The following is a 113,053-nucleotide window of genomic DNA, read 5'->3' on the forward strand; positions in this document are numbered from 1 at the left end:
CATCCCTCCCCCTACTCCCCCGTAATCGACCCAAAGTCCGTCCCCGACCCCAGCAACAACCCCGCCCCCAGCAGGATCATCGTGGCCGGGACCATGAACGTCGTGATCATCATCGTGGCCTTGGGGACTGCACGGGCCGCCTTCCTTCGGGCGTTCTGGGCGTCGGTGCGGCGCATGTCCTTGGCGAGGGAGACGAGCGTGTCGACGATCGGGGCGCCCAGTTCCTCGCCCTGCTGCAGGGCCGTCACGAACATCGCGACCTGCTCGGAATCATTCCTGCGCCGCAGCTCCGCGAAAGCCTGGCGGCGGCTCATGCCGAGGTCCATCTGCCTCAACGTGATCCGGAGTTCGTCGGCCCACGGGCCCTCGTACTTCGACGCGACGCGGTCCAGTGCCTGGCGGAAACCCAGTCCCGCGCTCACGACGACCGCCAGGACGTCCAGGAAGTCCGGGAGCGTTCGCTCGATGACGTCCTTCCGGATCCGGATCGCCGACCAGATGCCGACCTCCGTCCAGAACGCGCCGAAGGCGAACAGCAACAACGTGACCAGGAACTGGCCCCGCATCAGGAACACCAGGCCGCCCACCACGCCCAGGAAGCCGTAGACCGCGCGGCGGGCCGCGTAGCGGTCGATGGTCAGGCCGCCGGGGTTGCCCGCCAGGTCGATCTTGCGGCGGTACTTGGCGACTTGCTTGGGGCCCATCAGGCGCAGAACCGCCGGTGCGTACCGCATGCCCATCCGGTCGATGACGGAGTCCACCGCGCCGGTCCTCGTGGCGCCGACCTCCAGGGCCAGGGCCAGGTCGTCCGGCAGTTTCGCGTCGGCGCGGTACATGCGGATGCCCGCGAAGACTCCCCACACGCCTATGCCCATCAGCAGGGCCAGCAACAGACCAACCACGGCAGCCTCCTCAGCCTCCTCAGACGTCGATCCGCGACAGGCGGCGGATCATGACGAAGCCGATCGTGTAGAGGGCGAAGGCGACGATCACCGCCACCTGACCCGCGGGGGAACCGGTCATGCGGTCGAGGGCTCCGTCCTTGACGCCGTTCATGAGGAACAGGGAGCCGATGCCGAGCGCCGGGACCGCGTACGACGTCATGTTGACCTGGGAGAGCTGGGTGCGGATCTCGCGGCGGGTCTCCTTTCGCTCCTCCAGGGTCTCCGTGAGGTTGCGCAGGGCGCTCACCACCTGGCCGCCCGCCCTGTTCGAGAGCACGAGCGTCGTCACCAGGACCACCAGCTCACGCGACGGCAGGCGGTCCGCCAGCTCGCCCAGCGCGTCGTCCATCGACGCCCCGATCGCCAACTGGTTCGCCACCTGCGCCAGTTCCTCGCCCGCGGGCGCCTCCAGCTCCTCCGCCGCCATGCCGATGGCGGTACGCAGGGCGAGGCCCGCCTGGGTGGCGTTGGCCAGGATGCGGGCCAGTTCGGGGAGTTGGTTGATGAAGCGCTCGATGCGTTTCTGGCGTTGCCAGTTGAGGAACTGCACGGCCGCCCAGACGCCGAGCAGTCCGGCGATCGGGCCGAAGAAGGGTGCCAGGGTCGCCTGGCCGATCAGCCACAGGCCGCCGACGGTCGCGAGCATGTAGACGAAGAACTCGCCCGGCGTCACATCCAGGCCCGTGGCCACCAGGCGGAGTTCCAGTTTGCGGCCGAGCTTCGTACGGCGCAGTCGGCGGTCCAGGTTGTGGAAGCGGCGTCGGCGGCCGCCGGCGGTGAGCTGGCCGGCCGCCGAGAGCCGGTCGACCAGGGCCTGGCGCTGGGCGCGGCCCATGGCGTAGGCGTGCAGGCCGGCCACGGCGAGGGCGCAGGTCAGCAGGGTGATGCCGGTGGTGAGTGTGATGAGGGTCTGGAGTTCCATCTGGTCCTACCTACCTGGCCGTTTCCATCGGGTCCTACCTACCTACCTACCTACCTGCCTGCATGCCTGCATGCCTGCATACCTGGCTGACTGGTCCCACTGGCTCCCACCTACCTCGCCGTCCGAATAACCAGCTGCTCCGCCGCCTGCGCCACCCCAAAGGCCTGCGGTACCGGCTGGTTCGCCATGTAGAGGCGGTCGGCGGTGCGGCGTGGCAGTGGGAAGTACTCGAAGTTGCCGTAGACCCGGCCGTCCGCCGCCATCGGCTGGGCGTGGAAGCGGGCGACGGTGGCCAGCCGGTACGGCTCGCTGCCGTGGCTGTCGAGGATGGCGATCTCGGTGATGCGGCGGGCGCCGTCGGCGAAGCGGGTGAGCTGGATGATGATGTCGACGGCGCTGTTGATCTGGTCGTGCAGGGCCTCGAAGGGGACCTCGACGTCGGACATGGAGGCGAGGGTCTTCAGCCGCATCAGGGCGTCCTCGGTGCTGTTGGCGTGCACGGTGGCGAGGGAGCCGTCGTGGCCGGTGGACATCGCCTGGAGCATGTCCAGCGACTCGCCGCCGCGGACCTCACCGACGACGATGCGGTCGGGGCGCATCCGGAGCGAGTTGCGGACCAGGTCGCGGATGGTGACCCGGCCCTGGCCCTCGACGTTCGGGGGGCGGGACTCCAGGCGGATCACATGGCCCTGCTGGAGCTGGAGTTCGGCCGAGTCCTCGATGGTGATGATGCGTTCGACCTCGGGGATGAGGCCGGACAGGGCGTTCAGCAAGGTCGTCTTGCCGGTGCCCGTCGCGCCCGACACGATGATGTTGAACTTCGCCTGCACCAGCCCGGCCAGCAGATACACCATGTGCTCGTCCAGCGAGCCCAGGCCGATCATCTCGTGCAGGGTGAACGAGCGCGGGAAGCGGCGGATGGTGAGGGTCGCGCCCGTCAGTGACAGCGGCGGGATGATGACGTTGACCCGCTCGCCCGACGGCAGGCGGGCGTCCACCATCGGGTTCGACTCGTCGACCCTCCGGTTCACCGTCGACACGATGCGCTCGATCGTCTGCATCAGCTGGTCGTGGGAGGGGAAGCGGAGCGGCAACTGCTCGACCCTGCCCGCCCGTTCCACGAAGATCGCGTCGGGGCCGTTCACCATGATCTCGGTGATCGACGCGTCCTCCAGCAGCGGCTCCAGGATGCCGAGGCCGAGCGCCTCGTCGACCACTCTGCGGATCAGCTGCGAGCGCTCGACCGTGGACAGGACGGGGCCCTCGCGGCTGATGATGTGGCCGAGGACGCGCTCCAGGCGGGCGCGGCGCTCGGCGGCGGCCAGTGCGCTCATCTCCGCGAGGTCGATCTCCTCCAGCAGCTTGGCGCGGTAGGAGGCGACGAGGTGGCCGTCCTCGCCCCGGCTGCCGTTCTCCTCGGGGAGGTTGATGCGTGCGCGCAGGCTCATTCGGGTGTTCCTCCCGCGTCGAGCGGCATCGTGGCCGACTTGGTGGCGTCGCCGAAGTCCCAGCCGGGGACCACGGAGGGGATGTCGACGGTCGCGGTGACCTGGACCTCGTCGCCTAGCAGCGCGCTCGTGCAGCCGGTGCCGTCGGCCAGCCAGCCGCTCACGGCGGCCTGGCAGTCCTGGGCGTAGGGGCCGTCCAGCGAGGCGCTGCGCGCTCCGGTGCGGGCGGCGGTGCCGGCCTGCTGGGCGGTGTAGGCGATCAGGCCGATCTGTACGGCGGCCATGGCGACGAGGATCAGGATCGGGATGAAGCCGAGGTACTCGATGGCCACCTGGCCACGGTCACGACGAGAACGCCGGCCACGGTCACGACGAGAACGCCGGTCACGGTGACGACGAAAACGCCGGTCGCAGTCACGAGGAACACGTCGGCCATGGTCACGACGCGGTGACCGAACTCGCTCGTACGCCATCTCAGTCCCCCTCCTCCACCACCGCGCCCGCGTGCCCGTCGACGTCGAAGGGGAAGCCGATCGCGCCGGGGAAGAGGACCGGTACCTCCAGGCGGACGTCGGCCGTGACCAGTCCGCCGCTCTCGCCGCAGGTCACCTCGGCACCGCCCTCCCACGCGTCCGGCAGGTGCCTGAGTCCCGCCTCCTGGCAGGCGCCCTGCCGGTCCTCGGCCGCCGTTCCGGCCCGTGCCGCCATGTCCGCAGCGTTCCCCGCGAGCGAGTAGGTGTACCCCACCAGCACGCACTGCCACAGCAGCACCAGCGTGAGGATGATCAGCGGGGTCATGCCGAGGAACTCGATGCTCACCTGCCCCCGGTCGCGTCCGAGCGCACGCCGGCTCATCCCCCGCCGTCCTTCCGCCTGCGGAACGACCCCCGGCCGCCCCTGCGGTCCACCGCGCCCGCCTTGACCAGGCCGAGTTCGCCCGCGAGGGTCCACAGGGCCTGTTTGACGGTGCTGCGGTTGTCGAGTTCGTGGATGCGGCCCGCGTCCACCGCGCCCTGGAGTTCCTTGAAGTGGGCGGGGATCGCGGTGGCCGCGACCGCGGTGCCGGTGATCTTCTGGACCAGGGCGGGCTGGATCTCGGTGCCCCGGGTGTGCCGGTTGACGACGACCGTCGTCTCCTCGGCCTTGCGGATCTGGAGGCGGTCCCACATGCGTACGGCGCGCTTGGCGCCGCGGACGGCGACCACGTCGGGCGTGGTGACCAGCAGGGCCGTGTCGGCCATCTCCACGACGGCCGCGCCGGCGCCGCTGATCTGGGCGCCGCAGTCGACGACGACCACCTCGTAGCGGGAGCGCAGGGCGCTGACGATTCCGCGGGCGGCCCGCTCGGTGACCTCCTCGCCGCGTTCGCCCTCGCCGGGGGCGAGCAGCAGGGCGAGGCCGGTGTCGTGGCGGAAGACGGCGTCGGCGAGGACGCGGGGCGAGATGTCGGTGATGGTGGCGAGGTCGGCCACGGACCGGCGGAACTGGACGTCCAGGAAGGAGGCGATGTCGCCGGTCTGGAGGTCCAGGTCGACCAGGGCGGTGGAGCGGCCGGAGGCCTGGGCGGCGAGGGCGAGCTGGATGGAGACCAGGGTCGCGCCGACTCCGCCCTTGGCGCCGCTGACGGTGACGACGGTGCCTCCGACGCCGCTGAACACATCGCTTCCGGCGCCCAGATGGCGGCGTACGCCCACGGACCACTGGGCGACGGCCTGGACGCGGCTGGCGAGTTCCTCGTAGCTCAGGGGGAGCGCCACCAGGCCCCGGGCGCCGTAGTCCATGGCGGCCTGGAAGAGGCCGGGGCTCGCGTCGGAGGTGACGAGGATGACGCCGACGGCGGGGAAGCGCAGGGCGACTTCGCGGATGAGTTCCAGGGCGGGGACCGGGCCGATCCGCTCGTGGACGACCACGACCTCGGGCAGTTCGTCGACGGACTCGGCGGCGAGGCGGGCGAGGGTGTCGACGAGCTGGGTGGAGTCGACGACCGGGGCGACCGGCTCGGCGTCCGGGAGCTGGCTGAGCAGGGTCGTGATGGAGCGGACCGCGTCCGCGTCGCCGACCGCCGGGAGGATCCTCGTGGGCATGCGGGCCTCTCACTTGTCCTTCGCGAGTTCGTACGTGCGGTCCGACTCGGGGACCGTGGTGTCGCTTCCGGGCGCCACCAGGGCGAGGCGGACCCGCTGGGCGAACGACTCGGCGTACGTGATGCGCTGGGCGTCGATGGTGGAGAGCGCGAAGGTGATCGGGACGGCGTCGGTGGGTTCCCGGGTGCGGTCGTCGGCGTCGGGTTGCAGCGGGGTGAGGTCGCCGACGTCGAGGACCTGGGCATTGGTCACGATGATCTTGGACTGGGCGGGGTCGCCCTCGCGTGCGCCCTCGAAGGTGGCGTACACATTGACCCTGGAGCCCGGGGTGATCTTGCCGGCGACGCCGGTGGCCGCGTCGATCATGATGGCGACCTCCTGCTGTCCGGGCTGGAGGGCCGGCTGGGCCACGATCATGTCGCTCTGGAGCAGGGAGCCCTTCTGCAGGGTGGTGACGGCGATCTTGCCCTGGATCTCGCGGAGATCGGTGACCGCGGTGTCGGACAGCCACCGCTCGGGCATCTTGATCTTCTCGAACTGGCCCGCGCCGAGCGGTTCGTAGGGGTCCACGTTCGTCTTGAGCCGGTAGGCGGTGACCTCGGGGCCGACCTTGGACTCGGCGTCGTTGATGACGGACAGCACGCCGGCGAAGGCGCCGAGGGCGCAGACGACCGACAGGATCAGGAGTATCACGCCGCGGCGCTGACGGGAGTTCATGAACCGTGCAACCTCATTGGGGGAATCGGTCGGGATCGGTCGGGGCGTAGCTCAAGGGGTCGGTCAGCCTGCGCGAGTCTCGTGGACGGGCGGGGTGGCGGAGCAGAAGACACAGCGGTCGCCGATGACGTCGATGCCGCACCAGTGGCAGGGGCTCTGCCGCACCGAGGTGACGAGCTGGTAGAGCACCGACAGGTCGGAGAGGTAGGAGCAGAACTCGATCAGCCGTCCGGTGCCCCACCAGTCCGCGGACTCCGCGGGCAGCGGGACCTCGCGCAGGCCCTGGACGTTCCAGGCTTTGGCGAGCTTGTCCGTGACCCAGTCGCCCTGGAGCTGACCCCGGGCGATCAGCATGCGGGTGGCGAACTCGGGGCCGGTCAGGGCGGCTTCGGGGGTGATGCGCACCAGTTGCGGTTCGGGGTGGGCGAGGACGCCGAACTGGCTGCCGGGGACCCAGGACTTGGCGTGCGACCTGAGGCCGACGGGGATGCGGTCGAGCTTGGCGACGGAGCCGAGGAGCGCTCCGGCGTGGATGTAGTGCGTGAGCAGGCGGCCCGCGGAGGCGAGCACGCCGGGGCCGAGGTCGCAGGAGGCCAGCTGGCGCAACTGGCGGGCGAGGACGGCGAGTCCGAGCGGGGGCAGTTCGGGGCGGAACAGGGCGATACGGTCGCTCTCCATGAGGGAGCGCAGGGTGTGCAGCCGCCGCTCTACGCCGGGGGCGGCGGCCTGGGAGCAGACGACGATCACATGGCCGTGCTGCTCGACGACGGCTTGAAGGGCGGTCAAGGACCGCTCCAGCGGCTGCCGGTCCAGGTCCGGGAGCACGACGGCGGGCACGGTCCGCTCGTCCTGCGGCGGCAGCGCCAGGTCGGCGCTGGTCACGGCAATGGCAGTTGGCACGCGCAGCTCCCCACTCCCCATGCCCGCCGGCCCGACCGGCGTTACTCCGGCACACCCAGTCGACTTCACTGCGTGACTACCTGAGCACTGTATCCACGGGTCTGTGACCGGAGAACAGCGTTTCTGTAGCTGGGAGAGAACTGCCGTTTCACAAGTTGCGTCAAATCGGGGCAGGTTGAGCATCTCGGCGACTCCTCTTGACAAGCCGATTGGTCTGGACCAACGTTTTGGCATGTCCACACACAGACGTTTGTCCCCACGCAGACGATCGACCCGGCTGTGGTCGGGAGCCGTCACGGCGGCGCTGGCCCTCTCCTTCGCGGGCGCCGGCCAGGCGTCCGCCGCCGACGTCAACAACGCCAGGAACGCCGGCTTCGAGTCCGGCCTGAGCAACTGGACCTGCTCCGCGAGCAGCGGTACGACGGTCTCCTCCCCGGTGCACGGCGGCTCGGCCGCACTGAAGGCGACGCCGGCGGGTCAGGACAACGCCCGCTGCACCCAGACCGTCGCGGTACGGCCGAACTCGACGTACTCACTGAGCGGCTGGGTCCAGGGCGGGTACGCCTACCTCGGGGTGACCGGCACGGGCAGCACGGACGTGTCGACCTGGACGCCGGACTCGACGAGTTGGAAGCAGCTGTCGACGACGTTCACCACCGGCGCCTCGACCACGTCGGTGACGGTGTACACGCACGGCTGGTACGGGCAGGCGGCCTACTACGCCGACGACCTGTCGGTGTTCGGGCCGGACGGAGGCGGCGGGGGCGACCCCGAGCCGACGGTCCCGGGCGCGCCGAGCGGGCTCGCGGTCTCCGGCACGACCTCCTCCTCCGTCTCCCTGGCCTGGAACACGGTCTCGGGCGCCACCGGTTACAACATCTACCGCAACGGTACGAAGGTGACGGCGGTGTCCGGGACCTCGGCCACCGTCACCGGCCTGGCCGCCTCCACCTCGTACTCCTTCCAGGTCACGGCGACCAACGCGGCCGGTGAGTCGCCGAAGTCGGCCACCGTGACAGGGACGACGACCGCGACTCCCACGGGCCCGGCCCTGCCGAAGCACGCCGTCACCGGGTACTGGCAGAACTTCAACAACGGCGCGACCGTGCAGAAGCTCGCGGACGTCCAGGCGCAGTACGACATCATCGCGGTGGCCTTCGCCGACGCGACGACGACGCCGGGCGCGGTGACCTTCAACCTGGACTCGGCCGGGCTCGGCGGCTACACCGTCGACCAGTTCAAGGCGGACATCAGGGCGAAGCAGGCGGCCGGGAAGAAGGTGATCGTCTCGGTCGGCGGCGAGCGCGGCACGGTGTCGGTCAACGACGCCTCGTCCGCGGCGAACTTCGCGAACTCGGTGTACGCGCTGATGCAGGAGTACGGCTTCGACGGCGTCGACATCGATCTGGAGAACGGGCTCAACGCGACGTACATGACGCAGGCGCTGCGGTCGCTGTCGGCGAAGGCGGGACCGTCGATGGTCCTGACGATGGCCCCGCAGACGATCGACATGCAGTCGACGTCGAACACGTACTTCCAGACCGCGCTGAACGTGAAGGACATCCTCACGGTCGTCAACATGCAGTACTACAACAGCGGTTCGATGCTGGGCTGCGACGGCAAGGTGTACAGCCAGGGGTCGGTCGACTTCCTCACCGCCCTCGCCTGCATCCAGCTGGAGGGCGGCCTGTCCCCGTCCCAGGTCGGCCTCGGTCTGCCGGCCTCGACGCGGGGCGCGGGCAGCGGGTACGTGTCGCCGACGGTGGTCAACAACGCGCTGGACTGCCTGGCCCGGGGCACCAACTGCGGCACCTTCAAGCCGTCACGGACCTATCCCGATCTGCGCGGCGCCATGACCTGGTCGACGAACTGGGACGCCACGGCGGGCAACGCGTGGTCGAACGCGGTGGGGCCGCACGTGCACGGGCTGCCCTAGCCGGACGTCGGGGTGAGGCCGTGGTCGGGGTCAGAAGAACTCCGACCACGGCTGGTCCCAGATCTGCTTCACGCACAGCACCAGGAACAGCAGTCCGGCGATCGCCAGCATGCCGTTGCTGAGCGGGCCGTTGCGCCACTCGCGGGGTGTGCGGGCGGAGTTGAGGAGCCAGATCAGGGTGCCGGCCAGGAAGGGAAGGAACGCCGCGCCCAGGACGCCGTAGATGATGATCAGGCGGAAGGGCTGGCCCTGGAAGACCAGGGCGAGGGGCGGGAAGGTCAGCCAGAGCAGGTAGGCGCGGAACGGCCAGGAGCGTTCGCGGCGCCCGGCGGCGATCTCCTCGCCGCGGGCCTCGTCGCCGGCGCGGTAGCGCTCGACGAAGTCCGCGAACATCAGGCTCACTCCGTGCCAGACGCCGATCAGTGAGGTGAAGGAGGTGGCGAAGAAGCCGATCAGGAAGAACTTCGCCGTCGCCGTGCCGTATTCGTCCGCCAGGATGTCGCTCAGCTGGACCAGGCCCTTGTCGCCGCTCGCGATGGCGATGTTCGCCGAGTGCAGCAGCTCCGCGCCGACGAAGAGCATCGACACGACGAAGACGCCGGTGGTGGCGTAGGCGACCCGGTTGTCCAGCCGCATGACCTTCATCCAGCCGGTGTTCGTCCAGCCCTTGGCGTTGACCCAGTAGCCGTACGCGGCCAGCGTGATCGTGCCGCCGACGCCGCCGATCAGGCCGAGGGTGTTGAGGACGGAGTCCTCCTCGTCCGGCAGCACGGGGAGCAGGCCCGCGAAGGCCTCGCCGAGGTTCGGGGTGACCCTGATCGCCAGGTAGACGGTGACCACGAACATGACGCCGACGAGGACGGTCATGACCTTCTCGAAGACGGCGTACTTGTTGAACCAGACGAACACCAGGCCGACCAGACCGCAGGCCACGCCCCACCATTCGAGGTCCATCACGTCCGGGAAGAGGGCCTGCAGCGGCAGCGCGCTCGACGACATCGCCGCGGCGCCGTACACGAAGCCCCAGATCACGACGTAGACGACGAAGAACCACGTCGTCCAGCGGCCCAGGCTCGCCCAGCCGTCGAAGAGGGTGCGCCCGGTGGACAGATGCCAGCGCCCGGCCGCCTCGGCGAGGGAGATCTTCACCAGACAGCCGAGGACCGCGGCCCACAGCAGCGTGTACCCGAAGCTGCTGCCCGCGATGAGTGTGGCGACCAGGTCACCGGCGCCGACGCCGGTGGCGGCGACAACGATGCCGGGGCCGATGTGTCGCCAACTGGACTTACGGGGGGAGGAGTCGGTTCCGTCGACTGGTGTTGCCTGAGTGTTCCCCGAGGTTTCAGCCATGGGGCTGGATTACCCCGCCAGGGGGCACGGGTCACATGTCCTCAGCTCGAACCAGACAGTCTTGCGCGGCCCGTCCTGCTGGCACCCCCACCGCTGCGCGAGCGCGTCCACCAGGAACATCCCCCGCCCGCTCTCCGAAGCGCCGGCGTCCAGCACCTGGGGCGTACGGCGGCCGTGGTCCTGCACCTCGCAGCGCAGCACCCCGTGCGCGGCGAAGAGGGTCAGCCGGAAGCGGCTCGCGGAGTGCAGCAGCGCGTTGGTGGCGAGCTCGCTCACGAGGAGTTCGGCGGTGTCCAGGACGTCTCCCAGCTCCGCCAGTCCCCAGCCCTCCAGTTGCCTGCGGACCGCGGCCCGGGCCTCCCGGACCGCGCGCGGGCGGGGCTCGTACTCGACGCTCAGGTGACCGGCTCCCATGGGTGGTTGGGGAAAGGAACCAGGTCGGGGGTGGGGGCCCGGGCGGCGTCCCCCGGAGAGTTGCAGCATGGTTCCCAGGGTGGCCTCCCCGCGGCCGCGGCACACGGGGAGAAATACCTGCTTGCCTACCTGTGTACGGCGGACTACGCGTACTGGAGGCGTACGGTCGAGCCTCTGGCGTCGTCGCGGACGTCGACGTAGGCGCACACCTGACGGGCGTACCACAGGCCCTGGCCGGGCTCCAGTTCCGTGCTCGGCGGCGGTACGAAGCCGGCCAGCGGGTCGGCGACGGGGCGTGTGGTGCGCAGTTCGCAGACGCAGGCGGGTGCGGTGCCCCACAGGCGGGCGCCGGTGACCGGGCCGAGTGCCGCGGCCGCCTCGGTCACGGCCATCGCGAACAGCTCCGCCTCGGCCGCCGCGAGCCCGCGCCCGCTGCCCCATTCCCTTACGGCGTCGGCGGCGTCCTCGGGCCGCTCCAGCGGCCGGGCGTCGGCTGGGGCCGGCGGCAGCGGTACGGAGTCCAGCTCGGCGGCGAGCCGGGGCGGCTCCTCGTACACGCCGGTGCCGGGGTGGGCCCGGCGGGCCTCGGCGACCAGTGCGCGGCCCGCGACGCGGGTGTCGTAGACGCACAGGGCGGTGGTGGCGAACGGGGCGAACAGGAGGTTGGCGAGGGCCTCGTAGCGGATCCACTCGGCGGTCTCGCGCGGTGAGCGTCCGGCGCGGCCGCCCCAGACGGGTTCCATGAGCAGATGGATACGGCCGCCGGGGCCGGCGTGGGCGGCGAGGTAACCGGCGTTCTGTGCCACGGCGTTGGCGGCGGAGCCGGTGTACCAGTCGGTGTGCGGGACGAAGTGGACGTTCTTGGCGTCGGTGCCGAGGGCGTCGCGCAGGAGATCGAGCCGGTCGGGGGCGGCGATGGCGACGGGCGGGGGTTCGTCGGGGGCGGCCAGGGCCTCGGTGAGGAAGGGGACGGCGTCGGCCACGAACTCGTCGTCGGCGCCGAAGACGGTCATACGGTGGTCGAACGGGCTGGGGGCCGGGGGCTGTTGGGTGGTCACGGTTTCCCTTCGCGCAGCAACTGTCGGGGTGTTCAGCGTCGGGTGGTCATCCAGGCGGCGACCTGGCTGCGGTTGCTCAGGCCGAGCTTGCCGAGGATGCGTTCCACATGGCCCTCCGCGGTGCGGCGGGCGATCACCAGACGGTCGGCGATCTGCTGGTTGGCCAGCCCCTGGGCGAGGAGCTCGGCGACCTGGGACTCGCGGGGGGTGAGGCGGGCCGGGACCGGGGCGCGCCGGTGCGGCTCGTCCGTGTCGAGGGCGTGGTCGAGGAGTCGGTCCAGGTCCAGGCCGTGGCCGCGCCGGTAGGCCCGCTGGTACGCCGGTCCGCCCAGGGCCTCGCGGGCCCGGCGTTCGCTGTCCTGGCGGGTGGCCCGGAGGGTGGCCGAGCCCCAGCGGTTGCGGTCGATGTCGGCCCACACCCGGTCGGCGCCGCCGAGCAGGACGGCGGCGCGTTCGGGTGCGCCGCGCTCGGTGGTCACCTGGGCGAGCAGGTCGAGGGTGAGGGCGATGCCGATGACGTCGTGCACGGCGGACTTCAGCCGCAGGGCCTGGCGGGCGTGCCGTTCGGCCTGCGGCCAGTCCCGTTTGACCGCGCAGGCCAGGGCGAGCATGCGCAGGAGGTAGGAGTGCACCCACTCCTCGCCGTGCCGGGCGCAGAGCCGGCGGGCGTCCTCGCAGACGGCCATGGCGCGGTCGGCCTCGCCCAGGAAGTTCAGGGCGCAGGCGAGTTCCACGCGGTCGAGGCCGACGAGGCTGAGGTGCTGGCCGGGGACCGGGCCGCGGGCGGCGGCGGCCTCGAAGTGGGCGAGGGCGGCCGGGAGGTCGTCGCTGAACAGGGTGATGACGCCGACGACGTAGTCCGCGTGCGCGGCCTCGGCCTCCTCGCCCAGGTCGCGGGCGAGTGCGCGGCCCTGTTCGGCGAGGCGGCGGCCCTCGCCGAAGTCCTGGGTGCCCGCCGCGAGGAGCCCGGCCACCCACAGGGCCCGGGCCCGCTCCGGGGTGGGCTCGGGGTTGGCGGCGAGGGCCCGGGCCAGCCAGTGGCAGCCCTCGCGGGGTGCGCCGCAGGCGTGCCAGTAGAACCACAGGGTGCCCGCGAGCCGCAGCCCGGCCGGCTGCTCGCCGGGGGTGCCGAGGCTGAAGTCCAGGGCGGCACGCAGATTGTCCTGGTCGGCCCTGAGCCGCGCGACGATCTCCCGCTGCCCCGGCCCGAACCAGGCCCGCTCACAGGCGGCGGCCCGCCCCTGCATCCAGTCCCGCTGCCGCCGCCGCACGGCAACCTCCTCCCCGGGCATCGCCCGCAGCCGCTCCAGCCCGTACTGCCGCAACGTGTCCAGCAGCCGATACCGCACACTCCCCCCGGGCCCCGCCTCCCGACCCAGCACGGACTTGTCGACAAGCCCGGCAAGCGCGTCGAGGACCTCGCCGGGGTGGAGGCGATCACGGCCTGGGCCTACGACATGGGCGGCCTCGGGAAGTTCGCCCCCCTCCCCGCACACCGCCTCCGCCGTCTCCAGGTCGAAGCCCCCCGCCAGCACTGATGCCCGGGCCCAGACCAGGCGCTCCTGAGGGGTGCACAGTTCGTGGCTCCAGTCGACTGCGGCGCGGAGGGTCTGGTGGCGGGGGTGGGTGGTGGGGGGTGCGTCGGTCAGGGGGCGGTAGCGGTCGTCGAGGGCGGTGAGGAGCTGGTCGAGGGTGAGGTCGCGCAGGCGGCCGGCGGCGAGTTCGAGGGCTAGGGGCAGGCCGTCGAGGCGGCGGCACAGGCGGGCCACGGCGGCGCGGTTGGCGGGGGTGAGGCGGAAGCCGGGTACGACGGCGGCGGCGCGGTCGGCGAACAGGGCGAGCGCCGGGTGGCGGTCGGCGCCGGAGAGGTCACCGTCCGGGTCGGGGACCGGCAACGGCCGTAGCTCCAGGAGGTGTTCCTCGGTGAGGCCGAGGCGGTGGCGGCTGGTGGCGAGGACCCGGACGCCCTGGGTGCCGTGCAGCAGGGCGGCGGCGAGTTCGGCGCAGGCGGTCAGCAGGTGTTCGCAGTTGTCGACGACGAGGAGCAGCCGCCGGTCGCGTACGTGCTCGGCGAGCGCGGTCAGCGGCGGCCGTGCGGAGTGGTCGTGCAGGCCGAGCGCGTCGGCGGCGGCGAGCGGGACGAGTTCGGGGTCGTCGAGGCCGGACAGGTGCATGAAGCGCACGCCGTCGGGGAACGTGCGCCGGACGCGGTCCGCGAGGCGCAGGGCGAGGCGGGTCTTGCCGACGCCGCCCGGACCGGTCAGCGTGACCAGCCGCGACACGGCCAACAGTGATCTGCCCGAGGCCAGTTCGGCGCGCCGGTCGACGAAGCGGGTCGACTCCGCCGGCACCTGATGCTCCCGTGGCGCTGATCCGCCCATGATCAGCCAGTCCTCTGGGGTGTGGTCCGGGATCGAACCCGGAGTGTGCGGCTCCTCTTGCGCGCGGACCCCTCACTCTCCCCCGGGGTCCGACGAACACGCACCCGGCACTCACACCCACGAGTGCACTTTGCCCAGGCCCACGCCCCGGGGATCAACCCCGCGTACACTGCCCGGCCGTCACCGCGAACGGTTCACGCCAGTACGTCCGTATTCACTCTTGACCTGGTCATGCCACAAGCGGACGATGAGCGCCACACCCGCACCAGCACGTCGCTGAACCACCCCCCGCTCCACTCCCCACACTTCCGGAGATCCCGGAATTCCTGGAGACACAAGGAGAATTCATGCGACTTCGCATCCGAGGCTCGGGCGCCCACGGCGGGAGACGCACCGCCGCACTCGCCGCCCTCCTCGCTCTCACCCTCGCGGCACCCCTCTCCGCGAACGCCGCCAACGGCGCGGACAGCGGCACCACGGCGGCACCCTCCGCCGACGACGTCCGCCAGTACGAGATCCACTCCCACTCGACGGTCAAGGACCGCACGGCGATCCAGCGGACCGGCGTGACCGTGGACGAGGTCGACGACCACGGCCTGGTGGTCTCCGGCCGCGCCGACCAGGTCAAGAAGCTGCGTCAACTCGGCTACGAGGTCACGCCGTTGGGCTCCGTACCGGACCGGTCGAGCGGCGCGGACGACATCGGGATCCTCGACTTCCCGTCGGCGGACTCGCGGTACCACAACTACGCGGAGATGACGAGCGAGATCAGCTCGATCGTCTCGGCGTACCCGAGCATCGTCAGCACACGCGTCATCGGCACCTCGTACCAGGGCCGGAACATCACCGCCATCAAGGTCAGCGACAACGTCGCCACCGACGAGTCCGAGCCGGAGGTGCTGTTCACCCACCACCAGCACGCCCGCGAGCACCTCACCGTCGAGATGGCGCTGTACCTGCTGCGCGAGCTGACCTCCGACTACGGCACCGACTCACGGGTCACCAACATGGTGAACGGCCGCGAGATCTGGATCATCCCCGACCTCAACCCGGACGGCGGCGAGTACGACATCGCGACCGGCTCCTACCGCTCGTGGCGCAAGAACCGGCAGCCCAACTCGGGTTCCTCGTACGTCGGCACGGACCTGAACCGCAACTGGAACTACCGCTGGGGCTGCTGCGGCGGCTCCTCCGGCTCGACGTCCTCGGACACCTACCGGGGCACCGCCCCCGAGTCCGCGCCCGAGGTGAAGGTCGTCTCGAACTTCGTCCGCAGCCGGGTCGTCGGCGGGGTCCAGCAGATCAAGGCCGGCATCGACTTCCACACGTACAGCGAGCTGGTGCTGTGGCCGTTCGGGTACACCACCGCCGACACCACGACCGGGATGACGGCCGACGACCGGAACGCCTTCGCGACCGTCGGCGGGAAGATGGCCGCCAGCAACGGCTACACGCCCGAGCAGTCAAGCGACCTGTACATCACCGACGGGTCGATCGACGACTACCTCTGGGGCGTGCACAAGATCTTCGGGTACACGTTCGAGATGTATCCGAGATCCAGTTCCGGGGGCGGGTTCTACCCGCCCGACGAGGTGATCGAGCGGGAGACGTCCCGGAACCGGGACGCGGTACTGCAGTTGCTGGAGAACGCGGACTGTATGTACCGGTCCATCGGCAAGGAAGCGCAGTACTGCTAGTCGGACTCTTCGAAGTAGGCGTCCAGCACGGCGTCCAGCTGTGACTCCCACTCGCTGAAGCGGCTCCTGGCCGTCGCCTCGATCTCGATCGGGTACCAGCGGCGGTCAGGAGTGTGCACCGTGATGGTGAACCGCTTGCCGAAGCGGGCGGTTTCCGTCTCTACCGCGCCGATCTCGTCCCAGCGGAACTCGCACTCCTGGTCGTCCAGGGCGAGCCGGACACCACGATGATCGGCGACGATCCGCGCCCGGCGGTCGGCGGCCTCGAAGACCGGTCCGTCGGGGTCCGCGTCGTCGTCATCCTCTACGACGGTCTCCTCGGCCTTCCCGGCCTCCTCGGCCTTCTCGGCAGAGGCCTTGTCGAGAGAGGTCTTGTCGAGAGAGGTCTTGTCGACGGAGACCTCCTCGCCGGAAACCTCCTCGGCAGAGACCTCTCCGGTCTCCTCCGCCTCCGTCTCCTTGGACACGGGCGAGGTGATCCCGGGGACGAAGGCCGGGTCGAATCCGGCGCCTTCCAAGGGCTGGCTGCTCGAACCTATGCGCTGCTCCACAGCGGGCAGTATGGTCGACGATCCTGTGCCGCACACAGCCAGCCCCTGCATCGTTATACGAAGATGCTCAACGCGGCGGCCATCACGAACCCGACCACCGACAGCACCGTCTCCAGCACGGTCCACGTCTTGAGGGTGTCCCGCTCGCTGATGCCGAAGTACTTCGCCACCATCCAGAAGCCGCCGTCGTTGACGTGCGAGGCGAAGATCGAACCGGCCGAGATCGCCATGATGACGAGGGCCACGAAGGCCTGCGAGTGGTCGCCCTCCGCGAGAAGGGGCGCGACGATGCCCGCGGTCGTGACGATCGCCACCGTCGCCGAGCCCTGGGCGACCCGCAGGACGACGGAGATCAGGTAGGACAGCACGATCACCGGCAGTCCGACGTCGTTGAAGGTGTCGGACAGGGCCTGGGCCACGCCGCTCGCCTTCAGTACGGCGCCGAAGACCCCGCCCGCGCCGACGACCAGCAGGATGTTGCCGACCGGCTTGAGGGAGGACGTCGAGACGGTCTCCAGGGATCTGCGGGACCAGCCGCGGCGGATGCCGAGGACGTAGTAGGCGAGCAGCAGCGCGATCGTCAGGGCCACGAAGGGGTGCCCGAAGAACTCGATCACCGAGCGCGGGGTGGAGGGGTCAAGGGCGATCGAGGAGAAGGTGGCGGCGAGGATCAGGATCAGCGGCGTGCCGATGATGGCGAGGACCGTGCCGAGGGCGACCGGCTGCTCGCGCGGCTCGCGCTGCTCGTCCCGCACCGCGCGCTTGGCCTCCTCCGCCGCCTCGACCATGTCCTGCGGTACGGCGACGAAGATGCGGCGGCCGATCCAGGCGGAGAACACCCACGCGGCGAGCACGGCCGGGATGCCGCAGACGACGCCCATGAGGATGACCCAGCCGAGGTCCACGTGCAGCAGGCCGGCCGCGGCCACCGGGCCGGGGTGCGGGGGCAGGAAGGCGTGGGTCATCGACAGGCCGGCGAGCAGGGGAAGGCAGTAGAGCAGGATCGACTTGCCGCTGCGCTTCGCCGCCGCGTACACGATCGGCGCGAGGACGAAGATGCCGACGTCGAAGAAGACCGGGATGCCGAAGATGACACCGGTGATGCCCATGGCGAGGGGCGCTCTCTTCGCGCCGAACATCCCGAGCAGCCGGGAGGCCAGCACCTCGGCCCCGCCGCTGACTTCGAGAATCGCGCCGAGCATGGTGCCGAGGCCGATGATGATCGCGACATGGCCGAGGATGCCGCCCATGCCGGTCTCGATGGTGGAGACGGCGTCGGAGCGCTGGACGGTGCCGAAGAGTTCGGTGACCGACAGTCCGGCGAGCAGGCCGACGGTTATGGAGACGGCGAGCAGCGCGACGAACGGCTGGAGCCGGGCCTTGATGATCAGGAAGAGCAGCAGTGCGATACCGATGGCGGCGACGGTCAGCAGACCGGCCGTGCCGTCGATGAGCAGGAGCAGTCCACCGGTGTGGGGTGGGGCTTCGGGGGCGGGGGAAGCGGCGAGCGGGAAGGACATACGGGGGTCCTCTGCGTAAGTGCATACAGCTTTCGGGCAGGGGGGATCGCGGCACGGCACCCCAGCGGGTCGGGGTGCCGTGCCGTGTACGGCGTGCGGGAGTTGAGGGGGCGTCAGCCGAGGACGGCGAGCGCGTCGATCTCGATGAGCAGGCCCGCGGGGAGGCCGACGTAGACCGTCGTGCGCGCGGCGGGCGGGGCGGTGAGGTGCTGCGCCTCGAAGTAGGCGTTGTAGAGCTCGTTCATCTCGGCGAAGTGGGCCACGTCGGTCAGATAGACGCGGATCATCATCACGTCGTCCCAGCTCGCGCCGCCCTCCTCCAGGATCGCCTTGACGTTGGCGAGGGTCTGGAGGGTCTGCTCGCGCAGGCCCGGGCCGGCGGGCGTCGGGGGCTTGCCCTCCTCCGCCGGGAGGAAGCCGACCTGGCCGGCGACCTGGAGGATGTTGCCCTTCTTCACGCCGTGCGAGAACTTCGCGGGCGGAGTGGTGTGGGTCTTGGGGGTGAGCGCGATCTTGTCCGTCATTCGGGGTCCTTTGCTGGGGTCTTGCCGGAGTACTCGCCGCTGATCTCGTCCGCCGTGCGGCGCACCAGCGGCAGGAGGGTGAGGAGTTCGTCCGCGGTGACGACGACGTTGGGCGCGGAGACCGACATCGCGGCGACGACCCGGCCGTCGGCGCCGCGGATCGGGGCGGCCACGCAGTTGATGGACTCCTCGTGGCCGCCGAGGTCGGTGGCCCAGCCCTGTTCGCGCACGCGCTCCAGCTCCTTGAGGAAGGCGGGGGCGCTGGGGGTCGAACGGGCCGTGTACATGGGGTAGTCGAGCTTGTCGGCGAGGGCGCGGCGCTCGGCTTCGGGAAGGTCGGCGAGGAGGAGTTTCGCCACGGCGGCGACGGTGAGGGCGACGGGCTTGCCGATCCGCGAGTACATCCGCACCGGGTAGCGGGACTCCACCTTGTCGATGTAGAGCACCTCGTCCTCCTCGTACACGGCGAGGTGGACGGTGTGTCCGATCCGCTCGTTGAGGCGTACGAGGTGGGGGTGGGCGATCTCGCGGATGTCGAGGTTCTCCATGGCCTCCTGCGCGAGCGCGATGAGCCGGGCGCCGAGGCGGTAGCGCTGGTCGGACTGGCGGTAGACCATGCCGTGCTCGTGGAGGGTGCGCAGGAGGCGCAGGGCGGTGGACTTGTGCACGCCCAGCCGGTCGGCGACCTGTCCGAGGTCGGCGGGGCCCTCGGCGAGCAGCGGCAGGATGCTCAGCGCGCGGTCGACGGTCTGGCTCATGGGGTGGGTACCTCCTCCTCGGCCCGTTGTTCGGCCTGTGTCCAGCCGGGGCCGAGTCGAAGTGTCCCCCAAGCGTCCTCACCGAGAGCGGCCAGCCGGTCGGCGGTGTCGCGGGCGGGGGGCGGCGCGAGGTCGCCGGGGGTGGTGAGGGCGGCGGCGGCCCAGAGGTGGGCGTGGCGGAGCCGGTCACGGGCCGGGAGGTCTCGGAGGGTTGCCGAGAGGTATCCGGCGGCGAACGCGTCTCCGGCGCCGGTGGTTGCCACGACGTCGACAGTGGGGGCCGGTTCGAAGGTGGGCGGGGTGGGGGCCGGCGTGGGGGTGGGTTCGCTTGCCCGCGCTCGCGGGGTGCCGCCTTCTTTGGCAGCGGGGCCGCCCCAGCGGCACGACTGCCCGTAGCTGGGTGACTCGAAGGCGGTTGCCCCATCCGCCCCCTGCTTCACCACCAGTACGCCCGGCTCCGGCAGTGCCGTCCTGATCGCTTCCGGGCCCCCGGTCACTCCCCACGCCTCCTCCGCCTCGTCCTCCCCCACGAACACGAGGTCGGCATGCCGGGCCAGGTCCAGGAGGACGCCTGCGTCGGTGGCCTGCCAGAGGCCGGGGCGGTGGTTGACGTCGAAGGAGATCAGGGGGCGGCCGGGGCGGGGAGCCGTGAGTTCTCGCAGCAGCGTCAGACAGTCCTCCGACAGCGCTGCCGTGATGCCCGACAGGTGCAGGACCCGTGCCGCGCGCACCGCGCCCAGGTCCACGTTCCCGACGGTCATCGCCGACGCCGCCGAGCCCGCCCGGTAGTACGCCACTTCATGCGCGTCCGTGCCCCGGTCCCCGGCCGTACGGAAGTACACCCCCGTCGGCCGCAGCGGGTCCCGGCGGACGGCGGACACGTCGACGCCGTACGCCCCGACCGTCTCCACCAGGTGGTCGCCGAAGCCGTCGGCGCCGACCCGGCTCACCCATCTCGCCGTGTGCCCGGCCGCGGCCAGCGCGCAGGCCACGTTGGATTCCGCGCCGCCGATCCCGCGGTCGAAGGAGGGTACGTCGGCGAGGCGGCCCGGGCGGGTGGGCAGGAAGGTGACCATGGACTCGCCGAGCGCGACGACGTCCACGACGTCGGGGGCGTTGCGGGGTCCTGTGGCGGTCACGATCGTCGTAGCTCCCAGCCTTGTGTTCGTGTTGGCCGAGATGTTAGACAGCAGTAAGCGACATACGCAACGGACGTTGCAGTGCATGCAACGCTCCTGATCAGGGAGGCTCAATGGCCGCTGAAGCGCTCGCCCGCCTGGCCGAGGAACGCGTCGACCACCGCTTCAAGGGCCTCCCGCCGGACGCCGTCGGGCTCACCGTCGGCGAGCTGGCCGCCCAGCGTCGCAATCTGTTCACCGACGGATTCGCCACGCCCGTGCTGGCGCTGTCCGCCGAGCGGCTGGAGCACAACCTGCGGCTGATGGAGACGTACGCGGACCGCCACGGTCTCGCCTTCGCCCCGCACGGCAAGACCTCCATGGCCCCGCGGCTGTTCCAGCGCCAGATCGAGCACGGCGCCTGGGGCATCACGCTCGCTGTCCCGCACCAGGTGTGGGTGGCAAGGGAGTTCGGCATCCAGCGCGTCTTCCTCGCCAACGAACTCGTGGACGCCGCCTCCCTGCGCCGTATCGCCGCCGACCTGGCCGCCGACCCGTCCTTCCGCTTCGTCTGCTACGTCGACTCCGTGCGCGGCGTGGAGCTGATGGACGCGGCGCTGAAGGGGGCCGCCCGGCCCGTGGACGTCGTCGTCGAGCTCGCCGCCGGCGAGGGCGCGCGGACCGGGGTGCGGACGGAGGCTGAGTGCGCCGCGGTCGCCGACGCGGTGGCCGCCACCGGGACCCTGCGCCTGGTCGGCGTCGCCGGCTACGAGGGCGAGGTCCCGCAGGCCACCCCGGAGCGGGTCGCCGCCTGGCTGCACCGCCTGGTCTCCCTCGCCGTCGACTTCGACAAGGCGGGCCGTTTCTCGCGGACGGACGAGATCGTCGTCAGCGCGGGCGGCAGCGCCTGGTTCGACGCGGTGGCCGACGCGTTCGCCGCGATCCCCGAACTGAGCGCGCCCGTCCTGAAGTTGCTGCGCTCCGGCGCATACGTCAGCCACGACGACGGCCACTACCGCAAGCTCACCCCCTTCAACCGGGTCCCCGAGGAGGGCGCCCTGGAGCCCGCGTTCCGCCTGTGGGCGCAGGTGGTCTCCCGCCCCTCCCCCGAGCAGGCCTTCGTCAACGCCGGCAAACGCGACGCCGCCTACGACCTGGACCTCCCCTTCGCCCAGGTGGTCCGCCGCGACGGCGTCGAGCGCCCGGCCACCGGCATCGAGGTGACCGCCCTGTCGGACCAGCACGCCTGGCTGCGTACGGCCCCGGAGGCGGACCTGGAGGTCGGTGACTGGCTCGGCCTGGGGCTGTCCCACCCGTGCACGTCCTTCGACAAGTGGCAGCTGATCCCGCTCGCCGAGGCGGACGGCACGGTCGTCGACTACATCCGTACGTTCTTCTAGGAGGCCCGCTGTGGAGGACCTGGTCATCCGGGACGCGGAGGTGGTGGACGGCTCCGGCGCCCCCTCCTACCGCGCCGACGTGGTCGTCGACGACGGCAGGATCGTCTCGATCGTCAAGGAGGCCGCGGCGGCCGGCTGCCAGCGCCCGCGCGCCACGAGGGAGTTGGACGCGGAGGGGCTCGCCCTCTCCCCCGGCTTCGTCGACATGCACGCGCACAGCGACCTGGCGCTGCTCAGGGACCCGGACCACAGCGCGAAGGCCGCGCAGGGCGTCACCCTCGAAGTCATCGGGCAGGACGGGCTGTCGTACGCGCCGGTCGACGACCGTACGCTCGCCGAGGTGCGCCGTGCGATCACCGGCTGGAACGGGTACGGCGACGACATCGACTTCGACTGGCGGTCGGTGGGCGAGTACCTGGACCGGCTGGACCGCGGGATCGCGGTCAACGCCGCTTACCTGATCCCCCAGGGCACGGTCCGCGCCCTCGCCGTCGGCTGGGAGGACCGCGAGGCGACGCCCCAAGAGCTCGACCGGATGCGGCAGTTGGTCGCCGAGGGCATGGAGCAGGGCGCGGTCGGCATGTCGTCGGGGCTGACCTACACGCCGGGCATGTACGCGAAGGACGCCGAACTGACCGAACTGTGCCGGGTGGTGGCGTCCTACGACGGCTACTACTGCCCCCACCACCGCTCCTACGGGGCCGGAGCCCTGGAGGCCTACGAGGAGATGGTGGCCCTGACGGGGGAGGCGGGCTGTGCGCTCCATCTCGCCCACGCCACCATGAACTTCGGCGTGAACAAGGGCCGGGCGCCGGAGCTGCTGGACCTGCTGGACAAGGCGCTGGCGGCCGGCGCGGACATCAGCCTCGACACCTACCCCTACACCCCCGGCTGCACCACGCTCGCGGCGCTGCTGCCGAGCTGGGCGAGCGAGGGCGGACCGGAGGCGGTGCTGGCGCGGCTGCGGGACGAGGAGACCGCGGAGCGCATCCGCCACCATCTCGAAGTCATCGGCTCGGACGGCTGTCACGGGGTGGCGGTCGAGTGGGGGACGATCGAGATCTCGGGGGTGAGCGACCCCGCGCTCTCCTCGCACATCGGCCACCGCCTGGACGGCTGGACGACGGCCCGCCGCCTGCTGCTGTCGGACCGGCTCGGCTCGACGATCCTCCAGCACGTCGGCCACGAGGAGAACGTCCGGGCGATCATGCGCCACCGCGTCCACACGGGCGGCTCCGACGGCATCCTCCAGGGCAGCAAGCCGCATCCGCGGGCGTACGGCACGTTCCCGCGGTATCTCGGCCGGTACGTACGGGAGTTGGGCGTGCTGTCCCTGGAGGAGTGCGTCGCGCGTCTGACCGGCCGCCCGGCGGCCCGGCTGCGCCTGCCGGACCGCGGCCTGGTCCGCGAGGGCTACCGCGCCGACCTGGTTCTGTTCGACCCGGAGACGGTGGCGGCGGGCTCCACCTTCGCGGAGCCCCGCACGCTTCCCACGGGCATCCCGTACGTCCTGATCGACGGCCGTTTCGTGATCGAGGAGGGCCGTCGAACGGACGTACTGGCGGGGCGGGCGGTGCGGCGCACCCCGTAGACCGGTTACGGCTTGGGCAGGACGCACCCGGTGGCGCTCAGGTCCAGCTTGTTGTCGATGCCGAAGCAGGCGGGGATCTGGTAGGTCTGCTGGGCGTAGTTGATGCCCTGGCGGACGGTGACGTTGCCGCTCTCGTCGACCTCGCACGGGTTGTTCACCGTGCAGGTCTGGCCGTCCTCGTTGCCGGTGTTGTTGACGGCGACGACCTGTCCCGTGGCCTGGTCGAGCACCGGCGAGCCCGAGGTGCCGCCGATGGTGTTGCAGCTGGAGGTGTAACGGACGGAGTCCTTCCAGGTCCAGTCGCCCTCCTTGAGGCGGTAGGCGAACCCGTCGATGGAGCAGTTGTAGATCCGCTTCCAGTACCCGGAGACGACGCTGATGGCGGTGCCGGCGACGGGGTGCGTGTCGTTCAGGGTGAGCGCGTTGATGCCGTACGTCGACCTGATCTGCGCGTAGGTGCGGGTGAGCTGGTAGATCGCGGCGTCGGTGTCGGTCATCGTGGCGTAGGCGATCTTGCTGGCGCGCAGGGTGCCGACGCGGGTGCCGGCGGAGTTGAGCAGACCGAAGGAACGGCTGGAGGCCTGGTCGACGATGACCTCGCCGGGCCCGGGGAAGCCGGTCTCCAGGCAGTGGCCGTTGGTGAGGACGAGTGCCGGGTCGTTGTCCTCGGAGTCGGGCATCCGGATGACGGAGCCGGAGCAGTTGCTCAGTGCCACGGTCCCGGCGAAGTTCACGGCCTGGATCGCGGGCGCGGCGCTGTCGCCCCGCTCGGGAGCCGCGACCGCGGGTGCCGCGCCGGCCCCGGCGATGGCCAGGGCGGAGAGCGCGACGACGAGAGGCTTTCTCATGTGGGGGTCCCCTCTTGCAACGAAGGTGACCGGAGATCTTCCGGCCACCCGCTGATTTGTCATGCGCATTGTTATGTGAGGGGGCTGTGAGAACAAGCGGTTGTTTCCGGCCAAGGCGCGTTCAGGGCATGGCTGATGGCGCCCCGGCGGGGGCGCTGAACACTCATGGATTACTTCGGCCCTTTGGGCCTACTTTGGCCCTTTGGTCCCACCCGCACCGTTGCCCGGCTTGTCGTCGGAGTTGCCCGGTGCCGTGCCGTCGTCGGGAGCACTGGAGGTGGAGGACGTCTCATCGGGAGCCGTGGTCGTCGACTTCTCCGACGGGGAGGCGGACCCCTTCCCGTCCTTGGTGGCATCCGCCGACCCTCCCGCACCGGGGGCCGTCGTGGCGGACGAGCCGGAGCCCGGGGTGGACGGATCGTCCGTCGCGCCCGGGCCGTCGAGCACGCCCGGGTCGTCCGTCGACGAGCTCGCCGGGTCCTTGGTGCCCTCGGAGCCGTCCGGGGAGTCGGAGGAGAACGCGAAACCGGCGACCAGGGCGGCCACGGACGCCGCGCCCACCGCGCCGACGGCCATCAGCGCACGGCGCCGGTTCATGCGCCGGTGCTGCGCGCGCCGGGCCGTGCGGCTGCCGGCGTCGGGCTCCCAGTAGGACTCCCAGTCCTCGCGTTCCTCGCGTCCCTCGGACGCCTGGGGCACCTCGGGCACCTCAGGCACCTCTGGCCGGAAAGGAGCCATGGGCGGCTCCTCGGGTATCTGCGGCAGTTCGCTCGTCTCGTCGTACGCGTTCTGCCAGCCGTGCGCCACGGCCGGATCGGCGTACTCCTGGTAGTCGGGGGACGGCGCGGTCTGCGGGACGTACACGTTCGGCGGGCCCTCCGGCCCGTCCCCCTCCAGAGCGCCCGTCGCACCATTCGCGGCATTCACAGCATTCGCCCCGTTTTCGTACTGAGGTGGCCTGGACATGGCCGCGCATTGTAGAGACGGGAGGGGCCTGTGGGACAGCTACCGGCGATAACCACCCAAACCAACCTGTCTCAAGTGGTGGAAAACACGGCCCAGGGTGCGTTACCGGGCCGTAAGCTCCCAGACATGCAGGTGATCCAGTCGACCAAGCTTGCCAACGTCTGTTACGAGATCCGGGGCCCGGTTCTCGAAGAGGCCATGCGGCTTGAGGCGGCGGGCCACCGCATCCTCAAGCTGAACACCGGAAACCCGGCCGCCTTCGGCTTCGAGTGCCCGCCGGAGATCCTGGAGGACATCCTCCGGAACGTGTCCTCGTCCCATGGATACGGCGACGCGAAGGGACTGCTCGCCGCCCGCCGGGCCGTCGTCATGCACAACCAGACCCTCGGCATCGAGACCGACGTCGAGCACGTCTTCATCGGCAACGGCGCGTCCGAGCTGATCGTGATGGCGATGCAGGCGCTCCTGGACGACGGGGACGAGGTCCTCGTCCCCTCGCCCGACTACCCGCTGTGGACGGCGGCCGTCTCCCTGTCCGGCGGCACGGCCGTGCACTACCGGTGCGACGAGCAGTCCGACTGGATGCCGGACCTCGCCGACGTGGAACGGAAGATCACCGACCGCACCAAGGCGATCGTGATCATCAACCCGAACAACCCCACGGGGGCCGTGTACGACGAGGCCATGATCAGGGGCCTCACCGACATCGCCCGGCGCCACAACCTGCTGGTCTGCTCCGACGAGATCTACGACAAGATCCTCTACGACGGCGCCACGCACACCGCCACCGCCAAGATCGCCCCGGATCTGCTCACGCTCACCTTCAACGGCATGTCGAAGGCGTACCGGGTGGCCGGCTACCGGGTCGGCTGGATGTCGATCTCCGGGCCGCGCGCGCACGCGGACTCCTACATCGAGGGTCTGACGATCCTGGCGAACATGCGCCTGTGCGCGAACATGCCCGGCCAGCACGGCGTGGTCGCCGCCCTGAGCGGCCGGCAGACCATCAACGACCTGGTGCTTCCCGGCGGGCGGCTCAAGGAGCAGATGGACACCGCGTACGAGCTGCTGACGCAGATCCCGGGGGTGAGCTGCGTACGGCCGAAGGGCGCGTTGTACCTCTTCCCGCGGCTCGACCCCAAGGTGTTCAAGATCAAGGACGACCGGCAGCTGGTGCTGGACCTGCTGCGGCGCGAGAAGATCATGGTGGTCCAGGGCACGGGCTTCAACTGGAGCGAGCCGGACCACTTCCGCGTCGTGACCCTGCCGACGGTCGGCGACCTCAGGGACGCGGTGACGCGGATCGGGAACTTCCTCGACGGCTACAGCCAGCCCTGACCAGCAGTTCCGCGAACGGCTCAACTTTAGACGAAATCTAAGCTAGGATGGCTTCCTGACAGCACAGGAGGCCGTCCCATGTACGAACCGATCCGCACCAAGTCGGTCCACAGCACGATGGCCGGCACCACCTCCGACTTCCCCCACCGGTCGCGCGAGGAGGAGCTGGACATCCAACTGGCGGGCCATCTCGCGGCACTGCTCGCCGTGACCGACGAACTGCGCGCGGTGGAGCCGTCCGGCGAACTGGACGCGGCGGCGGCGCGGCTCGCGGAGCAGGTGACGCGACTTCGGGGCGGAACCTGCGTGCGTGCGGTGCCCAGCGGCAAGGGGCACGAGGTCGCTGCGCTGCACGAGCGGGCGCACACGCTGGCCGGGCGGGCGCTGGTCGTTGCGGCATCCCGCGCCGACACGGCCGTTGCCATCCTGGCCGCCGAGCGCATGGACGCGCACTCGCTGCGCTTGGCTGTGCCGCGGTAGGTCGCTTGTTCCGTGCGGCGCCCTCGTGGCTTGTCGCGCCCACGCGGCGGAGCCGCACATCGACACAGCCCCGCGCCCCTATGGGGCGCCTCTGATCGGCCCCGGTCCGCGTGCACCCGCAGCGACGCGCGGACCGGGTGCCACACACCCGGGCGCGGAGTCCCGTACTCCCGTTGCATACCGGGAACGGTCGGTCACCCCTCGTTCACCTGACCTGCCCAGGAACGTCTGATTCCGCGAGCACGCTCCCGGGCGTGAGACGTATCGCAGGAATCGTCCTCGCGGTGCTGCTGATCGGTGGCGTGGTGGCCGCCGTCGTCGCAGGCCGCAGCAACGAGGACCAGGGCACGGCAACGAAGACCGTGCGCGGAGTGATCGGATCGGAGAAGGCGGAGTTCTTCGCCGATCCCGACGTGGTGAAGGCCCTCGCCGCCAAGGGCTACACCGTGCAGGCCGAGACCTCAGGGTCATGGGCCATGGAGGGGCTGGACCTCAAGGGGTACGACTTCGCCCTGCCCTCCAGCCAGGCACCGGCCACCGAGCTCGCCGCGAAGTACAAGGTCGGAGGAACGCTCCCCCGCCCCTTCTACTCGCCCCTCGTCGTCGTGGCGCACAAGAGCGCCGCCGAGGTGCTCGCGGGGAACAAGCTCGCCACCCTGGACGCCGATCACCGCGGCACCCTGAGGATGGCCGAATATCTCGACGCGGTCCGCGCGGACCGCACCTGGCAGCAGCTCAAGGGGGCCGCCAAGTACGGGGAGCTGACCGGCACCCTCTACCTGTCCAGCACCGACCCGGAGACCTCCAACTCCGGCGCCCTCTATCTCGCGGCGGCCTCCTACGTCGACAACGGCGGCAAGGTCGTCGCGAGCGACGCCGAGGTCGGCAAAACGGCTCCGCTGCTGCGGAAGCTGGTGAGTGTGCAGGGCGCCCAGCAGTCCAGCACGGACGCGGCGTTCCGGGACTTCGTCAGCGGCGCCGGCAATCCGCTCGTACTCGTCTACGAGTCGCAGGTCGCCGCGCTCCTGGCGGACGGACAGCAGCCGGACGACCTGGTCGTCCTCTACCCGGACACCACGGTCAACAGTGACCACACCGTCGTACCGCTCACCGAGAACGGCCGCGCACTGGCCGAACTCCTGGCCACGGACGCGGAGTTGCGGAAGCTGGAGCTGCGGCACGGCTTCCGGCCGCAGGGCGCGGCCGCCGCGTTCGCCTCGGCCGACACCTATCTCAAGCAGGAACTGACCGGCGTCCGCCAGGCACCCGTGCCCACCTCCGCGGTGCTGCACGAGCTGGCGCGCCGAGCAACGGGGGACTCCGCATGACCGACAACGAGTTCACGCTCACGCCGCCCGAGCCGGTCGCGGCCGTGCCGCGGGAGAAGGCCGGCGGGCTGGTGCCCGTCGACGACACCGTCCGCGCGGGCATCGCGCAGAAGGCGGCCGACTACGTCCAGGGCCTCGCCGTCCTCGACGCCCGCTCCCCGGAGTTCGCGGGCAAGGTCGGCGAGATCACCGCGCTCGGCGCCGGCGAGATGCGCGGCGCCGCGGCGCAGTCCAACCGGATGCTGGAGCGCACCGTGCGCAGCCTGCCCGCCAAGGGCGGCGACGCCCAGTCGCAGGTCGCGGGCTCGCTGGTGGAGCTGCGGCGGGTGGTGGAGGACCTGGATCCGCGCGACCTGCCCGCGAACAAGGGGCGCAAGTTCCTCTCCCGGCTGCCCGGCGGCAACAAGCTGCGCGACCACGTCGCCAAGTACGCCTCCGCGCAGGGGACTCTCAACCGGATCGTCGGCTCGCTGCGCGGCGGTCAGGACGAACTGCGCCGGGACAACGCCGCGTTGCAGACCGAGCGGGTCCGCCTGTGGGAGACCATGGGCAAGCTCCAGGAGTACGTCGTGCTGACCGAGGCGCTGGACACGGCGGTTGAGCAGCACATCGACGGGGTCGGCGATCCCCAGCAGGCCGACCAGCTGCGCTCCGACGTCCTCTTCCCGGTCCGGCAGAAGCACCAGGACCTGCTCACCCAGCTCGCGGTGTGCGCCCAGGGCTACCTCGCCATGGACGTCGTACGCCGCAACAACGAAGAGCTGATCAAGGGGGTGGACCGGGCGGCCACGACCACCGTGTCGGCCCTGCGGATCTCGGTGATGCTGGCCTCGGCGCTCGACAGCCAGAAGAAGGTCGTCGAGCAGGTCAACGCGTTGCGCGGGACGACGGAGGACCTCATCCGGGGCAATGCCGAGATGCTCGCCACGCAGAGCGGGGAGATCCAGCGCATCGCCGCCGATCCGGCGGTGGGCGCGGAGACCCTGCGCTCGGCGTTCCAGCAGATCTACCGCACCCTCGACGCGATCGACACCTACAAGGTCCAGGCGACCGAGGTGATGGCCTCGACGGTGGAGTCCCTCACCAGCGAACTCCAGCACGCCAGTGCCTACTTGGAGCGCAGCCGGTCGCAGGGCGCGCTGGAAGGGGGGCTCGGATGAGACGTGCCGCAGCTCCGCTCGCCCTCGCCCTCGCCCTGCTCACCGCGTGCACCGCGCAGGAGGAGAAGAAGGAGGGCCCGGCCGCCCCCGAGCCCGGCACCCTGCGCGTCCTCGCCTCCAGCGAGCTCGAAGACATGACCCCGGTCCTGGAGAAGGTCGAGCAGGACACCGGGATCAAGGTCCGGCCCACCTACATGGGCACCCTCGACGCCGTGGACCTGCTGGCGAAGGGGAAGGCGGACGGGTCGTACGACGCCCTGTGGCTGTCCTCCAACGACTATCTGCGGCTGCGTCCCGAGGCGGCGAAGAAGGTCGTGTCGGAGACGCCCGTCATGGCCAGCCCGGTTGCCGTCGGCGTGAAGACCGACACCGTGCGGAAGCTGGGGTGGAAGCCCGAGGACGTCACCTGGTCCCAGGTCGACAAGGCCGTCCGGGACGGGAAGCTGACGTACGGCATGACCGATCCCGCGCGCTCCAACTCCGGTTTCGCCACGCTGGTCTCGGTCGCCTCGGCGCTCTCCGGCGCCCAGTCCGCCCTCACCGAGACCGATGTCGAAGAGGCGAGCCCCCGTCTGAAGGAGTTCTTCGAGGGGCAGCAGCTGACCTCCGGTTCCTCGGGCTGGCTGGCGGCGGCCTACAAGCGGCGCGGGGACGTCGACGCCCTGCTCAACTACGAGTCCGTCCTCAAGGGCATCCCGGGCCTGACCGTGATCCGCCCCCGTGACGGCGTCGTCACCGCCGACTACCCGCTCTCCTCGCTCGCCTCCACGAAGACCGCCGTCCGCGAGGACGTCCGCCGGCTGGCCGAGGCCCTGCGCACTCCGGCCGTCCAGCGGGAGATCACCGAGCGCACCCACCGCCGTCCGGTCGTCGCCTCCGTGGCCCCGGCAGCCGGCCTGGACACCACCCGCCGCCGCGAACTGCCCTTCCCGGGCAGCCGTTCCGTCGCCGACGGGCTGCTCCACTCCTACGAGAACGAGCTGCGCCGCCCCTCGCGGACCGTGTACGTCCTCGACACCTCCGGCTCGATGGAGGGCGAGCGGCTGGACCGCCTCAAGGAGGCGCTGACCGAGCTGACCGGTGACTTCCGCGAGCGGGAGGAGGTGACGCTGATGCCGTTCGGCTCGGACGTGAAGTCCGCCAGCACCCATGTCGTGGATCCCGCCGACCCCGACCGCGGCCTGGACGCCATCCGCAAGGACACCGAGGCGCTCACGGCGGAGGGCGACACCGCGATCTACACGGCGGTGGAGGCGGCCTACGGGCATCTCGCCGTCGACCAGGGCACGTTCTCGTCGATCGTGCTGATGACGGACGGGGAGAACACGACCGGCCGGGACGCGGAGCACTTCGAGCTCTTCTACACGGGCCTGAAGAGCACGTTCAAGGACATCCCCGTCTTCCCGATCCTCTTCGGCGACTCCGAACGCTCCGAGCTGGAACACATCGCCGAGCTGACCGGCGGCCGTCTCTTCGACGCCCAACAGGGCTCGCTGGACGGCGCCTTCGAGGAGATCCGTGGCTATCAGTAGGTTCCTGGAGTCCCGCAAGAACATCACCGGCAGCGCCTGCGGGCTGGTCGGCGTGGTGCTCACCTTCGCCGGGGTGGCGGGCCCGTACTGGCCCGTCGTCGTCGCCGGTCTGTACGGCGCGGGCGCGCTGATCGCCCCGCCGGAGCGGCCCGCGCTGCCCGACTTCCCCGACCCCTCGGCCCAACTGGACGAGCTGCGCGGCGACTTCGGGAAGCTGTGCGGATATCTGGCGGAGGTCGACCTGCCGCCGGCCGCCACGGGCTCCCTCACCGAGCTGACCGACCTGCTGACCGCGCTGCTGGACCCGGGCTGGGCCGGCGAGCTGCTGGTCCAGGACCCGGAGGGCGTGCACACCCTGTCCCGGGCCGTACGGCAGGACCTTCCCGAGGCCGTCGACACGTTCGTACGGACCCGGTGGTGGACCCGGCTGGCGCCGGGGCAGGAGGCGCCGGAGCGGCAGCTGGAGCGTCAGCTCGGGGTGCTGCGGCGGGAGGCGGAGAGCCTGGCGGCAGGCCTCAGGGATACGGAGGCCCGCCGCCAGGAGACCCACACCCGGTACCTGGAGGGCCGGGGTGGCGCCGACGGGGTCAGCGCGTGACGTACACCGTCGCCGAGGCCGTCGAGCCCTCGTGCAGGTCGTCGCCCGGCCAGCTGACCGTGTAGGTCACCTCGCGCCGGGCGCGCGGGATGTCGTTGATGGTGAACGTGCCGTCCGCGGCCACGGTCACCGACGACAGCGTGCCGGTGCCCTCCCGGTCGGTGCGCTGCACCTTGAGCACCGCCCGCTCCGGCAGCGCCTTGCCCTGCGCGGTGAACGTGCCGGTGATCTCCACACCCGTGCTCATCGAGGCCTCCGCCGGGGCGGTGAGCGCGATGGAGGTGGCGGCCTTGCCGACGGACACCGTGTGGGTGACGTCGTTCGCCGGGCGGTGGGTGAGGTCGCCGAGGTAGGACACGGTGTAGGTGGCGTCGCCGACGAGGTCGGGCTCGTCGAGGACGGTGTAGGAGCCGTCCTCCTTCACGGTGAAGGTGCCCAGGTCGTGGGTGCCGTTCGCGTCCGTGCGGGTCGCCGTGACCTTCAGCGGCTCGGCGGGCGCCGGGCCGTCGTACTCCAGCTTGCCGCGCACCGACAGCGGCTCGCCCGCGACGGCCTGGGCGGGGCTGTGCGTGAACGTGTCACTGAGGCGGACGTCGTACTGGACGGCCGGGGGCTGGATGACATGCAGCCAGTACTGGCTGCCGGCGGCATTGGTGGTGACCGTGAACAGCCGCGAGCCGTCCGCCGCCCACTCCATGCCGCGGGGCGCGACCCGGTCGCCGTCGAGGCTGCCCTCGAAGACGAACTCCAGCGGGGCGGTGGAGTCGCCCGGGTCGGCGGGCTGCACCAGCAGGTCGGGGGTGGAGCCCGCGGCCGAGGCGCCGCGGGCGATGTACTTGCCGTCGCCGCTGAACGCGACCGCGCTGGCGGTGGCACCGGAGGGCAGGGCCTGGTAGCCGCTTGCCGCGTCCGTCAGGTCGCCGGTGTTCAGCAGGCGGGTGCCGTAGGCGGCGTCGGCCACGGCGACCTTGCTGCCGTCGGCGGAGAGCGCCATGTCCTTCAGGTCCAGGGCGCCCTTGCCGTCGGCGTCGGCGAAACGGCGGGCGGCGTTGCGCACGAGGGTGCCGTTGCTCGTGTCGAAGACGGTGAGGAAGGGGTTGGCCGCGCTGGAGTTGGACGGCTGGCCCATCAGCATCCGGTCGCCCGGACCGGCCTCCAGCTGGAGCTTGCCGTTGTCCTGCCAGTTGGTGCGCCCGGCCGTGCTGTCCAGGTAGGTGAGCGTGGCGTCGCACTGGGCGGTGTAGTACGAGTACGGCGTGGTGAAGTACAGCTGGCCGCCGGAGAAGGCCAGGCTGCGGCCGCAGTTGTCGGTGGACGCGTAGCTGTTGTTGCTCACCTGGTAGGTGGTGGTGTCCACCTTGTAGATCCAGTCCCGCCCGCCGGCGTACAGCGTGGCGCCGTCGGCGCTGAGCGCGAGGCCGGAGACGTGCTGGGTGGTGCTGATGGTGGTGACGCGCTCGCCGTCGAAGGTGTACACCGCGATGATGCCGCTGTTGTAGTAGCTGTCGGTGCGGGAGTCGGCGACGTACACGCGCTGGTGCACGTTGTCGACGGCCAGCGCCGAGTACGACGAGATCGGCAGCTTGGCCACGACGACGGAGGCCGCCGCGTGCGCCGCGGGCGCGGCGGCGACCGTCAGTCCGGTCCCGGCGAGCGCGGCGGCGAGAACCGTGGCCGCGAGGCGTCCGGAACGGTGTGCTGTATTCAACTGTGCCCCCCACAGGCTTCGTTGAGCCTCACCGAGAACGGTGAGGCTCTTGTGAAGGCCATGTAACACGGGTGAAGATCCCGTGATCAAGGGGGCACAGCGGGCAGTTGTCGCGGTCAGGGGCAGCTGATGCGGACGTCGCCCGAATCCGTCGTGCACGTGTCCGTGTTGTAGCCGCCGTTGGCGGTGTCGTTGCCGGAGACGTTGTCGACGGTGTTGAGGTTGTCGTAGCCGTAGTAGCCGATGAGGTTGTCGTTGCCGGCGCCCCCGTTGAGGGTGTCGTTGCCGAAGCCGCCGTCGAGGCGGTCGTTGCCGTGGCCGCCGTACACGGTGTCGTTGCCGTAGCTGGCGTTGACGGTGTCGTCGCCGCTGAGGGCGCAGATCACATCGGTGCTGTAGGTGCCGGTGATGGTGTCGTTGCCGCTGGTGCCGATGCGGGTGCAGCCGCGGGAGTTGTTGACCGTGGTGGTCACCGTGGCGGCGTTGTTGGCGGAGTTCGGGTCGGTCTGCGTGGCGGTGACCGAGGCGCGCTGGGTGAGGGTGCCGGTGGCGCGGGGCTCGGCGACGACGGTCACGGTGACCGTGGCGCCGGGGTTGAGGGTGCCGAGGGAGCAGCTCACGGCGGTGGTGCAGGTGCCCTGGGAGGAGGTCGCCGAGATGACGGTGCGCGCGGGGCCGGTGAGCGTGTCGGTGAGGGTGACGCCGGTGGCCGCGGTCGTCGTACTGGTGTTGGTGACCCGCACGGTGTACGTGGCCCGGTCGCCGATGCTGACCGTGGTGGGGCCGGACTTCGTCACCGAGAGGTCCACGCCGGTCGGCGGCGGCGGGGGCGGCGTGCTGCCGCCGCCCAGGAAGCGGGCGAGGGCGAAGTCGGTGGCGGGGCCGCCCCGTCCGGCGGCGACGATCCCGCCGTCGGGCTGGAGGACCACGGCACGGGCGTAGTCGATGCCGCCGAAGTCCGCGGTGGCGACGCCCCCGGTGCCGAAGCCGGTGTCCTGGCTGCCGTCGGGGTTGTAGCGCAGGACGGCGAAGTTGCCGCCGGGCCCGTTGCCGCCGACGGTGACGATCCGTCCGTCCGGCTGGAGGGCCATGTCGACGGCCGAGGCGCCGGTCGTGACGACCCGGCCGTCGCCGTCGAAGCTCGTGTCCAGCGTGCCGTTGGTGGTGTAGCGGGCCAGCGCGACCCGGTCGTCGCTGGAGCCGCCCGCGACGATCCTGCCGTCGGGCTGGATCGCCAACGACTCCACGCTGTCGTAGCCGCCGAGATCGGTGCGGGCGATGCCGGCGGTGCCGAAGCCGCTGTCCACGGTGCCGTCGGGGTGGAAGCGCATCAGCACGAAGTCGAAGCTGGTCGACCCGACCTCGCCCCCGACGACGATCTTGCCGTCGGACTGCAACGCCAGACTCCGGGCATCCCCGCCCGCCTCCTGCGTGTCCGGCGTCGCGTCGGCGGTCACCACGCCGTCCCCGCCGAACGAGGTGTCGGGGGTGCCGTCGGGAAGGTAGCGGGTCAGTGCGACGAGGCCCCCGGTGTAGCCGGCGGCGACGATCCTGTTCTGGGAGTCGATCGCCACGTCCATGGCCTCGGTCGGGCCGTCGATGTCGGCGTAGTCGATGCCGTCACCGCTGAAGGTGGGATCCAGGGAGCCGTCGGCGTTGTACCGGGCCACCACGAACCAGCAGCAGTTCTCGTAGTCCCGCCAGGCGGTCCCCACCACGACGATCTTGCCGTCGGGCTGCAGGGTGACGGCGTTGGCCCAGTCGTCCAGGGCGGCCGGGGTCGTGTCCGTGGCGACCCCGCCGGCGATGCCGAAGGTGGTGTCCGGGGTGCCGTCGGGGTTGTGCCGGGTCAGCGCGAAGTCGGACGTCGTGAAGTCGCCGCCCGTGGAGCCGACGGTGACGATCCTGCCGTCGGGCTGGAGGGCCACGTCGTTGCCGGTCTCGTCGTACCCGAAGTCGGCGAGCACCTTGCCGTCGCCGCTGAAAGCAGGATCCAGGTCGCCCGGCGCCGCGGCCGCGGTGCCGGGAAGAGTCAGCACGAGTGCCAGGACGGTCGCCGCGACGGTCCCGGCGCGGGCCACGAGGGGCAGGCGGCGGCGCCACGCCCGTCGTACGTGAGGTGTGAGCATGGGCGCCAGCCTTGCGCCGGTCGCGCCCACACCCGCCGCCGCCACGAGCGGCGTTGCCCTCACCGGACGCAGGAATTCCAGCCCAGCGGGTGAGTGAGGGCGGGCAGCACGGCCCCGCACGCCATTGTGCGGGGCCTGGTTCGTGACATTGCTGCCACCCGCGGCCGGCCCGTGACGATCACTGGTCAGGGCTCCCATCCCGGCCGGCCGCGGGGGTTCTCGGGGGGACTAACCCAGGCGCTGCACCAGCGCCCGGTACTCGTCCCACAGCTCCTTCGGCGTGTGGTCACCGAAGGTGTTGAGGTGCTCGGGGACCAGCGCGGCCTCCTCGCGCCAGACCTCCTTGTCGACCGTGAGCAGGAAGTTCAGGTCGCTGTCGGCCAGTTCGAGGCCCTTGGTGTCGAGCGCGTCCTTCGTCGGCAGGATGCCGATCGGGGTCTCGACGCCCTCCGCCTTGCCGTCCAGGCGTTCCACGATCCACTTCAGGACGCGGGAGTTCTCGCCGAAGCCGGGCCAGACGAACTTGCCCTCGTCGTTCTTGCGGAACCAGTTGACGTAGTAGATCTTCGGAAGCTTCGTCTGGTCCTTGCCCTTGGCGACGTCGACCCAGTGGCCCATGTAGTCGCCCATGTTGTAGCCGCAGAACGGCAGCATGGCGAACGGGTCGCGGCGCAGCTCGCCGACCTTGCCCTCGGCGGCGGCGGTCTTCTCGGAGGCCACGTTGGCGCCGAGGAAGACGCCGTGGTTCCAGTCGAAGGACTCCGTCACCAGGGGTACGGCGCTGGCGCGGCGGCCGCCGAAGAGGATCGCGGAGATCGGCACGCCCTTGGGGTCCTCCCACTCGGGCGCGATGATCGGGCACTGCGAGGCGGGCACGGTGAAGCGGGCGTTGGGGTGCGCGGCCGGGGTCTCGGAGGAGGGCGTCCAGTCGTTGCCCTTCCAGTCCGTCAGATGGGCCGGGGTCTCCTCCGTCATGCCCTCCCACCAGATGTCGCCGTCGTCGGTGAGGGCGACGTTGGTGAAGACGGAGTTGCCCCACAGCGTCTTCATCGCGTTGGCGTTGGTGTGCTCACCGGTGCCGGGCGCGACGCCGAAGAAGCCGGCCTCGGGGTTGATGGCGTACAGCCGGCCGTCCTCGCCGAAGCGCATCCAGGCGATGTCGTCGCCGATCGTCTCGACCGTCCAGCCGGAGATCGTGGGCTCCAGCATGGCGAGGTTGGTCTTGCCGCAGGCGCTCGGGAAGGCGGCGGCGACGTACTTGGACTCGCCCTGCGGCGGGGTGAGCTTGAGGATCAGCATGTGCTCGGCCAGCCAGCCCTCGTCGCGGGCCATGACGGAGGCGATGCGCAGGGCGTAGCACTTCTTGCCGAGCAGGGCGTTGCCGCCGTAGCCGGAGCCGTAGGACCAGATCTCGCGGGACTCCGGGAAGTGCGAGATGTACTTGGTGGTGTTGCACGGCCACGGGACGTCCGCCTCGCCCTCCGCGAGGGGCGCGCCGAGGGTGTGCACGGCCTTCACGAAGAAGCCGTCGGAGCCGAGCTCGTCGAGGACCGGCCGGCCCATGCGCGTCATGGTGCGCATGGAGACCGCGACGTAGGCGGAGTCGGTGATCTCGACGCCGATCGCGGAGAGGTCCGAGCCGAGGGGGCCCATGCAGAACGGGACGACGTACATCGTCCGGCCCTTCATCGAGCCGCGGAAGATGCCCTGCTCACCGGCGAAGATCTCCCGCATCTCGGCGGGGGCCTTCCAGTGGTTGGTGGGGCCGGCGTCCTCTTCCTTCTCGGAGCAGATGAAGGTCCGGTCCTCGACGCGCGCGACATCGGTCGGGTCGGAGGCGGCGTAGTAGGAGTTGGGGCGCTTGATCGGGTCGAGCTTCTTGAAGGTGCCCTTCGCCACGAGCTCCTCGCTCAGGCGCTCGTACTCGGCCTCGGAGCCGTCGCACCAGACCACGTTGTCCGGCTGGGTCAGTTCGACGATCTCGTTCACCCACGAGATCAGTTCCTGGTGGTTGGTGGGAACGACGGAGGGAGCCGCGTTGTCGCGCGCCACGATTGCTCCTAGGTGAGGGATTTTTGGTTGGAGGCCCCGTGGGGGCTGCGACCCGGACGCTTGCCAGAGGGGTACCTGGCGCTCATCCGGTGCCGACCGCACTCATTTGATCATCCGACGTGAGTGCGCATATGTCCAGAGGGCGTCACAGGTGAGCGAGCGTGAGGCTGGCCACGTCCGCTTCGACGGAAGGCCATCCGGGCGTCAACTGCCGTGAGATGATGGCCACTCCCGCCGTCGGACTGATACGTAACTTACGGTTCCGTAGGTACGATGCGGCCCATGACTGCGTCCGCCTCCGACGCGCCCATGGACTCACCGGCCGCCGGCCGTGGTCCCGTCGCGCTCTCCCTCCCGCATCCGGTCAAGCCCAAGCTCCGCGGCTGGCTGCATCTGGGCATGTTCCCGGCCGTACTCATCGCGGGCCTGGTGCTCACCGCCCTCGCCGACTCCTCGCGCGGCCGCGTGGCCTGCGGGATCTACGTCCTGACGGCGTGCCTGCTGTTCGGCGTGAGCGCGCTGTACCACCGGGGCAACTGGAGTCCGCGCATGGACGGCATCCTGCGCCGGCTCGACCACGCCAACATCTTCCTGATCATCGCGGGCACCTACACCCCGCTGACCCTGCTGCTCCTGCCGGGCGCCAAGGGGCAGTGGCTGCTGTGGGGCATCTGGGGCGCCGCGGCGGCCGGCATCGTCTTCCGCGTCTTCTGGGTCGGCGCGCCCCGCTGGCTCTACACCCCCTGCTACATCGCGATGGGCTGGGCGGCGGTCTTCTTCCTGCCCGACTTCATGCGCGCGGGCGGCATCGCGGTGCTCGTCCTGGTGATCGTCGGCGGCCTCCTCTACAGCGCGGGCGGCGTGATCTACGGCATCAAGCGCCCCAATCCCTCCCCGCGCTGGTTCGGTTTCCACGAGGTCTTCCACTCCTTCACGCTGGCGGCCTTCGTGGTGCACTACGTGGGGATCTCGCTGGTGGCGTACCAGCACGGGTAGTCCCCTCCCGCTCCCGCAAGGGCCACGGCTTTCGAGCCGTGGCCCTTTTTCGCATGCCGTCCCAGTTGACAGTAACTAGATTTTGAGAGCTACTCTCATTTCATGGCTACTTCCACTTCCCTGGACCCCCGCCGCTGGTGGGCCCTGGCCGCCCTGGTCGCGAGCATGCTGACCCTGGGCTTCGACACGACGATCCTCAACGTCGCCCTGCCCACGATGGCCGCCGAGCTGGGCGCCACCACCGGCGAACAGCAGTGGATGGCGGACGCGTACGTCGTCGTCTTCGCGGCGCTGATGCTCCCCGCGGGACTGCTCGGCGACCGGTTCGGACGGCGGCTGATGCTGATCTGCGGGCTGGGGATCTTCCTCGCCGGCTCCGTCCTCGGCGCACTGGCCGGCGACGTGAACGCGGTGATCGCCGCCCGGGCCGTGATGGGCGTCGGCGCGGCGCTGGTCACCCCGCTCTCCCTGTCGGTCCTGCCCTCGCTCTTCGGAGCCGACGAGCGGCCCAAGGCCGTCGGCATCATCTCCGCCGCCTCCGCCCTCGGCCTGCCGCTCGGCCCGATCATCGGCGGCTGGCTGCTCGACCACTTCTGGTGGGGCTCGGTCTTCCTGGTCAACGTGCCCATGGCCGCGATCGGCATCGCCGCCTGCGTCTTCCTGCTCCCCGAGACCCGAGACCCCGCCTCCCCCAAGGTCGACACCGTCTCCACCGCGCTCACCGCGACCGGCCTCGGCGCCCTCGTCTACGCGATCATCGAGGCCCCGGTCCGCGGCTGGGGCGACCCGCTGGTCCTCGGCATGCTCGCGGCGGCCGTCGCCCTGATCACCGCGCTGGTGCTGCGCGAGCGGCGGACGGAACGCCCCATGCTCGACATGACGCTCCTCGCCCACCGCGGCTTCCTGTTCAACACCCTCGCCGCGACCCTGGTCATGTTCGTCCTGTCCGGCCTGCTCTTCGTGCTGCCCCCGTACCTCCAGGCCGTCCTCGGCAACGACGCCCTCGGCACCGGCGTACGACTGCTGCCGATGATGGGCGGCCTGCTGGTCGCCGCCCGGCTCGCCCCGAAGGTCGTCGCCCGGTTCGGAGTGCGCGCCACGGTCAGCGCGGGCCTCGTGGTCCTGTCCTTCGCCGCGCTCCTCGGCAGCCGTACGACGACCGGCTCCGGCTACGGCTTCACCGCGCTGTGGCTCTCCGTCACCGGCCTCGGCTTCGGCTTCTCCCTCATCCCGGCCATGAACAGCGCGCTGGGCACGCTGCCCCGCGACCGCGCCGGCAGCGGCTCCGGGCTGCTGATGACCCTGCGCCAGGTCGGCGGCGCGATCGGCATCGCCCTGCTGGGCAGCCTGCTCGCCGCCGCCTTCCGGGACCGGCTCGACGTCACCGGGCTGCCCGCGCAGGCCGCCGACACCGCCGGGGAGTCCGTCGTCGCCGCCCACATCGTCGCCGAGAAGGCGGGCTCGGCCGAGCTGGTGGCCTCCGCGAACAGCGCCTACGTCCACGGCATGGGCGTCGTCCTGCTGGTCTGCGCGATCTCCGCGCTGGTCGCCGCGCTGCTGGCGGCGGTGTTCCTCACCGACCCCGAGGCGGCGCGGGAGGACACGGCGGAGATGGTCTCCGCCAAGGCCGATGCCCGACAATGACCCCCATGACGCCCGCACGCACCTCCTCCTCCACGGACGTTCCCCGGCTGGGACTCCGCGAGCGGAAGAAGATCAAGACCCGGACGGCGATCCGCACGGCGACCTACTCCCTGATCAAGGAACAGGGCTACGACGCCACCACGATCGAGCAGATCGCCGAGCGCGCCGAGGTGTCGCCGTCCACGGTCTTCCGCTACTTCCCCACGAAGGAGGACATCGTCCTCACCGACGAGTACGACGCGGCGCTGCTGGAGGAGATCCGCAAGCGGCCGGCGGACGAACCGTGGATGGAGACGCTGCGGTACGTGATGCGCAAGGCCATCGGCATCGGGCTCGGGGAGGAGGAGATCGAGGTCACCCGGCTGCGGTCCCACCTGCTGGTCCAGGTCCCCGCGGTGCACTCCCGGATGCTGGAGAGCATGTCGGTCACCGGCAGGATGCTCGGCGAGGCCATCGCCGAGCGCACCGGCCGCCCGCAGGACAGCTTCGAGGTGAGGGTCTTCACGATGTCCCTCATCGGCGCCCTTTCGGAGATCACCCTGTACTGGGCCGAGAACGACTTCCAGGACGACCTCCGCGAACTCCTCGACCGCGCCCTGGACGTCGTGGAGCGGGGCCTGCCCGCGAAAAACGCCTGAGGCCGCCGCTGTCCGCCGTGGCATCCTGACCGGGTGAGCGCACCGCAGATCCACGTCGAATTCGCCCCCGCACTGGCCCTGTTCGTCCAGCGCCGGACGCACCGGACCCTTGTCACGGACGGCGTCTCCTCGCTGGGCCACGTCGTCGAGTCGGCCGGCGTCCCACTGACCGAGGTCGGGTCCCTGCGGGTCGACGGCCGCGAGGTGCCCGCGTCCTACGTCCCCGCAGCGGGCGACGGGGTGGAGGTCCGGGCCGTCGAGCGCCCCCAGCAGGTGCCCGGCGCTCCCCTGCGCTTCCTCCTCGACGTGCACCTCGGCACCCTCGCCCGCCGTCTGCGGCTGCTCGGCGTGGACACCGCCTACGAGTCGACGGACATCGGCGACCCCGCCCTCGCCGCCCGCTCGGCCGCCGAGAAACGGGTCATGCTCAGCCGCGACCGGGGCCTGCTGCGCCGCCGCGAACTGTGGGCGGGCGCCTACGTCTACAGCACCCGGCCCGAGGACCAACTCCGCGACGTCCTCGAACGGTTCCGCCCCGAACTGCACCCCTGGACCCGCTGCACCGCCTGCAACGGCCTGCTGAAGGAGGCCTCCAAGGAGGAGGTCGCCGACCAGCTCCAGGGCGGCACCGAGCGGTCGTACGACGTCTTCGCACAGTGCCGGGACTGCGGGCGGGCGTACTGGAAGGGCGCGCACCACGAGCAGCTGGAAGCCATCGTGGCACGCGCCCTGACCGAGTTCTCTACCTCCTGAAGTCACCCTTCCCGCAGGCCACGCCGTCCTTGTTGCGGTCCAGGCGCAGCGGGTCGTCCTTGCCGTTGAGCTTCAGCCGGCCGTAGTCGTTCTTCTTCAGCCAGCCGCAGCGGGCGGCCGTGGTGGGCTTGACCTCCGCCGGGAAGGCCGTGGGCACGCACACGTTGGCCGAGCCGTAATGCCGGTCGCAGCCGGAGACGGTCGGGCTGACGGGCTGCGCGGCCTTCTTCTTGCCGGGGCCCGCGACCTTGCCGGACAGGTCGTCGGCGAAGGAGTGGACGTGCGCCGAGGCGTCCGTGGCCTTCAGGGCCGCGGGGCCTTGCAGGTGCACCCACTTGGCCACCGACGGCACGCCGTTGGCGTCGACCGCGAAGAGCATGTACCAGCCGGGCGGGGCCAGGTTGGGGTTGCTCGTCACATTGAGGTCGATGTTGTTGCCGTCCACGCTCAGCGGCAGGTCGACGAAGCGCTGGTTCGGGTCGGAGGAGTGCGTCACCGCCGCGGGACGGATCAGCTCCGCCTTGGCGATGGGCCGGTCCACCGTGATCCGCTGGGTGTCGCCGTAGTTCCACTCGGAGTCGATCACCGAAGTGATCGTCGGCCGCTGGCCCTTGAGGAGATAGGGCGGGGTGTAGATCGACACGTTGTGGTTCCAGGAGCCGTTGCCCGGGTTGTCACCGGTGGTCATCACCCGGCCGTCGGGGAGCAGGAACGCCGAGGAGTGGTAGCCGCGGGCCTCGGGGTCCACCGCCACCGGGTCGAAGGTCTCCGTCCCCGGGTCGAAGATCGACGTCTCGTAGACCGGGTTGGCGCGGTTGTGCAGGGCGCCGCCCGTCTCCAGCACCTTGCCGTCGGGCAGCAGCACCGCGGAGACGTACATCTTGCCCTGGTTGCCGGTCTGCGCCACCTTGCCGTTGCCGAGGTCGACCGTGCCCTGCGGGATCGGCGGTCCGGCCACGTAGGAGGGGTTGGGCTGCTTGAGGTCGATGATGTCGGTCAGCCGGTTGGCGTCCGGGTTGGAGTCGATGTTGCCGCCGCCGAGGGTGAGGACCTTCTGGTCCTGCGCCGGGGGCAGCAGCACGCTCGCCGACTGGTCGCGCTCGTCCTTGTTCTGGAGGCCCGGCACCTGGGTGACGGTGTTGGCGCCGTAGTCGTAGACCGCCGAGCCCGTGCCCGGGATGTTGTTGCCGAAGACATGGCTGCCGGAGTAGAAGAGGCGGCCGTCCTGCATGAGGATCATCGACGGGTACAAGCCCCAGTACGACCAGGTCTGGTTGACCTTCCACAGCGGCTGCCACTGCTGCTCGGCCTCGGAGAACACCTCGGCGGTCACCGAGCCGGTGGAGTCCTCCTTCAGCCCGCCGAAGGAGATGACGTCACCGTTGCCGAGGACGGTCGCCGACGGGTACCAGTGGCCGTCGTTCATGTCGTTGGTCTTGGTGTAGGTCTCGGTCACCGGGTCGAAGATGTACGAGTCCTTGAAGCCCTGGTAGCCGATCGTGCCGTCCGCCGACGGATAGCCCTTGTTGCCGCTCATCACCAGCACCCGGCCGTCCTGGAGCTGGACGTGACCGGCGCAGAACATGTCCTTCGGGGTGGGGATGACCTTGTAGGTGCCGTTCTGCGGGTCGTACACCGCGGAGGTGAAGGTGCCCGCCTTGAACATCTCCTCGCTGTTGCCGGAGCCGGCGATCAGCAGCACCTTGCCGTTGTGCAGGACGACGGAGTGCATCGAGCGCACCGGGTTCTGCACGGGCAGCACGTCCCAGCGGCCGTTCGCGCACTCCTCGGCGGTGCCGGTGCAGTCCGGCGGCGGTGTGACGTCGGGGACCTGCTCCATCGTGTAGTCGTCGGTGGTCGCCGAGCCGGTGCCGTAGACGGAGACACCCCAGCTGATGCGGTCGGTGCCGGCCGGGACCTCCGGGGTGCGGACGGTGGCCTGGGTCCAACTGCCCGCCATGTCCAGCGTCTTGAGGTCGGTCCAGTACTGCCAGCCGGCCGTGGCGTCGTGCCGGAACAGCGTGATCGCGGCGTCCGGCGTGGTCGTCTTGTACCAGAGGCCCAGGTCGTACTGCTTGCCCGCCGACACCACCGGCGCGCAGTCGGTGGACTCGGTGATCAGCGCCTTGCGGTCGCCGTCGACCCGGCGGGTGAGCTCGACCTTCATGGCCTTGGACCCGGAGTGGGCGTCGGAGGTCGTGGTGAAGCTGAAGTCGTTGTCGCCCCAGCCGGACTTCGACCAGCAGGCCGGCATGTCCCCGGTGCCTGCGGTCTCGAAGCCGGCGTTCTTGATGAGGTTGGCGGCGGAGGCGGAGTGAGGTGTGGAGAGCAGGAGGCCGCCCGTGAGACCTGCGACGGCCAGGAATGCCGTTCTGCGTCTGTGCTTCATGCCGTGCTCCTTGCTGTGCGGCTCTGTGTCTTCCGGCCGTCTCCGCGGCGCGGGAGATAGACCAGCGCTTCGGTCCCGACGAAGCGCAGGACGAACGTGATGACCAGGGCCAGCGCCGTGGCGGGCAGCACCGCCAGCCCGAACTGCGAGACCAGCAACGCGATCAGCGGGATGCGCAGCACCAGGTCGGCATTGGCGAGCAGCGCGAACCGTACGGTGCGGTCGGCCCAGTGCCGGTGCTGCCGCCGGTCGCGGAAGAGCAGCTTCTCGATGAGCAGGAAGTTCCAGGCAACGCCGAACTGGTTGGCGACGATCTCGGCGGGCAGGTAGTGCAGCCCGGCCTCGGTCATCGCCCACAGGGCGGCGAGGTTCGGCACGAAGCCGGTCAGGCCGATCAGCCCGAACAGCACCATCCGGGAGAGCGGGTCGGCGGTGCGCAGCCCGGCGAGGTGCCGCAGGAAGCGGCGCCCTTCCTCGGCCGTGGACTTGGACTCCCCGGCGTACCGCTCCTGGAACACGAACGGCACCTCGGTGACCGTGCGGGGGCGGTTCCGGACGGCCAGTTCCAGAAGGATCTTGTAGCCGAGGGGCTTGAGCGCGTCCGCGGTGACCGCGCTGCGCCGGACGGCGAAGAAGCCGCTCATCGGGTCGCTGATGCCGTGCAGCCGGCGCGGGAAGAGGCACTTGGTCAGCCAGGTCGCGGCGCGCGAGACAGCGATCCGGTAGCTGCCGGCGAGTCCGGCGCGGCTGCCGCCCTTGATGTAGCGGGAGGCGACGACCAGCCCGGCGCCCGCGTGCTCGCCGGTGGCGACCAACTCCGGTACCAGCGACGGCGGATGCTGGCAGTCGCCGTCCATGACGACCACCCAGTCGGAGCCGGCCGCCCTGATGCCCTCGACGACCGCCCCGCCGAGCCCGCCGACCGGCTCCTCCCGGTGCAGCACGGTGACCGGGAACGGGCAGTCCTGCGCGGCCTGTTCGATCACCGCGGGGGTGTCGTCGGTGGAGTCGTCCACGAAGACGACCTCGCAGGGCAGCCGCGCGGGCACCGACTCGGTGATCTGGTGCAGCAACTCCCGTACGTTCTCCGACTCGTTGAAGGTCGGTACGACGATGGTGACGGCCGCCGGCTCGGGCAGGATCTCGGAATCCGCCAGGTCCGGGACGGGCGCGGTGTACTCCTGGCTCATCGGACGCCTCCCGCTGGTTGGATCTGCCGGATCTCGATGCGGTCCTCGCCCGTGCCGAACACGGCGACCGGGGCGGAGTGGTCGATGGCCGCCTGCACGTTCGGCAGGTCGACCGCGTCGCGCCGTACGGTCGGGGAGGCGACGACATAGTCGAGGTCGCGCCAGCCGCGCGGCATCGTCTTCGTCACCGCCGGGTCGAGGTCGGCCTTGTAGAACCAGATGACGCCGCTGCCGGGCCGGTACCCGGCGTGCACCAGGTCCAGCCAGAGCGCGTCGTCGACCAGGACCCGGGTGTCCTCGGGGTCCTCCACCTCGGTGGCCAGCCACTTCGAGGCGGCCTGGTAGGGGGCGTTGGCGTCGGCGGTCAGCGCGGTGCGGTCGCCGTCGTACCAGCGGGGTACGACATAGGCGCCGGCGGCGAGGGCGAGGACCGCGGCGAGGGTGTACCGGCCGCGGGTCTTCCACCGCTGCTCGTCGGGGCGCCGCCACCGGCGCACGACGGCGTGGGCGATGCTCGCGGTGCCTCCGGCGAGGACGAGGGCGAGGAACGGCAGCGCCTGGATGACGTACATGGCGGGCAGATAGCCGTTGGGGCGCAGGGCCAGCGCGGCGAAGATCGCGACCGCGAGGGCGGGTCCGGCCAGGGCGCGGGCGGTCACCGACCAGCGCCAGACGGTGAGCAGCAGCAGGGCGCCGGCCAGGCCCCCGAGGGTCAGGACGCGGTCGTAGTACAGCCAGGACTGCAGGACGCCGTAGGAGCCGGAGCCCTGGTCGAGGATGAAGCCCGAACCGGGCCTGGTCATCTGGTACTTGACGCCGTCCCAGAGGGAGACGTGTCCGCTGCCGGGCAGCAGCTCGCCCTTGAGCAGGGCGAACAGCGGGTAGGAGAAGCCGATCAGCGCGCAGGCCGTGATGGCGCCGGTGACCGCGAACTTGCGGGTGTCGCGGTGGCTGTGGCGCCACATGGTGACCAGCAGCGCGGGCAGGACGACGAGCATCGTCTCCTTGGTGAGGACGGCCGTCGCGGCCGCGATGCCCGCGCCGAAGTGGTGCCAGAGGTGGCGGCTCGGGGAGGCGGCGAGGGTGAACGCCAGCAGCGTCCACATCACCGCGAGGTTGTCGAGGAAGATCTCCCGCTGGAGGATGACCGACAGGGGCGAGAGGCCGAACAGGGCCATCGCGAGCCCGGCGGCCCAGCGGGGCAGGGACAGACGGCGGCCCAGGACGTAGACGAGGACCGCGCTGATGCCGCTGATCACCAGCATGGCGGCGCGCATCGAGCCGACGGTCATCGACTCGGGGCTCAGCAGCGACGGTATCCAGGTGAGCAGGGCTATCTGGATCCAGCCGAGGGGCGGGTGGTCGTACCAGTACGTGTAGTGGGCGAGCCCCTTGCCCTCCTGCACGGCCCAGGCCTGGGCGAGGTAGGTGCCCTCGTCGTCGCTGAGCGTCGGATAGTCGGCGATGTTCCAGCCCTGCACGACGAGGATCGCCGCGAGGAGGACACCGCAGAGGATGAGGTCGGGTCGGGAGGAACGCAGCCTCTTCGGCGGCTCCGTTCGACCGGTCGAACCGGTTTCAGGCGCAGGCTGCCGCTGCGCGGGGACCTGGGGAGTGGTCACCGCGGGAAGGGTGGAGGTCACGCAGGGACGTCCTCTCGGATCACTTCGGCCTGGGTGAGGTGTGCGCCGACGTGGCTGGTGAGCTCCCAGTCGTTACGGCCGCGCTGCTCGCGCCAGACGGCACGGACCGCGGCTCCGGCGAGGAGCACCTGGTAGAAGGGACCGCCGACGACGAGCTTCAGGTAGTGCACGAAGCGGACGCGAAGCCCGTACTGCTTGCCGAAGTCGTGCAGTCCCACGACCTCGAAGACGAAGGTCACCAGGGCGGTGACGGCCGGCAGGAACGTGATGAAGGCGATGGACACCGGAACGTCGAGGAAGAGCGCGATCGCGACGTTGAGCGGAATGATCAGGCCGGTGAAGGCCTGCATGAACGGTGTCATCAGGGTGTAGCGGGCGAGCAGCCGCTGCCCGAGGGTGGGCAGCTGCTTCCAGTCCTTCTTCCGGTAGACCTGGAGGAAGCCCTGGTTCCAGCGGGTGCGCTGCTTGAGCAGGGACATGAGGCTGCCGGGGGTCTCCTCCCGGGTCACCATGTCGGAGTCGTAGGCGACGACGACCTTCTTGCCGACGCTGGACAGCCGTACGCCCAGATCGCAGTCCTCGGCGAGACAGTTGGGGTCCCACCCGTCGGCTTCCCGCAGGACGTCCGTCCGCACGAAGACGGTGTTGCCGCCGAGCGGGATGAACCCCTTCTGCGCGTGCAGGTGCAGCCGGGAGCGGAACCAGAAGAAATACTCAAGGCAGTTGCGCAGGCTGTACCAGCTGGAGTGGAAGTTGATCAGCTGGACGCCACCCTGCACGACGTCCGCCTTCGTCGACCTGAACGCGTGGTCGACGTGGGCGAGGAGCTCCGGGTGGACCTGGTCCTCGGCGTCGAAGACCCCGACGACGTCGCCGCGGCAGTGCGGCAGCGCCGTGTTCATGGCCTTCGGCTTGTTCTTCTTCTCGTGGGTGTCGACGACGACCCGCACCCGCGGGTCGCGTTCGGCGGCCCGCTCGGCCACGGCCGTGGTCTCGGGGTCGTCGTGCCCGACGATCACGATGATCTCGAAGTCGGTGTGGCTGGACTCCAGCAGCCGCTGGATGGTGTGGTCGAGCACGGCCTGCTCGTGCCGTGCCGGAAGCAGCAGCGAGAACGACAGATGCCCGCCGCCGTCCGGACTGCGGAACCGGGTGGAGGCGAGCACCTCGGGCGTACGCCACGCGTGCATCTGCCACCACAGGGTGAAAGCCGCCATCCAGAACAAGGCCAGCGAGACAACGGCTATGAAGACAGACGTCAGCAACAGATCCCCCCAGATCCCAAGGCCCCCTGGCGCGACGGCTGGTCACATCCGTCGCGTCACTGTGGAGAGATTAGGGGGGAACTGTGAAGCGTGGGAGCTCTTCCGATAAATAGTATGTTTCGCAGGAGTGTGGTGACTTCAACCCCCCAGGGCTGTGCGCAGCCGTTCGACTTCGGTCGTCGGTGCGTCACAAGTGAAGTTACGGCAGACATAAGCAGTCGGTTCATCGCCGACGAGAGGCCGGTCGACCAGCAGCGGAAGCTCCTCGCTCCCCGGCACGCCCACGGCGACCACGGCCCCCGGGGCGGTGCCGAGAAGTGCCGTACGGTGCAGGGCCCTGGTGGCCGGATCGTCGAGCGCCGGACCCACGACCGCGACCTCGCGCGGCCCGTCGAGCAGGGCCTCGGATACGGCCAGCCCCCACCCGATGAACCGCGGCACGCGTGGCCCCAGCGCCTTCACCACCCCCAACGCCCGCTCCGCGGCCCTGCGATGAGGTGCGGCACCGGTCTGCGCGGCATAGCTCAGCAGGGCACCCGCGGCGGCGGTCCAGCCGGACGGGGCCGCGTTGTCGGTCGGGTCCTGCGGCCGGCGGATGAGCCGCTCGGCGTCGGAGGCCGTGTCGTACAGCGCCCCGGACTCCTCGTCCACGAACCGGGCCAGCACATGGTCGAGCAGGAACCCGGCGAATTCCAGCCACACGCCCTCACCGGTCACGGACGCCAGCGCCAGGAACCCCTCGGCGACATCGGCGTAGTCCTCCAGCACCCCCGCATTGGCGCCCGCCTTCCCGTCCTTGCTGGTCCGGGCGAGCCGTGCCTGCTCGTCCAGATGCAGCCGTACGAGGAGATCGGCGGCGCCGAGCGCGGCCTCGACCAGGTCGGGGCGGTCGAAGTAGGCGCCGGTCTCGGCCAGCGCGGCGATCGCCAGGCCGTTCCAGGCGGCGACGATCTTGTCGTCCCGGCCGGGCGCGGGCCGCGCGGCACGCGTGTCAAGCAGCCGCTCCTTGATGGAAGCGATCTTCTCGGCGTCGAACACGCCCTCGTGCTGCGGGAGCTGAAGAACGGAGGAGCCGTGCTCGAAGGTGCCCTCCTCGGTCACACCGAAGTAGTGGGCGGCGAGTTCGGCGTCGTCGCCGAGGACGTCCCGGAGCTGCTCGGGCGTCCAGACGTAGTACGCCCCCTCGACATGCTTCCCGCTGGCGTCCTCGCTGTCGGCGTCCAGCGCGGAGGCGAACCCGCCCTCGGCCGTGCGCAGTTCGCGCACCATGAAGTCGGCCGTCTCCAGCGCCACACGCCGGGCAAGCTCGGAGCCGGTGGCCCGCCAGAGGTGGGCGTAGACACGGCAGAGCAGGGCGTTGTCGTACAGCATCTTCTCGAAGTGCGGCACGACCCACTCCCGGTCGACGGAGTACCGCGCGAACCCGCCCCCGAGCTGGTCGTAGATCCCGCCCCGGGCCATCCGCTCGCAGGTGTCCCGCGCCATCTGGAGCGCGCCCTCGGAGCCGGTCCGCGCATGGTGGCGCAGCAGGAACTCGATCACCATGGACGGCGGGAACTTCGGCGCACCCCCGAACCCGCCCCGCTGCGGGTCGTACTCCCGGGTGAGCCCGAGCAGCGCCTGCGCGAGCTCCTCGTCGCCGGGCGCGTCCGGACCGCCGTAGGAGATCTCCCGCCCCGCGAGGTCCCGCACGATCTTCCCCGCGACCTCGGCCACCTCGTCCCGCCGCTCGGTCCAGGCCTGGCCGACCCCCTCCAGCACCTGCCGGAAGGACGGCATGCCGTGCCGGGGCTCGGGCGGGAAGTAGGTGCCGAAGTAGAAGGGCTCGGCGTCGGGCGTCAGGAACACGGTCATGGGCCAGCCGCCGAGCCCGGTGGCCGCCTGGACGGCCTCCATGTAGACGGCGTCCACGTCGGGGCGTTCCTCGCGGTCGACCTTGATGTTGACGAAGTGCTCGTTCATGAAGGCGGCGACCGCTTCGTCCTCGAAGCTCTCGTGGGCCAGGACATGGCACCAATGGCAGCTCGAATAGCCGACGCTCAGGTGTACGGGCACACCTCGCCGTCGCGCCTCCGCGAAGGCCGCCTCCGACCAGGGCCACCAGTCGACGGGGTTGTCGGCGTGCTGGAGGAGGTACGGGGAGGTCTCATGGGCCAGTCGGTTCGCCATGGGCCCCATCCTGCCCGAGAGCCCTGCCGGACTGTGGGACGGACCGGTCTGCAAGGTCACGGAAGTCACCGCGGTGATCGTCCGCCCTCTCGCGCTCGCGCCGTCCGCGAAGGACACTCGTAGGCAAAGGAGTTGCCGCCGGAGGGGGACGTGACATGCGTGACAGCCATCGGGCGGAGGCCGAGAGGCTGTTGGCCCGGGCCGTGGAGGAGGAGGTACGCCGGTCCGGTGGGCGTATCGACGGGGGTGTGCTGCTGTCGCGGGCGCGGGGGGCGCTGGACGCCATGGCGCACTCGGCGGCCGAGGAGTACGAGGCGTACACGCGGGCGGTCGACGAGGCGGAGGCGGGGCGGCTCACCTTCGGGCAGCGCTACGCGCGCGAGGGCGGCGGGACTCCGCTGCTGGTGGCGGGCGTTGCGGGGATGGCCGCCGTGGTGGCCGACCTGGCGCTCGGTACGGGGGCGGGGACGGCGGTGGGCGCGGGCGTGACCGTGGGTGTCGTCGGCGCGGCGGCGACGGTGGTGAAGGTGGCCGGGGTGCATCTGCCAGCCGCGCACCACCGGGCGGGGGCCGTCGGCCAGCCGGGCGGTCCGGAGCAGTTGCGGCTGCAGTGGCTGACGGCGCTGGAGGTGCGCGGGATCCGCCCCTTCCTGGATCAGCAGCGGGTGCTGAGCGCGTCCACCGGGCCCAAGACGCCGGGGCCGCAGTTGCGTGGCACCGACAAGAGCGCGGCGGCCCGTGGGCGCAGTGTGCTGGAGCAGTCGTTCGGTCAGCTCCCGGAGCCGGAGGAGCCGTTCGCGGGCCGGCGCCAGGAGCTGGCGCGGATCGGGCAGTGGGTGCAGGCGGCGCGTGCGAGCACCGAGACCCGGCCGACGGTCGTGGTGCTGCACGGGGCGCCCGGCAGCGGCCGTACGGCGCTCGCGGTGCGGGCCGCGCATGATCTGCGGGACCAGTTCCGCGGCGCGTGCGTCGTCGATCTGCGGGGCGACAGCGGGGAGGAGCCGCCGCTGTCCACCCGGGACGCCCTGCTGCACCTGCTGAACCGGCTGGGCGCTCCCCGGGAGCAACTGCTGTTCCGTGAGCGTTCCTCCCCCGACCAGCAGGTCAAGCGGCTCAGCGAGCTGTACCACCAGCATCTGACCGGGTTGCCGGTGGCGGTCGTCCTCGACGACGCCTCCGATCCGGAGCAGGTCCGCACGCTCGTGCCCGAGCGCTCCGACAGCCTGGTCCTGGTCACCGCCCGGGGCCCGCTCGACCTGCCGGCCGATCTCGCGGCCTGGGTGCACCGGCTGCCGGTGGAGCCGATGGAGGAGGCGGGCGCCGAGGAGCTGCTGGGCGCGGCCGCGCAGGACGCCTCGGGTCCCTACGACGCCGAATCCGCCGACGAGATCCGTCAGTTGTGCGGCGGACTGCCGCTGGCGCTGCGGATCGCGGGCTCGTCGCTGGGCCCGCGCTCCCCGCGCCGGCTCGCCTCCGACCTGGGCGCCTACGGCCCTGTGGAGCCGGTGGAGCGGGCGCTGTGGCTGCGCTACACCGACCAGTCGGAGCCGGCCCGGCGGCTGCTGCGCCGGCTGGCGCTGGCCGGGCGGGCCTCGCTGGGCGCCGCGGCCGCCGCCGCGCTGCTGGCGACGGACGAGGCGGAGGCCACCCGCCATCTGGTCGCGCTGGCCGACGCGGGCCTGATCGACCACGTCCGCGGCAGCCGCTACCGGCTGCACGACCTGGTCCGCGCCTTCGCCCACGCCCGCCTTCTCGACGAGGAGGAGCCGGCCGAGCGCGCGGCGGCGCAGGAGCGGCTGATCGTCAACTACGCCGATCTCGCCGACTCGGTGCTGCGCCTGGTCGACGGCAACATGTCGACCCGCTCGGACCGGTTCAGCCCGCACGGCTTCACCTCCCTGGACGAGGCGCTGCGCTGGCTGGACGACGAGTCGAGCTTCATCACCGCGGCGCTGCGGCAGGCGGAGGGCGTGAACCAGGCGGCGGTGCTGGAGCTGCTGGGCGCGCTGTGCGACTACTGCCTGCTGCGCGGCGACCTGTACCGGCTGGGTGAGATCAGCGAGCTCGCCCAGGCCGTGGACCAGGGCCTGCTGATGCGGTCGGTGCAGTGGCGCACGGGCATCGCGGCACGTCAGCTCGGCGAGCTGGACAAGGCGCGTACGACGCTTGCCTCGGTGGTCGACCTGTACATGGAGGCGCATCACGACGCGGGGGCGGCCCGCGCCCTGTGTTCCCTCGGCATCACCCTGCACCACCAGGGCCAGCTCACGGAGGCCGAGCGGAAGCTCCGTGAGGCCCTCGACCTCCAGGAGGCGCCCCAGCTGGCCACGGACCGCGCCTGGACGATGCACGCCCTGGCCGCGGTGGAGCGCGACCGCTCGCGTCTGTCGGAGGCGATGGACCTGCTGAACCGTTCCCTTGAGCTGCACCGCGCGGGCGGCTCCGTGCACGGCGAGGCCTGGGCCCACTTCCAACTGGGCCAATTGGGCCTGCGCATGGGCGATGTCCCGCGCGCGGAACAGGAACTGCGCACGGCCCTCGACCTCTACGGCCGTACCCGCGACGCCCGCGGCGAGGCCTGGGCGCTGACCCAGCTGGCCCGCGCCCGCCTGGTCGCCGGCGACCCCTCCCCCGCGGTCGACGGCCTGCGCCAGGCCGCCTCCCGGCACCGCGACAACGAGGACGCCCGCGGCGAGGCCTGGACGGTCTACTACCTGGGCCAGGCCCTGGAGGAGACCGGCAACCTGGACCTCGCGGTCCGCGAACTGGAACGCTCCCGCACGATGTTCTCCCGCATCCGGGACGTCTACGGCCTGGCCTGCGCCCGCCACCACTCGGCCCGCGCGACCCGCGACCAGCGGGCCGCCCAGACGGGCTCGCTCCGCAACTCCGGCTTCGCCCGCCAGCTCCTGGTCGACGCCCGCGCCGACTTCCAGCGCATCGGCGTCGCCCACGGCGAGGCCTGGACCTGCCTGGAACTGGCGGTCGTCGACGCGGGCAACACCCGCACGCAGCAGGCACTGACCCTCTGCGACGAGGCCATCGGCCTCTTCACCTCCTACGGCGACCGCCGCGGCGAGGACTGGGCCCGCTTCCTGCGCTGCACCCTCCTGCCGTACGCGGCCCCGGGCGGCGTGGACGTCGGTACGGCCGTGGCCCAGGAGGAGCTGGCCCAGCTGGCCCGCAGCGGCCACGGGGCACGCGACGAGAAGCTGGAGGAGTACGTCGGCGCGTACCAGCTGCTGCTGGAGCGGGGCGTCAACCTGGAGGCAGGCTGGCAGGCCTGGCGACTGGGGATGGTGCCGAACCGGCATGCGCGGGAGGTGATGGGGGTGGCGGTGGCCGCGGCGGGGCGGGGGTAAGACCGGGTGCTGATTGTCGTGGGTTTCGCTGACGGGCGGGGCTCGGGGCTGGGAACGTGGGTGGCGTAGGCGCGTACGTGGCCCGGGTGCGGGGGAGGTCCGGTGGAGCGTGATCTGCGTGAGCCGACGGAACCGCCGGCCCATGGCGGGCTCGTCGGGCGGGGCTGGGAAGTGCCCGAGCTGCTGCTGAAGCTGTCCACGGATCGTCCCGAACCGCTCGTCCTGCACGGGCTGGCCGGTGTCGGCAAGTCCGCGCTCGCCGCCATGGTGGCCCGGAACCTGAATGCTCCGGTGCACTGGCTCACGCTCGGCGACACCGTGGACGTCGAGCAGGTCCTGCTCCGGCTCCTCGCCGAGTGCGGGGCGCCCCGCGACTCCATCGTGCGGGCGGCCACGAAGGGTCGCTCGTCGTTCAGCCGGGAACTGCGCCGACAGTGCGTCCGGGTCCTCAGTGGTCGCGCCCTGGTCCTGGACGGCGTGCGGCCGTCGGCCGCCCGCCCTCTGCTCGACGCGTTACGGAAACACCCTCGGCTAACGGTGATCGTCACCACCCGCCAGGGGGCGGGCTGGGCCAGGAACGCCCATCTGCACGAGGTCCGGCCGCTGAAGTCCGCGGACGCCTTTGTGGTCGCCGCGGCCTACACCAGGGAGGACTCGGAATTCCTGGAGCAGTTGACGACAGCAGCGCGGGGGCTGCCGTGCCTCGCCCGCGTCGCGGGGGCACTGGCTCGCGACAGGCGGCAGGGGCCGCAGACCGAGGTGAGAGGGCCGGACGAACTGGTCGCTCTCGCCCTGGACGACTGCACCTCCGACGAGTTCCGCGTGCTGACGCTCCTCGCGCTGCGGGGGTCGGACGCCCCCTTCACCGTCCGCACGGTCCGTTCGCTGATCCAGCTGCACTCGCCTCCGCTCGACGCGGGCGCGGCGCTCAGCGGTCTGCTGAAACGGCAGTTGGTGCAGCGGTGGAACGGGCCTGAGCAGCACTGCCTGCCGGCGCCGGTGGCCGAAGCGGTACGCCGCCGCCCGCACCCCGACCTCCCCGCGCGGCAGGTACTGGCCGAGGCCGCCGGGCGCACCCTTCAGGGCACGGCATGTCTCCTGGACGGCAGGGAGCGGCCGTCGTTGCCGGGGATCCAGCCCTTGGATCAGCTCGCTCTCCCGCAGATCGCCGCGTACGTCGACGAGTTCATGAACCTTCTCGCCGACAAGCAGACCCCGTTGCGCCAACGTGGACAGATCGCGGACGCGCTTGCTCCCGTCCTCTCCGTCCTCGGTGACGCCCACCGGCTCGTGTGGCTCCAGCGCAGGTGGCAGCGCCCCTCCGTATCCCGGGCGCTGGCCGCGCTGGCGCGCGACGTCGGCCTGCCGGAGCTCGCGCGAGGGCTGCTTGCCGGAGACGACAGCTCGTCCGCCGTCCTGGAACGGGCCGAAGTGGATCAGCAGACGGGGCGGTTGCAGGCCGCCTTGGCCGCGCTGAGTGACGAGCCGGCGACGGGCCCCCAGGGGGCATGGCATCTGCTCGTGCGCGGGGCCGTGCTGAGCGACCAGGGCGATGCGCGGGGCGCCGAGCGGCTGCTGCGGATCGCCGTCGAACAGCACCGCAGGTTCTCGTGCCGTCGAGGCCACGGCTGGGCGCTGCTGCATCTCGCGCGCACATACCTGGCGCGCGGCTGGGCCCTGGAGGCCGAGGAACTGCTCGGGCAGGCCGAGGAGATACTGGGCGCCGTCGGAGACGTCCGGGGCCGCAACTGGGTGGCCACCGAGCGGCTGCGCGTCATCTCGTCGGTCGACGTGGACGAGCGTGCCGAGCGGGTGGCCATGGCCCACTCGAAGGCCGAGGACATCCGCGGTCTGGCCTGGGCCGAGTTCTATCGGGGGCTCACCCACGCCGTGCAGGGCCGGTTCGTGACGGCGCAGGAGTATCTGGTCAGGGCCGACCAACTGTTCGTCCGCTGCCAGGACGCGGTGGGCTCGTCCTGGGTTCGCCACCGGCTCGCGTTGCTCAGGTACCGGGACTTATACGTACTGCGCGGGGACCCTGACGGCGACAGGCAGGCGTGGGAGCTGGTCCACGCCGAGTTCCTCGCCACGGGCTGCCGGTTCGGCATCGCCTGGACGAGCCTGGAGCTCGCGGCACGCTCACCCGCCCCGGAGCCCCTCGTGCAGGCGGCGGAGTCCGAGTTCCGTGCCCTGGGCGACGTACGCGGCCTCGCCTGGGCCGCCGCCGTGCAGGCCGTACGGAGCGACCCTCCGGCACGGCCGGACCTCCGCGCCCTCGCCGGCATCCTGCCGCACGAGCTGCCGGACCGGGACGAAATCCTGCGGGAGATCGTGGAGTTCTGCGAAGCCGGTGGCCCCCTCTACGGCCACCCCATCCCCTTTCACGCCCGCGACCTGACGGTCACCGACGCGCCGCCCTCGGACCTCATGGGCGTCGCCGGCCCGAACGGCCCACGCTGCCGCGTCCGCATCACCCTCCTCGACGAGTCCCCCACCGCCGGGACGACCGCCCGCCTTCTCCTGCGCGTCGCACCGGAGCCGGGCCACCCCTGGACCGCCGGTACCGAGGGGACACCCTGGCTGTCCGCCACCGCCCTCCCCCTCACCCGCGCCTCTGTCGAACCCGCCTCCGCCCTTCTGCGCCCCTCCCAACAGGACGATCACGGAGCCGAGTTCGACTTCACCCCGCACCGCACCGGAACGCACCGCATCCGGTTCACCATCGCCCTCGAACGCACCGGGACGGTCCTGCAGCAGGTGGAGACGGAACTCGACATCCTCGACAGTGACCAGCCGGGCAGCCACGCGGCGCCGCACGCCGTCACGCACCACGGACGGTAGCCATGCCCACGGAACTCCATGTGCACGTCGTGCAGGACCCGAGCCGCGGCTTCACCACCCTCCCCGACCGGCTGGCCCACGGCCCGGACGTCACCGTGTGCCTGGACAGCCTGGGCGAGGACCGGATCCGGGCACGCCTCTACGGCCCGGCCGTGCCCTCGCTGCACGGCACCGAGCACCGCGTCGACCTCGCGGTGCGCCCGGCCGACGTACGGGCGGCAGCGGCCCGGCTGTGCCGGCAGTGGAAGGAGCACTTCGTCGGTTACCAGCCGGTGGGCGACGACGAAGGCCCCCAGGCCCCGTACGCCTCCCTCGTGGACCTGCGCACGCGCCCCACCGAGGAGTTGCAGGAGATCGTCGACGAACTGGCCATGTGTGGCTCGGAGTTCCTCCACGGCACCCTCCTGGGTGGCACCAACGCGCGCGTCGAACGCTTTCGTGACTATCTGGTCGAGGCGCTCAGCGGGCGCGAGGGGCTGCGCGTCCGTTTCGACTCGGATCTGCACGTTCCGTGGCCGATGGTGTGCCCGGAGCCGTACGACGTGCTGCGGAACCTCGAATCCGCGGAAGATCCGTTCCGGTTCGAGCGCTTCCTCGGCCACCGCCACCAGATCGAGCAGACCGGCGGCGCCTACCCCTGGCTCGTGGGGCTGCGCGAGGCCCCCGAGGAGCCCGCCGTCAGCCTGAACCACGACACCCGGGTCGACCGCCACGGCCGTACCCGGGCCGCGGAGGCCGCGGCCGTGCTCCGGAAGAACACCCGGTTCGTGGAGCGCACCACCCATCGCGAACTGGTCAGGGCGCTGGAACAGGCCGACCTCAACGAGCAGTTGATGTACTTCTGGTGCCACGGCCACTTCGTCGACAACGGCTCGCAGCCCGCCTCCCTCGCCCTGCGGCTGACCGACAACAAGACCATCGACGCCCAGACGGTACGGGACCGGAGGCGCCGTTTCGGCGACGAGAGCCCGTTCCAGCCGTTCGTCGTGCTCAACGCCTGCCATGCCGGGGTGCCCGAGGGCGGCGGCGACCACAAGTTCCTCAGCCTCGCGCTGATCGACGCGGGTGCGCGGGGCGTGCTGGGGCCGCAGATCGAGATGCCGCAGGCCTTCGCGGCCGAGTACGCGCTGGAGTTCCTCGGCCGCTATCTGAACGGCACCGAGACGGCGGGCTGCATCGCCCACGCCGTCGCCCGGCACTTCGCCGACGTCCTGCACAACCCGCTGGGCTTCGCCTACGCGCTGCACCACGGCATGGACACCCGCCTGGAACGGGCCGCCGTATGAACGAGGTGCACGTCGTCCACCTGGGCCCGGACGGCCGGCTGCTGGAGGAGACCGCCGGCGGTCCGCGTCCCGTGCCCGCCGACCGGCTGCTCGACCACTGCGCGGAGGAGCTGACGCCGCCCGACTGGGCCACCGACGTGCTGGTGTACGCGCACGGCTGGCGCACCCCGCCCGGTGACGCCCGCACGATGGCCGAGGGCCTGGTGGCGCTGGCCGCCGAGCAGTACCGGCGGCAGCGGGAGCTGTACCCCGGGCTGGTGGAGTGGCGGCCGTGGACGGTGCTGGTGTGCTGGCCCTCGGGGACGCGGCGCAGCATGGGCGAGTACCGCAGGATGCGCGACCGGGCGCACGCGCTGAGTACGCACGGGCACGCGGGCCGGGTCCTCGGGCAGGTGCTGGGTTATCTGGACGCGGCGCGGGCCGACCCGGCCGCGCCCGAGGTGCTCGCCAACCGCGAGGGGCAGTATCTGCACCTGGTCGGGCACTCCTTCGGGTGCCGCGTCCTGTGCGAGGCGGTGCAGTGGGCGGCCGAGGACGACACGGCCACCCTCGGCTGGAGCATGCCCCGGCCGCCGGACCGGCCGTTCACCGCGGACTCGATGCTGCTGTTCCAGATGGCCGCGCCGCGCGACGCGTTCGCGACGCTGTTCCCCGCCCTCGACGCGGCCCCGCTGCACGGCCCGGTCGTGGCGACGTATGCACAGGCCGACCTCGCCGCCGGCTTCTGGCATGTGCGTGCCGAGAAGCGGGCGGGCATCGGCCATGCGGGCATCGGGACCGCGCCCGCGCCGGTCTCCGGGATCCGGATGCGGGGGCCGGGGGAGCCGTATCCGCACGACGTCCTCGACCACCGGTTCGTCAGTGTCGACGCCTCGGACGTGTTCGTCCGCCGGCGCGGCTGGTCCGGCGCACACTCCGACCACATACGGCCGGAGTCGGCGCACCTGCTGCTGTCACTGGCGGACCGGGCCCGCTGAGGTCAGCCCTTGGCGGGATCGCCGGGGGCGTCCGCCTTCGGGTCCGGGGTCTCCGGGAAGGAGACCTTGCCCATGTGCTTGTTCATCGACTTCATCAGGCCCCACACGGCCAGTGCCATCACCGCGAAGACGATGAAGCCGAGGACACCGGGGGTGACCTTGTCCTCGTCGACCTCCTTGGCGAGGGTGGCCAGCTGCGTCATTGCCAGGTGTGCGCTTGCGCTCATGTCAGGCATTGTCGCGGATGCCCGCGAAGAGGTCGTCCTCGGGGAGGGACGTATCGACGAGGGACTTCGCCAGCTCGTACTCCTCCGTCGGCCAGACCTCCTTCTGGAGCTCCATCGGGACCTTGAACCAGCCGCCGTCGGGGTCGATCTGCGTGGCGTGCGCGATCAGGGCCTTGTCGCGGATCTCGTAGAACTCGGCGCACGGAATGTGCGTGGTCAGCGTGCGGTCGGCCCGCTGGAACTCGTCCCAGCGCTTGAGCCACTCCCCGTAGGGCGAGTCCAGGCCGCGGTCCAGCATCGCGTGGTGCAGGGCCTCGGTGCGCGGGCGGTTGAAGCCCTGGTTGTAGTAGAGCTTCAGCGGCCGGTACGCCGGGCCGTACTCGCTCTCCGGGTACTTCTCGGTGTCCGTCGCGCCCTCGAACGCCACCATCGAGATCTTGTGGGTCATGATGTGGTCGGGGTGCGGGTAGCCGCCGTTCTCGTCGTAGGTGGTGATCACCTGGGGACGGAAGGCGCGGATCTTGCGCACCAGCTCGCCGGCCGCCTTGTCGACGTCCTCCAGGGCGAAACAGCCCTCGGGCAGCGGCGGCAGCGGGTCGCCCTCCGGCAGGCCGGAGTCGACGAAGCCGAGCCACTCCTGCTTGACGCCGAGGATCTCGCGGGCCTCGTCCATCTCCTTCTTGCGTACCTCGTGGATGTGCTCCTCGATGTACTTGTCGCCCTGGAGCTTCGGATTGAGGATGGAGCCGCGCTCCCCGCCCGTGCAGGTCACGACCAGCACGTCCACCCCCTCGGACACGTACTTCGCCATGGTGGCCGCGCCCTTGCTCGACTCGTCGTCGGGGTGCGCGTGGACGGCCATCAGTCGCAGCTGGTCAGTCAAGACTCAATCCTTGTGGTCGGCGCCCCGGTGTGAACGGGTGCGATCGGCGGCTTCTATAGTGACCGAATCGGGAGCCGAATAATTCCCCGGCCCTTCCCGGCCTGATCGAGAGGACGATCATGAGTACGGCGAGCACGCGCGCACCCGAGGGCCGTTACGGCCGTTCCTCGGACGAGCGCGCCGACCGCACACTCAAGGTCGCCGGTGCCGCCCTCGGGGCATTGCTGCTGGCAGTGCTCGGCTTTTTCGCCTACTACTACGTCGGCCAGAACAAGATCAGCGGCGAGATCATCGAGTACGACTTCTCGAAGGACGCGGTGCAGGTCCATCTGGAGGTCCGCAAGGACGCCGGCGCCTCCGGCTACTGCACGATCCGCTCCCAGGCGGAGAGCGGCGCCGAGGTCGGCCGGGCCGACTTCCGCTTCGACGGGGACGCCACCCGCATCGACAAGGTCGTCACGCTCCGTACGACCTCTCCGGGCACCACGGCCGAGCTGCTCGGCTGCCACGCGGACTGACGGCGCTGCCACGGACCGGATTCACCCGGAATGCATAGGGCCTGACCTGCGTTGACGTAATTCTGATGGCTTATGTCCTCCCCCTGGAGCCGTTGAATTGTTAGGCTCGTGGTTTCGCCCATCCGTGAAGGAACATGCTTCTGGGTAGGGCGATGCTTTGTATTCCCAGTACCGACGAGGAGCACCTGTGACCCAGACCAGCGAGTCCGTCACCTGGCTGACCCAGGAGGCGTACAACAAGCTCAAGGACGAGCTTGCGTACCTTACTGGTCCTGCGCGCACGGAGATCGCCGCCAAGATCGCGGCTGCGCGCGAGGAGGGCGACCTGCGCGAGAACGGCGGGTACCACGCGGCCAAGGAGGAGCAGGGCAAGCAGGAGCTCCGTGTGCGCCAGCTGACCCAGCTCCTGGAGAACGCGCAGGTCGGCGAGGCCCAGGCCTCCGCGGACGGCGCGGTGGCCCCCGGCATGGTCGTGACGATCGCCTTCGACGGCGACGAGGACGACACCATGACCTTCCTGCTGGCCTCGCGCGAGTACGCGAGCACCGACATCGAGACCTACTCCCCGCAGTCGCCGCTGGGCTCCGGTGTGATCGGCCACAAGGTCGGCGAGGACGCGGAGTACGAGCTGCCGAACGGCAAGAAGGCCTCGGTGCGCATCCTGAAGGCCCAGCCGTACAACGGCTGAGCCCGCCCCCGCACGCCCTTGACTTGCCCCCGGTGTCCACCCGACGCCGGGGGCTTCGTCATGCCGCCGCCGAGCGGTACTTCCGTACTGCCAGGGTCCGGAAGATGACGACGATCAGGACCGAGTAGATCAGCGAGGCCCACACCGGGTGCTGCATCGGCCAGGCGTCCGAGGGCGAGACCCCGGGGTTGCCGAAGAGCTCGCGGCAGGCCTGGACGGTGGCGCTGAACGGGTTCCAGTCGGCGACATGCTGCAACCACGGCGTCATCCGGCTGGAGTCCACGAACGCGTTCGAGATGAACGTGACCGGGAAGAGCCAGATCAGTCCGCCCGAGGTGGCGGCCTCGGGGGTGCTCACGGACAGGCCGATCAGGGCTCCGACCCAGGTGAAGGCGTAGCCGAGCAGGAGCAGCAGGCCGAACGCGCCGAGCACCTCGCCGAAGCTGGTGTGGGTGCGCCAGCCCACCAGCAGGGCGACGATCGCCAGCACGAACAGGGTGAGCGCCGTCTGCACCAGGTCGGCGAGGGTCCGCCCGGTCAGCACCGCCCCGCGGGCCATGGGCAGGGAGCGGAAGCGGTCGATGAGCCCCTTGTGCATGTCGTCGGCGATGCCCGCGCCCGCTCCTGCGGTGGCGAAGGTGACGGTCTGGGCGAAGATGCCGGCCATCAGGAACTCGCGGTACACGGAGGAGTCCGTGGTGCCGCCGATGTTCATGGAGCCGCCGAAGACGTAGCTGAACAGCACCACGAACATGATGGGCTGGATCAGCCCGAAGATGACCATCTCCGGGATCCTGGACATGCGGATCAGATTCCGCTTGGCCACGACCAGTGAGTCACGGACGGACTGGCTGATGGGGTTGCCGGGGGCCGGGACCCGCACGGCGTCGGTGACGGCGCTCATCGGGCGGCCTCCTTCTCGCTGTCCTTGTCTGCGGTCTTGTCCGCGGTCCTGCCGTTCTCCCGGTCCTTCGCCTCGGCCACGTGTCCCGTCAGGGAGAGGAACACGTCGTCGAGGGTCGGGCGGCGCAGACCGATGTCGTCTATCTCGATGCCGCGGGCGTCCAGTTCGCGGATGACCTCGGCGAGGAGCTTGGCACCGCCGGTCACCGGCACGGTGAGCATGCGCATGTGGTCCTCGACCGTGGTGTCGCCCTTGCCGAAACCGCGCAGCACCTCCGAGGCGGCCTGGATGTGCTCGCGCTCGTGCACCACGACCTCGACGCGCTCGCCGCCGGTGCGGGCCTTGAGCTGGTCGGAGGTGCCCTGGGCGATGACATGGCCGTGGTCCACCACGGCGATGTCGTGGGCGAGGTGGTCGGCCTCCTCCAGGTACTGGGTGGTCAGCAGCAGCGTCGTACCGCCGGAGACGAGCCGCTTGATGACCTCCCACAGCAGCTGGCGGTTGCGCGGGTCCAGGCCGGTCGTCGGCTCGTCCATGAACATCACGGGCGGTGAGACCACCAGGGCGGCCGCGAGGTCGAGGCGGCGGCGCATACCGCCGGAGTAGGTCTTGGTCGGGCGGTCGGCGGCGTCGGCGAGGTCGAACTGCTCCAGCAGCTCGTCCGCACGGGCCTTCGCCGCCTTGGCCCGCATCTGGTAGAGCTGGCCGACCATCTGCAGGTTCTCGCGGCCGGTGAGGTATTCGTCGACCGCCGCGAACTGGCCGGACAGACCGATGGAGCGGCGCACGGCGTCGGGATGCTTGAGGACGTCGACGCCCGCGACCATGGCCGAGCCGCTGTCGGGGCGCAGCAGGGTCGTCAGACAGCGGACGGTGGTGGTCTTGCCCGCGCCGTTCGGCCCGAGCAGGCCCAGGACGGTGCCCTCCGGCACATCGAGGTCGACACCGTCCAGAGCCCTTACGTCGCCGAAGGTCTTCACCAGACCTTCGGCATGGATGGCGCCTGGCATATGAGTCTCCACGTCGTCGGGGATTCTTCGGAAAGCCTAGGTTTGTGCTTTTTGCTCCGCCTGGTGGGTGTCATGAACCGATGGGGACACGAGGCGGGTGGCGCGACTCTCACCATAACGCGATGTATCGCGTCTCTCAATGGAGTTGCTCGAACGAGTGACGGAGACCTTGGCGACCTCAGTCGATGACCGTGTAGCCCGCCTCGCGCAGCGCCTGGTTGACCTCGGCACAGTGCGCCGGACCCTTCGTCTCCAGGTGCAGCTCCACCTCCGCCTCCGTGAGCCCGAGCCGCGGATCGGTCCGTACATGGCTCACGTCGAGGACGTTGGCGTCCACCACTGACAACACCCCGAGAAGTGTCGCCAGCGCACCCGGCCGGTCCGTCAGCCGCAGCCGTACGGCCAGGTAGCGGCCCTGCGCCGCCATGCCGTGCCGCAGCACGCGCTGCAACAGCACCGGGTCGACGTTGCCGCCCGACAGCACCGCGACCACCGGCCCCTCGAAGGCACCGGGATCGCTCAGCAGCGCCGCGACCGGGCTCGCCCCGGCCGGCTCGACGACCAGCTTGGCCCGCTCCAGGCACAGCAGCAGCGCGGCGGACAACTCGTCCTCCGTCACCGTACGCACCTCGTCGACCAGTTCGCCGATGATTTCGAACGGCACATCGCCGGGCCGCCCCACCTTCATGCCGTCGGCCATCGTCGCCGGGTTCTCGATCGACACCGGGTGCCCGGCCGCCAGCGAGGGCGGATAGGCGGCGGCGCCCGCCGCCTGCACACCCACGATCCGCACATCGGGCCTGAGCGACTTCACCGCGATCGCCACACCGGCCGCCAGACCTCCGCCGCCGATCCCGAGGACGATCGTGCGCACCTCCGGGCACTGCTCCAGGATCTCCAGCCCGACCGTGCCCTGACCCGTGATCACGTCCGGGTGGTCGAAGGGGTGGATGAACACCGCGCCCGTACTGGCCGCGTACTCCTGCGCGGCGGCCAGCGTCTCGTCGACGACATGACCGTGCAGCCGCACCTCGGCGCCGTACTCGCGCGTCGCGCTGATCTTCGGCAGCGGGGCGCCGTTCGGCATGAACACCGTCGAACGCACCCCGAGCAGCGAGGACGCCAGCGCCACCCCCTGCGCATGGTTGCCGGCGCTCGCCGCCACCACGCCCGCGGCCCGCTCCTCCGGCAGCAGCCCCGCGATCCGGACGTAGGCGCCGCGCAGCTTGAACGAGCCCGTCCGCTGGAGGTTCTCGCACTTGAGGTGCACCGGCGCACCCACCAGCCGGGACAGGTACCTGCTGCCCTCCATCGCCGTCACCCGCGCCACACCCGTGAGCATCTTCTGCGCTCCGCGCACGTCGTCGAGAGTGACCAGCGGCAACAGATCGGCCTTGCGGTAGCTCATGACACAAGTCTCGCAGTTCACACGCGCGGACTCGCGCTGTGACCAACCACCGAGACCGGTTTGCGCAGCGCCGGTACGGCCCGCCCCCCGGCCGCGTAACCTGTCCCCCAACCCAGCACCCCCTTCATGAAGTGAGCCCCCGGCCATGCCCACAACACCTGGAATGTCGATGGACATGTCGACCGTCGGTGACACCGGTCTCCTCGACACGCTGCAGCACGAGGTGGCGGTGTTCGCCCGCCGTGCCGAACAGACCCGGCTCGGCGGAGTCGGGCAGGTGCGCAACTCCATGGACCGCGCCGCATACCTGCTGCTCAACCGCTTGGACAAGGAAGGCCCCATGGGGGTCAAGGCGCTCGCCGCCAGCATGGGGATCGACTCGTCGACGGTCACCCGGCAGGTGGCTCCGCTCGTCGACACCGGGCTCGTCAAGCGCACCTCCCACCCCGAGGACGGGCGGGCCGTGGTGCTCCAGCTCTCCCCGCGCGGGCTGTCCCGGCTGGAGGAAGTGCGATCCTCCAGGCGTCAGTTGATGGCCGAGCTGACACACGACTGGGCGCCGGAGGAGCGCGAGGCGTTCTGCACGCTCCTCACGCGCTTCAATACCGCGCTCTCCACGAGGATGGCCGCCCACGGCCTGCAGGGGGCGGAGCCGACCCCGGCATCCGCCTCCTGAACGTTCCCCACGCGCGCGTGCTGCCCGACTCTTGACCCCGGGCCGCCCCTGGCCTCATATGAAACCGGGTCCCGCACATGGCCGGGATCCGACACCTCAGGGGTCGCCCTCAGGCGGGAGGCGCGGTGCGAGAACGGCAAGCGTCACAAGGTGCCCGCCGGGCCCGGGAGTTCGAGGCGTTCGTCGCGGGCGCGGCCGGCCGGCTGCTGCACACCGCCACGCTGCTCACGGCGGAGGCACCGGCCGACAACCCGCGCGCGCGACGCCTGCTGACCCTCGCCCTCGCCCACACCTACGCGGGCTGGGACCGGCTGCGCGGCGAGGACCCCTACGACCGCGCCCGCCAGTATCTGGCCACCCGCTTCGCCCGCGCGGCCTGGCACCAGTACGGCGGCCTCGGCCGGGCCCGCCCGCACGCCGCCAACCCCCTGGCCGCCCTCGGCCCGCAGGAACGCCTGATCCTCGTGCTCCGGCTGTACGAGGGGGTGGCCGAGGAGCAGACGGCGGCCCTGCTCGGCCTGCCCCGGGAACGCGTGCGCACGATCTGCGACCGCGCTACGGCAACCCTGCTGCACCCGCCGAGGGGACCTGCGCCGGTCGTCGTACGGCCCGAGGCGAAGGCGACGGCATGAGGACGGGGAGGCAGGCGTGAACCGCAACGAACGGGAAGCCGCCGCGCGGCGGATCATGGAGCGGACACCGCCCCCGGTGCCGCCCGATCTCCACGCCGACGTCGTCCGCCGCGGCAACCGGATGCTGCGCCGCCGCACGCTCGCCCGCCGGCTGATGTGGCTGCTGATGTTCGCCGCGGCCGTCGCGTTCGTCGTGTGGGCGCTGCTGGCCCGCCCCTGGGTGGAGCCGCCCTCGGAGACGACTCCACCGCTCACGGGCTGGTGACGACCTAGCCGAGCGCCTGCTGGAGGTCCTCCAGCAGGTCCTCCACGTTCTCGATGCCCACCGAGAGTCGGACGAGGTCGGCGGGCACCTCCAGGGCGGAACCGGCCGCGGAGGCGTGCGTCATGCGCCCCGGGTGCTCGATCAGCGACTCGACGCCGCCCAGGGACTCGCCGAGCGTGAACACCTTGGCGCGGTTGCAGACCTCGACGGCCGCCTCCTCGCCGCCGGCGACCTGGAAGGAGACCATGCCGCCGAACGACCGCATCTGCTTGGCGGCGATCTCGTGACCGGGGTGCTCGGGCAGCCCCGGGTAGAGCACCTTCGTCACGCGCGCGTGCCGGGACAGCATGTCGGCGACCTTCACGGCGTTCTCGCTGTGCCGGTCCATGCGCACCGACAGCGTCTTGGTGCCGCGCAGCACCAGCCAGGAGTCGAAGGGCCCGGCGACCGCGCCCATCGCGTTCTGGTGGAACGCCAGTTCCTCGCCCAGGGCCTCGTCGCCCACGATCAGCGCACCGCCGACGACGTCGGAGTGGCCGCCCATGTACTTGGTCAGCGAGTGCACCACCACGTCCGCGCCGAGCGACAGCGGCTGCTGCAGGTACGGCGTGGCGAAGGTGTTGTCGACGACGAGCCGGGCGCCCGCGTCCCGGGCGATCTGGGCGACCGCCGCGATGTCGGTGATGCCGAGCAGCGGGTTGGAGGGGGTCTCCACCCACACGACCTTGGTCTTCGGGGTGATGGCGGCCCGTACGGCGGAGGGGTCGCTGGTGTCGGCGACCGACCACTCCACGCCCCACCGGGCGACGACCTTCGCGAAGAGACGGAACGTGCCGCCGTACGCGTCGTTGGGGATCACCACGTGGTCGCCGGGGCTGAGCAGCGTACGCAACAGGCAGTCCTCGGCCGCCAGTCCGGACGCGAACGCGAGGCCGCGACGACCGCCCTCCAGGGCGGCGAGGTTCTCCTCCAGGGCGGTCCTGGTGGGGTTGGCGCTGCGGCTGTACTCGTAGCCGCCGCGCAGACCGCCGACACCGTCCTGCTTGTAGGTGGACACCTGGTAGATCGGCGGGACGACCGCACCGGTGAGGGGGTCGGCCGTGTTGCCCGCATGGATGGCGAGCGTCTCGAAGTGCTGACTGATGTGCCTGTCGCTCATGGGTCACGAGCGTAGTGCGCCGACGGCGCTGATGACGGACGGCGGAGTTATCCACAGGGCGGGGCCCCGGGTTGGCCAATTGTCGGCGGCGTCTGGAACGCTTGAGGCATGGAGATTCTCTGGGTCCTGATGGCGATCGTCATGATCGGCTTCGTGCTGCTGCCGTTCATGCGACGCAGGCGGGGCATGATCGAACAGGTCCCGCCGGGCCACCCGGACGCCGCGGACCCCTCGAACTACGGGTTCGTACGACAGGAGCAGCTGGACGTCCGCATGCCCGGCCCCGACCAGGACCTGCTGGACGTCCTGGACCTGGTGCAGCGCACCCAGGACTACCGGGCGGCCTCGCAGCTCCTCGCCGGCACCGAGGCGGAGGGCGAGCTGCGCTGGCAGCGGGTGCAGGCCTTCGCGGGCGCGGCCTCGCTGGAACTCCAGCAGCGGCCGGGCGGGGTCAGCGACACCCCGGGCGGGCAGTGGCTGCGGGTGTGGCGGGCCGAGCAGCCCAAGGACGCGGGCGGCGCGGCCGTGCACGCGGAGTTCCTGGTGCAGCAGGCGTGGCGTACGTCGGCGGCCGGGACCGACGAGTTCCGGATCATCATGGAGGAGGCGAAGGCGGCGTGCGCGGAGGCGGCGCTGCTGGCCCCCGGTGACCCGATCCCGTACCTCGTCGAGCTCTCGGTGGCCCGCGGACTGGCCTACTCCCAGCAGGAGTTCGAGCAGCTCTGGCTGAAGATCCTGGACCGCGCCCCGACCCACATGGGCGCCCATCTGGCCGCCCTGCACTACTGGTGCGAGAAGTGGCACGGCTCGCGCGAGCAGGCGATGTCGTTCGCGGAGGCCGCGGCGGCCCGCGCCCCGCAGGGCTCCCTTCTCGCCGCGATGCCGCTCTTCGCGGTCTTCGAGCACCTGCCCGAGGTCAACCTGGTCATGGGCTTCTACCAGAGCGAGGTCGTGACGAAGGCGATCCACGGCGCGCTCCACGCGGTCCACTCCGCCCGCCAGGACGACCCGATGCTCGCCCACGTCCGCCATCTGCTGGTCTTCTTCCTGGTCCGCGCCGAGCGCTGGGCGGAGGCCATGAACCAGCTGGTCCACGTCGACGGCCATGTCGGCGCCCTCCCCTGGACCCTGTCCCCCGACCCGGCCGCGGAGTTCGCGGTCTACCGCGCGCTGGCGGTCGCGGGCTACGAGGCGAACGGGGGCAGCCCGGCGACGCTGCCCCACTGAGCCCGAAGGCTGCGCGCCCGCGGTCAGCCCTCCGAGCGCGCGGGCAGCTTCCACCCCGGGCGCGGGAAGTGGCAGGTGTAGCCGTTGGGGTACCGCTGCAGGTAGTCCTGGTGCTCGGGTTCGGCCTCCCAGAAGGGGCCGACCGGCTCCACCTCGGTGACGACCTTGCCGGGCCACAGTCCGGACGCGTCCACGTCCGCGATGGTGTCCTCGGCGATGCGCTTCTGCTCGTCGTCCACGTAGTAGATCGCGGAGCGGTAGCTGAGGCCGATGTCGTTGCCCTGGCGGTTCTTGGTGCTCGGGTCGTGGATCTGGAAGAAGAACTCCAGGAGCGTGCGGTAGTCGGTCTTCGTGGGGTCGAAGAGGATCTCGATGGCCTCCGCGTGCGTGCCGTGGTTGCGGTAGGTCGCGTTCGGCACGTCACCGCCGGTGTATCCGACCCGGGTCGCGGTCACGCCCGGGAGCCGACGGATCAGCTCCTCCATGCCCCAGAAGCATCCGCCGGCCAGTACGGCCCTGTGTGTCTGCGCAGCCATCACGGCCCTCCCATGTCTGTCGGCTCGGTCAGGTACCGGCCCATCCTCCTCAACAGGCGAGGGTTCCGAGCGATTCCGTGAACGCGACGGGTCGCGGGAATTCGGTTGCGCCCCGTCGAGCCCCATGGGCTAGATGGCAGGCATGGCCGACATTCAGGGCTCCTACGATGATCTGTTCGCCGCTGTGCCGAGTGCGCTCGCGGAGTTGCTGGACGGCGGGGACGTCGGCGGATCGGTGGCCGTCTTCGTGGACGGGCGGCCGGTGGTGGACATCTGGGGTGGGTTCGCCGACGCGGGCCGGACCCGCCCGTGGGAGCGGGACACGATCGTCAACGTGTGGTCGGTGACCAAGACGATGACGGCGTTGTGCGCGCTGGTTCTCGCCGACCGCGGCGAGCTCGACGTGGACGCGCCGGTCGCCCGGTACTGGCCGGAGTTCGGGGCGAACGGCAAGGAGCGGGTGCTCGTGCGGCATGTGCTGTCGCACACCGCGGGGCTGCCCGACTGGGATCCGCCGCTCGCGACGGATCAGCTCTACGACTGGGACACCGCCACGGCGCGGCTGGCCGCGCAGGCTCCGCAGTGGGAAGCCGGTACCGCCGCCGGGTACCACTCGCTCACCCAGGGCTTCCTGGTCGGCGAGGTCGTGCGGCGGATCACCGGCCGGAGCTTGGGTACGTTCTTCGCCGACGAGGTGGCCGGGCCCCTCGGCGCGGACTTCCACATCGGGCTGTCCGCCGAGCACGACGACCGGGTGGCGCTCACGGTGCCGCCCCCGTCCCGCGACGAGGACTACGCGGCGAGCGCGCCCGGTGCCGACGCGGCGGCGGCGACCGGAATCCGGGTCCGCGACGGCAACAGCACGGCCTGGCGCCGCGCGGAGATCCCCGCGGCGAGCGGCTTCGGCAACGCCCGCTCGGTCGCCCTCGCCCAGTCGGCGGCGGCCTGCGGCGGCACGGTGGGCGGGGTGCGGCTGCTGTCGCGCGCCGGTTGTGAGCGTGCGTGGCAGGAGCAGTTCAGCGGCGTGGACCGCGTCCTCGGCATGCCGACGCGCTACGGCCTCGGCTACGGTCTGTTCGGCAGTTCCTACGGCTGGGGCGGCTGGGGCGGCTCGCTGGTGATGGTCGAGCCGGACACGCGTACGGCGGTGGCGTACGTGACGAACCAGATGCGCGAGCCCGCGGAGGACACCCGGGGCCTGGAGATCGTCATGTCGGCTTACGACGGGATCCAGGGGCTGCGGGGCGGGAAGGCACCGGCACAGGGATGATCACCGCATATCAGCGGGCGCTGCGCGACCGGATGCTCGCGGCACCGGTCCTTCCGGCTCCGGAGCCTTGGCGGCCGGTCTTCGGGCCCTCGACCCAGGCCGGGGCGCCCTTCGCCGCGGTCGGCGGGCTGGTCGGCATCGGGTTCGCCACGCACCCCGAGACCGGCCACGACCTGGTGATGGTCGTCTCGCACGACGGACACGGGCTGTTCGACGCCGTCACCGGGGAGCGGATCGCCCGGGAGCGGGAGCCCGATCCCGAGGGCGACCTCCCCGACGCGGACCCCGATCTGACGTGCCCGGGGCTGGGGCCGGTCGCCGGCAGCCGGGTCCGTATCGCGGGGCTCTACGGCGGCGGGCTGCACTCCACCGCCGAAGGCGGCTGGGCGGTGGAGGTCGTCGCACCGGAGTGGCCACACGAGCGCGTACTGCTCTCCCACGGCAGCGGGATGCCCCACAACGAGCCGCATGGAGAGGGGTGGTGGCATGTCTTCCACTCCCAGTACTCCACATTCCGGGCCGCCGGCTTCTCCCCCTCCGGGCAGACCCTCGCCGTCGCCACGAGCAGTGATCTGACGCTGTGGACGCGGCGCGAACCGGTCTAGGAAGCCTCCTCCAGGAACCTCAGATCCTCGTCGCTGAGCCGGCTGAAGCAGGCCTCGTCGGTGGCCATGAGGTAGGCCGTGCCGAGGACGGACAGCTCGTGGTGGCGGGCGTACAGCGTCCAGCCCCGCTTCTTGTACATGGCCGAGGCCATCGAGCCGTTCTCGCCCATCGATGTCCACTCGGCCGGCCGGGTCTCCTTCCAGCCGCGTTCCACGAGGCCCGCGAGAAGCGCCTCGAACTGCCGCCGTTCGGCCTTCGCCCCGCTGCTGGACGACCAGCCTGCCTGGCAGGCGGCCACCCGCGCGGGCATGCCCGCCGACCCTTCCGCCTCCCCGGACAGCCCGGCGTCCGCAGCGGCCGCGTCGACGTCCGCCTCCACGGTCTTCTTGCCGAACTCTGCGGAAACGGAAACGGAAGCGGAAGCCGAACCCGCAGGCTCGCTCCCGCCTCCGCATCCGGTGGCGAGCACCGCGCTCATCGCGGTGGCCGCCGCCCATCCGGCTGCCCTGGTCCTGGTGGTGCGCATGCGCCGTTCGTTCCCTCTGTGCGTCCCCTGACCCGTACCTGTGTACGAGGTCGCAGAAGTCTCGCACGGGCCGCCGAAGGCGCTGACGCTCAGATCGTCGCCGTATCGATCACGAACCGGTACCGGACGTCACTGGCCAGCACCCGCTCGTACGCTTCGTTGATCTCGCTCGCGGCGATCAGCTCGATCTCGGCGCCCAGCCCGTGCTCGGCGCAGAAGTCGAGCATTTCCTGGGTCTCGGCGATGCCGCCGATCATCGAGCCGGCGAGGGTCTTGTTGCCGCCGATGAGGGAGAAGAGGTTGAGCGAGATCGGCTCCTCGGGGGCGCCGACGTTCACCAGCGCGCCGCCCGTCCTCACCAGCGACAGATACGCGCCGAAGTCCAGCGGCGCCGAGACCGTGGAGAGGATCAGGTCGAACGAGCCGGCGAGCTCCTCGAAGGTCTTCGGGTCGCTCGTCGCGTAGTAGTGGTCCGCGCCCAGCTTCAGGCCGTCGTCCTGCTTGCGCAGCGACTGGGACAGCACGGTCACCTCGGCACCCAGCGCGTGCGCGATCTTGACGCCCATGTGGCCGAGGCCGCCGAGGCCGATGACCGCGACCTTCTTGCCGGGCGCGGCGCCCCAGTGCTTGAGCGGGGAGTACGTGGTGATGCCGGCGCACAGCAGCGGGGCCGCCACGTCGAGGGAGAGGCCGTCGGGGATGCGGACGGCGTAGTTCTCGTCCACGACGATCTTCTGCGAGTAGCCGCCGTGGTTGGGCGTGCCGTCACGGCCGATGGCGTTGTAGGTGGGGCCGATGCTGCCGTTGACGCAGAACTGCTCCAGACCGGCCTTGCAGTTGTCGCACTCGCGGCAGGAGTCGACCATGCAGCCGACGCCCACGCGGTCGCCGACCCGGTACTTGGTGACACCGGAACCGACCTCGGCGACCAGGCCGGCGATCTCGTGGCCGGGGACCATCGGGAACAGGGCCTCGCCCCAGCCCTCGCGGGCCTGGTGAATGTCGGAGTGGCAGATTCCGGCGAACTTGATGTCGATCAGGATGTCGAACTCGCCGACCTCGCGCCGCTCGATGGTGGTGCGCTCCAGCGGAGCCTTGGCGGCGGGTGCGGCGTATGCGGCAACGGTGGTCATGCCGGGTCTCCTCAGGGGTTGCGCGCCCGGCTGCCTTCCGGCCGGGCACGGCTCCAGCCTGCGGCTTCGGCGGGCATTCACCCAGATCACGGCTTTGCGTACGTTCGCTGTGCCTACTACTGGCGGGGTCAGGCTGGTGTGCGTACGACCGTGAATACTGGACGTATGGACGAACAGCCCGAACGCGTACAGGCCGCCGGCCGGGCCCTGGACCGGCGTGCCGAGCTCAGTGAGTTCCTGCGCACCCGGCGTGCCCGGCTGAAGCCGGAGGACGTGGGGCTGCCGGACTACGGGCGGCACCGCAGGGTGCCGGGGCTGCGGCGCGAGGAGCTGGCGCAGCTGGCCGGGGTGTCGGTGGCGTACTACACCCGCCTGGAACAGGGCAACGGGCGGAACGTGTCGGCGGAGGTGCTGGACTCCATCGCCCGTGCGCTGCGGCTGAGCGACGCCGAGCACGCGCATCTGACGCATCTGGCGAAGCCGAAGCAGCACAAGAAGAAGCCGGCCGGGCGCACCCAGCAGGTGCGCGGGGCGCTGCGGCAGCTGCTGGACACGATCGACACCGTGCCCGCGTACATCGTGGGCCGCCGTTCGGACGTGCTCGTGTGGAACCGGATGGCCGCGGCGGTGTTCGGCGACTGGTCGGAGCTGCCGGCGCAGGACCGGAACTGGGCGCGGATGGTGTTCCTCCGGCCGGAGTACCGCGAGCTGTTCGTGGAGTGGGACCAGAAGGCCTCGGACATGGTCAGCTATCTGCGGATGGACGCGGGCTGCCATCCGGACGACCCGCGGCTGTCGGCGCTGGTGGGCGAACTCTCCGTGAAGAGCGAGGAGTTCCGGCGGCTGTGGGCCACGCACGACGTCAAGGAGAAGAGTTACGGCGTCAAGCGCCTCAGGCATCCGCTGGTCGGCGAACTGACCCTGTCCTTCGAGACGTTCCAGCTGGTCGACGACGTCGAGCAGGCCCTGATCACGTACCACGCCGAACCGGGCTCGCCGTCGGCGGAGGCGCTGCGTCTGCTGGCGAGCTGGGGCACGGACGCGACACGGGCGGGCACGGGAGTCTCGGCTCCCCGGGCCTGAACGAGAACTGCCCGCCGGGGAAGCCCCCGGCGGGCAGTCGTGTCAACGGCTCACACGTGCTGTCGGCTCACTTGCCGTAGTACGCGTTGTAGATCGAGATCGTCGACTTGTTGCCCTTCTTGTCGGCGATCTTGGCGTGGAAGGAGATGGCCTTGCCCTTCTCCGGGTTCTTCACCTTGATCTTGCCGTTCGTGACGGTGACCTTCTTCCAGGTCTGGCCGTAGTCGTACGACACGTACACCGACAGCGACTTCAGGTTGCTGCCCTTGGCCGCGCCCTCGACGGTGACCGGGACGGTCTTCGTCTGGCCCGCCGTGACCCGGCTGCCCAGGTCCGTGTTCGCGTTGAAGCGGACCGTGGAGGCCGGCAGCTTGACCTGGTCGGACGTGGGCTTCTTGGAGCGGAAGGTCCAGCTCGCGTCGATCCGCGTGGAGGCGGCCGCGACCTTGACGCTCCGCTTGACCGAGGTGGTCAGCTTGTACTCGGCCTCGGCGGACGGGACCTTGAACACCTTGTCGCCGAACAGCGGGTCGTCATTGCTGCCGACCTTGGTGCCGTTGCGGTACAGGGTGGTGTTGACCGAGCTGAACTCCGAGGAACCGGCGTGCGCCTTGCCGTCCGCGAACAGCGGGAGCATGCCGTAGATCTCGTTGCCGGCGCGGTACAGGCCGTAGTCGGCGTTCAGGTGCGGGCCGAAGACGGCCGTGTTGAACTTCTTCGAGTAGGTCTGGCCCGGCTTGAAGGACTGCTCGGCGCCGAGCGTGTAGTACGCCTCGGTGATCGGCCAGCCGTCCGCGTCGACGCCGCCCTGCTGCTCGAAGTCCATCTGCCACTTCACACCGGAAGCGGTGGACAGGTACAGCGTGCGGGTGCCGGGCAGGGTCTGCGGGATACCGATCGAGGAGGCGCCGCCCGACTCGGGCAGCCAGCCCACGGCGTTGACGGCGCCCTTCTTGCCGCTGGACGAGGCGCCCATGCCGACCTTCACCGTGGCCAGTTCGCTCGCCTTGTAGTGCTTGGTGTAACCCGTGGCGAGCTGCTCGACCTTGCCGCCGGCGACCGTGTCGTACTGGGCCTTGTCACCCTTGCTCCAGTGGCCGTCCCACTGCTGGCGCAGCGAGCCGTCCGTGATCTTCGGGCCGAGGCCCTTGGAGCGGAAGTTGGCGTAGGTGTCCAGGAACCAGAAGAAGCCGTAGCCGGAGTCGCCCACCGTGATGTCGTACCCCGGGGCGGCGAACTCGGACTTGGCGTCCGCGTCCGGAACGGTGATGTCCACCGGCTTGGTGGTACGGGCGTCCAGCGTGACCGTCGTGTTCTTGGTGACGTTCAGCTTGGGCTGGGCCAGCCAGTCGAGGCCCTTGGAGCTGTCCTCCGGGTCCACGGCGATGCTGGAGTCCAGGATGTACTGGCCCTTGGGGACGCGCACCGTGACCGTGCCGTCGGCCTCGTACGGGAAGTAGTACCGGTTCTCCGCGAGACCGGCGACGCCCAGCAGGAAGGCGCCCCAGTCCTTGGCCGGGGTGCCGTCACGGTTGATGGCCTTCACGGTGAGGTCGTACGACTCCACCTCACGCTGCACCGCGGCGGCCGTACGGACGCTCTGCCCGTCGCCCGTCGCCGTCACGTACGCCGAGTAGGCGCCGTCGAGCGTGCCGCCCAGCTTGGTGTTGACGGTCATCGGCACGCTGGCCTTGCCGCCCGCCGGGACCGTCACCGTCGTCGCACCGAGCTTGAAGAAGCCCTCCGGAGCCGGCTGGCCCTTGGGGTTGGTGGCGATGGCGGACAGGCTGAGCGTGACGTCCTTGTCACCGAGGTTGCGGTACGTCAGCTCCTTGGTGACCGGGGTGTCGTCGGTGTGCGGCCACTGCTGCGTGCCGAAGCTCACCGACACCGGGTCGGCGATCACGGTCTGCTTGATGGCCTTGTCGACCTGGATACGGCCCGAACCCTGCTCGAACGGCGTGTACTTGCCGCCCTTCGTGGACGCGGTCAGCGCGCCCTTGAGCTCGGCGTACGTCCACTCCGGGTGCTGCTGCTTCAGGATCGCGGCGGCACCGGCGACGTGCGGCGTCGCCATCGACGTACCGGAGATGGTCAGGTAGCCGGCCGGCTTCTCGCCGACTTCCTGCGCGATCAGGCTGCCCTTGGCGGACGCGGCGGTGATGTCCACGCCGGGCGCGGTGACGTCGGGCTTGATGGCGCCGTCGCCGATCCGCGGGCCGGTGCTGGAGAAGTCGGCCAGCAGGTCCTTGTCGTCGACGGCGCCGACGGTGAGCGCGGCGTCCGCGCTGCCCGGCGAACCGACCGTCTCCGGGCCGGAGTTGCCCGCCGCGATGGCGAACAGGATGCCCTTCTCGGCGGACAGCTTGTTGACCGCCGCCTCCAGCGGGTCCACCTCGGGGGTGTCCACGCCGCCGAGGCTGAGGTTGACGACCTGGGCGCCCTGCTCGGCCGCCCACTCCATGCCGGCGAGGATGCCGGAGTCGTCACCGGAGCCGGTGTCGTCGAGGACCTTGCCGTTGAGGAGCTGGGCGCCGGGCGCCACGCCCTTGTACTTGCCGCCGGACTTCGCGCCGGTGCCCGCCGCGATGGACGCGACGTGCGTGCCGTGGCCGAACTTGTCCTCGGCCGTTGCGGCCGGGGTGAAGTTCTTGGCCGCGATCACCTGGTCCTTGAGGTCCGGGTGGGTCGAGTCGACGCCGGTGTCCAGGACGGCGATCTTGACGCCCTTGCCGTCGTAGCCGGCCGACCACGCCTTGGGGGCGCCGATCTGCGGCACGGACGTGTCGAGGGTCGCCCTGCGGACGCCGTCGAGCCAGACGTGCGCGATACCGGAGGCCGTCTTGTCGCCGTTGGTGACCGCGTCCCACAGCTCGGGCGCCTCGTCGTGCGGGGTCTGCACGGCATCGGCGTTCAGGGTCTTCAGGGTCTGGCGGAGCCGGCCCGCGTCACGGACGTCGGCCTTGGTGCCGGCGGCGGCGCCCTTGTAGCCCACGATGACCTTCAGGCCCTTGGCCTGGGACTTGCGGGTCGCCGACTTGTTGAGCTCGGTGATGTCGAAGAGACGCTGGTCCAGCTTGCCGGTGGCGATGAGCCGGGCCGCGTCCGCGGGTATCACCAGCGTGTGCCCGTCGGCCTTGCGGACCTGGACGGGTATGCCCTCACGGCCCTTGGCGCGCTCCAGGCCGACGACGCGGCCCTTGGCGTCCACGGCGACCCGGTCACCCGTGATCAGGGTGATGCGGTGGTGGGACGTGAGCTGAGCGGCGGAGCTGTCACCGCGCTGCTCGGGCTTCGCCGACGCCGGGCTGGTCATGCCGGCGGCGAGGGCGACGGCGGCCGCCGTGGCGACAGTGGCCGCGCATGCTCTTTTCACTTGTTTGCGCAAGTTTCCCCCTTGCTGAAGTACCGGGTGGTTTTTCCCCGTTCACCCGGCCGGGGGCGGTCCTGCACAGACGTACGTGTGCACCCCCCGGAATACGCAGTATGCCGGGGGGTGATCAGCGACCTCAATAGAAAACAACCGCACAGAACCGGACTGTTACGAACCCGCGTTTTCCTTCACGGAGATCTTCCCCTTGCGGATGGTCGCCAGCCGCGGGGCCTTCTTCGCAATGGCCGAGTCGTGGGTGACCATGATGAAGGTCAGCCCCAACTCCTTCCACATGCGCTCCAGTACGTCCATGATCTCGTCGCGCATGGACTCGTCGAGGTTGCCGGTCGGCTCGTCGGCGAGCAGCACCTTGGGCTGTTTGACCAGCGCACGGGCGATGGCGACGCGCTGCTGCTGGCCGCCGGACATCTCGGAGGGCAGATGGGCCAGCCGCTCGCCGAGGCCCACGGACTTCAGCGCCTCGGCCGCCCGATCCCGCCGTTCCTTGACCTTCACGCCCAGCGGGACGAGGGCGGTCTCGACGTTCTCCTGCGCGGTGAGAGTGGGGATGAGATTGAAACTCTGGAAGACGAATCCGATGTTCTCGCTGCGGACACGGGTCAGTTTGGCCTCGGACAGTTTGGCCAGATCGGTGCCATCCAGAACGACCTCTCCCGACGTCGGCCGGTCCAGCCCGCCGAGCATCTGAAGCAGCGTGGACTTGCCACCGCCGGTGGGGCCCTGAATGACGAGCCGGTCCCCGTCGGCGATCGTGAGATCGACTCCGTCGAGGGCGTGGACGGTTTCCTTGCCGCGGGTGTAGCGCTTGGTGACGTTTCTGAGTTCGTACATGGCCCAACTCCTGGGAGGTGAAAAGGGGGTTCGTCCGGTCGGGCCGGGGCTACTCGACGCGCCTGAGCGCATCCGCCGGGCGCAGTCGCGAGGCCCGCCAGCCGCCGAACGCGCCCGCGATCAGGCCGCCGGTCACCGCGAGGCCCACCGCGAGGGCGATCGTCGTGGCGCTGACCGGTGCGGTGAGGGCGACTTCGAGCGCGTTGGACGAGGCCTCCTGCTGCGCACCGGGGCCGCCGGGACCGCCCATGGCGCCGCCGGGACCCCCGCCGAACCCTCCGCCCCCGCCCGTCGAGCCGAGCTGCGCCTCCAGCGTCGGGCTGATCGCCGTGACGACGTACGCACCCGCGAGCCCCAGCGCGATGCCGAGCGCTCCGCCGACCAGGCCGTTCACCACGGCCTCGCCGACGACCTGCCGGGTCACCCGCCCCGACTTCCAGCCCAGCGCCTTGAGCGTGCCGAACTCCCGCACCCGGCGCGACACCGCCGAGGACGTCAGCAGCCCGGCGACCAGGAACGCCGCCACCAGCACCGCGATCGACAGCCACTTGCCGACGCTGGTCGCCAGGTCGGAGGCGGTCGACAGCGAGCCCGACACCGTGTCCGCGAGATCCGCGGAGGTCGTCACCGTCGTACCGGAGATGTTCTTCTGGATCTCCGCCTTGACGGCGTCGATCTGCTGGGAGTCGGCCGCCTTGACGTAGATCGTGGTGACCTTGTTCTTCGAGTCGCTGAGGGTCTGCGCCTGCTTCAGCGGGATGTACAGGTTGGCGGCCGCGTCCCCGCTGTCCGGGGTGGCGATGCCGATCACCTTGAACTTGGTGCCCTTGACCGTGACGGTGGAGCCGGTCTTCAGCTTCTTTTCCTTGGCGTAGGAGGCGTCGGCGACGACGACCTTCGCGTTGGTCTCCGACGCCTTGAACGTACGACCGCTGGTGACCTTGGAGGAGGTCAGCGGCCCGAGCGCCGGCTCGGTGACGTCGGTGCCGTAGACGGAGTAGTTGTTGACGTCGAACTCGGCGCCGCCGCCCTCGACCCGCCCCTCGGGCGACGGCATCGCACCGCCGGGCCCGCCGCCCTGCTGGTTGCCGCCGCCCTGCTCGAACTCGCCCGCCCGGAACTGCCCGCTGACCTTGATGACCTGAAGGCTCAGTCCGCCGACCGCGTCCGAGACGCCGTCCTGGGCGCCGACCTTGTCCACCGTGGAGCTCGCCAGCGTCTGGAAGCCCTGGACCATGACCCGGTCGCTGCTCTGCTCCTCGTCGGAGTCGTTGTCCCGCGCGTCGAACTCGAAGCGCGGGCGCTCCGCCTGACTGCCCTCGGCGGGGGCGGCCTTGGTGACGGTCATGTCGGTGCCGAGCCCGTACAGCGACTGCAGGACCTTGTCCTGTGCCTTGCCCATGCCCGAGGACACGGAGTTGACCACGATGACCAGGGCGATGCCCAGCGCGAGGCCGGAGGCGACGACGAGGGCCGCCTTTCTGCGGCGGCGCAGTTCGCGCCTCAGGTAGGTGAAGAACATGCGCCGCAAGCTAGGTACGGCGCGTGATGAAGGGATAAGGCGCATATAAGAGATGGATGAGAAGGCTGTCCGCGGGCCCAGAAGAAACCCGGACAGCGCTGTCAATGCCCGGAAGAACAGCGCGGAAGAACAGCACGGAAGCACAGCGTCCGTACAGATTCCGTGCTTCTGTGGGCCCATGACGGCTCACACGGTGGAATACATCCGGTACCGCATCCCTGAGCAGCAGTCGGCGGAGTTCCTCTCCGCCTACACCCGCGCGGCGGCCCAGCTTGCCGCCGCACCCCAATGCGTCGACTACGAACTGACCCGCTGCGAGGAGGACTTCGAGCACTTCGTCCTGCGCATTGTCTGGACCTCGACCGAGGACCACATCGAGGGCTTCCGCAAGTCGGAGCTGTTCCCCGGTTTCCTGGCCGAGATCCGCCCGTACATCGGCAACATCGAGGAGATGCGGCACTACACGCCGACCTCCGTGCACGGCACGGGCTCCGCGGTCCCCACGCTGTACGACTGGGCGGGCGGCGGGGCGGCCCTGTCCCGGCTCACTTCCGTCTTCTACGACATGGTCCGCAAGGACGATCTGCTGGCCCCGCTGTTCGAGGGCCTGGACCCGGCCCATGCCGAGCATGTTGCCACCTGGTTCGGCGAGGTCTTCGGCGGTCCGCCCGCCTACTCCGAGACCCAGGGCGGCCACAGCCATATGGTCGCCAAGCACATGGGCCAGGGCATCACCGAGGCCCAGCGCCGCCGTTGGGTGAATGTCATCCAGGACGCGGCGGACGAGGCGGGCCTGCCCACGGACGCCGAGTTCCGCTCGGCGTTCCTCGCCTATGTGGAGTGGGGCACGCGCCTGGCGGTGTACTTCTCGGGCCCCGACGCCCAGCCGCCGGCGGAGCAGCCGGTGCCGAAGTGGAACTGGGGCGCGGCACCGCCGTATCAGGGCTGAGGGACCAGCCCCCGGATACGACGAAGGCGGCCGCCCCCTCGGGGGCAGCCGCCTTCTCTGCTGTCGACCGGGCGTCAGACCGCCGAGCCGGCCTTCCAGTCGGCCCAGCTCATGTTCCAGCCGTTGAGGCCGTTGTCCGGGGAGACCGTCTTGTCGCCGGTGTTCTGGACGACCACGACGTCACCGACGATCGAGTTGGTGTAGAACCAGTAGCCCGCCGTGCCCTTGTCGTTGGCACCCTTGGTGTCGTTCAGACCGACGCAGCCGTGGCTGGTGTTGACGCTGCCGAAGACCGAGTCGGCGCCCCAGTAGTTGCCGTGGATGAAGGTGCCGGAGTTGGTCAGGCGGATGGCGTGGGGCACGTCCTTGATGTCGTACTCGCCCTTGCCGTCGTCGTCGGTGAAGCCCACGGTCGCGCCGTTCATGCGCGTTTCCTTGAACATCTCCGACATCACCATGATGCCCTCGTAGGTCTTGTTCTCCGGCGAACCGGCCGAGATCGGGATGGTCTTGACGACCTTGCCGTCCTGGGTGACCTTCATCTGCTTGGTGTTGGCGTCGACGTAGGAGACCTGGTTGCGGCCGATGGTGAAGGTGACCGTCTTCTGCTGGACGCCGTAGACGCCCTCGGCGCCCTCGACACCGTCGAGCGCGAGCTTCAGCGTGACGGTGGAGCCTTCCTGCCAGTACTCGTCGGGGCGGCAGTCCATGCGGGTGTCGTTGAACCAGTGGCAGGCGACTTCCTGCCCGGCGCTGGAGGTGACGGTGACGCCCTTCTGGACGTCCGCCTTGTTGCTGATCGCCTTGTCGAAGTTGAGCGAGACCGGCATGCCCACGCCGACGGTGGAGCCGTCCTCCGGCGTGAAGTAGCCGAGGAAGCTGTTGTCCGGGGAGAGCGTGCTGAACGAGGCGTTCTCGTGGGCCTCCAGGCCCTTGGCGTCCTCAGCGGTGACCGCGATCTTGTAGGTGGTGGACCGCTCCAGCTGGGCGTTCGGCTTCCAGCTCTTCTTGTCCGCGGATATCGCACCCTCGACGGCGGCACCGTCGGCGGTCGTCATGGTCACCTCGGTGAGCGTGCCCTTGCTCACGGTGACGGCGGTGGCATTGATGGAGGCGTTGTCGGCGCCGTCCTTGGGCGTGATCTTGATCTGGGCCTCGGAGGTCTTCTCGGCAGCCGCCTCGTCGACCTTGGCCTGCGAGGTGTCGTTGCTGTCGCCGCCGGAGGCGTCGTCGCCGCCGCCGGAGCAGGCCGAGAGCACCAGCACACCGCCGAGCAGTGCGGACGCGACCGTGAGGCCCTTGCGCCGCTTACTGTTCGTCATCACACGCTTCTCCATCGTCGCCGAATCCCCAAAACCCCGAGAGTCCCCGTCAAGAATCTTCAACGCTACGACCGGTTCGTCCCGTTCCACATCCCTTGAAGGTGTGGGGCACACCACGTCCGCCGGGGCGGGTGGTGTGGGTGTCGGCCAGTGCGTCCCTTGAGACGACAAAACCCCGGACGGCGGTTGCCGCCCGGGGTCACGATTTCCCCAAGCCGCGGCTATCCGGCCGTCTCCTCTTCGTCGTCATCGTCGACATCATCCTCGTCGAGATCCCACTCCGGCGAGTCGGGGTCGTACTCGATCTGTTCGCTGGACCAGGAGGCCTGCGCGAGGTCGACTCCCGGCACCTCACTGACCAGGTCGAACGGGTCCACGAGATACGCGAGGGCCTCCGCGGTGTCTTCCGTCACAGCACTCTCGGCGTGTACCCGCTCATCGGCCGGCATATCGCTGTCGTCGGAAATCCGCCGCAGCGCCGCCTTCGTCACGGCGTCCGCGTCGTCCACCTCAAGGACAAGTTCCACGCGAAGCCGTACAAATCGTGATGTCTCTGCAGTGCTCATGCTCGGAGCGTACGGCCCGAGGCGGGCTTGAGGCTCCCGCGACTTTCCCGCGACCCGGGCCTTTCATTAGCATCGCCCCACACGGCCAATTCGCCAGCGCCACAAGGGGATCGATATTCCGTGTCATCCGCTCGCCGTACGTTGCTGACCGCCACCGCCGCGGGGACCCTGCTGGGCGCCCTGTGGTTCGTCCCCTCTGCCAACGCGACGGCCGATCAGACCCCTTCGGCGACCCCGACGACGCAGGTCACACAGCAGGCGCGGGCCGCCTCCCCGCAGTCGTCCGACGTCGAACTCGCGGACACCGGAAGCTTCGACACCACGCCGTACGTCGTCGGCGGAACCACCTGCCTCGCCCTGGGCGCGGGGTTCGTCGTCTACTCGGTACGGCGTGAACGTCACGGTTTCTGACCTGGCTTGACGGAACTTTGACCAAACCCTCATAGTCCGCTCATGAAGAGATCATCGGGGGCGCGCATAGGCGCCGCGATCGGCGTGAGCGTGTTGTCGCTCGCCCTCATCACTGGTTGTTCGAGCGAGGAGTCCGACGACTCCAAGGGGACCGACTCCGCCGCATCCTCCTCGCCGACTCAGGCGGCGAAGGCGCTCAGCGCGGCCGCGTTGGAGAAGCTGCTGCTCGCGCAGGGCGATGTAGAGGGTTACAAGGTGGACTCGGGGGACGACACCCTGCCGAAGTCCAAGTCCGAGGTGAAGACGGACAAGGCGGAGTGCGACCCGCTGGCCTGGGCCACGGCCGCGCTCGCCCCGGGTGAGACGGACGCCAACGCGTCCAACACCGTCGCCGAGGACAAGGCGTCGGACGCCACCGCGAACCCCGAGGACCTCGCGGACGCATTCAACGTCAACATGACCTTCGTGGGCCTGTCCTCCTACGAGGGTGACGGCGCCGAGAAGGCCATGAAGGCCGTGTCCGACGGCGTCGCGGCCTGCTCCGGCGGGTACGCCCTCGCCGCGGGCGGCGAGAACACGAAGGTCACCAAGGTCGCCGAGGCCGAGGGCTCCGGCCTGGGTGACGAGTCCGTGGCGTTCGCCGAGGACGTCGACATGGAGGGCGAGACGGCCACCTTCCACACGGAGGTCGTGCGCAAGGGCAACACCATCGCCACGTTCTACACGGTGAACTTCGCCGCGCTCGGCACGGGCGAGGCCGCGGAGATCCCGGCGGCGGTCGTCGAGGCGCAGGTCGCGAAGCTCAAGTAGTCGTCAGGAGCCCCGCCGTCACGTCCGGACGGCGGGGCTCCGTGCTGTCCGCTGCTGTTACTGCAGCGGTCCGGTGACGGTCTCCACGGCCGCGACCAGCCGCCCGTCCCGCACGAACGCGTCCGCCGCCGCAAGGTCGGGCGCCAGGAACCGGTCCGGCCCGGGACCCTGCACACCCGCCGCCCGTACGGCCCCGATGACGGCCTGCGACGCCGGCGCCGGCGTCAGCCCCTCCCGCAGCTCGACGCCCCGCGTGGCCGCGTACAGCTCCACGGCGATGACCCGGGTCAGGTTGTCCACGGCCGTGCGCAGCTTCCGCGCCGCCGACCAGCCCATGGACACATGGTCCTCCTGCATCGCGGAGGACGGGATCGAGTCCGCCGAGGCCGGCACCGCGAGCCGCTTCAGCTCGCTCACCAGCGCCGCCTGCGTGTACTGCGCGATCATCAGCCCGGAGTCGACACCGGCGTCGTCGGCCAGGAACGGCGGCAGCCCGTGGCTGCGGTTCTTGTCCAGCAGCCGGTCGGTGCGCCGCTCCGCGATGGAGGCGAGGTCGGCCACGGCGATGGCGAGGAAGTCCAGCACGTACGCGACCGGCGCACCGTGGAAGTTGCCGTTGGACTCCACGCGCCCGTCGGGCAGGACGACGGGGTTGTCGACGGCGGAGGCCAGCTCGCGCTCGGCGACCAGGCGGGCGTGCGCCATGGTGTCGCGTCCGGCGCCCGCGACCTGCGGGGCGCAGCGCACGGAGTAGGCGTCCTGGACGCGCGGGGCGTCGTCCTGGTGGTGCCCGGTCAGCTCCGAACCCTTCAGCACCGCCAGCATGTTGGCGGCGGAGGCGCCCTGGCCCGGGTGCGGCCGGATGGCGTGCAGCTCGGGTGCGAGCACCTTGTCCGTGCCGAGGAGCGCTTCGAGCGACAGGGCGGCCGTGATGTCGGCGGACTTGTAGAGGGTGTCGAGGTCGGCGAGGGCCATGACCAGCATGCCGAGCATGCCGTCGGTGCCGTTGAGGAGGGCCAGGCCCTCCTTCTCGCGCAGCTCGACGGGGGTGATCCCGTGCTCGGCGAGCAGTTCACCGGCGGGCCGTACGACACCGTCCGGGCCCTCGGCGTCCCCCTCGCCCATGAGCGCGAGCGCGCAGTGGGACAGCGGGGCGAGGTCGCCGGAGCAGCCGAGGGAGCCGTACTCGTGGACGACGGGGGTGATGCCGGCGTTCAGGACGTCGGCCATGGTCTGCGCGACCTCGGGGCGGACGCCGGTGTGCCCGGAGCAGACGGTCTTGAGCCGCAGGAACATGAGCGCGCGCACGACCTCGCGCTCGACGCGCGGGCCCATTCCAGCGGCGTGCGAGCGGACGATGTTCCGCTGGAGCTGGGCGCGCAGCTCCTGGCTGATGTGCCGGGTCGCCAGGGCGCCGAAGCCGGTGGAGACGCCGTAGACGGGTTCGGGCTTGGCCGCCAGCGCGTCCACGATCTCCCGGGCCGCGGCGAGGGCCGCGACCGCCTCCCCGGAGAGTTCGACCCGGGCGCCGTCGCGCGCCACGGCGAGAACGTCGGACGCGGTCACCCCGGACGTCCCCACCACCACAGTGTGCATATCCATATTCAGGAGCGTACGCAGTGAATTCGAAGATGTCACTAGCGGAGGGCACCTGAGACCCTTACCGCTGCGTCACACCCGCTCAGCGCCGCCCCCGGAAGCGCCGCCGCTCCGCACCCGCCTCCTTCGACGGCTCGTCGGCCAGCTGTACGACGGGGTCGTGCGGGCCTTCCCGGCCGGCGACCACCGGCTTGGTGGCCCGTACGGCCTTGGCCCGGTACTGGGCGGCGTCGGCGAGCCGGAACAGCCGGCGGGCCGAGCGTACGGACCCGATGGGGTCCTCGGTGGACGCGACCCCGCAGGCGACGCCCTCGCCCAGCTCCAACTCCGCGGCCCGGCGGCAGAGTTCGTCGGCCGCGCCGACGACCTCGTCGGCAGACGGGCCGACGGCGAGCAGACAGAACTCGTCACCGCCGAGCCGGGCGGCGAGGGCGCCGGGCAGCATGGCACCGCAGAGGGACAGGACCGAGCCGAAGCGTTCGAGGAGGCGGTCGCCGACGGCGTGCCCCCGGGTGTCGTTGACCCGCTTGAGCCCGTTGAGGTCGCAGACGACGAGGCTGACCACGACACCCTCCTTGCGGTGCCGCTCGATGGCCTCGTCCAGGCGTACGTCGACGGCGCGGCGGTTGGCGAGACCGGTCAGGGCGTCGGTGAACGCCAGCCGCCGGGCCTCCTCCAGCCGCTCCGCCTGCGCGATCCCGGCGGCGACCACAGCGGCCAGTACGGTGGCGAAGTCGGCGTCGGCCCGCTCGAAGACGGGGTCGCCGACGGCACGGGCGACATACAACTCGCCCCACGCCCTGCCGTGCAGCACGATCGGCGCGACGACGCAGCAGCCGCGGCCGCGACGGCGCAGGGCGGCGACGCGCTGATGGCAGTAGCCGGGGCGGAGGCCGGCCGCGGGGCCCTCCGCGGTCTCCACCCAGGCGTTGGGCTCGCCGCCGCCGGCCCAGCGCTCGTGCAGGAACTCGGTGATCTCGGGGAACTGGTGGACGGGATAGGCCTCGTCGTCCGGGAACTCCGCCTCGCCGTCGGCGCGCTCGCCCACGTTGACGAGCACCCGCAGCCGTCCCAGCTCCCGCTCCCACACCGACAGCGCGGCGAAACTCCCGCCGAGCGCACGGCATGCGCCGGCCGCCGCCGCCCGCCAGGCCTCCCGCGAACCATGCGCCGCGGCCATGCCCTGCGCCAGCGCCACCACGGCCGCGAGACGCCTGTCCTCACCCATCACTCCAGGCTAGGGAGGTTTGGGGCGAATAGGGACATTGATGCGGCGAACAGGTGTTGCCCGAGGTCAGGGGGTGGACTTGGGCCGATGACAGGAGTGCGGGTGCGTGGGGGCTGGTCGCGCAGTTCCCCGCGCCCCTATCGGGGCACCGCACCTGCACAGCTGCGGGCAGTCACCCCGCTACTCCCCCGGCCACGCAGGCTTCCGCTTCTCGTTGAATGCCGCCACGCCCTCCGCCCGGTCCCCGGAGAACGCCACCGCACGCCACGCCGCGTCCTCGACCTCCAGCCCGGCCCGCAGGTCCATCCCGAACCCCAGCCGCAGCGCCCGCTTGGCCGCCCGCAGCCCGACGGGCGAGTTCGCGGCGATCCGGGACGCCAGCGCCAACGCCTCCTCGCGGTCCCGCCCCTCCTCCACCAGCTGGTCCACGAGCCCCAACTCCCGCGCCTCGACCGCCTCGACCCGCCGCGCCGTGAAGATCAGCTCCGCCGCCCGGGCCGCCCCGACCCGCCGCGGCAGCAACTGCGTACCGCCACCCCCGGGAATCACCCCCACCGACACCTCCGGCAGCCCCACCACAGCCGTCGGGTCGGCCACGATCACATCGCAGGACAGCGCCAGCTCGAACCCACCGCCCAGCGCAAACCCGTGCACCGCCGCGACCGTCGGCACCGGCAGCTCCAGCACCCCGGTGTACGCCCCCCGCGCCACCGGCCGCTGCCGCACCAGATCCGCGTCGGTGAAGGAGTTCCGCTCCTTGAGGTCCGCCCCGACGCAGAACGCCCGTTCGTGCGTCGAGGTCAGCACCACCACCCGTACGCCGTTGTCCGAGCCCAGCGCCGCACAGGCCGCGCCGACGGACCGGGCCATCTCCGTGGAGACGGCGTTCATGGCCTTGGGCCGGTCCAGAGCGAGCTCGGCGACGTGCCCGCCGTCCCCGTGCCGCCGGACCAGCACGAACTCCCCGTACCGCTGCTCGCTCATGACACCGCTCACGACACCCTCCCGGTTAACGCGGGTTAACAACACTCGCCCAGATCATCGCAGCCCGGCCGCGCGGGGGGAAGCGGGAGCCGAGGGTTCCCGCCCGCGCCCCCGACACCCCGTTCGAGTGACATCCCGCCCAACTCCCCTCCCACCGCCCACGGCAGCGCATAACGTGCGCGAGCGCATCGGGGAGGGATCGTGATGACGACCACGGACACGAGAACGACGCCGGAGACGGAGCCCCAGGACACGGCGGCACCCCGTCTCTTCGGCTCCCGCGGACGGCACCGCCGCCCCCGCCCCCGCAAGGTCCTGCTCGCCGCCGGCGGCCTCGCCCTGGCCGCCGGCGCCCTGAGCCTCGTACGACTGGGGCCCGAGTCGGGCCTCGGCGGGCTCGGGGCGCCGGACGCGGAACCCTGGCGGGCTCCCGGGACGGGTTCGGGCCCCGGCACGGACCGGTCGTCGAACGCCGCCGCCACCGTCGCCGCGGTCCCGCAGGTCAGCCCGTCCGCGACCTCCGTCATGGGCGGGCTGGGCGCCACGCCGACCCCGGCCGCGAGCCTCCTGGTCGTGCCGGACACCAGCGCGGCCCCGCCACCGTCCGCGGCCGTCGCCCCGCCCGACACCACGACCATCCCCGAGGCACCGGTCACCACGCCCCGGCCCTCCGCCACGACAAGTGCGGCACCCCGGCCGGCCACTCCCGCACCGGCCCCGAGCCAGACCTCGGACTCCCCGCAGCCCACTCAGCCGGGGCAGTCCGACCCGCCCGGTGTGTGCGTGCCGATCATCGGGCTGTGCGTGGACGCGCTGACGGCCCGCAAGGAGGACTGACCGGCCGCGCTACGACGGCTCCCCGTCGCGCCGCGTCAGCAGCCACGGTTCGACCACACCGAGGCCTCGCACCGGGCGCTGCCACATCGGCTGGAGCGCGAAGCGGTACGTCGGCGGCTCCTCCCCCTCCTTCTCCGCGGCCGCGGCGGCCTCGGCCGCGTCCGCCTCGGAGGCCGGTGCCTCGCCGGTGCGGATGAGCTCCTCGGCGAAGGCGCTGTCGACCAGGACGGCGTCGCGTGGAGCTATCGACGTCAGCCGGGAGGCCAGGTTCACGGTCGTGCCGAAGACATCGCCCATACGGGTGGTCACCGTGCCGAACGCGATGCCCACGCGCAGCTCGGGCATCGTCTCGTCGTTCGCCATGGTCTCGATGAGGCGGAGGGCGATCTCCGCGGCGACCCCGGCGTCGTCGGCGGAGTACAGCACCTCGTCACCGAGCGTCTTGATGAGCCGTCCGCCGCGTGCGGCCACCAGGTCGGCGGCGGTGGTCTCGAAGGCCTCGACGAGCTCGCCGAGCTCCTCCTCCTCCATCCGGCGGGTGAGCCGCGTGAACCCGACGAGGTCGGCGAAGCCGACGGCCAGCCGCCGGTCCACCATCTCCTCGTCGTCGGCGGCCTGCACGACCCTGCCGGTCGCGGCGGCGAGCTGGCGCCGCCAGACGTAGACGAGGAACTCCTCCAGCTCGGGCAGGAGCAGCTCGACCAGGGGGTAGGTGACCTCGGTGCGGGTCATACCGGGTTCCGGCGGCTCGGTCAGCCCCTCCAGGAAGGAATCGATCTGCCATTCGGCCAGCCGGGCGGTCGTCTGCCCGGTGGACCGCGCGACCTGCACCGCCATGGCCTCGCTCAGCAGCCCCGCCTCGACGAGACCGGCGAGCCGCCGCAGCGCCAGGACGTCGGCCTCGGTCAGCGCCTTGGCCTGCCCGATGTCGGCGAAACCCATCGCCCGCCAGAAGCGGGACGCCAGCTCCATGGAGACACCGGCGCTGCGGGCCGCCTGAAAAGGGGTGTAGCGCCGCTCCGCGCCGAGGATCAGCTGTTCCAGGCGCAGGGCGAGCGGGTCCTCGCCGGGGTCGGCGGCGTGGGGGTCCATGCCGGAGCCCGTGTCGTCGACGGTCACGCCTGCTGCCCTTCCGATCTGCCGCGGTCAGGTATCGACCGGCCTCAACTCTACGGCAGGTGTGCGCCAGCTCACTCCGTTAGGTGGAGCCGGGGGTTTCGTGATCGCCGGTTGCTTTGGTACCCGGGTACGCACACCGTCAGCACTGGTCCGTGCACACCTGCGGGTGCGTGGGGGCTGGTCGCGCCCACGCGGCGGTAGCCGCGGATTCAGCACAGTCCCGCGCCCCTGAAGGGGCGCTGCCCTCACGCCGGCCGCAAGTGCACGATGTCCCCCGCCCCCACCGGCTCCTGCACGCCCTCCTCCGTGGCGATCACCAGCCGCCCGTCCCCGTCGACGGCGACCGCCTCGCCGACGATCGACCGGTCCCCCGGGAGCTCCGCCCGCACGGTCCGCCCGAGCGTCGCGCAGCCGGCCGCGTACGTCTCCTGGAGCCCGCTCGCGGCAGGGTCGCCCCCGGCCCGCTCCCACCGCCCGTACCACTCCTCCAGCGCCCGCAGCACGGCCCGGAGCAGGGGGTCACGGTCCGTGTTCACCGCGCCGGCCAGCGCCAGCGACCCCGCCGCGGGCACGGGCAGCTCGTCCTGGCGGAGGGTGACGTTGATGCCGACCCCGACGACCACCGCGTCGTTCCCGGCCCGCTCCGCGAGGATGCCGCCGGCCTTGCGCTCCTCGCCGCCGACGGTGACCAGCAGGTCGTTGGGCCACTTGAGTGCCGTATCGACGCCCGCGGCCCGGGACAGCCCCGTCGCCACCGCGACCCCGGTGAGCAGCGGGAGCCAGCCCCAGCGGGACACCGGTACGCCCTTCGGCTTCAGCAGGACGGAGAAGAACAGGCCCGAGCGGGCCGGCGCGGTCCACTGCCGGTCCAGGCGGCCCCGCCCGGACGTCTGCTCCTCCGCGACGAGGACCGCGCCCTCCTCGGCCGTGCCCTTGACGGCCAGGGCCACCAGGTCGGAATTGGTGGAGCCGGTGCGCTGCACCACCTCCACGTCGCAATACAGTCCGTCCTCCCGGACCAGCGCCCGGCGCAGCGCCGGAGCGTTGAGAGGCGGACGTTCCAGGTCGGACCAGCGGCTGTCGTCTGATGCATCTCGCGGCGTCATGCAAGCCACCCTAGGTGTGTGAAACGCCGCACTGCTGATTCGTAGGCCCCCCACTACTCTACGGATGAGTAACCGTCCCCCCTTTTGAGCAGGCAGGGAGCCGCGAGACCGATGTCCGAGCCGGAAGAGACCGACATCCACACCACCGCGGGCAAGCTCGCGGATCTCCAGCGCCGCATCCAGGAGGCGACGCACGCCGGCTCCGAGCGCGCCGTGGAGAAGCAGCACGCCAAGGGCAAGTTGACGGCCCGTGAGCGCATCGACCTGCTCCTCGACGAGGGCTCCTTCGTGGAGTTGGACGAGTTCGCGCGGCACCGCTCCACCAACTTCGGCCTCGACAAGAACCGGCCCTACGGCGACGGCGTCGTCACCGGGTACGGAACCGTCGACGGCCGCCCGGTCGCCGTGTTCTCGCAGGACTTCACCGTCTTCGGCGGCGCGCTGGGCGAGGTCTACGGCCAGAAGATCGTCAAGGTCATGGACTTCGCGCTGAAGACCGGCTGCCCGGTCATCGGCATCAACGACTCCGGCGGCGCCAGGATCCAGGAGGGTGTCGCCTCCCTCGGCGCCTACGGCGAGATCTTCCGCCGCAACACCCACGCGAGCGGTGTCATCCCGCAGATCAGCCTGGTCGTGGGCCCCTGTGCGGGCGGTGCCGTGTACTCCCCGGCCATCACCGACTTCACCGTCATGGTCGACCAGACCTCGCACATGTTCATCACCGGCCCGGACGTCATCAAGACCGTCACCGGCGAGGACGTCGGCTTCGAGGAGCTGGGCGGGGCCCGGACCCACAACTCGGCCTCCGGTGTGGCCCACCACATGGCCGGGGACGAGAAGGACGCCATCGAGTACGTCAAGCAGCTGCTGTCGTACCTGCCGTCCAACAACCTCTCCGAGGCCCCGGCCTTCCCGGAGGAGGCGGACCTCGATCTCACCGACGAGGACCGCGAGCTGGACCGCATCGTGCCGGACAGCGCGAACCAGCCGTACGACATGCACACGGTGATCGAGCACGTCCTGGACGACGCCGAGTTCTTCGAGACGCAGCCGCTGTTCGCGCCGAACATCCTCACCGGGTTCGGGCGGGTCGAGGGCCGGCCGGTCGGCGTCGTCGCCAACCAGCCGATGCAGTTCGCGGGCTGCCTCGACATCGACGCGAGCGAGAAGGCCGCGCGGTTCGTCCGCACGTGTGACGCCTTCAACGTGCCGGTGCTGACCTTCGTGGACGTGCCCGGCTTCCTGCCCGGCGTCGACCAGGAGCACACCGGCATCATCCGCCGCGGCGCCAAGCTGATCTACGCCTACGCCGAGGCGACGGTCCCGCTGATCACCGTCATCACCCGCAAGGCCTTCGGCGGCGCCTACGACGTCATGGGCTCCAAGCACCTGGGCGCCGACCTGAACCTGGCCTGGCCGACCGCCCAGATCGCCGTGATGGGCGCCCAGGGCGCGGTCAACATCCTGCACCGGCGCACGATCGCCGAGGCCGAGGACGTAGAGGCCACCAGGGCGCGGCTGATCCAGGAGTACGAGGACACCCTCCTCAACCCCTACATCGCGGCCGAGCGCGGCTACATCGACTCGGTGATCATGCCGTCGGAGACCCGTCGGCACATCGTGCGCGGGCTGCGCCAGCTGCGTACCAAGCGGGAATCCCTGCCTCCGAAGAAGCACGGCAACATCCCCCTGTAAGGAGCCGTTGTGACGATCAAGGTCTTGCGGGGCAACCCGACACCGGAGGAGCTGGCCGCCGCTCTGGCGGTGGTCCGAGCCCGCGCCGCGGCGGCTGCGGCCGAGCCGTCCGGCGCGCCCGCTCCGAGGGACGCGTGGTCCGACCCGGGACGGATCGCAGCACACCGGCTGCCGCAGCCGGGCCCGACGACATGGGCGCGCACGTACTGGCCGGGGTGAGTTCACCCACCTAAGTGGAACCCCGGGCGCCAAGTTGAGTACCCATACTCAGGCGCCCGGCGGAGCCACCCCGCACGCTGGTGACATGCTGTGGTCCGACCCCGAGAACGAGCCCCCGAAGGAAATGCGCGACATGCAGGGCATGCTGCGGCGGTTGGGCATTCTCGTCGCGCTGGCCATGGTGCTGGCGATGCTGGTGACCGGCCTGAGGTGAGGCACGGCGTGGCCGCCGATACTCTGACCGCATGACTGATCAGCCGCGCCGCCGACTCGTCCTCGCCTCCCAGTCCCCCGCCCGGCTCGGACTGCTGCGGCAGGCCGGACTGGACCCCGAGGTCATCGTGAGCGGCGTCGACGAGGACGCCGTCAGCGCGCCCACGCCCGCCGAGCTGGCGCTCGCCCTGGCCGAGGCCAAGGCTTCCGTCGTGGCCGCCAAGCCCGAGGTCAAGGGCGCCCTGGTGATCGGCTGCGACTCGGTCCTCGACCTGGACGGGCAGCCGCTGGGCAAGCCCGCCGACGCCGAGGAGGCCACCGCCCGCTGGAAGTCCATGCGCGGCCGGGCGGGCACGCTCCAGACCGGCCACTGCGTCTGGGACACGGTCAGCGGACGGCACGCCTCCGGCATCGCCTCCACCGTCGTCCGCTTCGGCGAGCCCAGCGACGAGGAGATCGCTGCGTACGTCGCCTCCGGCGAACCCCTCTATGTCGCCGGTGCGTTCACCCTCGACGGCCGCTCGGCCCCGTTCATCGACGGCATCGACGGCGACCACGGCAACGTGATCGGCATCAGCCTGCCGCTGCTGCGCCGACTGCTGGCCGAACTGGGCGTCGGTATCACGGAGTTGTGGGCGCCGGCCCAGTGACCGGGCCCTCGGGCACGTCCGGGACCGTGTCGGCGGGTTCCGCGGGGCTGTCGTAGGTCATCAGCAGCAGTACGAGCAGCCCCAGCACCACCACCATGAACAGGAACTCCGGCCAGCCCAGCAGCCCCCAGGCGAACGCGCCGAGCAGGCCGTGCACCACGGCCGCGCTGATCAGCAGGACCCGGCCGAAGCCGGCCGGGGGGCGGTCCCGCAGGGCGACCAGCAGGGCCACCAGGCCGCACAGGGCGAAGTAGAGGCCGAAGACGACCCCGCCGATCTTCGAGGACATCGACATCATGTCCGGGTCCAGGCCCGCCAGCGACATGTCCTGGCGGTCGACGACCACGCCGAGGAACCAGTTGACCGCCGCAATGCCGAGCGCCTCGGCGAAGAGCACGATCGCCACCACCCATGCCACCGGTCTGCGCACCACCGGTCCCCACCCACTTCCGAGCGTTCGAGCGCCGTCCGAGCAGGACTGCGGTTACTCCAAGTACGTTCGAGACATCGCGAACGCTACTAACGGGTAAACCTCGGGACAAGGGTTCTGGGAGGGGCAAAGAATCGTTGGGCCATTCGTAGGGACTCCACAAAGAAACCGAGTGGGCCGCAGCACGCTCTCACAGAGACCTTGGCCACACCAGGGGACTAGGGTTTCTCGAAGGAGTCCTGCGTACCGCGGTGTGACAAGGGATTTCGCGGGTCGAGCGAGCCTCGAATCACGCTCCGTGTGGGCAAGCTCACCATTGGGGACGGGTCGAAGTGCCGTGTCGGCAGTCCCTAAACTCGGCTTGTTTCAAGGAGGGAGCCTCAATCGTGCGCAAGGTGCTCATCGCCAACCGTGGCGAAATCGCTGTCCGCGTGGCCCGGGCCTGCCGGGACGCCGGTATCGCGAGCGTGGCCGTATACGCCGACCCGGATCGGGACGCTCTGCATGTCCGCGCCGCGGATGAGGCGTTCGCCCTGGGCGGTGACACTCCGGCCACCAGCTACCTGGACATCGACAAAGTCCTCAAGGCAGCACGCGAGTCGGGGGCCGACGCGATCCATCCCGGCTACGGATTCCTCTCCGAGAACGCCGACTTCGCGCAGGCGGTCCTGGATGCGGACCTGATCTGGATCGGCCCGCCGCCGCAGGCCATCCGTGACCTCGGCGACAAGGTCGCCGCCCGGCACATCGCCCAGCGCGCCGGCGCGCCGCTGGTCGCCGGTACGCCGGACCCGGTCTCCGGTGCGGAGGAGGTCGTCGCCTTCGCCGAGCAGCACGGCCTGCCGATCGCGATCAAGGCCGCCTTCGGTGGCGGCGGTCGCGGCCTGAAGGTCGCCCGCACGCTCGAAGAGGTGCCGGAGCTGTACGAGTCGGCCGTCCGTGAGGCCGTCGCCGCGTTCGGCCGCGGCGAGTGCTTCGTCGAGCGCTATCTCGACAAGCCGCGGCACGTGGAGACGCAGTGCCTGGCCGACCAGCACGGCAATGTCGTCGTGGTGTCGACCCGTGACTGCTCGCTCCAGCGCCGTCACCAGAAGCTGGTCGAGGAGGCCCCGGCGCCGTTCCTCTCCGACGAGCAGGTCGCCGAGCTGTACTCGTCCTCCAAGGCCATCCTCAAGGAGGCCGGCTACGTCGGCGCCGGCACCGTGGAGTTCCTGGTCGGCCTCGACGGCACGATCTCCTTCCTGGAGGTCAACACCCGTCTCCAGGTGGAGCACCCGGTCACCGAGGAGGTCACCGGCATCGACCTGGTGCGGGAGATGTTCCGCATCGCCGACGGCGAGGAACTCGGCTACGGCGACCCGGCGATCCGCGGCCACTCCTTCGAGTTCCGCATCAACGGCGAGGACCCGGGCCGTAACTTCCTCCCGGCGCCCGGCACGGTCACCACGTTCGCCCCGCCGTCCGGCCCGGGCGTCCGCCTCGACGCCGGCGTCGAGTCCGGCTCGGTCATCGGCCCGGCCTGGGACTCCCTGCTGGCCAAGCTGATCGTCACCGGCGCCACCCGTGAGCAGGCGCTGCAGCGGGCCGCCCGCGCCCTGGCGGAGTTCCAGGTCGAGGGCATGGCCACGGCCATCCCGTTCCACCGCGCGGTGGTCCGGGACGCGGCGTTCGCCCCGGAGCTGACCGGCAGCGAGGACCCCTTCACGGTCCACACCCGCTGGATCGAGACGGAGTTCGTCAACGAGATCCCGGCCTTCTCCGCCCCGGCCGAGGCCGAGGCCGAGGACGACAAGGACCGCGAGACGATCGTCGTCGAGGTCGGCGGCAAGCGCCTTGAGGTCTCCCTGCCGTCCTCCCTCGGCATGTCGCTGGCCCGTACCGGCCTCGCGGCGGGTGCCAAGCCGAAGCGTCGCGCGGCCAAGAAGTCCGGCCCCGTGGCCTCCGGCGACACCCTTGCCTCCCCGATGCAGGGCACGATCGTCAAGATCGCGGTCGAGGAGGGCCAGGAGGTCAAGGAGGGCGACCTGATCGTCGTCCTTGAGGCGATGAAGATGGAACAGCCCCTCAACGCGCACAAGTCCGGCACCGTCAAGGGCCTGTCCGCGGAGGTCGGCGCGTCCCTCACCTCGGGCGCGGCGATCTGCGAGATCAAGGACTGACGCAGGACACACGAGGCGCCCGGCGGACTGGAGCAGTCAGTCCGCCGGGCGCCTCGTTTTCCCGTCCCCCGTTGAACGGTGGACCGGATTGAACGGTGGTCTAGGAGGTACGGGTCCAGCCGATCCCGTTGCGGACGACGACGAGTCCGGCCAGCGCGTAGGCGACGCCCAGCATCACGAAGGACACGACGGCGAGGGGCATGATGCCGCCCGCGTATCCGACCACGTTGAGCGGCATGGCCAGGATCAGCAGCCAGGCGGCCCAGGGGGCGATGACCCGGCCGCGCAGCAGGGCGGTACCCAGCAGGATCGCGCCGAGGACGTGGGCGACGACGAAGTAGAGGGTCGGCACGGTGACGACCAGCAGCCCGTACACGCCTTCCCCGGTCTTCGCGAGGGCGTCCTGGCTCACCCCTTCCTCCAGCCCGCCCAGGACGACCGCGTCCAGTTCCGGCACCGAGGCGATGGCCAGCAGACCGGTGCCGAACAGGACCAGCCCCCACAGCCCGAGCTTCGGCGAGTACCGCATCGCCAGCAGCCCGACCACCAGCGTGCCGACCGCGACGGCGATCGACCCGAGCAGCCAGCACCACAAGGCAATTTCGGTGGGCGTCCGGTCGGCGGCGATGTCCCGGACGATCTCCTCCTCCGACGCTCCGGTGCTGTACGGCAGGATTCCGGTGCCCAGGGCCAGCAGAAGCGGCCCGAGCACGGTCGTGAGGCCCAGCAGAAGGCGCCCGGTTCCGGCCGTTGCCTCTGGTTCGGCGGCGGAAGCGGGCGCGCGTGACGGCGTCGCGGTCATGAGAGTCCCCCTTGGCGGCCTGCCCTCGTACGGGGCGCCTTGTGCCAGTGAAGCGACCGCGCCTGGCCGATGACCATCCGTCAATTCTGACGGGTCGCGACATGTCGTCTCCGGCTCATTCGCCGAGCATCCCGAGGTCCCGCGCCCGGCGCAGCAGCGCGGCCGTGTGCCCCGCCTCCAGCTTGCGGTGCAGGGAGGCTATGTAGCCGCGCACCGTCGCCGTGGACAGCCCCATCCTGCGGGCCGCCTCCGCCGCCGTGCAGCCTGCGTCCAGGTGGCGCAGAGTGCGGTGTTCCTGTTCGGTGACGCCGAACAGGCGGGCCGTGGTGCGGGGTCGGGCGAGGTCGCGGAGCAGCAGCAGGGCGGGCAGACCGGGGGCGGCCGGGGGGATCTGACGGACCTCGACGTCGTGGGTCGTGAAGTCGCCGGTGCCGAGCCGGGGATGGTCGCGTACGACGGGCAGCAGCCCGGCGGCCACGGCGTTGAGGGGGTACGGGCGGCCGGCGCCGTCGAGTGCGGCGACGCCCCGGTCCTCGCCGCCGGCCGGCCCGAGGGCCATGACGGAAACCGCGAATTGGCATAAGCCGCTGCCGCAACTGTGCGGCGATGGCGTGACTTCCGTGCCACTGATCTCCATGTGCACTCTCCCGGCGCCGCTCCCGCCTGAGAACCATGAGAAGTACCGAGATATCCGAGAAGCCGTAGATATCCGGGAAACCCTGGAAAAGGAGCCCTGAGGAGAAGGTACGGCCTGTGCGCGGTCCGGGAAGACCGTACGGCGTTCCGCGGTGGCATCCTGGAGGCAGACCGGGGCGCGGATGAGAGCAGGTGGGAGCCATGGTGGGCGCGACCTCACGCGGGACCGCGGGGAGCGGTGGTGCGACGGCATCGCAGGTTGCTCCGCGCGCCATGCGCGCCGACGCCCGCCGCAACTACGAGCGGCTCCTCGCCGAGGCCCGCACCTCGTTCGCCGAGCACGGCACGGACGCGTCCCTGGAGGACGTGGCCCGGCGCGCGGGCGTGGGGATCGGCACGCTCTACCGGCATTTTCCCAACCGGCACGCCCTGTTGAGCGCCGTGTTCGAGGACGCGGTGAGCGAACTGCTCGCCCGCGCCCGCGAACTGCGCCGGGCGCCGGAGCCCTGCGCGGCCCTGGTGACCTGGCTGCGCGAGATGGTCACCCACGCAGGCGAGTACCGGGGCCTCGCCCGCGCCCTGATGTCCGTCTCCTACGACGACACCTCGGCCCTGGCCCGATGCAGCGACCCCATCCGAGAAGCGGCCGGCGCCCTGCTGACCCGCGCCCAGGAGGCAGGCGCGGTACGCGAGGACGTGGCCATCGGCGACCTCCTCCAACTGACGCACGCGATCGCACTGGCGGCGGAGGAGACGCCGGGGGATCCGGGGGTGGCGGACAGGCTGCTCATGCTGACACTGACGGGCCTGAAACCCACCGAAGGGGCGCGGGACTGTGCTTAATCTGCGGCTACCGCCGCGTGGGCGCGACAAGCCACATCGGACCCGCACCCGCGCAACATCACAAGCCCCTACGGCGAATAGTCGACCTCAACGCCGACGCAGGTCAGCAACCCGACCCCGCCCAGCCGCCGCAGGCTCCTGCAGCACAGCCGCCCGAAGCCCGGCGGAAGCCCCTTGTCGAGGTCCCGGCAGGGCCCTCCGCCGCGCCGGGACTTCGTCACCCCCCGGGTTCCCGCTCGCCCCGGCCACGGCGATCTGCACCCCCTGATCGGCAAGGGCCTGCAGCTCGGTCTGCGCACGGTCGTCATGAGCCGGCGGCTCATCGGTCACCAACCGCGTGATCACATCCGTGGGCACGGTCTGGAACATCGTGTCCGTACCGAGCTTGGTGTGGTCGGCGAGGACGACGACCTCCGCGGCGGCCTGCACCAACGCGCGGTCGACCGACGCCGACAGCATGTTGGACGTCGACAGCCCGCGCTCGGCGGTCAGTCCGCTCCCGGACAGGAAGGCTCGGGACACCCGCAGCCCCTGGAGGGACTGTTCCGCCCCGCTGCCCACCAGGGCGTAGTTGGAACCGCGCAGAGTGCCGCCGGTCATCACGACCTCCACCCGGTTGGCATGGGCCAACGCCTGGGCCACCAGGAGGGAGTTGGTGACGACGGTCAGCCCGGGCACCCGCGCGAGCCGGCGTGCCAGCTCCTGCGTGGTGGTACCCGCCCCGACCACGATGGCCTCGCCCTCTTCGACGAAGTTCGCGGCGAGGTCGGCGATGGCCGTCTTCTCGGCGGTCGCGAGATGTGACTTCTGCGGAAAGCCGGACTCCCGCGTGAACCCGCCCGGCAATACCGCACCGCCATGCCGGCGGTCGAGGAGTCCTTCTGCCTCCAGCGCGCGCACGTCCCGCCGTACGGTCACTTCGGAGGTCTGGACGACGCGGGCGAGCTCACGGAGCGACACGGCCCCGTTCGCTCGCACCATTTCGAGGATCAATTGGCGACGTTCTGCAGCGAACACGAAACTGACAGTAACCCCAACGACCGTCTGCTTTCAGCAGTTTGCGCCGAATAACAGAAGTTGTTCGCACAGGAGGGCAGGAAGTGGTATAGAGCCTAACCACTGCGCCTATGCCGTACGCATGCTCGACAACTCCCCGTGACCAGCGGGGAGTTGTTTCCGGCCGTCGAAAGGATCAGGCCTCGCCGGTCGCCTTGCGGGTGTGGAGCTGTCGGGCCACCTCGGCGATCGACCCCGAAAGGGAGGGATACACGGTGAAGGCGTTCGCGATCTGTTCGACCGTCAGATTGTTGTCGACGGCGATCGAGATCGGATGGATCAGTTCCGAGGCGCGCGGCGCCACGACCACACCGCCGACCACGATCCCGGTGCCCGGCCGGCAGAAGATCTTGACGAAGCCGTCCCGGATGCCCTGCATCTTCGCGCGCGGGTTGCGCAGCAGCGGCAGCTTGACCGCGCGGGCCTCGATCTTGCCGCCGTCGATGTCGGCCTGGGTGTAGCCGACGGTGGCGATCTCGGGGTCGGTGAAGACGTTGGAGGAGACCGTCTTGAGGTTCAGCGGGGCCACCGCGTCGCCGAGGAAGTGGTACATGGCGATACGGCCCTGCATGGCGGCGACGGAGGCGAGGGCGAAGACGCCGGTCACGTCACCGGCGGCGTACACACCGGGAGCCGTTGTCCGGGACACCTTGTCGGTCCAGATGTGACCGGACTCGCGCAGCTTGACGCCGGCCTCCTCCAGGCCGAGCCCCGCGCTGTTCGGGATGGCGCCGACGGCCATGAGGCAGTGCGAGCCGGAGATGACACGGCCGTCGGCGAGGGTGACCTCGACCCGGTCGCCGACCCGCTTGGCGGCGGAGGCGCGGGAGCGGGCCATGACGTTCATGCCGCGGCGTCGGAAGACGTCCTCCAGGACGGCGGCGGCGTCGGGGTCCTCGCCCGGCAGCACGCGGTCGCGCGAGGAGACGAGGGTGACCTTGGACCCGAGGGCCTGGTAGGCGCCGGCGAACTCGGCACCCGTCACACCCGAGCCGACCACGATGAGCTCTTCGGGCAGCTCGGTGAGGTCGTAGACCTGGGTCCAGTTGAGGATGCGCTCGCCGTCGGGCTGGGCGTCGGGCAGCTCGCGCGGGTGACCGCCGGTGGCGATCAGGACGGCGTCGGCGACCAGGGTCTCCTCGGTGCCGTCGGCGGCGGTGACGACGACCTTGCGGGAACCGTCGAGGGCCTGCATGCCGTCCAGCCGACCGCGGCCGCGCAGGACCCGGGCGCCCGCGCGGGTGACGGCGGCGGTGATGTCGTGCGACTGCGCGAGCGCGAGCCGCTTCACACGCCGGTTGACCTTGCCGAGGTCCACGCCCACGACCCGGGCGGCCTGCTCCAGGGGAGGGGTGTCGTCGGCGACGATGATGCCGAGCTCTTCGTACGACGAGTCGAAGGTGGTCATCACCTCGGCCGTAGCAATGAGAGTCTTCGACGGCACGCAGTCGGTGAGCACCGACGCCCCGCCCAGACCGTCGCAGTCGACGACGGTCACCTCCGCGCCGAGCTGGGCGGCCACCAGGGCCGCCTCGTATCCGCCGGGTCCGCCACCGATGATCACGATCCGAGTCACGTACTCCATTGTCCCGCACGCACCACGGTGGTACGGCCACGGGGCCCGCCCGAGATCCCACTGTTACGGGAGGGACCGCCGATTCGGCTGCCGTACGCTCTCCCCATGTCGCTCTACGCCGCGTACGCCGGCAACCTCGACGCGCGGCTGATGACCCGCCGCGCCCCGCACTCGCCGCTGCGCGCCACCGGCTGGATGAACGGCTGGCGGCTGACGTTCGGGGGCGAACAGATGGGCTGGGAGGGCGCGCTCGCGACGATCGTCGAGGACCCGACGGCCCAGGTCTTCGTCGCCCTGTACGACATCGCCCCCATGGACGAGGAGTCCCTGGACCGCTGGGAGGGCGTGGGCCTGGACGTCTACCGCCGCACGCGGGTACGGGTGGTCACCCTGGACGGCGAGGAATCGGCCTGGACGTACGTCCTGAACGGCTACGAGGGCGGCCTGCCGTCGGCCCGCTACCTGGGCGAGGTCGCCGACGCGGCGGAATCGGCGGGGGCACCGCACGATTACGTGATGGAGCTGCGGAAGCGGCCTTGCTGAGGGGCGGGGGCCTCTAGTCTCGTCGGGTGCCTCCGAGGACGTACGAGATCCACTGGACGGAACCGGCGGCGAAGGTCCGCGACCGGCTCGGTGACGGGCGGCGCGCCGTCTTCGAGCGGGGGATCGCGCTGCTGGCGGCCGATCCGTTCCATCCGAAGTCGCGCGCGGCGGGCCCGGCCGGGGCGGAGCGCACGGTGCGGCTGACGGCGGACATCCTGGTCGAGTACGTGGTCAGCCGCGGTCGGCTCTTGGTCTTCGCCGTCGCGGCTTTCGCGGAGGGGGAGGTCCTCGTACCGGATGAGTGAGCGCCTGGCCCGCGGAGCGTTTCGTCGGAAACAACAAGACAACGATCGCCATCCCGTGGGCTCTGTCATCTACGCGCGTAGGCCTCGACCGGCTACCCTCGTCGGCGTGAACGCATCTCTTCTTCCGGACGACATCCAGGGCGACCCCCACGCCGCCGCCGACGCCGCCGCCGCGCGCCTGCGCGAACTCACCGGCGCCGAGACCCACGACGTCGCCCTCGTGATGGGCTCCGGCTGGGCACCGGCCGTGGACGCCCTCGGCGCCCCCGACGCCGAGTTCCAGGTCACCGAGCTGCCCGGATTCCCGCCGCCGGCGGTCGCGGGCCACGGCGGCAAGATCCGCTCGTACAAGATCGGCAACAAGCGTGCGCTGGTCTTCCTCGGCCGTACGCACTACTACGAGGGCCGCGGGGTGGCCGCGGTCGCCCACGGCGTCCGTACGGCCGTCGCGGCCGGCTGCAAGACGATCGTCCTGACGAACGGCTGCGGCGGGCTGCGCGAGGGCATGCGTCCCGGTCAGCCGGTGCTGATCAGCGACCACATCAACCTGACGGCGACCTCCCCGATCGTCGGCGCGAACTTCGTCGACCTCACCGACCTGTACTCGCCGCGGCTGCGCGCGCTGTGCAAGGAGATCGACCCGACGCTGGAAGAGGGCGTCTACGCCCAGTTCCCCGGCCCGCACTACGAGACGCCGGCCGAGATCCGCATGGCCCGGGTGATCGGGGCGGACCTGGTCGGCATGTCGACGGTGCTGGAAGCCATCGCGGCGCGTGAGGCGGGTGCGGAGGTGCTGGGCATCTCGCTGGTGACGAACCTTGCCGCGGGTATGACCGGGGAGCCCCTCAACCACGAGGAGGTCCTCCAGGCCGGCCGCGACAGCGCGACCCGGATGGGTTCGCTGCTGGCCCAGGTACTGGGCCGCCTGTAGGAACCGGGGGGGTGTTTTCGCCCCCGCCGCCCCTACCCGTTCCCGGCCAAATCCAGCCCCTCCGGCGTTTGAGGAGCGGGGGTCCAGGGGGCGGCGCCCCCTGGAGGATGGGACGGGTAGGGGCGGCGGGGGCGAAAACCAGCACCCCCCACCCCACCCGCCCCCGACACGAACACACGAGAGGTTGACCCGACGTGCACGACGATCTCATCGCCCGGGCCAAGGCATGGCTGGCCGAGGACCCCGACGCGGAAACCCGTGACGAACTCGCCAAGCTGATCGACGCCGAGGACCACGCGGAGCTCACCGCACGTTTCAGCGGCACCCTCCAGTTCGGCACCGCCGGCCTCCGCGGCGAACTCGGCGCCGGCCCCATGCGCATGAACCGCTCGGTCGTCATCCGCGCCGCCGCGGGCCTCGCCGCGTACCTGAAGAAGAACGGCCAGGACGGCGGCCTCGTGGTGATCGGCTACGACGCCCGCCACAAGTCGGAGGACTTCGCCCGCGACACCGCCGCCGTGATGACCGGCGCCGGCCTCCGCGCCGCCGTACTCCCCCGCCCCCTCCCCACCCCCGTCCTGGCGTACGCCATAAGGCACCTGGGCGCGGTCACCGGAGTCGAGGTGACGGCCAGCCACAACCCGCCCCGCGACAACGGCTACAAGGTCTACCTCGGCGACGGTTCGCAGATCGTCCCGCCCGCGGACATCGAGATCGCGGAAGAGATCGCCGCCGTCCCGTCCCTGGCCACCGTCCCCCGCCCCACCACCGGCTGGGAGACCCTGGACGACAGCGTCCTCGACGCCTACCTCGCCCGCACCGACGCCGTCCTCGCCGAAGGCTCCGCGCGCACGGCCCGTACCGTCTACACGGCGATGCACGGCGTCGGCAAGGACGTCCTGCTCGCCGCCTTCGCCCGCGCGGGCTTCCCGGAGCCCGTCCTCGTCGCCGAGCAGGCCGAGGCCGACCCGGACTTCCCCACCGTCGCCTTCCCCAACCCGGAAGAGCCCGGCGCGATGGACCTCGCCTTCGCCAAGGCCCGCGAGACGGACCCCGACCTGATCATCGCCAACGACCCCGACGCCGACCGCTGCGCCGTGGCCGTCAAGGACGGCGGCGCGTGGCGCATGCTGCGCGGCGACGAGGTCGGCGCGCTGCTCGCCGCCCACCTGGTGAACCGCGGAGCGCAGGGCACCTTCGCCGAGTCGATCGTCTCCTCCTCCCTCCTCGGCCGGATCGCCGAGAAGGCGAAGCTCCCCTACGAGGAGACCCTCACCGGCTTCAAGTGGATCGCCCGCGTCGACGGTCTGCGCTACGGCTACGAGGAGGCCCTCGGCTACTGCGTCGACCCCGACGGCGTCCGCGACAAGGACGGCATCACGGCGGCCCTGCTCATCACCGAGCTGGCCTCCGAGCTGAAGGAGCGGGGCCGCACGCTCCTCGACCTCCTCGACGACCTCGCCGTGGAGCACGGTCTGCACGCCACCGACCAGCTCTCGGTCCGCGTCGAGGACCTGTCCGTGATCGCGGACGCCATGCGGCGCCTGCGCGAGCAGCCGCCGACCGCGCTCGCCGGACTCGCCATCACCCGCGCCGAGGACCTCACACAGGGCACCGACAAGCTGCCGCCCACCGACGGCCTGCGCTACACCCTCGACGGCGCCCGCGTCATCGTCCGGCCCAGCGGCACCGAGCCCAAGCTGAAGTGCTACCTGGAGGTCGTCGTCCCGGTCGACGATCACGCCGCTCTCCCGGCGGCCCACGCCAGGGCGACGGACCTGCTGACGGCGATCAAGCGGGACCTGTCGGCGGCGGCCGGCATCTGACCCGTAGCACCCGCGCTCGATGGGGTGTCCCCGGACGGGGGCACCCCATCGAGTGATTTACGGACGGCGGTTGACCCCGGCTCCACGGTCCGCCGCCCCTCCCGGGCAACGGTGGACCGGCACAAGCCTCACCGAGTCGCCCTGGAGCCGCCGCCGTGTCCTCGACCGCCTTCCGGCCGACGCCCCGGGCGACGACCACCGCCGCCGCCCGCCCGCTGCCGCGCCGCCCGCGCCCCTCGCTCCGGCACGCGGCACCGGCACTCCTCGCCTACCTCTCGGTGCGCGCCACGGGCCTGCTGGTCCTGACGCTCTGGGCGCACCGCGGGCGCCACGGTGTCTGGCCGGTCCTGGCGACGCAGTGGGACGCCGACTGGTACCTCGGCATCGCCGACCACGGCTACGCCCACGAGCTCGGCACCACCCCGAGCTCCAACAACATGGCGTTCTTCCCGCTCTACCCGGTGCTGGTCAAGGCGCTCGCGGCCGTCACCCCCGGCAGCCGCGCCAGCACCGGGCTCTGTCTCGCGCTCGTCGCGTCCGTCGTCGCCGCCTGGGGCGTCTTCGCCGTGGGCGACCTGCTGTACGGCCGACGCGTCGGCGTGCTGCTCACCGTGCTGTGGGCCGCGTTCCCGGTCGGCCTGGTGCAGTGGATGGGCTACACCGAGTCGCTGTTCACGGCGTGCGCGGCCTGGTCGCTGTACGCGGTGCTCACCGGCCGCTGGCTGTGGGCGGGCGGCGGCGCGGTCCTCGCGGGCCTGACCCGCCCGACCGGGGTCGCGGTGGCCGCCGCGGTCACCGTCGCGGCCCTGCTGACCCTGCGCCGCGGCCCCTTCGCGCCGCGCGTCCTCGCGGCCGCCCTGCTCGCCCCGCTCGGCTGGTGCGGGTACGTCGGCTGGGTCGGGCTGCGCCTGGGCCGCTGGGACGGCTACTTCGCCGTACAGCGGCTGTGGCGCAACGAGCTGGACGGCGGCGCGGAGACCCTGCGCCGGATGCGCGAGCTGCTGGTGTACGACCCGACGCCCCAGCTGTTCCTGGTTCTGGTGACCGGCACGCTGCTGGTGTCGGCGGTGCTGTTCGCGCTCTCGGTCGGGGACCGCCAGCCGCTGCCGCTGCTGGTCTTCACGGGCGTACTGCTGGCGATCGTCCTGGCGAGCGGCGGTGTCTACTTCCCGCGCGCCCGCTTCCTGCTCCCGGGCTTCCCGCTGCTCCTGCCCGTCGCCCTCCACCTGAGCCGCGCCTCACGCCGCTACCGCGCTCTCGCGCTGACGGCGGCGGTGGCGGGGTCTGCGTACTGGGGGGCGTACATGGCGTTGGTGTGGCCGAGCGCTCCGTGAGCGCCCGTCCGCAGCCGTGGCCTCAGCCGATCACCAGCAGAATCAGCATCAGCACAGCGCCCGCAACAGCCGGCGCGATCAGCTCGTAGGCCCATCGCACCGTCACCTCGCCCTGCGCCGTCTCCGCCTGTTCCCGGCTCTCCAGCAGCTGCCGCAGGTCGTCCATGACCTTGTCGGTCTCGGCGCGGGCGGGCCCGTCGTCGGCGGCGGCCAGGCCCCGGGACGTACCGAAGCCGAGCCCGAGCCCGGGGCCCGCGCTCCGGCTGCCCCGGCCCTTGCGCTCAGCGGCCCGATCGGCCTCCGCCCGCGCCTGCTGCCGCGTCGCCTTCTTGCGGGCGCGCAGCGAGACGGGGACGGCCCACAGCTGGTACTTGGTGCCGGACTTGGCGACGACTTCGTTGGAGTAGCCGGAGCGCAGCGTGGCGACCTGCCCCCAGGGCAGCACGATGATCCGCAGCGGGTTGCGGATGCGCAGCCGGTCGTCGTTGGCGAAGACGGCGGGGCGGAGCGTGAACGCTGCCACCAGTGGCGCGACCAGGATCAGTGTGGCCAGGGCCAGCCAGGGCGTGCGGCCGTCGCCCTGGACCAGGGCGTCGATGCCGAGCCAGCCGACGATGGCGAGCAGCAGGGTGCCGCCGGTGATGCCCATGGGTGAGCGGTAGATCCGGTCCTTGGTCGTCATGGCCCCGATTGTGCCGTACGCCCGCGGCGCTCAGCCGATCGCCTGTTCGCCGTGGGGCACCCTGTGCGTGGGCGGGTGCGGGTGGGTCGTGGCTTGTCGCGCAGTTCCCCGCGCCCCTTTGGGGCGGGGGGTGTACAGCCGCTACGCGCGTAGATATGCTCGTCTTGTGACCATGCCCACCAATGCACCCACCGCAGCTGCCTCCCTCTCGGACATCACATCGTCCGACAGCACGCTGCGCCGCTTCCTCCACGGGCTGCCCGGCGTCGACGCGGTCGGCCTGGAGGCGCGCGCCGCTTCTCTCGGCACCCGTTCCATCAAGACGACCGCCAAGGCGTACGCCATCGACCTCGCCATCTCGATGGTCGACCTGACGACGCTGGAAGGCGCGGACACCCCGGGCAAGGTCCGGGCGCTCGGCGCGAAGGCGGTCCACCCCGACCCGACCGACCGCACGACCCCCGCGACGGCGGCCGTCTGCGTCTACCCCGACATGGTGGCCACCGCCAAGGAGGCCGTCGCCGGCTCCTCCGTGAAGGTCGCCTCGGTCGCCACCGCGTTCCCGGCGGGCCGCGCGGCCCTGTCCGTGAAGCTGGCGGACGTGCGTGACGCGGTCGCCGCGGGTGCCGACGAGATCGACATGGTCATCGACCGCGGGGCGTTCCTCGCGGGGCACTACATGAAGGTCTACGACGAGATCGTCGCCGTGAAGGAGGCCTGCGGGACGAGCGCCCGTCTGAAGGTCATCTTCGAGACCGGCGAGCTCTCGACGTACGACAACATCCGGCGCGCGAGCTGGCTCGGCATGCTGGCGGGCGCCGACTTCATCAAGACGTCGACGGGCAAGGTCGCGGTCAACGCCACCCCCGCCAACACCCTCCTCATGCTGGAGGCCGTCCGCGACTTCCGTGCGCAGACCGGCGTCCAGGTCGGCGTGAAGCCCGCCGGCGGGATCCGGACCACCAAGGACGCGATCAAGTTCTTGGTTCTGGTCAACGAGACCGTCGGCGAGGACTGGCTGGACAACCACTGGTTCCGCTTCGGCGCCTCCTCGCTCCTGAACGACCTGCTCATGCAGCGTCAGAAGCTGGCCACCGGCCGCTACTCCGGCCCCGACTACGTGACGGTGGACTGATCCACATGGCATCTGCATTCGAGTACGCACCGGCGCCCGAGTCCCGCGCGGTCGTCGACATCGCGCCGTCCTACGGCCTGTTCATCGACGGCGAGTTCACCGAGGCCGCCGACGGCAAGGTCTTCAAGACCGTCTCGCCGAGCAGCGAAGAGGTCCTGTCCGAGATCGCGCAGGCGGGCGAGGCGGACGTCGACCGGGCCGTAAAGGCCGCCCGCAAGGCGTTCGAGAAGTGGTCGGCGCTGCCGGGCTCCGAGCGCGCCAAGTACCTGTTCCGTATCGCCCGGATCATCCAGGAGCGCAGCCGCGAGCTCGCCGTCCTGGAGACCCTGGACAACGGCAAGCCGATCAAGGAGACGCGCGACGCCGACCTCCCGCTGGTCGCCGCGCACTTCTTCTACTACGCGGGCTGGGCCGACAAGCTCGACCACGCCGGCTTCGGCGCGAGCCCGCGGCCGCTGGGCGTGGCCGGCCAGGTCATCCCGTGGAACTTCCCGCTGCTGATGCTGGCGTGGAAGATCGCCCCCGCGCTCGCCACCGGCAACACGGTGGTGCTCAAGCCCGCCGAGACGACCCCCCTGTCCGCCCTGTTCTTCGCGGACATCTGCCGCCAGGCGGGCCTGCCCAAGGGCGTCGTCAACATCCTTCCGGGCTACGGCGACACCGGCGCCGCGCTCGTGGCGCACCCCGACGTCAACAAGGTCGCCTTCACCGGCTCCACGGCCGTCGGCAAGGAGATCGCGCGCACGGTCGCGGGCACCCGCAAGAAGCTCACCCTCGAACTGGGCGGCAAGGGCGCGAACATCGTCTTCGACGACGCGCCGATCGACCAGGCCGTCGAGGGCATCGTCAACGGCATCTTCTTCAACCAGGGCCAGGTCTGCTGCGCGGGCTCCCGGCTGCTGGTGCAGGAGTCGATCCAGGACGAGCTGCTGGACTCCCTGAAGCGCAGGCTCTCCACGCTCCGCCTCGGTGACCCGCTGGACAAGAACACGGACATCGGCGCGATCAACTCCGAGGAGCAGCTCTCCCGGATCACCTCGCTCGTCGAGCGGGGCGAGGCGGAGGGCGCCGAGCGCTGGTCCCCGGCCTGCGATCTCCCGGAGAGCGGCTACTGGTTCGCCCCGACGCTCTTCACGAACGTCACCCAGGCGCACACCATCGCCCGCGACGAGATCTTCGGCCCGGTGCTGTCGGTCCTCACCTTCCGCACCCCGGACGAGGCCGTCGCCAAGGCCAACAACTCCCAGTACGGCCTGTCGGCGGGCATCTGGACGGAGAAGGGTTCGAGGATCCTCGCCGTCGCGAACAAGCTGCGCGCGGGTGTCGTCTGGTCCAACACGTTCAACAAGTTCGACCCCACCTCGCCGTTCGGCGGTTACAAGGAGTCGGGCTTCGGCCGCGAGGGCGGCCGCCACGGCCTGGAGGCGTACCTCGATGTCTGACGCGACCCGACTCTCCGTCTTCAAGACCTACAAGCTGTACGTCGGGGGCAAGTTCCCCCGCTCCGAAAGCGGCCGGGTGTACGAAGTGACCGACTCCAAGGGCAACTGGCTGGCCAACGCGCCCCTTTCGTCCCGCAAGGACGCCCGTGACGCGGTGGTCGCCGCCCGCAAGGCGGTCGGTCCCTGGTCCGGCGCGACCGCGTACAACCGCGGTCAGATCCTCTACCGCGTCGCCGAGATGCTGGAGGGCCGCCGCGAGCAGTTCGTGCGCGAGGTGGCCGACGCGGAGGGCCTGTCGAAGTCGAAGGCCGCCGCGCAGGTGGACGCGGCGATCGACCGCTGGGTCTGGTACGCGGGCTGGACGGACAAGATCGCCCAGGTCGTGGGCGGCGGAAACCCGGTGGCGGGCCCGTACTTCAACCTCTCCTCCCCCGAGCCGACCGGTGTGGTCACGGTGCTGGCCCCCCAGGAGTCGTCCTTCCTGGGCCTGGTCTCGGTGATCGCCCCGGTGATCGCCACCGGCAACACCGCGATCGTGGTGGCGTCCGAGAAGGCCCCGCTGCCCGCCCTCTCCCTGGGCGAGGTCCTGGCCACCTCCGACCTGCCCGGCGGTGTCGTCAACGTCCTGTCCGGCCGTACGGCCGAAATCGCGACGCCGCTGGCCGCGCACCAGGACGTCAACGCGATCGACCTGGCCGGCGCCGACGACGTACTGGCCAAGGAGCTGGAGATCGCGGCGGCGGACAATCTGAAGCGCGTTCTTCGTCCACAGCCTGTGGACGACTGGTCGGCGACGCCCGGCATCGACCGCATGACGGCGTTCCTGGAGACCAAGACGGTCTGGCACCCGACGGGTTCGCTGGGAGCGTCCGGCTCGTCTTACTGAGCCGCCCCCCAAAGCCGGAGAGCCGCGCCTTCCCACCGTCCGGGGAAGACGCGGCGCTCCTCTTTTTTAGGGCTCGGTTCGCCTCCGGGGCGCCCCTTCGGCTCACTCGCCGCGGCCGCCTGCCAGTCAGCCGCCCAGCAACCCCGCCGCCTGCCCGAGCACGGGCACGCTGCCGATCGACTGTGCCTGGGCGACCGGGCCGGTCAGTGCCTGGGAGGTCAGGGGCTGGAAGTCGGCGAGTTGGGTGCCGACGCCGTTGTCGAGGGGGTCGACGCCGGTGCCCGCCAGCGGGTTGGGCTTGAGGCCCGCGACGGGGCCGGTGACGTAGCCGACCGAGCCGGTGAGCGCCTGGAGTCCGGACTGCGGGTCGATCTTGCCCAGCGAGGTAGGGCGCGTACGCACCACGTCGAGAACGGGTTCGGTGTCCGCGGCAGCCGCGGCGCCCGCGCCTGCGCCCAGGGCGACACCGGCCGTCGCGAGGGCGACCAGGGCGCGCTGGGTGGTCGGGTTCGGGGAGGACGCGGATCGGGCCATGAGCCACCTTCTTACGCAGAGCAACGGGATCAGCACGAAGGGTAGTTCACGCGGAGTGCGTGTCTCAAAGACAACCCACAGACACGACAAGCGATCACTTTGCACGGGAATCAGGCATACAAGATTCGCTCTATCGACTGATAATCCTCATTGCCGTACGCTCAAGATCAGCCACGGGGTGAATTGCGCCGACCGCCCGCCCCGAGGGAACCAGTCGCCGAACCCTTCGACCAGGGGTGGCAATTGACCCGGGGGATCCATGCCTACGCCAACAGCAGTTTCACAGGCACGCTCATGCATAGCCGCGCCGGAATTCGTTGAAAATGAAATTGAACTATTGCGCCCGCTCGACGGCACCGCCGTCTGCGAGATCCTGCGCGGCCTCTTCGCCGGCGCACCGCAGCCCCAGGCGCTCATGCAGTTGACCGGCCGGTTCGCGGCCGAGGTGATGCACCACCCCACGTCCGACTTCTCCCGGCTGATCCGCGCCGAAATCCTCGACCGCGGCCACCATCTGCGCATGCTGACCGGCCGTACCACGACACCCGAGACCGGCGCCCGCGCCCTGCTCGGCGGCGCCCTCGCCCGGCAGGTGCACCTGCGCGTCACCGACGCGCCCCTGCCCGATCTGGCCTTCGTGAGCCCGGACCTCACCCTGGTGCGCGCGGCGGGTCCGGAGGGGCAGCCGCAGATCCTGCTCGCCCACCGGGAGGCCACGGCCGCCCTGCACCAGTTCCAGCAGGTGCTGTGGGGACACGCCAGGGACCTGCTGCCGCCGCCCCGTGCGGCCCGTCCGCTGAACCTGGACGACACCCAGCTGGAGGTGCTGCGCATGCTCGGCTCGGGAATGAAGGACGACACGGCCGCACGGCAGATGAACCTGTCCGTGCGCACCTACCGGCGGCATGTCGCGGCCATCCTCAAGTCCCTGGACGTCAACACGCGTTTCGAGGCGGGTCTGAAGGCGGCCACGCTCGGCCTGCTGGGCCGGAGTTGACCGGCCTCGGCGCACCCCGATCCGCCGCTGACATGTTTCTGCCAATATTCGCGTCCCCGGCCGGTTGATGTCCCGGCACGCCGACTCCTAAGTTGATCAACAGTTCCCGGACCCGTGCGACCCTCTGCCCCGGGCCGCTCCCGTGTCGTACCCATGAGAAACGGATGACGGAATGTCCATTGCCTCGGTCACGCTTGCCGACGTAGAAACCGCCGTATTGACAGTGACCGCCGAGGCCTTGAATGTCCCCGAAGTACGGCTCGACGACAATCTCCTTGAGCTGGGCGTCGACTCACTGGTCGCCACCCGAATCGTGGCGGCACTGCGTACGCGTTTCGGGGCGGACATCCCGCTGCTCAACGTCTTTGAATACCCGGTGCTGAGCGAGTTCGCCGTATCCGTCCTGGACACCGTCCACGACGCGTCGCAGGAATGACCCATGGGCATACCGGGGGAGTTTCCCTACGACGCCGGGCTGCACCCGGGCGGATACACGACACGGCTGTGGACCATGCGGCAGCTCGCCGGACTGCGCAGCGCCGAGACCACCAACAGCCGCTTCAAGTACCTGCTGGAGATGGGTGAGACGGGCCTTTCGCTCGCCTTCGACCTGCCGACCCAGCTCGGCCTCGACCCCGACGACCCCGCCGCCGACGGCGAGGTGGGGCGCACCGGTGTCTCCGTCGCCACGGTCGACGACCTGAAGACCGTGTTCGACGGGATCCCGCTCGACCGGGTCTCGGTGTCCTTCACCATCAACGCCACGGCCCCCATGCTGCTGGCGATGTGGATCGTGGCCGCCGAGGAGTCGGGCGTGGACCCCGCGGCCCTGCGCGGCACCCTGCAGAACGAGATGCTCAAGGAGTTCCTCGCCCGCAAGGCCTACGTCTACGACCTCGACACCAGCGTGCGCTACGCCCTCGACGTCGTCGAGTACTGCATGGAGCACCTGCCCGGGGTCAACCCCATCTCCGTCTCCGGCGGACACGCCCGCGAGGCCGGGGCGGACGCGGCGCTGGAGGTCGCCTGCGCGCTGGCCAGCGTGGACGCCTATCTGGCCGGGATGGTCGAGCGCGGCCACTCGGCGGAGGCGGTGGCGTCCCGGTTCAGCTTCATCTTCGGCACCGACATGGAGGTGCTGAAGGAGGCCGCCAAACTCCGGGTCGCCCGCCGCCGGTACGCCGAGCGGATGCGCGACCGCTGGGGCGTGGCCTCCCCTCGCGCGATGAAACTGCGGGCGCAGGTCAACACGTTCGGCTCGGCCCTCGCCTATCAGGAACCCCTCAACAACATCGTGCGCGCCACCCTCCAGGCGGTCGCGGCCGTGCTCGGCGGCACCCAGTCCCTGCATGTGTGCAGCTTCGACGAGGCCGTGCAGACCCCCGGCCCGCTGGGCGCCCGGATCGCCCTGCGCACCCAGCAGATCCTCGCCCACGAGACCGACCTCGCCCGCTACACCGACCCGCTCGGCGGCTCCCATGTGGTCGAGCAGCTCGTCGAGGAGCTGGGCAAGGAGGTCGACGACTGGCTGGAGCGGATCGAGGAGCGCGGCGGTGTCGCGGCCTGCATCCGCAGCGGCTGGCTGGAAGGGCAGATCGAGGAGCTGGCCTTCCGCGACCCCGGGCCCACCGTGGGAGTGCTGGAGACCTCCCCGTCCGGCTCGGAGCGCGCGCTGCTGCAGGCCGAGCGGCACACCACGACCGGCGGCCGGCGCGAGGTCGAACGCCCCTCCTGCGCCGCCGAACTCGCCCGGCTGCGCAAAGACGCCCGCGCGGGCCGCAACGTCCTGCCGGCCCTCGTCGAGGCGGTCCGGCGGCGCGCCACCATCGGGCAGCTGTGCGCCGCCATGCGGCCCGCCGAGCCCGCGCCGGCCGCATCCCTGACCTGACGCCTCCCCACCCCAGCGGAGTACCCCACTGATGTCCCAACTGATCGAGGCGGTCCGGCACGGCGCGGACCCGGACGAGCTGCTGGCCTGCCAGGTCCCGGACTCCTACCGTGCGGTCTTCCTGCGCCGCGGGGACGAGCAGCTGTTCCGGGGCGTCGACAGCCGCGCCAAGGACGTGCGGCGCACCCTGCACGTCGGCGAGGTGCCGATGCCGGAGCTGGCGCCGGACGAGGTGCT

At 70.9% G+C, this 113,053-nt stretch carries 102 protein-coding genes (1 of these 102 cut by a window edge); 49 read left to right on the forward strand and 53 right to left on the reverse strand.

Annotated elements, in window-relative coordinates:
• Positions 1-11: 11 nt before the first annotated feature.
• The 8 genes from AB0Q90_RS32840 to AB0Q90_RS32875 form a co-directional block, all read right to left on the reverse strand.
• Positions 12-902 carry a DUF5936 domain-containing protein gene (locus tag AB0Q90_RS32840; RefSeq protein WP_363163562.1) on the reverse strand — a complete coding sequence of 297 codons (891 nt, stop codon included), beginning with the start codon at positions 900-902 and terminating at the stop codon, positions 12-14.
• 19 nt (positions 903-921) lie between these two features.
• Positions 922-1,866: a type II secretion system F family protein gene (locus AB0Q90_RS32845; RefSeq protein WP_363163561.1), complete on the reverse strand. Its 945-nt coding sequence runs from the start codon at positions 1,864-1,866 to the stop codon at positions 922-924.
• Between the two features lie 110 nt (positions 1,867-1,976).
• The gene (locus AB0Q90_RS32850; protein WP_363163560.1) at positions 1,977-3,314 is read right to left on the reverse strand and encodes a CpaF family protein; all 1,338 of its coding nucleotides are present in this window, start codon (positions 3,312-3,314) and stop codon (positions 1,977-1,979) included.
• Positions 3,311-3,646: a TadE family protein gene (locus AB0Q90_RS32855; RefSeq protein ID WP_363163559.1), complete on the reverse strand. Its 336-nt coding sequence runs from the start codon at positions 3,644-3,646 to the stop codon at positions 3,311-3,313. The genes AB0Q90_RS32850 and AB0Q90_RS32855 overlap by 4 nt, the downstream gene beginning before the upstream one ends.
• A 142-nt stretch (positions 3,647-3,788) precedes the next feature.
• Positions 3,789-4,169 (reverse strand): TadE family protein, encoded by a 381-nt coding sequence (locus AB0Q90_RS32860; RefSeq protein ID WP_363163558.1) that lies wholly within the window; start codon positions 4,167-4,169, stop codon positions 3,789-3,791.
• Positions 4,166-5,398: a P-loop NTPase gene (locus AB0Q90_RS32865; protein WP_363163557.1), complete on the reverse strand. Its 1,233-nt coding sequence runs from the start codon at positions 5,396-5,398 to the stop codon at positions 4,166-4,168. Before AB0Q90_RS32865 ends, AB0Q90_RS32860 begins: the two co-directional genes overlap by 4 nt.
• 9 nt (positions 5,399-5,407) lie before the next feature.
• A complete protein-coding gene (cpaB, locus tag AB0Q90_RS32870; protein WP_363163556.1) occupies positions 5,408-6,115 on the reverse strand; it encodes a Flp pilus assembly protein CpaB in 708 nt (235 codons plus the stop codon).
• A 63-nt stretch (positions 6,116-6,178) separates the two neighbouring features.
• A complete protein-coding gene (locus tag AB0Q90_RS32875; RefSeq protein ID WP_363163555.1) occupies positions 6,179-7,036 on the reverse strand; it encodes a hypothetical protein in 858 nt (285 codons plus the stop codon).
• Positions 7,037-7,247: 211 nt separating this feature from the next.
• Here AB0Q90_RS32875 and AB0Q90_RS32880 point away from each other — a divergent pair, with 211 nt between their 5' ends.
• Positions 7,248-8,951, forward strand: coding sequence for a glycoside hydrolase family 18 protein (locus tag AB0Q90_RS32880; RefSeq protein ID WP_365733995.1), 1,704 nt, complete (start codon positions 7,248-7,250; stop codon positions 8,949-8,951).
• Between the two features lie 30 nt (positions 8,952-8,981).
• Here AB0Q90_RS32880 and AB0Q90_RS32885 read toward each other — a convergent pair whose 3' ends face one another.
• From AB0Q90_RS32885 to AB0Q90_RS32900, 4 genes are all read right to left on the reverse strand, one after another.
• On the reverse strand, positions 8,982-10,301 hold the full coding sequence (locus tag AB0Q90_RS32885) for an Nramp family divalent metal transporter (RefSeq protein ID WP_363163553.1): 1,320 nt from the start codon (positions 10,299-10,301) through the stop codon (positions 8,982-8,984).
• 9 nt (positions 10,302-10,310) lie between these two features.
• Positions 10,311-10,715: an ATP-binding protein gene (locus AB0Q90_RS32890; protein ID WP_363163552.1), complete on the reverse strand. Its 405-nt coding sequence runs from the start codon at positions 10,713-10,715 to the stop codon at positions 10,311-10,313.
• Between the two features lie 143 nt (positions 10,716-10,858).
• Positions 10,859-11,773, reverse strand: coding sequence for an MEDS domain-containing protein (locus tag AB0Q90_RS32895; protein WP_363163551.1), 915 nt, complete (start codon positions 11,771-11,773; stop codon positions 10,859-10,861).
• A gap of 32 nt (positions 11,774-11,805) precedes the next feature.
• The gene (locus AB0Q90_RS32900; RefSeq protein ID WP_363163550.1) at positions 11,806-14,154 is read right to left on the reverse strand and encodes a LuxR C-terminal-related transcriptional regulator; all 2,349 of its coding nucleotides are present in this window, start codon (positions 14,152-14,154) and stop codon (positions 11,806-11,808) included.
• A gap of 347 nt (positions 14,155-14,501) precedes the next feature.
• Between AB0Q90_RS32900 and AB0Q90_RS32905 the strand changes: the two genes are divergently transcribed.
• Entirely contained in the window at positions 14,502-15,851 is a 1,350-nt protein-coding gene (locus AB0Q90_RS32905) for a M14 family metallopeptidase (protein WP_363163549.1), read from the forward strand.
• On the opposite strand, the gene AB0Q90_RS32910 is transcribed toward AB0Q90_RS32905, so the two are convergent.
• The 5 genes from AB0Q90_RS32910 to AB0Q90_RS32930 form a co-directional block, all read right to left on the reverse strand.
• The gene (locus tag AB0Q90_RS32910) at positions 15,848-16,402 is read right to left on the reverse strand and encodes a hypothetical protein (RefSeq protein WP_363163548.1); all 555 of its coding nucleotides are present in this window, start codon (positions 16,400-16,402) and stop codon (positions 15,848-15,850) included. The genes AB0Q90_RS32905 and AB0Q90_RS32910 overlap by 4 nt on opposite strands.
• Before the next feature lie 53 nt (positions 16,403-16,455).
• Positions 16,456-17,922, reverse strand: coding sequence for a gluconate:H+ symporter (locus AB0Q90_RS32915; protein WP_363163547.1), 1,467 nt, complete (start codon positions 17,920-17,922; stop codon positions 16,456-16,458).
• A 113-nt stretch (positions 17,923-18,035) separates the two neighbouring features.
• Positions 18,036-18,446: a RidA family protein gene (locus AB0Q90_RS32920; RefSeq protein ID WP_363163546.1), complete on the reverse strand. Its 411-nt coding sequence runs from the start codon at positions 18,444-18,446 to the stop codon at positions 18,036-18,038.
• Positions 18,443-19,204 (reverse strand): IclR family transcriptional regulator, encoded by a 762-nt coding sequence (locus AB0Q90_RS32925; RefSeq protein WP_363163545.1) that lies wholly within the window; start codon positions 19,202-19,204, stop codon positions 18,443-18,445. Before AB0Q90_RS32925 ends, AB0Q90_RS32920 begins: the two co-directional genes overlap by 4 nt.
• Positions 19,201-20,343 (reverse strand): sugar kinase, encoded by a 1,143-nt coding sequence (locus AB0Q90_RS32930; protein WP_363163544.1) that lies wholly within the window; start codon positions 20,341-20,343, stop codon positions 19,201-19,203. Before AB0Q90_RS32930 ends, AB0Q90_RS32925 begins: the two co-directional genes overlap by 4 nt.
• Positions 20,344-20,456: 113 nt before the next feature.
• Between AB0Q90_RS32930 and AB0Q90_RS32935 the strand changes: the two genes are divergently transcribed.
• Entirely contained in the window at positions 20,457-21,722 is a 1,266-nt protein-coding gene (locus AB0Q90_RS32935; protein ID WP_363163543.1) for an alanine racemase, read from the forward strand.
• 10 nt (positions 21,723-21,732) lie between these two features.
• Positions 21,733-23,313: a D-aminoacylase gene (locus tag AB0Q90_RS32940; RefSeq protein ID WP_363163542.1), complete on the forward strand. Its 1,581-nt coding sequence runs from the start codon at positions 21,733-21,735 to the stop codon at positions 23,311-23,313.
• Between the two features lie 5 nt (positions 23,314-23,318).
• Here AB0Q90_RS32940 and AB0Q90_RS32945 read toward each other — a convergent pair whose 3' ends face one another.
• Together AB0Q90_RS32945 and AB0Q90_RS32950 are read right to left on the reverse strand one after the other, a co-directional pair.
• On the reverse strand, positions 23,319-24,161 hold the full coding sequence (locus tag AB0Q90_RS32945) for a serine protease (RefSeq protein ID WP_363163541.1): 843 nt from the start codon (positions 24,159-24,161) through the stop codon (positions 23,319-23,321).
• A gap of 189 nt (positions 24,162-24,350) precedes the next feature.
• Positions 24,351-25,088, reverse strand: coding sequence for a hypothetical protein (locus AB0Q90_RS32950; protein WP_363163540.1), 738 nt, complete (start codon positions 25,086-25,088; stop codon positions 24,351-24,353).
• Between the two features lie 165 nt (positions 25,089-25,253).
• On the opposite strand from AB0Q90_RS32950, the gene AB0Q90_RS32955 reads away from it, so the two are divergent.
• The 6 genes from AB0Q90_RS32955 to AB0Q90_RS32980 all read left to right on the forward strand — a co-directional run bounded on the left by AB0Q90_RS32955 (position 25,254) and on the right by AB0Q90_RS32980 (position 31,563).
• A complete protein-coding gene (locus AB0Q90_RS32955) occupies positions 25,254-26,465 on the forward strand; it encodes a pyridoxal phosphate-dependent aminotransferase (RefSeq protein ID WP_363163539.1) in 1,212 nt (403 codons plus the stop codon).
• Between the two features lie 78 nt (positions 26,466-26,543).
• Positions 26,544-26,945 (forward strand): hypothetical protein, encoded by a 402-nt coding sequence (locus AB0Q90_RS32960; RefSeq protein ID WP_363163538.1) that lies wholly within the window; start codon positions 26,544-26,546, stop codon positions 26,943-26,945.
• 254 nt (positions 26,946-27,199) lie between these two features.
• Entirely contained in the window at positions 27,200-28,273 is a 1,074-nt protein-coding gene (locus AB0Q90_RS32965; protein ID WP_363163537.1) for a hypothetical protein, read from the forward strand.
• On the forward strand, positions 28,270-29,433 hold the full coding sequence (locus AB0Q90_RS32970; protein WP_363163536.1) for a toxic anion resistance protein: 1,164 nt from the start codon (positions 28,270-28,272) through the stop codon (positions 29,431-29,433). The genes AB0Q90_RS32965 and AB0Q90_RS32970 overlap by 4 nt, the downstream gene beginning before the upstream one ends.
• Positions 29,430-30,965 carry a VWA domain-containing protein gene (locus AB0Q90_RS32975; protein WP_363163535.1) on the forward strand — a complete coding sequence of 512 codons (1,536 nt, stop codon included), beginning with the start codon at positions 29,430-29,432 and terminating at the stop codon, positions 30,963-30,965. Before AB0Q90_RS32970 ends, AB0Q90_RS32975 begins: the two co-directional genes overlap by 4 nt.
• Complete coding sequence (locus AB0Q90_RS32980) at positions 30,952-31,563, forward strand: hypothetical protein (protein ID WP_363163534.1); 612 nt, start codon at positions 30,952-30,954, stop codon at positions 31,561-31,563. Before AB0Q90_RS32975 ends, AB0Q90_RS32980 begins: the two co-directional genes overlap by 14 nt.
• Here AB0Q90_RS32980 and AB0Q90_RS32985 read toward each other — a convergent pair.
• The 3 genes from AB0Q90_RS32985 to AB0Q90_RS32995 all read right to left on the reverse strand — a co-directional run bounded on the left by AB0Q90_RS32985 (position 31,553) and on the right by AB0Q90_RS32995 (position 37,452).
• Positions 31,553-33,271 carry an Ig-like domain repeat protein gene (locus AB0Q90_RS32985; protein ID WP_363163533.1) on the reverse strand — a complete coding sequence of 573 codons (1,719 nt, stop codon included), beginning with the start codon at positions 33,269-33,271 and terminating at the stop codon, positions 31,553-31,555. The two genes, AB0Q90_RS32980 and AB0Q90_RS32985, sit on opposite strands and share 11 nt — an antisense overlap.
• 116 nt (positions 33,272-33,387) lie before the next feature.
• The gene (locus tag AB0Q90_RS32990) at positions 33,388-35,400 is read right to left on the reverse strand and encodes a calcium-binding protein (protein WP_363163532.1); all 2,013 of its coding nucleotides are present in this window, start codon (positions 35,398-35,400) and stop codon (positions 33,388-33,390) included.
• A gap of 228 nt (positions 35,401-35,628) precedes the next feature.
• Positions 35,629-37,452, reverse strand: coding sequence for a phosphoenolpyruvate carboxykinase (GTP) (locus tag AB0Q90_RS32995; RefSeq protein ID WP_363163531.1), 1,824 nt, complete (start codon positions 37,450-37,452; stop codon positions 35,629-35,631).
• 282 nt (positions 37,453-37,734) lie between these two features.
• Here AB0Q90_RS32995 and AB0Q90_RS33000 point away from each other — a divergent pair, with 282 nt between their 5' ends.
• From AB0Q90_RS33000 to AB0Q90_RS33015, 4 genes are all read left to right on the forward strand, one after another.
• Positions 37,735-38,448, forward strand: a complete 714-nt coding sequence (locus AB0Q90_RS33000) for a hemolysin III family protein (protein ID WP_363163530.1) — start codon at positions 37,735-37,737, stop codon at positions 38,446-38,448.
• A gap of 102 nt (positions 38,449-38,550) precedes the next feature.
• Positions 38,551-40,092: a DHA2 family efflux MFS transporter permease subunit gene (locus AB0Q90_RS33005; protein ID WP_363163529.1), complete on the forward strand. Its 1,542-nt coding sequence runs from the start codon at positions 38,551-38,553 to the stop codon at positions 40,090-40,092.
• Between the two features lie 5 nt (positions 40,093-40,097).
• Complete coding sequence (locus tag AB0Q90_RS33010) at positions 40,098-40,730, forward strand: TetR family transcriptional regulator (protein WP_363163528.1); 633 nt, start codon at positions 40,098-40,100, stop codon at positions 40,728-40,730.
• Between the two features lie 33 nt (positions 40,731-40,763).
• Positions 40,764-41,483, forward strand: coding sequence for a Mut7-C RNAse domain-containing protein (locus AB0Q90_RS33015; RefSeq protein WP_363163527.1), 720 nt, complete (start codon positions 40,764-40,766; stop codon positions 41,481-41,483).
• Here the strand turns inward: AB0Q90_RS33015 and AB0Q90_RS33020 are convergent.
• The 5 genes from AB0Q90_RS33020 to AB0Q90_RS33040 all read right to left on the reverse strand — a co-directional run bounded on the left by AB0Q90_RS33020 (position 41,473) and on the right by AB0Q90_RS33040 (position 50,139).
• Positions 41,473-43,872, reverse strand: coding sequence for a galactose oxidase-like domain-containing protein (locus tag AB0Q90_RS33020; protein WP_363163526.1), 2,400 nt, complete (start codon positions 43,870-43,872; stop codon positions 41,473-41,475). The two genes, AB0Q90_RS33015 and AB0Q90_RS33020, sit on opposite strands and share 11 nt — an antisense overlap.
• Complete coding sequence (locus AB0Q90_RS33025) at positions 43,869-45,062, reverse strand: glycosyltransferase family 2 protein (protein ID WP_363163525.1); 1,194 nt, start codon at positions 45,060-45,062, stop codon at positions 43,869-43,871. Before AB0Q90_RS33025 ends, AB0Q90_RS33020 begins: the two co-directional genes overlap by 4 nt.
• Positions 45,059-46,705 carry a phospholipid carrier-dependent glycosyltransferase gene (locus AB0Q90_RS33030; RefSeq protein ID WP_363163524.1) on the reverse strand — a complete coding sequence of 549 codons (1,647 nt, stop codon included), beginning with the start codon at positions 46,703-46,705 and terminating at the stop codon, positions 45,059-45,061. The genes AB0Q90_RS33025 and AB0Q90_RS33030 overlap by 4 nt, the downstream gene beginning before the upstream one ends.
• Positions 46,702-47,970, reverse strand: a complete 1,269-nt coding sequence (locus AB0Q90_RS33035; protein WP_363163523.1) for a glycosyltransferase — start codon at positions 47,968-47,970, stop codon at positions 46,702-46,704. Before AB0Q90_RS33035 ends, AB0Q90_RS33030 begins: the two co-directional genes overlap by 4 nt.
• Before the next feature lie 138 nt (positions 47,971-48,108).
• A complete protein-coding gene (locus tag AB0Q90_RS33040) occupies positions 48,109-50,139 on the reverse strand; it encodes a thioredoxin domain-containing protein (RefSeq protein WP_363163522.1) in 2,031 nt (676 codons plus the stop codon).
• A 155-nt stretch (positions 50,140-50,294) separates the two neighbouring features.
• Between AB0Q90_RS33040 and AB0Q90_RS33045 the strand changes: the two genes are divergently transcribed.
• The 4 genes from AB0Q90_RS33045 (at position 50,295) to AB0Q90_RS33060 (ending at position 58,605) form a co-directional block, all read left to right on the forward strand.
• The gene (locus AB0Q90_RS33045; protein ID WP_363163521.1) at positions 50,295-53,501 is read left to right on the forward strand and encodes a tetratricopeptide repeat protein; all 3,207 of its coding nucleotides are present in this window, start codon (positions 50,295-50,297) and stop codon (positions 53,499-53,501) included.
• A 102-nt stretch (positions 53,502-53,603) separates the two neighbouring features.
• Positions 53,604-56,342, forward strand: a complete 2,739-nt coding sequence (locus AB0Q90_RS33050; RefSeq protein ID WP_363163520.1) for an NB-ARC domain-containing protein — start codon at positions 53,604-53,606, stop codon at positions 56,340-56,342.
• A 2-nt stretch (positions 56,343-56,344) separates the two neighbouring features.
• On the forward strand, positions 56,345-57,628 hold the full coding sequence (locus AB0Q90_RS33055; protein ID WP_363163519.1) for a CHAT domain-containing protein: 1,284 nt from the start codon (positions 56,345-56,347) through the stop codon (positions 57,626-57,628).
• Entirely contained in the window at positions 57,625-58,605 is a 981-nt protein-coding gene (locus AB0Q90_RS33060) for a hypothetical protein (protein ID WP_363163518.1), read from the forward strand. Before AB0Q90_RS33055 ends, AB0Q90_RS33060 begins: the two co-directional genes overlap by 4 nt.
• A 2-nt stretch (positions 58,606-58,607) precedes the next feature.
• Here the strand turns inward: AB0Q90_RS33060 and AB0Q90_RS33065 are convergent, their stop codons facing one another.
• Positions 58,608-58,841, reverse strand: coding sequence for a hypothetical protein (locus tag AB0Q90_RS33065; RefSeq protein ID WP_363163517.1), 234 nt, complete (start codon positions 58,839-58,841; stop codon positions 58,608-58,610).
• On the reverse strand, positions 58,834-59,694 hold the full coding sequence (gene mca / locus AB0Q90_RS33070) for a mycothiol conjugate amidase Mca (protein WP_363163624.1): 861 nt from the start codon (positions 59,692-59,694) through the stop codon (positions 58,834-58,836). The genes AB0Q90_RS33065 and mca overlap by 8 nt, the downstream gene beginning before the upstream one ends.
• 140 nt (positions 59,695-59,834) lie before the next feature.
• On the opposite strand from mca, the gene AB0Q90_RS33075 reads away from it, so the two are divergent.
• Entirely contained in the window at positions 59,835-60,233 is a 399-nt protein-coding gene (locus tag AB0Q90_RS33075; protein ID WP_363163516.1) for a DUF4307 domain-containing protein, read from the forward strand.
• 187 nt (positions 60,234-60,420) lie between these two features.
• Positions 60,421-60,921 (forward strand): transcription elongation factor GreA, encoded by a 501-nt coding sequence (gene greA, locus AB0Q90_RS33080; RefSeq protein WP_363163515.1) that lies wholly within the window; start codon positions 60,421-60,423, stop codon positions 60,919-60,921.
• A 58-nt stretch (positions 60,922-60,979) separates the two neighbouring features.
• Here greA and AB0Q90_RS33085 read toward each other — a convergent pair whose 3' ends face one another.
• The 3 genes from AB0Q90_RS33085 to ilvA form a co-directional block, all read right to left on the reverse strand.
• Positions 60,980-61,825, reverse strand: coding sequence for an ABC transporter permease (locus AB0Q90_RS33085; protein ID WP_363163514.1), 846 nt, complete (start codon positions 61,823-61,825; stop codon positions 60,980-60,982).
• The gene (locus tag AB0Q90_RS33090; RefSeq protein WP_363163513.1) at positions 61,822-62,835 is read right to left on the reverse strand and encodes an ATP-binding cassette domain-containing protein; all 1,014 of its coding nucleotides are present in this window, start codon (positions 62,833-62,835) and stop codon (positions 61,822-61,824) included. Before AB0Q90_RS33090 ends, AB0Q90_RS33085 begins: the two co-directional genes overlap by 4 nt.
• Before the next feature lie 178 nt (positions 62,836-63,013).
• A complete protein-coding gene (ilvA, locus tag AB0Q90_RS33095; protein ID WP_363163512.1) occupies positions 63,014-64,243 on the reverse strand; it encodes a threonine ammonia-lyase in 1,230 nt (409 codons plus the stop codon).
• Between the two features lie 163 nt (positions 64,244-64,406).
• Between ilvA and AB0Q90_RS33100 the strand changes: the two genes are divergently transcribed.
• The 3 genes from AB0Q90_RS33100 to AB0Q90_RS33110 all read left to right on the forward strand — a co-directional run bounded on the left by AB0Q90_RS33100 (position 64,407) and on the right by AB0Q90_RS33110 (position 65,816).
• A complete protein-coding gene (locus AB0Q90_RS33100) occupies positions 64,407-64,919 on the forward strand; it encodes a MarR family transcriptional regulator (protein ID WP_363163623.1) in 513 nt (170 codons plus the stop codon).
• A gap of 125 nt (positions 64,920-65,044) precedes the next feature.
• A complete protein-coding gene (locus AB0Q90_RS33105) occupies positions 65,045-65,551 on the forward strand; it encodes a sigma factor-like helix-turn-helix DNA-binding protein (protein WP_363163511.1) in 507 nt (168 codons plus the stop codon).
• A 16-nt stretch (positions 65,552-65,567) separates the two neighbouring features.
• Positions 65,568-65,816 (forward strand): hypothetical protein, encoded by a 249-nt coding sequence (locus tag AB0Q90_RS33110; RefSeq protein WP_363163510.1) that lies wholly within the window; start codon positions 65,568-65,570, stop codon positions 65,814-65,816.
• Positions 65,817-65,820: 4 nt separating this feature from the next.
• Here the strand turns inward: AB0Q90_RS33110 and AB0Q90_RS33115 are convergent, their stop codons facing one another.
• The gene (locus AB0Q90_RS33115; RefSeq protein ID WP_363163509.1) at positions 65,821-66,975 is read right to left on the reverse strand and encodes a cystathionine gamma-synthase; all 1,155 of its coding nucleotides are present in this window, start codon (positions 66,973-66,975) and stop codon (positions 65,821-65,823) included.
• A 108-nt stretch (positions 66,976-67,083) separates the two neighbouring features.
• Here AB0Q90_RS33115 and AB0Q90_RS33120 point away from each other — a divergent pair, with 108 nt between their 5' ends.
• Positions 67,084-68,202, forward strand: a complete 1,119-nt coding sequence (locus AB0Q90_RS33120) for a hypothetical protein (protein ID WP_363163508.1) — start codon at positions 67,084-67,086, stop codon at positions 68,200-68,202.
• 23 nt (positions 68,203-68,225) lie between these two features.
• Here AB0Q90_RS33120 and msrA read toward each other — a convergent pair whose 3' ends face one another.
• Positions 68,226-68,738 (reverse strand): peptide-methionine (S)-S-oxide reductase MsrA, encoded by a 513-nt coding sequence (gene msrA, locus AB0Q90_RS33125; RefSeq protein ID WP_363163507.1) that lies wholly within the window; start codon positions 68,736-68,738, stop codon positions 68,226-68,228.
• A gap of 142 nt (positions 68,739-68,880) precedes the next feature.
• Between msrA and AB0Q90_RS33130 the strand changes: the two genes are divergently transcribed.
• Positions 68,881-70,008 carry a serine hydrolase domain-containing protein gene (locus AB0Q90_RS33130; protein WP_363163506.1) on the forward strand — a complete coding sequence of 376 codons (1,128 nt, stop codon included), beginning with the start codon at positions 68,881-68,883 and terminating at the stop codon, positions 70,006-70,008.
• Positions 70,005-70,613 carry a hypothetical protein gene (locus AB0Q90_RS33135; protein WP_363163505.1) on the forward strand — a complete coding sequence of 203 codons (609 nt, stop codon included), beginning with the start codon at positions 70,005-70,007 and terminating at the stop codon, positions 70,611-70,613. The genes AB0Q90_RS33130 and AB0Q90_RS33135 overlap by 4 nt, the downstream gene beginning before the upstream one ends.
• Here AB0Q90_RS33135 and AB0Q90_RS33140 read toward each other — a convergent pair.
• Together AB0Q90_RS33140 and AB0Q90_RS33145 are read right to left on the reverse strand one after the other, a co-directional pair.
• Positions 70,610-71,140, reverse strand: a complete 531-nt coding sequence (locus AB0Q90_RS33140) for a hypothetical protein (RefSeq protein ID WP_363163504.1) — start codon at positions 71,138-71,140, stop codon at positions 70,610-70,612. The genes AB0Q90_RS33135 and AB0Q90_RS33140 overlap by 4 nt on opposite strands.
• 89 nt (positions 71,141-71,229) lie before the next feature.
• A complete protein-coding gene (locus tag AB0Q90_RS33145; RefSeq protein ID WP_363163503.1) occupies positions 71,230-72,273 on the reverse strand; it encodes an NAD(P)-dependent alcohol dehydrogenase in 1,044 nt (347 codons plus the stop codon).
• Between the two features lie 165 nt (positions 72,274-72,438).
• On the opposite strand from AB0Q90_RS33145, the gene AB0Q90_RS33150 reads away from it, so the two are divergent.
• Positions 72,439-73,356: a helix-turn-helix transcriptional regulator gene (locus AB0Q90_RS33150; RefSeq protein WP_363163502.1), complete on the forward strand. Its 918-nt coding sequence runs from the start codon at positions 72,439-72,441 to the stop codon at positions 73,354-73,356.
• A 67-nt stretch (positions 73,357-73,423) separates the two neighbouring features.
• Here the strand turns inward: AB0Q90_RS33150 and AB0Q90_RS33155 are convergent, their stop codons facing one another.
• The 3 genes from AB0Q90_RS33155 to AB0Q90_RS33165 all read right to left on the reverse strand — a co-directional run bounded on the left by AB0Q90_RS33155 (position 73,424) and on the right by AB0Q90_RS33165 (position 79,103).
• Complete coding sequence (locus AB0Q90_RS33155; protein ID WP_363163622.1) at positions 73,424-76,732, reverse strand: S8 family peptidase; 3,309 nt, start codon at positions 76,730-76,732, stop codon at positions 73,424-73,426.
• 165 nt (positions 76,733-76,897) lie between these two features.
• Entirely contained in the window at positions 76,898-77,581 is a 684-nt protein-coding gene (locus tag AB0Q90_RS33160) for an ABC transporter ATP-binding protein (protein WP_363163501.1), read from the reverse strand.
• A gap of 49 nt (positions 77,582-77,630) precedes the next feature.
• Positions 77,631-79,103: an ABC transporter permease gene (locus AB0Q90_RS33165; RefSeq protein ID WP_363163500.1), complete on the reverse strand. Its 1,473-nt coding sequence runs from the start codon at positions 79,101-79,103 to the stop codon at positions 77,631-77,633.
• Between the two features lie 178 nt (positions 79,104-79,281).
• Here AB0Q90_RS33165 and AB0Q90_RS33170 point away from each other — a divergent pair, with 178 nt between their 5' ends.
• A complete protein-coding gene (locus AB0Q90_RS33170; protein ID WP_363163499.1) occupies positions 79,282-80,052 on the forward strand; it encodes an antibiotic biosynthesis monooxygenase in 771 nt (256 codons plus the stop codon).
• A gap of 74 nt (positions 80,053-80,126) precedes the next feature.
• Here AB0Q90_RS33170 and AB0Q90_RS33175 read toward each other — a convergent pair whose 3' ends face one another.
• Both AB0Q90_RS33175 and AB0Q90_RS33180 read right to left on the reverse strand, forming a co-directional pair.
• Positions 80,127-81,374, reverse strand: a complete 1,248-nt coding sequence (locus AB0Q90_RS33175) for an Ig-like domain-containing protein (protein WP_363163498.1) — start codon at positions 81,372-81,374, stop codon at positions 80,127-80,129.
• Positions 81,375-81,595: 221 nt separating this feature from the next.
• Positions 81,596-81,940, reverse strand: a complete 345-nt coding sequence (locus AB0Q90_RS33180) for a hypothetical protein (RefSeq protein ID WP_363163497.1) — start codon at positions 81,938-81,940, stop codon at positions 81,596-81,598.
• Positions 81,941-82,060: 120 nt separating this feature from the next.
• Between AB0Q90_RS33180 and AB0Q90_RS33185 the strand changes: the two genes are divergently transcribed.
• Both AB0Q90_RS33185 and AB0Q90_RS33190 read left to right on the forward strand, forming a co-directional pair.
• A complete protein-coding gene (locus AB0Q90_RS33185; protein ID WP_363163496.1) occupies positions 82,061-82,351 on the forward strand; it encodes an LPXTG cell wall anchor domain-containing protein in 291 nt (96 codons plus the stop codon).
• Between the two features lie 42 nt (positions 82,352-82,393).
• Positions 82,394-83,161, forward strand: coding sequence for a hypothetical protein (locus AB0Q90_RS33190; RefSeq protein ID WP_363163495.1), 768 nt, complete (start codon positions 82,394-82,396; stop codon positions 83,159-83,161).
• A 57-nt stretch (positions 83,162-83,218) separates the two neighbouring features.
• Here AB0Q90_RS33190 and hutH read toward each other — a convergent pair whose 3' ends face one another.
• The 3 genes from hutH to AB0Q90_RS33205 all read right to left on the reverse strand — a co-directional run bounded on the left by hutH (position 83,219) and on the right by AB0Q90_RS33205 (position 86,972).
• Positions 83,219-84,757 carry a histidine ammonia-lyase gene (hutH, locus tag AB0Q90_RS33195; RefSeq protein WP_363163621.1) on the reverse strand — a complete coding sequence of 513 codons (1,539 nt, stop codon included), beginning with the start codon at positions 84,755-84,757 and terminating at the stop codon, positions 83,219-83,221.
• Between the two features lie 85 nt (positions 84,758-84,842).
• Positions 84,843-85,988: a GGDEF domain-containing protein gene (locus AB0Q90_RS33200; protein ID WP_363163494.1), complete on the reverse strand. Its 1,146-nt coding sequence runs from the start codon at positions 85,986-85,988 to the stop codon at positions 84,843-84,845.
• Between the two features lie 180 nt (positions 85,989-86,168).
• Positions 86,169-86,972 carry an enoyl-CoA hydratase-related protein gene (locus tag AB0Q90_RS33205; protein ID WP_363163620.1) on the reverse strand — a complete coding sequence of 268 codons (804 nt, stop codon included), beginning with the start codon at positions 86,970-86,972 and terminating at the stop codon, positions 86,169-86,171.
• Positions 86,973-87,176: 204 nt separating this feature from the next.
• Between AB0Q90_RS33205 and AB0Q90_RS33210 the strand changes: the two genes are divergently transcribed.
• Positions 87,177-87,809, forward strand: a complete 633-nt coding sequence (locus AB0Q90_RS33210; protein ID WP_363163493.1) for a hypothetical protein — start codon at positions 87,177-87,179, stop codon at positions 87,807-87,809.
• 9 nt (positions 87,810-87,818) lie between these two features.
• On the opposite strand, the gene AB0Q90_RS33215 is transcribed toward AB0Q90_RS33210, so the two are convergent.
• Positions 87,819-88,928, reverse strand: a complete 1,110-nt coding sequence (locus tag AB0Q90_RS33215) for an adenylate/guanylate cyclase domain-containing protein (RefSeq protein WP_363163492.1) — start codon at positions 88,926-88,928, stop codon at positions 87,819-87,821.
• 245 nt (positions 88,929-89,173) lie between these two features.
• The gene (locus AB0Q90_RS33220) at positions 89,174-90,034 is read right to left on the reverse strand and encodes a biotin--[acetyl-CoA-carboxylase] ligase (protein WP_363163491.1); all 861 of its coding nucleotides are present in this window, start codon (positions 90,032-90,034) and stop codon (positions 89,174-89,176) included.
• A 111-nt stretch (positions 90,035-90,145) separates the two neighbouring features.
• On the opposite strand from AB0Q90_RS33220, the gene AB0Q90_RS33225 reads away from it, so the two are divergent.
• The 4 genes from AB0Q90_RS33225 (at position 90,146) to AB0Q90_RS33240 (ending at position 92,811) form a co-directional block, all read left to right on the forward strand.
• On the forward strand, positions 90,146-91,729 hold the full coding sequence (locus AB0Q90_RS33225) for an acyl-CoA carboxylase subunit beta (RefSeq protein ID WP_363163490.1): 1,584 nt from the start codon (positions 90,146-90,148) through the stop codon (positions 91,727-91,729).
• A gap of 9 nt (positions 91,730-91,738) precedes the next feature.
• Complete coding sequence (locus AB0Q90_RS33230) at positions 91,739-91,948, forward strand: acyl-CoA carboxylase epsilon subunit (protein ID WP_363163489.1); 210 nt, start codon at positions 91,739-91,741, stop codon at positions 91,946-91,948.
• A gap of 85 nt (positions 91,949-92,033) precedes the next feature.
• Positions 92,034-92,162, forward strand: coding sequence for a hypothetical protein (locus AB0Q90_RS33235; RefSeq protein ID WP_363163488.1), 129 nt, complete (start codon positions 92,034-92,036; stop codon positions 92,160-92,162).
• Positions 92,163-92,193: 31 nt separating this feature from the next.
• Positions 92,194-92,811, forward strand: coding sequence for a nucleoside triphosphate pyrophosphatase (locus tag AB0Q90_RS33240; protein ID WP_363163487.1), 618 nt, complete (start codon positions 92,194-92,196; stop codon positions 92,809-92,811).
• Here the strand turns inward: AB0Q90_RS33240 and AB0Q90_RS33245 are convergent.
• Positions 92,783-93,244: a hypothetical protein gene (locus tag AB0Q90_RS33245; RefSeq protein WP_363163486.1), complete on the reverse strand. Its 462-nt coding sequence runs from the start codon at positions 93,242-93,244 to the stop codon at positions 92,783-92,785. The genes AB0Q90_RS33240 and AB0Q90_RS33245 overlap by 29 nt on opposite strands.
• Before the next feature lie 383 nt (positions 93,245-93,627).
• Between AB0Q90_RS33245 and AB0Q90_RS33250 the strand changes: the two genes are divergently transcribed.
• The gene (locus AB0Q90_RS33250; RefSeq protein ID WP_363163485.1) at positions 93,628-95,400 is read left to right on the forward strand and encodes a biotin carboxylase N-terminal domain-containing protein; all 1,773 of its coding nucleotides are present in this window, start codon (positions 93,628-93,630) and stop codon (positions 95,398-95,400) included.
• A 100-nt stretch (positions 95,401-95,500) separates the two neighbouring features.
• Here the strand turns inward: AB0Q90_RS33250 and AB0Q90_RS33255 are convergent, their stop codons facing one another.
• Together AB0Q90_RS33255 and AB0Q90_RS33260 are read right to left on the reverse strand one after the other, a co-directional pair.
• Positions 95,501-96,202: a hypothetical protein gene (locus AB0Q90_RS33255; protein ID WP_363163484.1), complete on the reverse strand. Its 702-nt coding sequence runs from the start codon at positions 96,200-96,202 to the stop codon at positions 95,501-95,503.
• A gap of 115 nt (positions 96,203-96,317) precedes the next feature.
• Positions 96,318-96,761 carry a helix-turn-helix transcriptional regulator gene (locus AB0Q90_RS33260; protein ID WP_363163483.1) on the reverse strand — a complete coding sequence of 148 codons (444 nt, stop codon included), beginning with the start codon at positions 96,759-96,761 and terminating at the stop codon, positions 96,318-96,320.
• A 350-nt stretch (positions 96,762-97,111) separates the two neighbouring features.
• Here AB0Q90_RS33260 and AB0Q90_RS33265 point away from each other — a divergent pair, with 350 nt between their 5' ends.
• Positions 97,112-97,681, forward strand: coding sequence for a helix-turn-helix domain-containing protein (locus tag AB0Q90_RS33265; RefSeq protein WP_363163482.1), 570 nt, complete (start codon positions 97,112-97,114; stop codon positions 97,679-97,681).
• Positions 97,682-97,768: 87 nt separating this feature from the next.
• Here the strand turns inward: AB0Q90_RS33265 and AB0Q90_RS33270 are convergent, their stop codons facing one another.
• Both AB0Q90_RS33270 and AB0Q90_RS33275 read right to left on the reverse strand, forming a co-directional pair.
• Positions 97,769-98,674, reverse strand: coding sequence for a DeoR/GlpR family DNA-binding transcription regulator (locus AB0Q90_RS33270; protein ID WP_363163619.1), 906 nt, complete (start codon positions 98,672-98,674; stop codon positions 97,769-97,771).
• Positions 98,675-98,873: 199 nt separating this feature from the next.
• Positions 98,874-100,322: an NAD(P)H-quinone dehydrogenase gene (locus AB0Q90_RS33275; protein ID WP_363163481.1), complete on the reverse strand. Its 1,449-nt coding sequence runs from the start codon at positions 100,320-100,322 to the stop codon at positions 98,874-98,876.
• 96 nt (positions 100,323-100,418) lie between these two features.
• Here AB0Q90_RS33275 and AB0Q90_RS33280 point away from each other — a divergent pair, with 96 nt between their 5' ends.
• The 5 genes from AB0Q90_RS33280 (at position 100,419) to AB0Q90_RS33300 (ending at position 105,252) form a co-directional block, all read left to right on the forward strand.
• A complete protein-coding gene (locus tag AB0Q90_RS33280; protein WP_363163480.1) occupies positions 100,419-100,856 on the forward strand; it encodes a gamma-glutamylcyclotransferase in 438 nt (145 codons plus the stop codon).
• A gap of 26 nt (positions 100,857-100,882) precedes the next feature.
• A complete protein-coding gene (locus tag AB0Q90_RS33285; RefSeq protein WP_363163479.1) occupies positions 100,883-101,161 on the forward strand; it encodes a hypothetical protein in 279 nt (92 codons plus the stop codon).
• 106 nt (positions 101,162-101,267) lie between these two features.
• Positions 101,268-102,092: a purine-nucleoside phosphorylase gene (locus AB0Q90_RS33290; protein WP_363163478.1), complete on the forward strand. Its 825-nt coding sequence runs from the start codon at positions 101,268-101,270 to the stop codon at positions 102,090-102,092.
• A 194-nt stretch (positions 102,093-102,286) separates the two neighbouring features.
• Complete coding sequence (locus tag AB0Q90_RS33295) at positions 102,287-103,918, forward strand: phospho-sugar mutase (protein WP_363165281.1); 1,632 nt, start codon at positions 102,287-102,289, stop codon at positions 103,916-103,918.
• Positions 103,919-104,133: 215 nt separating this feature from the next.
• Positions 104,134-105,252: a hypothetical protein gene (locus tag AB0Q90_RS33300; protein WP_363165347.1), complete on the forward strand. Its 1,119-nt coding sequence runs from the start codon at positions 104,134-104,136 to the stop codon at positions 105,250-105,252.
• Between the two features lie 22 nt (positions 105,253-105,274).
• On the opposite strand, the gene AB0Q90_RS33305 is transcribed toward AB0Q90_RS33300, so the two are convergent.
• Entirely contained in the window at positions 105,275-105,934 is a 660-nt protein-coding gene (locus tag AB0Q90_RS33305) for a PH domain-containing protein (RefSeq protein WP_363165282.1), read from the reverse strand.
• Positions 105,935-106,106: 172 nt separating this feature from the next.
• On the opposite strand from AB0Q90_RS33305, the gene deoC reads away from it, so the two are divergent.
• Genes deoC through AB0Q90_RS33320 form a run of 3 tightly spaced genes read left to right on the forward strand, consistent with a single transcriptional unit; the run spans position 106,107 to position 109,397 of the window.
• Entirely contained in the window at positions 106,107-107,069 is a 963-nt protein-coding gene (deoC, locus tag AB0Q90_RS33310) for a deoxyribose-phosphate aldolase (RefSeq protein WP_363165283.1), read from the forward strand.
• A gap of 5 nt (positions 107,070-107,074) precedes the next feature.
• The gene (locus AB0Q90_RS33315) at positions 107,075-108,511 is read left to right on the forward strand and encodes an aldehyde dehydrogenase family protein (RefSeq protein ID WP_363165284.1); all 1,437 of its coding nucleotides are present in this window, start codon (positions 107,075-107,077) and stop codon (positions 108,509-108,511) included.
• On the forward strand, positions 108,504-109,397 hold the full coding sequence (locus AB0Q90_RS33320; protein WP_363165285.1) for an aldehyde dehydrogenase family protein: 894 nt from the start codon (positions 108,504-108,506) through the stop codon (positions 109,395-109,397). The genes AB0Q90_RS33315 and AB0Q90_RS33320 overlap by 8 nt, the downstream gene beginning before the upstream one ends.
• A 126-nt stretch (positions 109,398-109,523) precedes the next feature.
• Here the strand turns inward: AB0Q90_RS33320 and AB0Q90_RS33325 are convergent, their stop codons facing one another.
• A complete protein-coding gene (locus AB0Q90_RS33325) occupies positions 109,524-109,931 on the reverse strand; it encodes a hypothetical protein (protein ID WP_363165287.1) in 408 nt (135 codons plus the stop codon).
• A gap of 337 nt (positions 109,932-110,268) precedes the next feature.
• On the opposite strand from AB0Q90_RS33325, the gene AB0Q90_RS33330 reads away from it, so the two are divergent.
• From AB0Q90_RS33330 to ccrA, 4 genes are all read left to right on the forward strand, one after another.
• Positions 110,269-110,928 (forward strand): LuxR C-terminal-related transcriptional regulator, encoded by a 660-nt coding sequence (locus AB0Q90_RS33330; RefSeq protein WP_363165288.1) that lies wholly within the window; start codon positions 110,269-110,271, stop codon positions 110,926-110,928.
• A gap of 172 nt (positions 110,929-111,100) precedes the next feature.
• Positions 111,101-111,364 carry a phosphopantetheine-binding protein gene (locus tag AB0Q90_RS33335; protein ID WP_363165289.1) on the forward strand — a complete coding sequence of 88 codons (264 nt, stop codon included), beginning with the start codon at positions 111,101-111,103 and terminating at the stop codon, positions 111,362-111,364.
• Positions 111,365-111,367: 3 nt separating this feature from the next.
• On the forward strand, positions 111,368-112,816 hold the full coding sequence (locus AB0Q90_RS33340; RefSeq protein WP_363165290.1) for a methylmalonyl-CoA mutase family protein: 1,449 nt from the start codon (positions 111,368-111,370) through the stop codon (positions 112,814-112,816).
• 31 nt (positions 112,817-112,847) lie between these two features.
• Positions 112,848-113,053: the beginning of a crotonyl-CoA carboxylase/reductase gene (gene ccrA, locus AB0Q90_RS33345; protein WP_363165291.1), read on the forward strand. 1,138 nt of this gene lie beyond the right edge of the window; 206 of the gene's 1,344 nt are visible here — the first part of the coding sequence; its start codon is at positions 112,848-112,850; its stop codon lies off the right edge, out of view.

The sequence above is a fragment of the Streptomyces sp. NPDC079141 genome, from assembly GCF_040686775.1.
Lineage (GTDB): Bacteria > Actinomycetota > Actinomycetes > Streptomycetales > Streptomycetaceae > Streptomyces.

Coding starts and splice junctions, on each gene's coding strand:
- AB0Q90_RS32845 (WP_363163561.1), bottom strand. CDS start 1,866: ATGGAACTCCAGACCCTCATCACACTCACCACCGGCATCACCCTGCTG.
- AB0Q90_RS32850 (WP_363163560.1), bottom strand. CDS start 3,314: ATGAGCCTGCGCGCACGCATCAACCTCCCCGAGGAGAACGGCAGCCGG.
- AB0Q90_RS32860 (WP_363163558.1), bottom strand. CDS start 4,169: ATGAGCCGGCGTGCGCTCGGACGCGACCGGGGGCAGGTGAGCATCGAG.
- AB0Q90_RS32865 (WP_363163557.1), bottom strand. CDS start 5,398: ATGCCCACGAGGATCCTCCCGGCGGTCGGCGACGCGGACGCGGTCCGC.
- cpaB (WP_363163556.1), bottom strand. CDS start 6,115: ATGAACTCCCGTCAGCGCCGCGGCGTGATACTCCTGATCCTGTCGGTC.
- AB0Q90_RS32875 (WP_363163555.1), bottom strand. CDS start 7,036: ATGGGGAGTGGGGAGCTGCGCGTGCCAACTGCCATTGCCGTGACCAGC.
- AB0Q90_RS32880 (WP_365733995.1), top strand. CDS start 7,248: ATGTCCACACACAGACGTTTGTCCCCACGCAGACGATCGACCCGGCTG.
- AB0Q90_RS32885 (WP_363163553.1), bottom strand. CDS start 10,301: ATGGCTGAAACCTCGGGGAACACTCAGGCAACACCAGTCGACGGAACC.
- AB0Q90_RS32890 (WP_363163552.1), bottom strand. CDS start 10,715: ATGGGAGCCGGTCACCTGAGCGTCGAGTACGAGCCCCGCCCGCGCGCG.
- AB0Q90_RS32900 (WP_363163550.1), bottom strand. CDS start 14,154: ATGGGCGGATCAGCGCCACGGGAGCATCAGGTGCCGGCGGAGTCGACC.
- AB0Q90_RS32905 (WP_363163549.1), top strand. CDS start 14,502: ATGCGACTTCGCATCCGAGGCTCGGGCGCCCACGGCGGGAGACGCACC.
- AB0Q90_RS32915 (WP_363163547.1), bottom strand. CDS start 17,922: ATGTCCTTCCCGCTCGCCGCTTCCCCCGCCCCCGAAGCCCCACCCCAC.
- AB0Q90_RS32920 (WP_363163546.1), bottom strand. CDS start 18,446: ATGACGGACAAGATCGCGCTCACCCCCAAGACCCACACCACTCCGCCC.
- AB0Q90_RS32925 (WP_363163545.1), bottom strand. CDS start 19,204: ATGAGCCAGACCGTCGACCGCGCGCTGAGCATCCTGCCGCTGCTCGCC.
- AB0Q90_RS32935 (WP_363163543.1), top strand. CDS start 20,457: ATGGCCGCTGAAGCGCTCGCCCGCCTGGCCGAGGAACGCGTCGACCAC.
- AB0Q90_RS32945 (WP_363163541.1), bottom strand. CDS start 24,161: ATGAGAAAGCCTCTCGTCGTCGCGCTCTCCGCCCTGGCCATCGCCGGG.
- AB0Q90_RS32955 (WP_363163539.1), top strand. CDS start 25,254: ATGCAGGTGATCCAGTCGACCAAGCTTGCCAACGTCTGTTACGAGATC.
- AB0Q90_RS32960 (WP_363163538.1), top strand. CDS start 26,544: ATGTACGAACCGATCCGCACCAAGTCGGTCCACAGCACGATGGCCGGC.
- AB0Q90_RS32970 (WP_363163536.1), top strand. CDS start 28,270: ATGACCGACAACGAGTTCACGCTCACGCCGCCCGAGCCGGTCGCGGCC.
- AB0Q90_RS32975 (WP_363163535.1), top strand. CDS start 29,430: ATGAGACGTGCCGCAGCTCCGCTCGCCCTCGCCCTCGCCCTGCTCACC.
- AB0Q90_RS32990 (WP_363163532.1), bottom strand. CDS start 35,400: ATGCTCACACCTCACGTACGACGGGCGTGGCGCCGCCGCCTGCCCCTC.
- AB0Q90_RS33000 (WP_363163530.1), top strand. CDS start 37,735: ATGACTGCGTCCGCCTCCGACGCGCCCATGGACTCACCGGCCGCCGGC.
- AB0Q90_RS33005 (WP_363163529.1), top strand. CDS start 38,551: ATGGCTACTTCCACTTCCCTGGACCCCCGCCGCTGGTGGGCCCTGGCC.
- AB0Q90_RS33010 (WP_363163528.1), top strand. CDS start 40,098: ATGACGCCCGCACGCACCTCCTCCTCCACGGACGTTCCCCGGCTGGGA.
- AB0Q90_RS33020 (WP_363163526.1), bottom strand. CDS start 43,872: ATGAAGCACAGACGCAGAACGGCATTCCTGGCCGTCGCAGGTCTCACG.
- AB0Q90_RS33025 (WP_363163525.1), bottom strand. CDS start 45,062: ATGAGCCAGGAGTACACCGCGCCCGTCCCGGACCTGGCGGATTCCGAG.
- AB0Q90_RS33040 (WP_363163522.1), bottom strand. CDS start 50,139: ATGGCGAACCGACTGGCCCATGAGACCTCCCCGTACCTCCTCCAGCAC.
- AB0Q90_RS33045 (WP_363163521.1), top strand. CDS start 50,295: ATGCGTGACAGCCATCGGGCGGAGGCCGAGAGGCTGTTGGCCCGGGCC.
- AB0Q90_RS33055 (WP_363163519.1), top strand. CDS start 56,345: ATGCCCACGGAACTCCATGTGCACGTCGTGCAGGACCCGAGCCGCGGC.
- AB0Q90_RS33060 (WP_363163518.1), top strand. CDS start 57,625: ATGAACGAGGTGCACGTCGTCCACCTGGGCCCGGACGGCCGGCTGCTG.
- AB0Q90_RS33065 (WP_363163517.1), bottom strand. CDS start 58,841: ATGCCTGACATGAGCGCAAGCGCACACCTGGCAATGACGCAGCTGGCC.
- mca (WP_363163624.1), bottom strand. CDS start 59,694: ATGGCCGTCCACGCGCACCCCGACGACGAGTCGAGCAAGGGCGCGGCC.
- AB0Q90_RS33075 (WP_363163516.1), top strand. CDS start 59,835: ATGAGTACGGCGAGCACGCGCGCACCCGAGGGCCGTTACGGCCGTTCC.
- AB0Q90_RS33085 (WP_363163514.1), bottom strand. CDS start 61,825: ATGAGCGCCGTCACCGACGCCGTGCGGGTCCCGGCCCCCGGCAACCCC.
- AB0Q90_RS33090 (WP_363163513.1), bottom strand. CDS start 62,835: ATGCCAGGCGCCATCCATGCCGAAGGTCTGGTGAAGACCTTCGGCGAC.
- ilvA (WP_363163512.1), bottom strand. CDS start 64,243: ATGAGCTACCGCAAGGCCGATCTGTTGCCGCTGGTCACTCTCGACGAC.
- AB0Q90_RS33100 (WP_363163623.1), top strand. CDS start 64,407: ATGTCGATGGACATGTCGACCGTCGGTGACACCGGTCTCCTCGACACG.
- AB0Q90_RS33115 (WP_363163509.1), bottom strand. CDS start 66,975: ATGAGCGACAGGCACATCAGTCAGCACTTCGAGACGCTCGCCATCCAT.
- AB0Q90_RS33120 (WP_363163508.1), top strand. CDS start 67,084: ATGGAGATTCTCTGGGTCCTGATGGCGATCGTCATGATCGGCTTCGTG.
- msrA (WP_363163507.1), bottom strand. CDS start 68,738: ATGGCTGCGCAGACACACAGGGCCGTACTGGCCGGCGGATGCTTCTGG.
- AB0Q90_RS33130 (WP_363163506.1), top strand. CDS start 68,881: ATGGCCGACATTCAGGGCTCCTACGATGATCTGTTCGCCGCTGTGCCG.
- AB0Q90_RS33135 (WP_363163505.1), top strand. CDS start 70,005: ATGATCACCGCATATCAGCGGGCGCTGCGCGACCGGATGCTCGCGGCA.
- AB0Q90_RS33140 (WP_363163504.1), bottom strand. CDS start 71,140: ATGCGCACCACCAGGACCAGGGCAGCCGGATGGGCGGCGGCCACCGCG.
- AB0Q90_RS33145 (WP_363163503.1), bottom strand. CDS start 72,273: ATGACCACCGTTGCCGCATACGCCGCACCCGCCGCCAAGGCTCCGCTG.
- AB0Q90_RS33150 (WP_363163502.1), top strand. CDS start 72,439: ATGGACGAACAGCCCGAACGCGTACAGGCCGCCGGCCGGGCCCTGGAC.
- AB0Q90_RS33160 (WP_363163501.1), bottom strand. CDS start 77,581: ATGTACGAACTCAGAAACGTCACCAAGCGCTACACCCGCGGCAAGGAA.
- AB0Q90_RS33165 (WP_363163500.1), bottom strand. CDS start 79,103: ATGTTCTTCACCTACCTGAGGCGCGAACTGCGCCGCCGCAGAAAGGCG.
- AB0Q90_RS33170 (WP_363163499.1), top strand. CDS start 79,282: ATGACGGCTCACACGGTGGAATACATCCGGTACCGCATCCCTGAGCAG.
- AB0Q90_RS33175 (WP_363163498.1), bottom strand. CDS start 81,374: ATGACGAACAGTAAGCGGCGCAAGGGCCTCACGGTCGCGTCCGCACTG.
- AB0Q90_RS33180 (WP_363163497.1), bottom strand. CDS start 81,940: ATGAGCACTGCAGAGACATCACGATTTGTACGGCTTCGCGTGGAACTT.
- AB0Q90_RS33190 (WP_363163495.1), top strand. CDS start 82,394: ATGAAGAGATCATCGGGGGCGCGCATAGGCGCCGCGATCGGCGTGAGC.
- hutH (WP_363163621.1), bottom strand. CDS start 84,757: ATGCACACTGTGGTGGTGGGGACGTCCGGGGTGACCGCGTCCGACGTT.
- AB0Q90_RS33200 (WP_363163494.1), bottom strand. CDS start 85,988: ATGGGTGAGGACAGGCGTCTCGCGGCCGTGGTGGCGCTGGCGCAGGGC.
- AB0Q90_RS33205 (WP_363163620.1), bottom strand. CDS start 86,972: ATGAGCGAGCAGCGGTACGGGGAGTTCGTGCTGGTCCGGCGGCACGGG.
- AB0Q90_RS33210 (WP_363163493.1), top strand. CDS start 87,177: ATGACGACCACGGACACGAGAACGACGCCGGAGACGGAGCCCCAGGAC.
- AB0Q90_RS33220 (WP_363163491.1), bottom strand. CDS start 90,034: ATGACGCCGCGAGATGCATCAGACGACAGCCGCTGGTCCGACCTGGAA.
- AB0Q90_RS33225 (WP_363163490.1), top strand. CDS start 90,146: ATGTCCGAGCCGGAAGAGACCGACATCCACACCACCGCGGGCAAGCTC.
- AB0Q90_RS33235 (WP_363163488.1), top strand. CDS start 92,034: ATGCTGTGGTCCGACCCCGAGAACGAGCCCCCGAAGGAAATGCGCGAC.
- AB0Q90_RS33240 (WP_363163487.1), top strand. CDS start 92,194: ATGACTGATCAGCCGCGCCGCCGACTCGTCCTCGCCTCCCAGTCCCCC.
- AB0Q90_RS33255 (WP_363163484.1), bottom strand. CDS start 96,202: ATGACCGCGACGCCGTCACGCGCGCCCGCTTCCGCCGCCGAACCAGAG.
- AB0Q90_RS33260 (WP_363163483.1), bottom strand. CDS start 96,761: ATGGCCCTCGGGCCGGCCGGCGGCGAGGACCGGGGCGTCGCCGCACTC.
- AB0Q90_RS33265 (WP_363163482.1), top strand. CDS start 97,112: ATGCGCGCCGACGCCCGCCGCAACTACGAGCGGCTCCTCGCCGAGGCC.
- AB0Q90_RS33275 (WP_363163481.1), bottom strand. CDS start 100,322: ATGGAGTACGTGACTCGGATCGTGATCATCGGTGGCGGACCCGGCGGA.
- AB0Q90_RS33280 (WP_363163480.1), top strand. CDS start 100,419: ATGTCGCTCTACGCCGCGTACGCCGGCAACCTCGACGCGCGGCTGATG.
- AB0Q90_RS33305 (WP_363165282.1), bottom strand. CDS start 105,934: ATGACGACCAAGGACCGGATCTACCGCTCACCCATGGGCATCACCGGC.
- deoC (WP_363165283.1), top strand. CDS start 106,107: ATGCCCACCAATGCACCCACCGCAGCTGCCTCCCTCTCGGACATCACA.
- AB0Q90_RS33315 (WP_363165284.1), top strand. CDS start 107,075: ATGGCATCTGCATTCGAGTACGCACCGGCGCCCGAGTCCCGCGCGGTC.
- AB0Q90_RS33320 (WP_363165285.1), top strand. CDS start 108,504: ATGTCTGACGCGACCCGACTCTCCGTCTTCAAGACCTACAAGCTGTAC.
- AB0Q90_RS33325 (WP_363165287.1), bottom strand. CDS start 109,931: ATGGCCCGATCCGCGTCCTCCCCGAACCCGACCACCCAGCGCGCCCTG.
- AB0Q90_RS33335 (WP_363165289.1), top strand. CDS start 111,101: ATGTCCATTGCCTCGGTCACGCTTGCCGACGTAGAAACCGCCGTATTG.
- AB0Q90_RS33340 (WP_363165290.1), top strand. CDS start 111,368: ATGGGCATACCGGGGGAGTTTCCCTACGACGCCGGGCTGCACCCGGGC.